Source organism: Dokdonia sp. Dokd-P16, assembly GCF_003095655.1.
Classification (GTDB): Bacteria; Bacteroidota; Bacteroidia; order Flavobacteriales; family Flavobacteriaceae; genus Dokdonia.
On the sequence record NZ_CP029151.1, the window covers coordinates 2,418,957 to 2,534,299 of the forward strand.

A 115,343-nucleotide genomic window follows, 5' to 3' on the forward strand; every position below is an offset into this window, starting at 1 on the left:
TGCAATTGATGGAAGTAGTATGCTCATTTTAATAAGGAGATATTCTTTAAATCTATTTAGTAGGCACTATCATAGGTTTTCCTATTTTTGTGTAAAACACATACCCTTGAAAATTACCATTGCTATAGACGGATATTCATCCACAGGAAAAAGTACCGTAGCCAAACAACTTGCAGACTGGCTAGAATACATTTATGTAGATACGGGTGCGATGTATCGCGCAGTCACCTTATATGCAATGGAAAATAGCCTTATCTCTGATGGTTTTTTTGATAAAGAAACGTTAGTAAAAAGGCTTGATGATATCGAGATTTCATTTACAAGAGAAACCGCTTCTGGAAAAGCAGAGGTTTGTCTTAACGGGAAGAATGTTGAGAAGTACATAAGAACCCTAGAAGTTTCTTCCTTTGTGAGTCCTATAGCTACCATCTCAGAAGTGCGCGCCAAACTCGTAGAGCAGCAGCAACGCATGGGGGAAGAAAAAGGAATAGTGATGGATGGCCGTGATATAGGTACCGTAGTATTTCCTAAAGCCGAGCTTAAAATATTTATGACCGCTAGTGCAGAAGAACGTGCAAAGCGTCGTTACAATGAGCTTGTAGAAAGAGGTGATAAAGTGAGTTATGAAGCTGTACTCTCTAACGTAGTAGAGCGAGATCACATAGATACTACTCGTGAAGATTCTCCACTCGTAAAAGCAGCCGATGCTATTGAGATAGACAATACAGAAACTAATATTGAAGATCAGTTTCATACTATCTTACAACTGGCAAAAGATCGTATTGCAAAACGTCTCGTTTAATCGATAATGTCTAGGCTTCCTAAAAATTTACAACTAGCGCTATCTGCATGTATTGTGATAGCCATGTCATTTGTTTATGGAGCGCATCCCAGTGTTATACTCCCTTATATTTTTGGCTTCGAAGTTCAAAACTTAGAGCTCAAGAATATCTTTAGAGCAATCATGGGGATCTACATCGCCTTTGGCGGTTATTGGATATATGGTGTTATTAAGGAAAATCACTGGAAATCTGCAACCATAGTAAACGTACTATTTATGGGTGGTCTCGCAGGAGGTAGGTTAGTCAGCGCCATTCTAGACGGCTGGTCACCACAATACGGTGCAGGAATGATAGCCGAAGCTGTCATGATGTGGTGGGGTTTATGGAATCTTAGGTTTTATGATGAAAATTTTTAAAGAATTTAGAAGTGTAATTGTTGTTTCTGTTTTAATGTATTTTACAACTAGTTGCGGTAATAATAAGAGCAAAATCCCATTAAAGAAAGAACAACAAAATTTTCTTACAATTAGAAATCTGGCGAATGGATTTATTGAGTATGATATCGACACATTAGCGAACTTTAGGGAAATAACTAAAATTTTAGAAGAGATTGATTGCGAAAAAAATTATGCGCTTTTTAAGCTAGAAACTAATAGTAAAATCTTCAAAATACAACCACTACAATCTTGCGGTGATATATTTCATTATAAAATGAAAGAAGTAGTTTATATTAATACAGATAGTATTACTGTAAATAATGATCTAGACTATCCAATAGATAGTCTTAACTCGGTATTGCGTAATCACTTGCTAAATTTTAATGGTGATAATAATTATCCTTCAGCTGCAGAAAGAAAATGGATAAGTATCAACGTTGATGATTCAAAAAAAATTGACGACACAAAAATTTTACTACTTAAAATAATTGATGAAATTAATAGTATTGAAAGTAATGTGGATTTTGGGTTTATGTTTGAAAATTCTGGATTAATTGAAGTTGTTGAAGAATAATAGTAGCCAAATTATAAACAGCAATTAAGAGACAATCCGAATTATCAATACTATGATTGTTTAAATGATTGATAAGTTGCTGCTTGTTTGTAAACTTCAAAATAATAAAAACGTCTACCGTGATAAGAATGAATCACAATAGACGTTTGTTTTTACAGTTAAATTTATTCCTTAAAAATCACTCAATCCCAAGCCAGCTTTTCCATTAGGTCTTAAGATTCCTTTCTCTAGGCTAAAGAGCCCTTTAAAAGGATCATTCTCAAAATCTAGATGTCCATCAAGGTCTGCATATACGGTATTAGGACGAGAAAGCGCAAAGTGTAATCCTGAGGAGATGCCAAGTCTGCACTCATCTATACAGCCTATCATAGCCTCTAATCCTGCAGCTCTTGCTACAGAGTTGATATGCATCGCTTCCATAATACCACCTACCTTTTGAATCTTGATATTGACCATATTCATACGGCTGTTTTGAGCAAGTCTAAAAGCGTCTTTCAGTGACTTTAAACTCTCGTCTGCCATTACTGGAATGTGAACTTTTCTCGTTACTTCTCCTAGTTTTTCTTCGTCTGCGACTAGGGTTGGTTGTTCTAGTATTTCTATGCGTGCTGTTCTGGTTTTTTCAACAAATTGTACAGCTTGTGCTACGGTGTAACCTTGGTTGCCATCAAAGCGTAGCGTGAGGTTTGGATGATTTTCGCGCAAGCGGTGTATTTTTTCTACATCCTCCTCCAGCGATAATCCTCCTTTGAGCTTAATAATTGTAAATCCTTGGTATACATATTCTTGAGCTTGCTTCAAAGTCTCTTCTATACTTAAAATACCTATGGTAATACTCGTTGCAATACTATCACGATAACCGCCCAAAAATTGATAAAGCGGCACATCCATCTTTTTTGAAGCAATGTCTAGTAACGCCATATCCACCATCGCTAGCGCAGAGGAGATAACACTGAGCAGTGGCTTTAACTCATCAAGAATGCGCGCATAGTTGAGTGCATTTTTATCTTTAAGATATGGAATAATGACAAGGTCTAGCGCTCTAGCTACATCATCACCAGTTTCCTTAGTAACCTCAAGATCTGGAGCAGCGCAACCTAAGCCTATGATGTTACTATCTGTTTCTATCTTGAGAATAAAATTAGTTGCCTGCGATACAGTCTCATAAGCAATCGTATAGGGTGCAGTGAGTGTAAGTTCTAGTCGCTCGTAACTAACGTTTGTGATTTTCATTGATTATTTAATGTGTTTTTCAAGAACCTTTATTAAGCCTTCTGCGCCATGAGCAAGTACATCAAAAGCAGGAAGGCCTGTTTCTTCTGTAATCGCTTTACAAGCTGGTTCAATTTGTTCTAGTGTCATATTCTCGTGATTTACCGTAACTGCAATAACTTTTTTTCCAGAGATTACCTCGATGGCCTTAATTTGTTCTTGTAATGAGTGCAATTTATAGCCAGGGAATCCATCATATTCTAGACGTGTAGGAGCGTGTTGTAAGATTACATAGTCTGGTCTTCCAGCTGCAAGGATTTCAAAACCTCCAGGGTATGCTGGGTTCATAAGACTTCCTTGACCTTCTATTACGATTACATCAGGTTGTTCATTATGGTATGCACTTACTACTGCGTGCTCTATCTCTCCAGACACAAAGTCGTTAATGCAGCTATCCATCACCATGCTGTATTTTGCTCCTTGCATCCATGCAGTTTGACCTGTACCAATCATCTCCGCTTTTTTACCGCTATTGCGCAGTCCGTGCACAATTAACCATGAGGTCGTGCGCTTACCAATAGCGCTATCTGTACCTAAAACAGCAATCTTAAGACAATTCACTTTTTCTATTTCGCCAGAGAAAAAATGAAGGGTGTCGCGATCTGGAGTTTTACGCACGTCACGTATTTGGATATTGTGCTCTTTACTAAGCGCTACAAGATGCTGATCATTAGTAAGGAAATCATGCAAACCACTATCGATATTCCAGCTTTGTTTAATCGCTGTTGCAATAGTTGCTCTTGCTTCCTCAGGAAGACGCCCACCATCTGGCGCAAGACCGATCACAAGTGATTTTGGAAATTTTTTTCCGCCTTGTAATGATGAAATAGCAGTCTCGATGTTTTCAAAAATTAGTATTCCATTAGGTTTCCCGTCCAGCACTTCGCCAGCATCTTTGCCAGTATACGTACTATCTATAATTCCCACGACATTATAACGTTCTGTAAAGCGCACTAGGCCGTGAGCTGTTTTTCCGTTTGGAGTGTTAAAAGCGCCTTGACAGTATACAAGAGCATTTCCGTCTATTGATTTTTTCATATAAGTGTCCTGAGTAAACAGGTATGTGTTAATATTATATCCAGCGACTGCTGGTGGTAGTTAATTTTTTGCAGTAAGTACTGCTACAAAACGATCTGGAGCGAGGTTCTCCTTCTCATCAAGTTCTAGGAGAGCGATAAGTCCAGCAGTTGATGCAGGAAGAATGCGTAATCCCTCTTTTTTGAGTAGGAGCGTACTCATCTCTCTCATTTTTTTATCACTAATGTTAAATGCTTTACCATCAGATTGCTGGATAGCATACAGAGCTTCCTCTCCATCAAAGCTGTGCCAGTTTATGAGTGGCTCATTGTACTTAGTTTCTTTAATCTTATCTGGATCAAGATCACGACAGTGGTCTAGTCCTTCTTTATGAGATTGAATAATAGGATTCTTACCTGTAGAAGAAGCTGCAATCATTTTAGGAATGCGAGAGGTTTTACCTCGTTTGTATAAACTCACAAAGCCTCTATAAATCCCAGCAAATAAAGTTCCATTAGATACTGGAGCAGCACAATACTGTGGCGCATCACCGAGCTCATCTACAATCTCTACAGCAATTTGCGAGTATGCAGATATCTGTAACGGTGTGTTTGCACCTCCAGGGTTTGCGTCATACCATTCATATTCTTGTGCTAGTTTGCTGCTCGCAGTAACTACCTCCTCATAACTACCTTGTAGCCTAAAAATCGTTGCTCCTAGACGTTCCATCTCTATGATACGGTCTGTGTGATAGGACTCTGGGATGTAAATGTTACAAGCAATTCCGCCTAACTTTGCAGCAAGTGCAACTGCGACACCGTAATTACCGCAAGTGGCGAGTGACATGGTATGAAAATTTCTACGCAGCGCATCATATACTTGTGCAAAGGCAATTCTATCCTTTTGTGTTCCCGTAGGGTTATCACCTTCGTATTTGATGTATAACTGTCTAATATCAAACTCACGTTCAAGAGATTTTGCTCTTGTAAGACCTGTGTCACCTACTTCTAGGTTAATAATGTCTTCGTAAGATTCTAAACGGTCTGTAAGTGATTTTGTGGTGTCTTTTACAAACAGACTAAGTGCCATCGCTTCTGAGGATACTTTATTATCTGATGATTTTACACCGTCTTTAAGATTCATAATTTTAAAACTTAAAATTGTGGAGTGCAACTTGTTGTGGAGGGAATACCGCTTTCGCGAAAGCGTACATTAAATCCATAAAAATAGGGCAGAAGGTATTACCAACTGCCCTATGGTTATAAAGTTATTGAGCTTATTTAATTAACTCAAGAGCAGTAATAGAAAGTACATCATACTCCTCATCATCCTCATTGATCTCTGAAGTTGTAGTGTACGTTACTTTAAATATTTGTCCTTGAAACGCCTCAGTAGTAAGGTCAAATTGCTTTGCAGCAGCATCACTCATGGCGTCAAAAGAATGTGTAAGCTCATCTGCATCTTCAAAATAGAAAGTACCTTCTGCATAGCCAGTAAAAGTAGCGGTAACGCTATCTGTAGTTTGTACATTAAGAGCTAGTGTAACCACTGTAAAAAGGGCAATAAACATTGTTTTCATAATAGTGTAAATTAAAAAGTGTTGTTAATTTAAAATTGCCGCGTGTGCGACCACTATCAAATAGATTTCCCAATCTAGGATTTTACCCTATACCTTATACGTAGTGGGAGATAAGAATGTTACAAAAGGTGTTACAATTTTTTAAAATAATTGCAATTATTTTTAATCCTCTCGTTCTTCTTGATCTTCGTCCTCTATATCGAGATCTAGATCGTCATCATCTGTATCATCATCGTCATACTCATCTTGGTCAAAGTCCTCCATTGCCACAACAAGGCGCTTACTTACTTTAACAAGGTATAAGGTGTCTTCTGTAGTTACTTCTACACAATCTACCATCTCACCTTGAGCATTTTTAAAAGAGATAATATGATGAGACTCATACCCATCTGGATACTTTGCAACTAGTAAATTTAATATATCATCATTGAGTTTTGCATAGTCTACAATGACGCGTCTTAGGTTACTCGGTTTTTTCATTATGCGTTTATTATTAAAGATGTGTTGAGACACCTTATTTACATATCTAGTAGGTAAGCAAAGATTAATGGCGCTACAATAGTAGCATCACTCTCTATGATAAACTTAGGAGTATCCATATCTAGTTTTCCCCAAGTGATTTTTTCATTAGGTACCGCTCCAGAGTAAGATCCATAACTAGTAGTTGAGTCACTTATCTGGCAGAAATAGCTCCAGAAAGGAGTTTCTGTACGTTCCATATCTTGGTAAAGCATAGGCACTACACAAATAGGGAAATCTCCTGCGATACCTCCACCTATCTGGAAGAAACCTATTCCTTTTTCTGAGTTTGCTGTATACCAGTCTGCAAGGAATGTCATGTACTCAATTCCAGACTTCATAGTCGTAGCTTTAAGTTCGCCTTTCATCACGTAGCTCGCAAAGATGTTACCCATAGTACTATCTTCCCAACCTGGGCAAATGATAGGTAGGTTTGCCTCTGCAGCTGCATACATCCAGCTATCCTTAATATCTATCTCGTAGTACTGCTCTAATACTCCAGAAAGTAACAGTTTGTACATGTACTCATGCGGTAAATAACGCTCACCAGCAGCCTCTGCATCTTGCCATATTTTTACAATATGTTCTTGAATACGACGAAAAGCTTCTTCTTCTGGAATACACGTATCTGTAACACGGTTAAGTCCTTTTTCTAGTAAATCCCACTCATCTTGAGGAGTAAGATCTCTATAGTTAGGCACACGCTTGTAATGGCTGTGAGCTACAAGATTCATGATATCTTCTTCAAGGTTTGCACCTGTACAAGAAATGATATGCACTTTTTTCTGGCGTATCATCTCTGCAAAGATTTTTCCTATCTCTGCGGTACTCATTGCTCCAGCAAGAGAAACAAGCATTTTTGATCCCTTTTCTAGTTGTGCTTCATACCCTTTGGCAGCATCTACGAGAGCAGCTGAGTTAAAGTGTAAGTAGTACTTCTCAATAAATTGTGATATTGCTCCTTTATTAGTCATTATAATCGTCTTCTTCTTGATTAACTTTTTTGCTTTTTTCTTGTAATCCGCTTACTTCATAGTCTTCTCCAGCATCTTCTTGCTCAAACTTATAGCTAAGCATTTTGTAGTATAATTTTGCCGCTGCAAACTCAGAAGGCTTGCTATTTCCATTAGGGCAAAGCTCTACAATATCAAAACCTACAACATTCTTCTCTGCAAACACGCGACGTAAGAAGTCTAGCGTTTCATACCAGAATAAACCTCCAGGTTCTGGAGTTCCTGTAGCTGATAGTACTGATGGATCAAAGGCGTCAAGATCAAATGTAATATATACATTATCTGTCATTGCCTCAATCGCATTGTCCATCCAGTAATCGTCTGTTGCCATCTCGTGAGCAAAGAAAACATTCTCTTCATTCATCACTGTTTTTTCTATGGCATCCATACTACGTATTCCTACTTGCACAAGATTTGTAGTTTGGTTTGCTTCATACACAGCGCATGCGTGATTACAAGTAGAACCTTCATAAGACTCACGTAAATCTGCATGTGCATCTAGTTGTAATACCGTAAGATTATCAAATGTTTCATTAAATGCGCGAATGGCACCTATAGATACAGAATGCTCTCCACCAAACATGGTAACAAACTTGCTACGTTTAATGTTTTTCTTTACAATCTTGTGTACAGCTTCCACCATTGCTTCTGGTGATGAATTTTCTGTAATAGGATCTGCAAGGTGTATCCCTTGTTTGTAAACTTCGCTTCCTGTTTCAATGTCGTAAAGCTCCATATTTTCAGAAGCATGTAAAAATGCTTCAGGTCCCTTGTCGGCTCCTTTGCCCCAAGTACTAGTTCCGTCATAAGGAACTGGAAGTAAAACAATTTTAGCTTTTTCAGCTCCTGCATATTCTTGTGGTATGCCTGCGTACGTTTTCATGGTGATACTAGATGTTAGATGTAAAGTGAGAATGTTGTTTTCTCGGTGTTGTTACTGTTAGTGGTTATATAATTGATTTAATATTTTTTGTTTTGCTTTCGCGAAAGCGTATTTAATACCCTAAGATACCTAATAATTGCTCACTCGTTTGCTGCTCTGCAAATACTTCTGTGGTAATCTCTCCATCTTCATTGCGGTCAATAAGGATGTGTTTAGGAGAAGGCACAAGGCAGTGTTGTAGTCCGCCAAAACCTCCTATAGACTCTTGATATGCTCCTGTATTGAAGAAACCTATATAGAGCGGTTTATCTTTTTTATACTTAGGCATATAAATCGCGTTCATGTGCTGCTCGCTGTTATAGTAGTCATCACTATCGCAAGTAAGACCACCCAATAACACACGCTCATATTCTTCATTCCAGCGGTTTACGGCTAGCATGATAAAACGTTTGTTTATAGCCCAGGTATCTGGTAATGTTGTGATAAATGAAGAGTTAATCATGTTCCACTTTTCACGGTCGTTTTGCTGCTTTTGGTAAAGGACTTCATAAATAGCTCCACCGCTTTCGCCAACAGTAAAGCTGCCAAACTCAGTAAAAATATTAGGCACCTTTACATCTGCATCATCACAAGCTTGTTTGATTTGTGCGATGATCTCATTAATCATGTATGCATAATCATACTCAAAGGCAAGCGAGTTTTTTATAGGGAAACCTCCACCTATGTTTAAGCTATCAAGTGACGGACAAATCTTTTTGAGATTAATGTACACTTTGATACACTTCATGAGCTCGTTCCAGTAATAAGCCGTGTCGCGTATACCAGTGTTTATAAAGAAGTGAAGCATTTTAAGCTCAACCTTCTCGTTATTTTTGATCTGGTTATTAAAAAATGGTACAATATTCTTGTAACCTATTCCAAGTCTTGAAGTATAGAATTCAAACTTAGGCTCCTCCTCAGATGCGATACGAATTCCTACTTTAAACTTGCCATTAATCTGGTTGCTTAGAAGGTCAATCTCTTCGTAGTTGTCAATTACCGGAATTGCATTTTTGTGCCCATTATTAATAAGACGAGCAATGTTTTCTACATACCTCTCACGTTTAAACCCATTGCTTATTACGTATGTATCGTCTGTGATTTTTCCCGCAGCTTTTAAACTCTCTACAATATCTATATCAAATGCAGACGAAGTCTCGATATGTATATCATTAGAAAGTGCTTCGTTAAGCACGTGCTTAAAGTGTGAGCTTTTTGTACAGTAGCAATAGTTATAACTTCCTTCATAACCATTTGCCTCGATAGCATCTGCAAACCATTTTTTAGCTCGCTGTATGTTATCAGAGATTTTAGGTAAATAAGTAAATTTAAGTGGTGCTCCGTATTGCTCTACAAGTTTCATAAGGTCTATGCCATGAAACTCTAAGTGGTTTTTATTAAGGTTAAATTCCTCTTGTGGGAAATAATACGTCTGCTCGATGAGATCAATGTACTTGGTCTTCATTAATTAGTTTTAAAAGTGTAAGGTATAAAAGGTACAGAAATAGGGGAGATATCCCCTTTAAGAAAATGTTAAGTCTATAAACCTCAGATGCGGAAAATAAATACAGTAAAAGGAGAGAATGCAAATTCCTCTAGGCGCTTTATAGCGATATTGATGGTACAAGCCGGCCATAACATTCGGTTCCCAAATCTTTGGGCAGCTGTTGGATTAGACTTTGTAATCATCCTAAGCCCGAATATGAAATTGTTTTTCATTAAGAGTAGGCAATAAGCTCGATTGAACAAACTTATTTTGCGCGGCAAACATAAACTCAAATTTTAATTGGTGAAATAGCTTGTCAAGTAATTAACAAATATTTAACTTTTTAAAATTTGGACGTTATTTATTCAGATTTAAAATCGGCATGTAATTTTTTGATTATGAGCGAGTCATTTTCACAAAATTACTGTTAATAAATAAATTTTACGCTCGTTAAATGACAGCCAAATAGGTGTGCCAATCGTTAAACTGTGTTAATCTCAATTTTTTAGGAAACCACTCAAACCTTTTTGAACGTACATATTCAAAACAATAATCAATTTAACTTTTAAAATTACGTTTATGAAATCAATAAAAATTTGTGGATTACTTTTAGGAGCAGCATTTGTAGCTGCAAGCTGTTCATCTGATGATGAAGGAGGGGCAACTGTTGTAACTGCAGATTCACGTGCAGAACTTTATGCATCAAGTAATAGTGATGGTGATGTAACAGTATATGACGTGAGAGACACATCAAATATTACAGCTGCTAGCTTTGGAACAGTTTCTACAGATGCAGAAGGTATCTATTATGATGGTTCTAGTGATGAGGTAACTCAGGCATCTAGATCAGGATTACAATTAAACGCTTACGGAAACGTACTTCTTTCTACTGCAGGTATTAATCTTACTGCAACTTTGAGTAGTAATGCAGTATTAGTAAGTCCACGTGACCTAGCTGTAAATGGTGATCTTTATGTAGTTGCAGATAACGCAGACGTAGATGGAAACCCAGACACTGCAGACGGTAGAATATTTATTTTCCAGAAAACAAATGGCGAATTTACTCTAAGAAATACAGTAACTACTGATTTTGCATTATGGGGAATCGAGTTTGTAGGAGATAATCTTTATGCTGTAGTAGATAAAACATCTGACGTAGCAGTATTTGCAAACTTTACAGCTACAAATACAGCAGATGCAGCAATCACACCAACTAAGAGAATTACTATAGAAGGTATTGTAAGAACACACGGTATTGCAGAGAGCAATGGTACAATGATTCTTACAGATGTAGGAGATGCAGCATCAGATACTGACGGTGGTTTCCACGTGATTTCAAACTTTGAGTCTAAATTTGCAGCAGTAGCAAACGGAGAAACTCTTGCAGTAGCAGGAAATCAAGTACGTGTAGCTGGAGCAGCTACCTTCTTAGGTAACCCGGTAGCAGCAGAGTATGATGCAGTAAACGATATCGTTTATATTGCAGAGAGAGCTAATGCAGGCGGTAGAGTACTTGCTTATGCAAATGTACAGGCAGGTGGAGATCTTGCCCCAACAGTAAACAACGAATTAGAAGGAGCTTCATCTTTGTATTTATACCAAGAGTAGTAGTCACATAATTCCATAAAAAAACCCTCAAGAGAAATCTTGAGGGTTTTTTTATGCGTTGTAATTTTATTCTTCTTCCTCTGCATTAGCTTGCATAGTAGAGAATACATTCTGTACGTCATCATCTTCATCAAGCTTATCAATAAGCTTGTTTACATCTGCCTCTTCCTCTGGAGTAAGTTGCTTAGTTACTTGTGGTATGCGGTCAAAACCAGATTCTAAGATCTCAATCCCTTTTTCTTCAAGGGCGCTTTGTATCGCTCCGTAGCTTTCAAAAGGCGCATAGATATGTATCCCGTCTTCGTCTTCAAATACTTCTTCGGCACCAAAGTCTATAAACTCAAGTTCTATCTCTTCTACATCTTGTCCCTCTGCATTCACGCGGAAGGTACAAGTGTGGTCAAACATAAAAACTACAGACCCAGACGTACCTAGATTACCGTCACATTTATTAAAAGCAGCTCTCACATTTGCCACCGTACGTGTGTTATTATCTGTAGCGGTTTCTACAAGTATGGCGATACCATGCTGTGCATAACCTTCAAAGATTACCTCTTTATAATCGCCTTGGCTCTTATCTGATGCTCTTTTAATAGCACGTTCTACGTTATCCTTAGGCATGTTTACCGCCTTAGCATTCTGTATTACCGCACGCAGTCTTGAGTTTGAGTCAGGATCTGGACCACCTTCTTTAACGGCCATTACAATATCCTTTCCTATACGTGTAAACGCTTTAGACATTGCGCTCCAGCGCTTCATTTTACGTGCTTTTCTAAACTCAAATGCTCTTCCCATGTATATAAAGTAATAGATATTTTCGCGTAAGCAAAAATCTCCTTTTTAATAATAGTGTAATTAAAAACGCGATCAATACAAATAGTATTGACCGCGGTAAAAATATGAAATCGGTTGATTTCTTTAAAATTTATAGTCCTTTATGCGCCTAAAATATCATCTATAGCAGCTGCAAGGTCAAAATCCTTTTCTGTAACACCATCTGCATCGTGTGTGTTAAGAGAGATTTCTAGCTCATTATACGTGTTTGTCCAGGTAGGGTGGTGATCCATTTTCTCACACTCAAAGGCAATACGCGTCATGGTTGCAAACACCTCGCGGAAGTTCTCAAACTCAATCGTGGTGTGTATTGCGTTATCGTCATACTCCCAGTCTGGAAAATCTTCTAGTCTATTGTTGATTTGATCGTCTGTAAGTTTCATATGCTTGTTTTTAAAGTGCTAGATAAAGATAGATAATTACGCTTTCGCGAAAATGGGATTTCGATTAAATATTTGTTAAGGCATTTATCTAGTTATAGCAGTCTAAACTTTATTCTATCCATTAATCGCCAGTTGTCTTTTATTTTGATAGATTTTCTTAAAATCACTTCAAAATCAACGTCATTACTGTTGCATACTAGAATTATATCTGCCATCTCAACAGGAATCTTGTTATCTCCTTGAGGTTCATGGTGTACCGTCTGTAACTGGATGTCTTGCCATTGCACGTTAAAGGCAGTTCCCTTTCTTAAAACTTCTTGAAAATCTTTTGCTGCTTCTGTTTTAAAGTTGGCTATTATAGTTGCTACCTCAGGGATGTTTTCACTGGAATTTGCTTGTACTATTGGGATGAGGTATAAGAGCTCCTCTTTAGTAGCCAGACTTTCAATGACCTTTGTTTCATCTTGGCTTTTCAGCGCAGAGAAGATGTTCTTGACAAGCGTTGTTTTTTCAAAATTTTCTTGTGCAGTGGCAGTATGAAATGCAAATAAGGTTATTACAAGAAGAACTGTTTGTAGGGAATTTTTCATTGATGAGATGAGGTGATTTGTTGTGTGTGATAATTAGTTACGCTTTCGCGAAAATAGGGAATTGGGGTTGATTGGGGTGAGAAAGAAATATTTGTAATTAAAAATGCAAAGGAACTTTATAGAATCATTAAAGACTAGCTAACTTTTTTCAAAATCACCATCTAAGGTTGTTGTTCTAAAAATCTCTGTATTTCTAATTCAAAATTAGGGTTGCTTGGTCTCAAGTTAGAATTGCTTAGAATTTCTCCTTTGGCAGATATAATCACATATTTAGGAAGCGCTATTAAAATCATTTTGCTTCCATCTATTTTATGTTTTGAGTACAGATAAGAAAAAAATGGTTCATCTTCTTGCATTCCAAACCAGTAATTATTCCCGCTCCATTTTTTTTCAATCACATACTTTTTCCACTCATCAAAACTATCGTCTACAGAAATAGAAATAAATGTCGCATTTGTGTTTTTATATTTTTGAGCGATCTCTTTAAAAATTGGAGCTTCGGTTAAGCAGGGAGCACACCAAGTTGCCCAAAAATCTATAGCTAGAAGTTTTCCTTTAAAAGAATTAATATCAATACTAGTATTGTTTATGTTTTGTATCGTTCCGTTCGGGCTTTGTTTTCCTTCTAATACAGAATCTATTTTTTCTGCCTTTGTAAGCGAAGTAACTATAGTTTGATCCTGACTTACTTCCACAGGGGTTGCTTTATTGTTACAACTAAAACAAAGTATTAAAAATGATAAAACTAAAAGTCTCATAAGGTTTGCTTTTGAACTATTTGCGCTTTCGCGAAAGCGTAAAACAAAACAGTTGTAATGATATCTAATGTATTGTTTAATAGCTTCTCAAAACGAAACTACAAAGTCTTTTTAATAAATCACTACGGATTTCCGCATGGTGATGTCTAAAGTGTAAAAAAAAATGTCAAATTGAATATTTAGAATCCTGTAAATAGGGTGCACAAAAAAGCCGTAGCCAAAACATTTGTTTCTTATCCTAAACTTATAGATAAGGAGCATGTCTCGACTACGGCTTTTGCTTAATCTTTTATCTAAGTGTCTTCATAAATTCCCTCACCTTTTTAATGATTGCTTCTCCTTCTTCTTCAAGAGCAAAGTGTCCTGTGTCGTAAATGTTGTAATCAATATTTTTTACATCTTTTTTAAATGCTGCAGCACCACTTTCTGGAAAGAAGGCATCATTTTTACCCCACACCACTAACAATGGTGGCTGGTGATCTCTCAAGTACTGCTGCCACTGTGGATATAACTTCACATTGTTTTGATAGTCATAAAACAAATCAAGATTTACTTGATGAGCATTAGGCCTTGATAACCTCAAGTAATCTAGATGGTAACTATCTGGATCTACAGTTGCTATATCTCTCACACCATGTGTGTATTGCCATTTAAGACCTTCTAGAGTAAATGCTGGTCGCAAAGCTTGTTCTGTTTGTGCATTTCTATCTTTCCAAAGTGCTTTGATATCTTTCCAAGCATCTCCTAGACCTTCTTCATAGGCATTTCCATTTTGGGTGATGATTGCTGTAATTCTTTCAGGATGTGCGGTTGCAAGTCTAAAACCTATAGGCGCTCCATAATCTTGAACCATGATTGCATAGGAATTAATATTTTTCTTCTCTAAAAAAGCATTTATAGTTTTTGAGATATTATCAAAACTATACGTGTATTCTTTTGGGCTAGGGAAGTCACTATTCCCAAAACCTGGATAGTCTGGAGCGATGAGATAAAACTCATCAGATAATTCTTTGAGTACTTTTCTATATTGAAAAGAGGAAGCAGGAAAACCGTGTAGTAACACAATAGCTGGATTTAAAGAGTCGCCAGCCTCACGGTATGCGATGTTTACACCATCTATTTCTAATGATTTATACTTGACGGCTGTGCGATTATCAAGTTTATTATAGTTTGTTGTTTCTTGTTTTGCTGTGGCGGTTGTCGGACTTTCTTGACAAGAAAGCGTCAGAAAAAAAATGCTGACAAGTAGTATAAGATTTTTCATAATTATAATGTAATAGAAAAGCCATAGCCCATACAATACGAGCTATGGCTTTGTGTGAATATGTATGGTTAATTAATTTCTTCCAGCCATTACACCGCCATCTGTATCCCATATTGCACCTGTTACCCAGGCAGCTTTATCAGAAAGTAAGAACGTTATACTATTTGCGATGTCTTGTGCTTCACCAAAACGGCCTATCGGGTGAAAAGCATTAAAGCCTACAAGGGCTTTTTGAGCTTCTTCTTCACCTCCAAAAACGCTATCGTACACAGGAGTATTTACAAGAGCAGGCGATACTGCATTTACACGTATGTTATCTTCGGCAAGTTCCATTGCTAGGTGTTGCGTGAGGGAGTGTAATCCTGCTTTTTGCATAGAATATGCAGAAGATGGAGTTGCCTTTACTGCTTGCTTAGCCCACATAGATCCTACATTTACGATAGAACCACCTTGAGTAGCTTTCATTTTCTTTGCAGCACTCTGTGTGATAAAAAAGAAACCTCTATTAAGATCTTGGTATGAGTTGTAATCTTCCATCGTGTGATCTAAGAATGGCTTAGGACCAAAGATTCCAGAAGCATTTACAAGATAATCTAAGTTTTCTAGCTCGCTTATTTTAGCAACTAAACCATCTACCTCTTGTGTGTTTGAGATATTCACGGTGTGCTTGATAAGGTTAGGAGCATCACTTATTTTATCAGTGTTTCTACCTACTACGTGTACTGTTGCACCACCTTCTAATAAAGTGTTTGTAGTAGCATTACCGATACCGCTTGTTCCACCTATTACTAAGGCTACTTTGTTTTCAAATTCTTTCATAGTTCAATTATTTAATTATTAATTACAGACAGACAAGTCTGTCTTTTGTTTGATAAATTTTTTTAAGTGATGAGTCGCTCACAAATATTTTTTGACTCTAATATAGGCCAGTCTTGTTGGTGTAGGTGGCTTTCACCTACAGCGCTTTCATAAAGTAAATAGATTTGTCTAGCGAGAGAGGCTGTTTGTGCTCTATCTATTCCTTCGACATTAACCGCTACAAGCTTTGTAATAAAAGCAATGAAGGAGTTTTTCTGCAACTGGATTTCATCTCTTATTAACTTATTGTCTTTTGGTATTTCTGCTACTGTTTTGATACACCAGCATCCATTAAAATCCTTCTGTTGATAGAATAATGTCAAGAAGTCAAAAATAGCAAGTAGTTGATCTTTCCCTTGTGTTTTTGAAGTAGTGAACGCTTCAAAATCTTCAAGAAAGCTTATGTTTTTATGTTTAAGATATGCTAAGCAAATCTCTTCCTTAGACTTAAAATGATTGTAGAGAGTGGCCTTTGCAATCCCAGCTTCAGAAATAATCTGATTGATGCCAGTAGTATTATAACCGTTCTTATAAAATAAATAAGAGGCGGTTTCAATAATTCTACTTTTTACTTCGGCGTGTTTCATACGGCAAATATATAGTAAAATATTCAAAACAGACAGGTCTGTCTATTTTTTGTTTTAAATCACGCTTTCGCGAAAGCGTAATAAGTCCTAGTGCTCAAATTCAAGGCTATAATTATGAGATGACATTCTAATAATCTTTCAAAGGTTACATCATAAGTTTATATTTGTTAAGCACATGATTGTTTTTGGAAATTATAGCAATCTTATTTATTCAAAACCATTATTTCTTTGCACTACTACACGAAATCAATATCCAGATTTTTATTTATGATAATAACTATTCAAACGCTGAAAAGATGGAGTTTTAGTATTTGCTTACTGCTACTGTTTTCTGCTTGTACAAAGGAAGATTCGATTCGTCCAAGTATTGAAAATAAGCTTACTATTATGGATAGTCTCGTGCAAATACAACCCGAGAAAGCGATTGTGGAGCTGGATAGTTTACTTCAGAATACTGACAATTTGAGTTTGCGAGAGCGAGCTATGTTATTATTTCAAAAAGGCGAATCTCACTATGTGAATTATAGTTATGAAGAGGCATTTAATACTCAGCTAGAAAGTTACGAGCTTTTTACAGGGTTAAATGACAGTTATAATGAAGGTCGTGCTTTAATCACGCTAAGTGGAGCTGCATTACATATGGGTGATATAGAGGAGTCTCAAGCATATGCTCTAAAGGCGTTGCATTTATCTCAACTTATCGATAACACTCGCATAGAAGGAAAGGCGTACAATCAATTATTTAAATTGCATTACCAGTTAAAAGATTATGAGAAGGCGTTGTCTTACATAGAAGCAACAGATAGTTTGTACTCCAAGCAAGCAGACACGCTTTCTATAATAGCTATTAAGAATAATAAAGCTAGTATATATCTAGAGTTAAAAGAATATAACAAGGCGCTAAATAGCTACTCCGAAGCTATGAATCTGAGCCAGTCTAAAGGTGATCCCAAGATATTAGTAAGTGTGCTCAATAATATAGGATACACGTACATAGAGGCGGGAAAATATGAGAATGCAGAACGATTTTTAAGAGGAGCTATCAGGTTGAATAAGAATATTAATGTCATAAATGCCGCACCATATAAGGGGCTGGGTAATTTGTTTTTATTGACTTCAGAAATTGATTCTGCTCGCGTTAATTATGATAAGGCGCTTCGCATTTATCAATCTAATAAGGATGCGAAGGAAGAGATTAATGTGCGAGACAGGCTAGTCGCTGTTTCGTTGTTTTATGGAGATTATGCGCAAGCTTTAAATAATCAAATAATAAGGGATAGTCTCCAGCTAGACGTAAGTAGGTTAGAGCAGGACAATCTTTTAGAGTTTGCAAATGTAAATTATGAAGTAAAGAAAAAGGAAACAGAAATTGAACACCAGCAAGAGATTAATGCTAGAAACAAATGGCTATTAATAAGTATCGTTTTGTTATTTCTTGCACTCTTAGTTGCTATAGGTTTTTATGTGTATAGTGCAAAATTGAGAGCAGCAAATAAAGCCACGACACTAGAGCAAAGCTTATTGCGAGCACAGATGAATCCGCATTTTATCTTTAATACACTAGCGGCAATTCAAAATATCACACTGGAGGGGAATGCTATAAAATCGTCAAATTACATTGCAAAATTCTCCAAGCTCATCAGGCAAAATTTTGATTACGTAAGAAAGGAGTCCATCACGTTAGATAAGGAGATAGCGATGATTTCAAATTATATAGAAACCCAGCAACTTCGTTTTAATAATGAGTTTACCTATGTAATCTATAATGATCCAGTTATCAACCCCAAAGAGGTTAAAGTACCACCTATGATGTTACAGCCTTTTGTTGAAAATGCGATAGAGTACGGCCTTAAAGAAAGAAAAGAAGGAGGAGCGCTAGAGATTAAGATAGAAAAAGAGGCAAAGCAACTACACTTTGTTATTATAGACAATGGAGTAGGAAGGTCTGCAAAAGCAAAGCAAGAGAAAGTGACCGAAGAATTACACGCAACCGCTATTTTTAAGGAACGTTTGAAAATGAGAAAAATGGGGGAGGAGAAATCATTTATAATTGAAGACCTCTTTGATGAACAGCACAACCCTGCAGGTACAAAGGTGTCATTTAAATTAAAGCAGTAATGATCAATGCAGTTATAGTAGAAGACGAGTTTAATGCCTTAAATACATTAGATAAGCTCATTCGGTACACGCAAAAGGATATTGAAGTTATTGCCAAAATTGATAATGTCCCAGAAGCAATATCTTTTTTAAAGGCAGAAAGTCCTGATCTTGTTTTTCTAGATATAGAATTAATAGGAGGAAATGCTTTTCAAATACTAGAAGCTCTTGATAGTATCGATTTTAAAATAATCTTTACAACAGCTTATGATGAGTTTGCGATAAAAGCTATAAAATTTGATACTATAGATTACTTGCTTAAACCTATTGACTCAGAGGAGCTATCAGACTGTATAGATAGATTTAGAGTTGCTTATAAAAAAGAGCAAGTTTATAAAAATGCCGTAGATAAAGTATCTGAGATTAATCAAAAAGAAATTGAAAAAACTCTTTTGATTAAAACAGCAGAAGCACAATATTTCCTTCAAACTAAGGATATCGTGCGATGCCAGTCTGATGGAGCATATACGGTCTTCCATACTGTAGATAGAACAATAATGAGCGCTCGTAATCTTAAATACTATGAGAATATACTAAGTGAACACACCTTTGTACGTGTGCATCAATCACATTTAGTAAACATAAAATACATTAAGACAATTAATGTTAACAATACAGTACGTCTTACAAACGATGAGGAAATACCAGTGGCTACACGCAAAAAGTCGTATTTAAAACAAGTGCTAGATACGCTTTAAACGCACTTATAAAACCAAAAATAGCGAATGTAAAACGGTTGCGAGAATACCCTTATCCCTGTCTTAGTTTTGAAGTAGATAACAACTTTAAAAACAAAATATCATGGGATTAAAAGAAAAAAGATTTACTAAAACATTTCAAGAAGAGCAGTTTCCGCAACTACAAAAGGCAATCATTGAAGCAGCAGGTTTTGATGTTACTTTTAACATAGCGTGGGACACATTATTTGAAGATCGCTTCTTACATCTTTACAGCGATTCTTACCCAAAAATTTACTTTCTACCAATTATTGAAGCATTCAAAGCTATCACAGCAGATGAGATGGGTAAGGAAGCCCTAGCCGAGAGCTTAAAAGAAATACATATTACTAATACTAAAGACCACCACAATCCAGCAAACGGATTTTCATTTTCTAATGGCGTGTTAACCTTGGATCATAGTCCAATAATGAACGCAGATGATGTAGAGAGTAGAGTTAAAGTGCTCACTACGGTATTAGAAAACAATTTGTAATCATAGGTGTCATTTAAGTAGAACTAGTAAGAGGTATTGATATGTATAGATTTATTGTTTCATTAATTTTTATAGCAGTATTACTGCTCTTAGGAAGTTGCGGAGTTTCTAATGCTAACGCAAAAAAAGGATTTGACACGTATTTAAATACACGTCATCCTAATAAATATGATATCCTAACTTTTAAAAGGAACTTTAATACGGCTACGATGAACCCTAATCTATACTGGGTAGAATTGAGCCTTAAAGAAAATCCAGAGATTGTGATCAATTTCAGATGGGATGCAGAAAACAATGATGTCTATGTTCCAGATTTTTATGAAGAAGACAGAGGTATCGAGGCATTAACACACTATCAACAGCAAGAAATTGTGTTAAGAGAGGAAATACACCAAGTCTTAGAAGATGAGGTAGTAGCCATGGAGGTAAATGTTTTTAATCACACTATTAGCATCACACTAGATAAGGATCCTACATTTGATGATTTTCAGTTTTTCTCACGTAAAATTTGTAGTGTCGTGGATAAGTATCCAGATACCTGGACGAGTGAAGCGCGTGTTGATTTCAGATTGAAAGGCGAGCGAAAAGGTTTTTATGAACTTATTGTAAAACCTAATAATTATGATGATAGTAGAGAATCGTATAGATATCATCCTAACGCAATTATCATCAATAATTACGGATCAACAAAAGCCGACGCTATTGATCATGTAGTACAAGGGAAATTTTCAAAACCTAATGCTCCAGTTTATTTAAATCGAATATGGGTACATCAAGCAGATTTAAGTTCGATGTACTTAGCTATCGAGAAGCATAAACCTCGTCAAGATCCTTACAACAAGAAAATGCTGACTGAAGGTGCGGGTATGTACTTAGTAAAAATGGATTATAATAATCTTGATATGAAAATCATGTCTTACTACGATTATAAAACCATCTCCCGTGATAACATATTTCTTGATCTCATGGAGCAACTTCCAGAAGACTATAAATACCTCATAGAGGACTCTTAAAACACCTTACATCATGAATACATCACCATACTATAAAGCGTTTGTAGCACAAACGTTAGAGGGAGTCTTACAATCTATTTTTAAAAAAGAAGAAGACGTTTTAATAGCGATTTCATTAACAAACGGGTTTTATCTAGAAGGTTTACTCATTGATTTAAAAACAGAAGGAAACCACACTACGGCTATCTGTATACGCACTCAGAACGAAGAAATATCCTATGTGCATTTGCATAGTGTTGCTATGGTAACTGTAAAACAACCTAAAAAGATGGTTGTAGAGTTATCAAAAGGAGTCATAAGTAGACCGCTATCATCCACTACAAATGCGTTGACAGTATTACAACTCAAAATCTGGTTAAAAAATGAAAAATCACAGTTAGGTAGCCAGATTCAGCATGTTAATGTAGAAGCACTAGATCTCAAAGAGGAGAATAATAGACTCAATGTTCAAGATCTATTTGTAGCATTTAAAAATAGCATAGACTCCATCACACAAGATAGTTTAGGGCAGGAAGCTTGGCTAGGTGTTGACAGCATCGTCATACAACAAGCAGAAAATTTACAGCTTACTATTGAGGCAAGCACACTAACCATATCAATCGCAATACATAAAGCCTTGCCTCAAAATCTTTCTTCACTACTAGAAGAAAAATTACTTCAATTATTATAAAAACAATTTAATCTATTATAACAACAACATATTATGGGACTTAAAGAAAAAAGAATCATTCAAGCATTTCAAAAAGAAGTATTTCCACAATTAGAAACAGAAATCAATAGAGCGGCTGGTTACACAGTTCCTTTACAAATAGAATGGAATACATTAATGGAAGATCGTTTCTCTCATTTATATAACGATACATTTCCTAAAATTTACTTTTTACCATTAATAGAAGCTTTTAAGGTGATTTGTGAGGATGCTATGGGAGTAGAGCTTTTAAAGGGAGGTCTCAAAAGTGTAGTGATTGTAAATGAAAATGACGAGCATAATCTAGAACGCGCTATCACCTTTGAAGAAGGCATTTTAAAAATAAATCACGGCCCAGTGGTTAACGCAGATAAAGTAGAAGAAAGAACTGAGCGTATTACATCACTACTAGAAGAAAAACTTGAAGAGTTTGCAGAGGGAACTACAGATACAGCCACCACAAGTACATCAAACACAGCTGACGCCGCTGCAACAAATGGTCAAGAAAATACTAGTGAGTCTACAGTGACTATACAAGAATTATATAACCAGTCTATTGCATTATCACTAGAAAAGCAAGAAATCTTTGATGAGCTTGTAAAGGATCTAGGGTGGAGTTTTGACATGCTAGAAGGGAAGGTAACCTTTGGTAATGACAAGGTATTTGACATTCAAGTATTGGGAACTTACTCAGAAAATGAGAAAAGCTGGTTATGGGCTTGGGCAAATAATCAAAGCGGTATCCCAGAAAAGTTTTTACAAACATCGCAAGCCGTACAAGCATTAGGAAAAGCGTGTAATATTGATGATTTTATAGCGCCAAAATTTGAGATAGATTCAGATCCCGGTATTTATTTTGCGACCATAGCCTCAGTAATGTCAAATGAGAGCTGTTACCTCGCGCTTCCTTTTAAAGGTATCACAGTATATGTGACTATTACCTCAGAAGAGGTAGAGAGTAAGGTGAGAATAGCACCAGCATTACTTTGTTCTCACTTTACATTTATTGCGGCAAATTATTCCTTCCCTCATAAATACAGTCTGTATTTCTACCTTAAAAAGAAAGGTTATGAGGTAGAGCTGCCAGGTAATAACATCATCGCTCAAAAAGGCGAAGATCAAATTCTAGGAATCTTTGACCTCAAAGGAAGACTTATGAAACTATCTAATTCAAAAATAACCGTTCAAGCTTAACAATATGTCATACACATCAGAAACACTTTCAGCACTAGAACAAGAACACCAAGTAGCACTAGCTACTGCACAAGAAAAAATGTTGAGCGAACTAAGCGATGCACAAGCATCTGGAGATCATGCAAAACTGCAAGAAGCCAGTGTAGATTTTCAAAATGTAACCTCAGAGCTAGCGGTAGCATATGCAAAACGTATAGAAGAAATCAATGCACTTAACCACAAAGCCACTGTAGAGCAAGAACCAGAGATTTATACAAACCATAGAGCAGATGTAGATTTAAATCTACTCGTTTATGATGGAGATAGAGATTACGTTATTGCTTTTCAAAAAGACGAGCTGATTCAAAAGACGTTGGAAAAAGTTAATGAAGGTAATAGCAAGTTCAAGTCTAGAAAACACCTATTAAAATCTAGTTTGAGACTCACAAAGACACTTGCACCTATGCTTCACGAGATAGGAGAACACTGCAAGCAAACCTTGAAGCTTAAAGCAGATATTGAGTTTTTTGTATATCAAAGTGACATGTTTAATGCCTCATGCTATCCACCAGATGATAATAAACTGTACATCATTCTATCATCAGGAATACTAGAGCGATTCTCAAAAGATGAGCTCACCTTTGTGGTAGGGCATGAGATAGGGCATGTGTTATTTGAACACTTTGACTACCCAGTGAGACAGATACTTGATCACGGTGAGAATGATCTCGCACCCATACACGCCATGAAGTTATTTGCATGGAACAGAAATGCAGAGATAAGCGCAGATAGAGCAGGATTGCTATGTTGTCAAGATTTTGAAGCCGTAGGTCGCACCTTTTTCAAGCTTTCTTCTGGAGTAACTACAGATTCTCTAGACTTCCAGCTTAATGCATACATAGAGCAGTTTAGTGATCTTGAGGAAGTCTTAAATGACTCAAATCATGACCCTTCAGACTGGTATAGCACGCATCCTTTTAGTCCGCTTAGGATTAAGGCACTCGAGCTTTTTAATAAGAGTGAGACCTATGCAGCTTTTAATAATACTATCAAAGGTGAGATTACAGAAGAGGCGATGGAGCTAGAAATCAAGCGCATCATGTCATTAATGGAGCCAGAAAACCTAGAAGACGAGAGCGAGCATTCAGAAAAAATACAGCGTTTAATGTTCTTAGGAGGGTACCTCATATCAAATGCAGATGGCGTGGTAGACGACTCAGAGATCCAAGCATTGAGCAGTATTGTAGCGCCTAAGGTATTTGCAAACTGTATGATGACTATCAAAGGACTCACAGAAGATGAGATGATAAGCGAGGTACAGGAGCTCACGCGTGATTTACACATAGTGCTCTCGGTCATGCAAAAGCTCAATTTACTACGAGACCTATCTATAATCTCCTATGCAGATGGCGAGATAGATGACAGTGAGATTATCGTATTATACAACCTAGCAAGATTGCTACATATCAATACAGATTTTATAGACCGTGTCATAAGCGACGCCCAAGGAGTAGACTAATGGCGGTTTAAAGATTTCTACGCTTTCGCGAAAGCAAGGCTAGAATGGGGTTTAGGGGGCTCCAAAGAAGGAAAGGCAGCAATACTATATTGCTGCCTTTTTATTGTTATAAGAATTTGATGCGCTACGATATGTGGTAAAAACAATAAGTACGCTTTCGCGAAAATGTGAAGTGATTAAAACTTTAGTAAATTAAAAGGAAGATTGAACTTGCGGAAATAAAGCAGAATGAATTTTGTTTTTATAGTTCTAATTCCTTTTTTGCCACATTACTCTTTATTAATTAGGTTGATGACGCTGTATCAGAATCCTGATTATGTAGTACGCCGTGCAACTGTGGAGTCTATAAATATTAATGGCATTTCTTATAAGTTAGCTTTAATTAAGGATGCAAGTTCATTATCACTTGGTCTTGCTGCATTATCATCAATGATTTTTCCAAATTTATCAAAAAGCAGATACCGTGGTATTGTCTTTATATTGTAATTATTATATAGTTTTGACTTCTTCCAGTTTGCAATTATATAATTATTCTCTTCAGTTGATAGATTTTCTAATTTACTTGCTCGAAGCCAAGCTGCGTATTCATTGTCAATTGAAATTTGAATAATTTCAAATTCTGTTTTATCAAATCTTGTTTTTAAATCTTCTAAAAATGGCATTTCTTTTCTACAAGGTGCACACCAACTTGCCCAAAAATCAACTAGCACTATTTTTCCTTTTTCTCTTAAAAGAATCTCCTCAAATGTCAATTGGTTGTCATTTACCAAATTGGATAAAACCCCAATAGTACGATCATTTATATCTAATTTCTCAATGTTTTCTCGTTGATTTTCTACAATTGTCATCCATTTGTCTTTCAACTCATTGCTACTATTTAAAGTATAAAATTTTTCTAGATAATTGTCAAATTTTGATTTTTCTAAAAAATAGATACTCTTTAGATAAGCACTTAGTAACACTTCTTTTGACGACTGATTAAATAGTGTTGTGTCTTTGCTAACAACATCAAATTGTACAGAGTTTGAAACTCTTTTATCCTTTTCAAAATATTTATATAAAACCAAAGCTTTTAAAAAACTTAAGTATTCATTGCGTTCAAATAATTCTTCATTATTTATTATAATATCCAAAGTATCTATGTCCAATTGTAAATGCCGCTTTCTAGCTTCTCTTACTTTCGATGTTGCGTACTTAAGTTGCTGGTCAAGCTTTGTACTTCTGTAGAACTCATCTGAGATACTATTAATAGCTTTTAGACTATCCAATAACAAGTTTGAGTTTTCATGTATTTGTTTTATTGAAAACTTATTGTTTTGAAATTTATCTTCGTCGATTACGATTGCCTCACTATTTAGATTTTGCTTAAACAGAAGGTAATCAAAGTTAGTTTCGCTCCATGATTTATCACTATTTAAGTGAGTGAAGACTGGATATTGTATTTGCTTAGATAAGTTGATTTTTAAGTTTGCCACGTTAATTAAAATGCTATCACCTTGCTCAATTTCAAGTTTGTAAAACATTGAAATGAATGGGTCTCCACCTATTATATAAACTGTACTGTCTGTAGGGATTGTTATAGAGGACTTGCTTTCCTTATTACCTAGGTACAACATGTCAGGAATACCCTGCATCTCATCCAGCGTTAAATTTGTAAAGAAAGAATCTACAGTGTCATTTACTTTTATAAATACCTCGTTTCTCTTTTCAATTGTTTCCTTATTGGAGACTAGAGGCTCAAAACTAGTATTTATCTTTTTTTCCGAACAACTGAGAAGTGCAAGAAGTAAAAGTATTGTGTATATATTTTTCATTTGTGAGCGGATAAAAAGCAATCTTTTAAAGCAACCAGAGTTCAAATCATAGAAGGCTCCTTGAAAATTTTGATATCACTGAAAAGATATGTAATTAGTTGTTTTTTTAATTGATTGTATAAATGTACACTTACTTTTAAATCTATCGCAGCGTATATCGCTACTAGAAATAATGATTGTAAGAATATTTTAGCGTGCACAATGAATAAACTTATCTTAGTGATTTGTTGCACTCACTTATGATTATTCAATCCGTTCAAGAATACTATTGCAGTCTTCTACACAGCCATTTGGATTTTGTTTGTGCATTAGAAATAAAAGATTGTTTCTAGTTAAATCTTCTGCGAAGCTTTCAGTCAAGCTTCTGACTAAATTTCCATGAAAATTAATCTCACAGTTAAAATCAAATGTTATGCTAGAAAGCTCATCATTGTAAAAATAGGTTCCCGTAGAGCAGCCTTCAAATTTTGTATAAATAAAAGATTTGTCATCATTTAATTGTAACGTAAATCCGTTGTCAACTTCTTCCCAAACGTAAACTGCAGGTGTCATAGAATCATCCTCTAAATTGAATGATCTCACCTGCTGCCATTTCCCAATAATTTTTTTTGAATAACTGTTATTACCATCATTCACATTGTCAGTTTCACAAGAAAATGCAATAAATGAGATTATTACTAAAAAGCATATTTTCCCTATAAATTTCAACATGATTTTATAATTATTTTTTAAAATTACTGTCTAGCTTACTGTATATCGCTATTAAAGCTGATTGTAATTAGTTGTTTTTTAATTGATTGCATAAATATACACTTATTTTTAAATCTATCGCAGCGTGTATCGCTACTAGAAATAGTGATTGTGAGCATATTTTTGCGAAAGCGTAGTTCAAAATTTTTTTATCATAAAACTAGCAAGTCTCTATGATATAATAAGCTTGACTACAAGCATTAAGAATTAATTATTATAGAAGTCATTATGATAATAAAAGCTGCTATTTTTTGATAGTAATTGATCGATAATATACCTGTAATTAAAAGTAAGTCGTTTGTAGTAGTTGACTTTATATATCCATCGCTTAAGCCTGATTTTTTGAACTCAATCAATTTTTTATTGTGCTCTTGTATGCTCCATTTGTTATTCCAAAAACTATCTGACTTCCATTCAAACTTTTGATTGTCCAACAATATTTGTGACTTAGTATTCCAAGAATTAAATGTTATCCTACCGATTATATTTTTGGATTTCAAATCTATTATTTCCATTCCAGAGTCAAACAGTCCTTTCTTCATGAATTTATAATGAGATTCGTTTATGTTTCCATAGACAGTGGTGCTAAATGCCTCTTTTTTAAGTTCTCCTATCTTTTTCTCACTCGAATATAATTCAGATGTTGATGAGAAAAATCCTTTAGTCCATTTGTAGTTTATCATGTTTTGTATTGCTTCCCACAGGCACGGCATAAAGAAAGCAACGCATCTTGATAATTATTACGATTGCTGGACGGCCTGCAGTTGATTGTTTTTTAATTGATTGTCTAAATATACACTTATTTGTAAATCTAGCATACGGTCTAGTGTTACTAGAAATAATGATTGTGAGAACATTTTCGCGAAAGCGTAGCTCCACTCATTGTAATCAGAATATGCTGTAGGATGCTAACTTGATAAAGGTGTTATGAACGCCATTTGTAATCATTAAGCGTCGTAAAACTCGGTGGTTTTAATAGTAAATCCTAGTGTTTCAAGTTTGGTTTTGAGTTCAGATAACGGGACACTATTAGGACTGTCTCTATATGTTAAGTTGTTTACCGTGATCTCTGTTGCTCCGGCTCCTTTTGCTGGTAGTATATTAGTAAAGACGAGTTCGCTACCATAGTCAAAGACCGTGAAGTCGTGCATAGTCGCTAGTGCATACTGCTGCGTAGTGTCTAAAGATAAAAGGAGTAGCTGGTTAGGTTGCATTTGTTGTGCAAGGTCTTTTGGAGTTCTATAAACGTTAGCGTGATATAAAGCGAGCTGTGCTGCGTGAATTTCATCTTCCTTATCTGCCAGCAAATCACTAGGTAACTCATAAGATCTACGGAGTGTTTTTAATTGACCGTAGCTAAGTGTAAAGGTTTCTATTACAGTGAGCTCCTTGCTTATACGAGCTTCCCTGTCATAATACTCATTGATGTATGGCTTAGCCATTGCTATCTCATTATACCAACCTATATAAAGGAGTGCCGCTGTTTCTCCTAATGATTCATTCCTGATTCCTCCGTACGCAGAGAGGCCAATCCTAATATCGCCAAACCACCAGTGTGCAGCATAAATCACACTGCCGCTGCTATAGCCCTTGTTATACTTTTTATCATCTGGCAGCGGATTCTCATGAACGTTATGAGGTTCGCCAAGAATGGATATGAGCTGTATCATATAAGGCGAGTGGTGCTGTTGAAACCATCCCTTTTTATTAGGTTTTAATCCAAATGAAATAGAGGAAACAGGCTTATCATAAGAAGGCCCGTAGAATTCACAGGAAACAGCATCTAAGCCTAAAAAACCGTCTGAAGGTACCTTGTGAAGCTTCCAGGAACTAGTATTCTTGTTGAGGTTTTCACGCCCAAAGATTTCAAAAACATCATTAAATGTTTGTCCCCATTTAAATGGTTTGTTGTCTATCTCAAAGCTGCTCCAGTCCATGTTGTTTTAGTGTCAATCATAGCTTGCGCGTAGCACAAATATGTGTAATTACGATTGCTAGCTTATTTGTAATTAATTGTTGAGTTAATCAGCTGCATTGTTGACTTGGTTTCTGCTGTAAAATCTCCATCTTTTGTTGTAAGCTTCTCAAAACTTATAAACAATGTTTTTTTGGCTGACTTTTTCACCTCTAGAATTAGTACCTCTTTACTATTGTTAATAGTTGCTTTCATTGCAGGCAGTGTTTTATTACCTAATTGAAAATCTATACTTTCAATCTTTGGAGTAGATATATTCATATTATTAATCATTGCTCTTGCAAAATCTTCAAGTTTTAATTCTTGATCCATTTCATAAATCACGATAGTTGTGCTATCACCCTTTAGCGTGTTTACTTTTACAGTCTCGTGTGCTTCATAAGAGGTAGTGAATGATGTGGGGTAAGAGAAAGAAAGATAATCATTTGTAAAACTGCCAGTATTCAAGTTTTCAATTACTGCAGTGGTGTTCTTACTGCTCTTATGGTTTTGTATTTGTTTACTAGAATCGCAGCTAGAAAAGGATAGTACAAGGATGAGTATGTAGATTGTTCTAAGCAAAGATTAAATTCTAAAATAGATTGTAGCCGCTGGGCTTCCTAATGTTATATAGTATAAATATACAATGATTAAGTAGGAAGTTATGATTGATTAAGATAAAAGCATCTTTACGATAGTCTTGACTCCCGTGAAAACATACTGTACGTTAAGTAAGACTAGTTAATCCAGTCAAATGCTTTTATAGAAACACCTGTAAAACAATCATCTGCACAATTATTAGGTGTAAAACCGCATAATGTAAGTAAGCCATTTACTTCAGTCTGTAAGTATATCGTATTATTCTCTTGGTCTACTACGAGGTAATCACTAGCGCAAGAATCATATAACTCGTCTATTGTGAGCGGTGTAGTGCCTTCAGGGTTAGTTTCTAAAGCAGCTTCGTCTTCAGAATAGGTGCTTGTAATTGTTCTTTCTCCGGTCTCACCGTTTATAGTAAAGGATTGGTAAACTCTTGAGACCACACTGTTATTTATCACTTTGATTTCTGTAGTGCTTCGATTACCTGTAAAGGAGATAATGTCTGTTTAGTAGACGTAAGATCTTCCATTATCAGTTTTTAAGTCTGCCCACTTGCTCAAACTTTCTTCATAAGATAAACCAGTCTCACCATTCAAGTATGTAAGAGTTGATAGGTTATCGATACTCGTAGTTTCATCATCACTATCACAAGAGGTAAGTAGGAGTGTAGAAGCTAAAAGTAGGTTTGAAAAAAAGTTTCATAATTATGTTTTTTGAATATTTTCTTAACTGGGTATCACAATTAAGTTTTTGATCAGCCAAGTAATACTACTAGGTAATATGAATAAAAATTAACGACTTACGGTTAGAGTATTTGTTGTTTTTTTGAATAATTGATCATTTATATTATAGGTAATATTGACAAATTGCCCATCTTCCTTTTGAGCTCTTACATTACAAATTTCATGATTTTCACCTTCTTTTAAAAAGAAGAAATATTTTCCTTCAAGAAGCTTCTCTGAAACTACATCTTTATTTGAACAATCCCATTTAAACTCTAACTGAGTGTAACCTTGATAAGGAAACTCTCCAGCAAAAAATGTAAAGCAATCATCTATATCTTGAGATTTTATACTTCCTTTATTACTGGAACGTACAATGCAGTTACTTTTATTAAATAATGAAGATCTTTCCTTTCCTTGCAGGTGGTTAATGGAGAGGATTTTATTTTTATCGGTGATTCCAAAATATAGTTCATTTGTGCCTTTTATCTTGTAGAACACTCCGTTATAGTATGAATGAATTTCCTTTGAACTTATGATTTCAACTTCATTTTTAGACTTTTCAATAGTTGAGTTCTTTAAATGATATTTATAGAAAAGATTTTGTAAATCTTTTTGTGATTGTTTCTCATTATCCGCACAACTTACGTTTGAAAGTAATAATAAACACAGAATAGATTTGATTATGTAAAAGTTTTTCATTGTTTAATTAAGTTTATTTAAAGTGCTGTCCTAGATTATCGTCTTATTGCAATTTCTCACTATGTTAATATTTCGTTGGCTTTCTAAATATGTGGGTAGATTATTATAGAAATGGGCTTTCGCGAAAGCGTTAAAATTCTAATAATCAATACTTTTTGGTATTTAGATGAAAATGGACTTAGCTAATCTACAAATAGATTTTCACACTTGTTTACGGATTTCCTTTAGGCTTGTTGTTTTTATGTAAAATTTACGTTATTATGTTGTATGTAATAAGCTTAGGTACATGGCTTTTGTTCTTGTAAGTAGAGGGCTTAATAGCCTTAGAACAGTAAGTTAGTTATTCCAAGAATGGAGGATAATTATGGATGCGCTATTTTATCTTAGAACCCCTTTGTAAATCAAGATAAAGGATGTATTTTTGCACTCCTTTTTGGCCACCTTTAGAAAGCTGCCAGTGAGGTATTTAAAAAACAAAACAAACCCTTTTACGGTTTCTAGGTTTATTAAGCTTTCGCAGAAACGTAAAATACAAAACCCATCTATCTACAAAGCACTTGTTTTGAGATAGATGCAAATTTTAGCAAATGGCTGAAGAAACAAAAAATCCTGAAGTTCAGGAAGACGCTGCAGTAGTAGCACCAAAAGTTGAGCTATCTCCAGCTCAAGAGAACCCAAAGAAATTTCTTGAAGATTTTAACTGGGAAAAGTACGAAGAAGGAATCGACACTGTAGATGACAAGCAACTTGAAGAGTTTGAAGCACTAGTAGCTCAAAACTTTGTAGATACACTTGATGACGATGTAGTAGAAGGAACAGTAATTACAATTACTGATCGTGATGCAATCATTGACATTAACGCTAAGTCTGAAGGAGTAATCTCTCTTAATGAGTTTCGTTACAATCCAGATCTTAAAGTAGGTGATAAAGTAGAAGTACTTATTGACGTACGTGAAGATGCAACTGGTCAATTGATATTATCACACCGTAAGGCACGTGTTATCAAGGCTTGGGATCGCGTTAACGCAGCACACGATGAGGGAACTATCGTAAACGGATTTGTAAAAGCACGTACTAAAGGAGGTATGATCGTAGATGTATTCGGTATTGAAGCATTCTTACCAGGATCACAAATTGATGTGAAGCCTATACGTGATTACGATCAGTATGTAAATAAAACAATGGAATTCAAGGTTGTAAAAATCAACCACGAGTTTAAAAACGTTGTAGTATCTCACAAAGCGCTTATCGAAGCAGATATCGAAGAGCAGAAGAAGGAGATCATCGGGCAGCTTGAGAAAGGACAAGTACTTGAAGGTGTTGTTAAAAACATTACTTCTTACGGTGTATTTGTTGATCTTGGAGGTGTTGATGGATTGGTACACATTACAGACCTTTCTTGGTCACGTATCAACCACCCGAATGAAATCGTTGAGCTTGATCAGAAACTGAATGTTGTAATCCTTGACTTTGATGAGGATAAAACACGTATCCAGTTAGGTCTTAAGCAACTTTCTAAGCACCCATGGGAGGCTTTAGGAGAAGAGCTTAAAGTTGGTGATAACGTAAAAGGTAAAGTAGTTGTAATCGCAGATTACGGTGCATTTATCGAAGTAGAAGAAGGAGTAGAAGGTCTTATCCACGTATCAGAAATGTCATGGTCTACGCACTTACGTAGCGCTCAAGACTTTGTAAAAGTAGGAGACGTAGTAGATGCTCAAATCCTTACTTTAGATCGTGAAGATCGTAAGATGAGCCTTGGTATCAAGCAATTAACGCAAGACCCATGGACAGATATTACTTCAAAATACCCTGTAGGTTCACGTCACGAAGGTATCGTACGTAACTTTACAAACTTCGGTGTGTTCTTAGAACTAGAAGAAGGTATTGATGGATTAATTTACATCTCAGATCTTTCTTGGACTAAGAAAGTGAAGCACCCATCAGAATTCTGTGAGGTAGGAGATAAACTAGAAGTAGTGGTTCTTGAGCTTGACGTAGATGGACGTAAATTATCTTTAGGTCACAAACAAATCGAAGCAAATCCTTGGGATAAGTACGAGGATGAGTTCAAAATGGGTACTACTCACAAAGCTGCAATCACAGAGATTGTAGACAAAGGAGCTACTATCGATTTTAACGAGGATATTACTGCATTTGTTCCTACTCGTCACCTTGAAAAAGAGGACGGTACTAAACTAGGAAAAGGAGAAGAAGCAGAATTCCAAATTATCGAATTCAACAAAGACTTCAAGCGTGTAGTTGCTTCACATATGGTTATCCATAAAGAAGAAGAAGCTAAAATCGTTAAGCAACAAGCTAAGAAAGCTAAAACTCAATCTGATGAGTCTAAGCCTACTTTAGGTGATGCAAACGATGCTCTTGCAGCTCTTAAAAAGAAAATGGAAGGAGGAGAGTAATTCTCACCATCTAATTTTTTATAATAAAAGCCTCTCAGGAAACTGAGAGGCTTTTTGTTGTTTACACGTGTAGTAAATAGGTGGTAAATATGTTTCGTTAAAAGTGGTGGGTGAGTAGTAACGCTTTAGCGAAAGCGTACATTAAAAATCTTATAAGTAAACCTATGACTTTACTGCTAACTGCTCATGACACTATTGCGCACGAGTTCACTTTGCCCTTATTAACAGGCTTACTACTATTTAAATCTGCTTAAGTGTGTTGTTTAGATTTACTTTTGATCTAAAGAATCGATAATAGTATCGTGTTGAAATACTGGGCCGTGATATTGTAATCGCTTGCGCATTTTGTATTTTCTTATCAAGTTATAAGGCTTCTTTTTTAAGTGAGATTTATTACTGTGTAAAAATGTGATAGTGGCATCTATAACTCTGCGGCTAGATTGTCCGTCATGATATGGGTGAGAAAATGCAGCAAACTCTTCTATATGCTTAATTAACTCAGGAGGATTAGTTAGTGCGCGAGTAATTTCTTTCTCAATATCGCTTACTTCTGTAACATCTACAAGATATGGTCCAGGCATATTATTCCTAAAAGTAACGACAGGTTTGTGTTGTAATAAAAACTCTATAATAGCAGAAGTAGTATCTGCAAAAAGGATATTCGCTTTCTTAAATAGCGGTATCAAATCTGTGGTGTCATGATACACAAAATTCTCATTTTGTAATGCTTTGATTTTTGCGTGTACAGCCGGGTCTAACTTAGGGTGAAGTACAATATTAAACTTCCATTTATCTAGCTTAGATAGACGTACAAGTTCTTCCATTACCTCGTCTTTTAAGGCAATACTGTAATCTTTTGTAAACGTAGAGGCAATTAATATAGTAGGCTTTTCTGTCTCATTATTTTCAATAGGAAACAGTGGGTCAACCTTTGACCAGCCTGTTTCTACTACCTCAAAATGAGGATATTTTTTTTGCTGCTTTTTAAAAGGGACTGTGCTTGAGGGTCCTTGCGTACAGTATAAATCAAAGAAACCTCGTATTCTAAACTGATCTGTTCCTTTACGTTTATTAGCAGGAAAACCATGAAAAATCTGCACTTTAATGCCTGATAGAAAATGAGCGACACTATCTGTGGCAGTGAGTACAATATGCGGCCTGTATGCAACTGCTTCATCTATAGTATGGAGTGCGCCTTGCTCAGAAAGCAGTTTTTCTTTTCCCTCATCTTGATCTGCAAACCAGCGTACGCTGTGTCCTAGTCTCAGTAGTTCCTGTTCTAGTGGTTTACCTATAGGAATAGAGTAGCTGTAAGAGATGTAAATGAGAAATTTATAATCCATGTTAAGATGTTAGTCTGGCAGATATCCAGTCTTTAATATATATAAGTAAAGCAGGATCTGCTTTTTCTAAACTCTGAAATGTGACAAATATCTTAGATGGATCATCAATAAATTGAGCCAACTTCTTTTTTACACTCGAGGGTTTCTTGTAAGATCGAAAATAAGTTAATTGTGTGTCTTTTGAGTAGTGAAAGGTTCCTTTTTTAATTTCGAGATGCTCAGATAATGAAGAAAGTAAAAACTGACTCTTATCCCGAAATCGATAGGAAATATTCTTTTTGAGCAAGTCCTCATGCTCATTAAAATAATTTACTAGCGTAGATTTTCTTACACTCATAGGAGTGTGATATCTTCTCACATATTTTTTTGTACCAGCAAGCATAGCGCTTTGCTGCTGTAGCCTTTTAAAGCTTGGTCTATTTGGGTCAGGTTCCTTTCCTATAAGCTTGAGCAGCTTTTGATAGTATACTTTAAGTGTTCTATCTTCATTAAACTTCTCCCATGAGCCACGCAATACGGGCATGCCATTGATAAAGAAATCTTCAGGAGCCGTAGCTCTCATTAAGAAGAAGTCATCATTAAAAACCACAAAATGCTCAGATAGATTTGGGATTCTATAGAGCATTATCTCTATAGAAATAGAGTTGAAACTAGGTAAAGCTTCTTCATAATCTTTAAAAATCACTGTGTGATCTATAATTTTTAGGTTGACACCTTGTTTTTGAGCCTTTATAGATAAGTCTTCAAAATCTTGTGGTACCTGATTGTCGGTAACGACATATATGTTTTTAATAAACGGAGCAAACTTGATAATGGATGCAATTGCAATCTGCACTTCGCCTATGGCGTTGTAGCGAGTACTCTCTGCTTTTTTAGAGAAATCAATCTTAGTATCTAGATACGAATTGATTTTATATTGCCATGTTAAGTCATCACCATTTACCCACGTGATAACCGCATCTATGTTCATATCATTAGTTTGCTCCGTTGTCATATTATACTGCTACGTCGTACTCTCTTAAGGCATCATTGAGAGATGTCTTTTTATTAGTGCTCTCTTTACGTTTGCCTATAATTAGTGCACAAGGAACTTGGTACTCTCCCGCAGCAAATTTCTTAGTATAACTTCCAGGTATTACTACAGACCTCGCAGGTACGCGCCCCTTCATTTCTACAGGTTCATCACCAGTAACATCAATAATTTTTGTGCTCATTGTAAGTACTACGTTTGCGCCTAAAACAGCTTCTTTCTCAACGTGTACACCTTCTACTACGATACATCTAGATCCTATAAAAGCACCATCTTCTATAATTACAGGAGATGCTTGTAGTGGTTCAAGAACACCACCTATACCTACACCACCACTTAGGTGTACGTTTTTACCTATTTGTGCACAGCTTCCTACAGTTGCCCATGTATCTACCATAGTTCCCTCATCTACATAAGCTCCTATGTTTACATAACTAGGCATTAAGATTACTCCCTTAGAGATATAAGCTCCGTGACGTGCAACAGCATTAGGCACTACACGAATACCGCGATTTGCAAAGTCTCTCTTTAAAGGAATTTTATCGTGATATTCAAAGATTCCAGCTTCCAGAGTTTCCATCTTTTGGATAGGGAAATAAAGTACAACCGCCTTTTTTACCCACTCATTTACTTGCCATCCGTCTTCTGTAGGTTCTGCAACACGTAGCGTACCACGGTCTAGCATGTCTACTACCTCACGTATAGCATTAATAGTTACTGGATTTGTAAGGAGCGAGCGATCTTCCCAAGCTTCTTCGATGATGTTTCTAAGTTGTGTCATTTGATATTTTTAAGCGCTGAGTAAGGTATGTTAACTCTTCTCAGTAATCGTTAATGGATGTTCAAAGATAAAGTTTCAAATGCTTTTTGATGGTTTCTAGTGGGGCAAAACTCAAACAAGTTAAGGCTTTCTTGTTATATATAAAACAAGTGGTACACTCTCGTAATGTGGATTGAGAAGCTATGAAGTTACTTAGCTGGTAAAAGATAGACTGCTCTGTAAGTAGCTACTTTTTTGTAATTGCAAGACCTTGCTATTATGAAAGCTATTGCGATGCACAACCTTATAGCTTGTTTTTCCTTATTTTTGCACAAATTTTATAGATGGCACGCATCATTGCAATAGATTACGGAACAAAGCGCACTGGTATCGCAGTGACAGACGAGTTGCAGATGATCGCTTCAGGTCTTACAACGGTTGAAACAAAAGATATTTTCATCTTTTTGAAGAAATATCTTTCAGAAGAGAAGGTGGAGGCTATGGTGATAGGTGAGCCTAAGCGCATGAATAATGAGGCGAGTGATGTGGAGGTAGACATTGTACGCTTTCGCGAAAGCGTAGAAAAAAAACATCCAGAGTTAACCATCATTAGACAAGATGAAAGGTTTACCTCAAAGATGGCTTTCCAGACCATGTTAGACAGTGGTATCGGTAAAAAGAAAAGACAAAATAAAGCACTTGTAGATCAAATAAGTGCAACGATTATCCTTCAGGATTACCTGTATAATAAGTAGATATGATTATACCAATTGTGGCGTACGGAGATCCCGTACTTAAGAAAAAAGCAAAAGATATTACTCCGGAGTATCCTAAATTTAGCGAGCTCATAGAGAATATGTATGATACGATGTATGAAGCTCACGGTGTTGGGCTTGCAGCACCTCAAATAGGTTTACCTATACGTGTGTTTCTAGTAGATACAACACCGTTTGCAGAAGATGAAAGCTATACTCCAGAAGAGCAGGAACAGCTTGCAAATTTCAAGAAAACCTTTGTAAATGCAGAGATTCTTGAAGAAGAAGGAGAGGAGTGGGCATTTTCTGAAGGCTGCTTGAGCATACCTGGTATTAATGAAGATGTTTTTAGAAAACCTAAGGTGACTATCAGGTATCAAGATGAGAACTTTAAAGAGTACACAGAGACTTATGATGGACTTATTGCTCGAGTAATCCAGCATGAGTATGATCATATAGAAGGGGTCCTTTTTACAGATAAACTCTCAAGTCTTAAAAAGCGTTTAATAAAAGGAAAGCTTGTAAATATCTCAAAAGGTAAGTGTAATGCAGAGTATCGCATGCGTTTTCCAGCAGCGTCAAAAAAGCGCTAGTATTCTTAAAGTCTCGTGTAAAGATTAACGAATCCTTGCAAACAAAATTTGTAAATATGTATCGCAAAGTGCATCTTTGCCACCCAATTTGAATAACATATGAGTTTAGATAAAGTAATTGCAATCGCTGGAAAGCCTGGAATATATGAGTTAAAGCAACAAACACGCAGTGGTTTTGTGGCAGAATCTCTAGTAGATGGTAAGAGAATTACCGTAGGTATTCGTCATAACGTAAGTGTACTTTCTGAAATTGCTATCTACACCTTAAGTGAGGAGAAGCCACTTAGAGAGGTGTTACAAGCCATAAAAGACAAGGAAAATGGAGCGCCTACTATTAATCATAAGGTCTCAAAAGATGAACTTGAAGAGTTTTTCTTCAATGTGATTCCAGATTATGATGAGGATCGTGTATATGCTAGTGACATTAAGAAAGTAGTACAGTGGTACAACATTTTACAAGCAAAAGATATGCTTAACTTTGACGCGCCAGCAGCTCCCGCAGCAGCAAGCGAAGAAGAGGAATAGTGCATAACTTTTTATAATATTAAAAAGCCTTTACAGTTTATTTGTAAAGGCTTTTTTAGTTTTAAAGATGAGTACGCTTTCGCGAAAATGTGACAAGCACCCACACCATAAATAACATTAAATTCAGGTAATAGTAAATTATTGCTGCAATTACCACCCTGACTATGAATACAAGAGAGACGCAATTAAAAGCCTTTGATAGATTACTAACCATAATGGACGAACTACGCGTAGGTTGTCCTTGGGATAAAAAGCAAACCATGGAAAGCTTGCGTCACCTCACCATTGAGGAAACCTATGAGCTAGGCGATGCTATTCTTGATAATGATCTAGAAGAGGTGAAAAAGGAGCTTGGTGATCTTTTGTTACACATTGTGTTCTATGCCAAAATAGGAAGCGAGACTAAGGATTTTGATATCGCAGATGTAGCAAATAGTATTTCTGATAAACTAGTTTCTCGCCATCCACACATTTATGGAGATGTTGATGTGGCAGATGCAAAAGAAGTAGAGCGCAACTGGGAAAAACTTAAGCTTAAAGAGGGTAAGAAGTCTGTACTAGAAGGAGTTCCAAAGGGATTGCCAGCACTAGTAAAAGCCAGTCGAATTCAAGATAAAGTTGCTGGCGTAGGTTTTGACTGGGAAGAACCACAGCAGGTATTTGAAAAGGTGCAAGAAGAACTTGAGGAGCTACAACACGAAGTAAATGAGAATAATCAAGAAAAGATTGAAGCCGAATTTGGTGATGTGCTGTTCTCAATGATTAACTACGCACGGTTCTTAAAAGTAGATCCGGAAAGCGCACTAGAACGCACCAATAAGAAATTTATAAAACGCTTTCAATATTTAGAAGGTAAAGCAAAGGAACTTGGAAAAGACTTTTCAGACATGACACTGGCAGAAATGGATGCTTTCTGGGAAGAGGCTAAGAAATTGTAATCGATTTATAACAATGTATTTAAAGTTCTTTTAGAGTCTGATATATTTTATTTCTAGATGGAAAGTGCTTTGAATTTTAATTAAACTTCAACTTCAACTTCAACTTCAACTTCAACTTCAACTTGAGGGCTACTTCCCTCACTCAAACATCCTGTTCCCTCAATCTAGGTTTTTAAAAGGTGATCTCTACTATAATTTCACCTCACAATTAAAAACCAAAGGATATGAAAACACTTACCACATTCATAACGCTACTCCTCTTAACTATAGGAGTACAAGCTCAAGAAATAACAATTTCAGGAAACGTATCAAATGATAGCGAACCTCTTCCAGGAGCTAATGTTCTTATAAAAAACAGTAAGATAGGCGTTGTGTCCGACTTTGATGGAAACTACGAGATTAAAGCTGCTGCTACAGATACATTAGTCTTTACCTACGTTGGCTATAATTCAAAAGAGGTTCCTGTGAATTCTCAGACTACTATAAATGTCATTTTAGAATACAGTAGTGAGCTAGATGAAGTAGTGGTTACAGCTATGGGTGTAAGAAGGGAGAAGAAAGTTTTAGGATATGCTGTTTCTACCGTTTCTTCAAAACTCGAAGGGAAAGTTGCTGGAATACATATTACAGATGGAAAACCTTCACCTGGAATTTCTCAGAATGATCCTGCGTATGGCCAACTAACAGCGGGTGAACTAAATGACGTAGAGAAATACGCTGAGTTTGTAAAAATTTACAACTCTGGTGAAGCAAAGGAAATCGCAAAGAAATGGGAATTTAATCACAAAGGTAGAACTGATATTCAAGTAACGGATATCAGCGGACTGCCAGTAGCAAACGTAGGTGTTGCTATTTATAAAAATAATAACCTCTTGATGAAAGGATTAACAGATGCATCAGGAATGAGTATGCTATTTAAAGGGAAGAATAATCCAACAGATACTTATTTAGTGCAACTATATTATAGTGGAAATATAGAAGGAAAGAAAATCTCTAGAAATCAGAAACAAGTCTCTTTTGTAATTAATGAACATCAAGCCAGTAATGCGATCGACATATTATTTGCAGTAGATGCTACAGGTTCCATGGGTGATGAGATTGCATATCTTAAGTCAGAACTCAAAAATATAATGAGCAGGATAGACGCAAGTGTTGAGCAAAAGAGAGTAGCGCTTACGGTGTACAGAGACCATGGTGATGATTATGTAACCCGTGCAATAGATTTTAGTAGCGATGTAAATGAAGTAAAAGACTTCCTTTCGGCGCAGCATGCAGCTGGTGGTGGAGATTATGAAGAAGCGGTTGAGGAGGCGCTTAAGGTATCATTATCACAATCATGGAACAAAAAGGCAAAAGCGAGAATACTCTTTTTAATGCTAGATGCTCCGCCTCATTTTAATCAAGAAAATGTTGCCATGATTAAAAGCCAAATTGCAAAAGCAAGAGAGCAGGGTATAAAAATTATTCCAGTAGTTGCCAGTGGAGCAAATAAGGAAGTAGAGTTTTTAATGAGATCCTTTAGTGTGTCAACTAGTGGAACATTTGTGTTCTTAACTGACGATAGTGGTATAGGAAATGATCACATAGAAGCCACTACTGAAAGTTACAAAGTAGAAAAGCTTAATGATTTAATGGTACGATTGATAGAGCAGTATGCAGGTGTGCAAACTGCTGTTTAAGAGTAGTGTTTTTTTTGTGGATGATTAATAGCGCACTGTGTGAAGCAGTGCGCTATTTCTTTATATAGACTGCAAGTATAAGTACTCTACTTTCTCTCGTGCCCATGGAGTTCTTCTCAGAAACTTTAAGCTAGACTTGATGGAAGGATCTTTCTTAAAACAATTAATATCTACCTGCAAACTCATTTCTTTCCAGCCATATTTTTCAACTAGAAATTCAAGTATATCTGCAAGCTTTACACCGTGCAGCGGATTGTTAGGTTGTGCTTTTTTCTCTTCCATAGGCAGCAAAGATAAAAGAAACTATTGTCTAAAGAGATTTACCGTTACCGTAGCGGCTTCTGTGTTTGGAAACTTAGCACTTAAGGTTTCATCTCTCTTCATTCCAATAGCGGCAAGGGTATCATGAAAGACTGGCACTTCTACAATATATTGATCAGAATATCCGTGTGTAGCATCATATGCCGTAACTGCTGTGCGTCCTATATTACGAGCGGCTACTGCTGGAGGAATACTGTGTAGTTCTATAAGTAATAACCCATGTTTCCCTACGTAAGGTGACCACTTACTAAAGTGAGCGGCAAGAGATGCTTCCACAACATTGTTAGATAGTCGTTTTCCTTCATATGAAAATGCTCCCGTTGAGGTGCTTGCATGCTCTAGCTTTTTCTCAGGGGCTTTCCAAACACGATTGTGGTCTAAGAAGGAGCGTACATTTAATAAATCGCCCAGCGTGATATTATACTCCTCTTGTAAATCTGACGCTAGTCTTTCTGGATCGCCTATATCTCCCCACATTACTTTTGCCCAGATTTCAGATTGTATTACATTTTGCTTAGTAATGTCTATGGCGGCTTGGTTGTAGTCTGCTCCTACTAGAATGAGTGGGTATTCATCTAGATGTTTACCACGTAATGTATGACGCTCGATGAGGTTGTAAAGGTGAATTAAAAACGCACCATTACCACAGCCCATATCGAGAATACCCTTAGGTTGTTCATCTAGAGGTTTATTAAAAATATCTAAGATGATGGTATCAACCACTTTAAAATAAGTAGCATGTGCACCACCACTTCCCCAGACGTTCATAGCTCTATCTACATGGCCTTCTTGATCACCATTATCATGATTTTTTGCACTAAGTGCATCGCCAAAAATAAGATTGTCAAGTTTGCGCAATGTTGGTATATACGATACAGTCACTCCATAAGAGCTTGCTCTCTTTGCAAAGAATAGTCCTTTGTCTGTAAATTGATACGTCTGTCCTTTTTTTGTAAAAAGCTCAAAATACGATAGGATGTCTAGAAGCTTTTTAAAATTCTCGCCATCTGCATGAAACTCCTCTGGCTTAAAGCTGGCTTGCATAAAGTATTTATGAAAGGCACCATTCATTGATAGGTGTACTAGCGTAGGGCCTAGAATATTTCCTTCTATATGCGCAAGTATTTGTTCTTGCACTTCGCGCTCCTTCGTAGTGGAAGATAAGGTAAGACCATAGGCTTCTTTGTATTTCTCAAAAATATCTTGGAGTTTTTTAAATGGAGCAGCCTCAAATTTTCTAAAATGATAATTCTCAGAAAGCTGTTGTAATGCTGTCACATCCTCATAAAGAGGAAATAGTGCAAATGCAATAGGCGATAATTCGTTTACCTTATAAACCACTTCGTTATCCTCATTATTCACAGTTTGCTCAATCCATCCCTGTGATGCAAGTACACGTAATGCTACGTTCAAGTAGCCTTCGTTTACGGTAAATGTGTTACTCAATGCAGTTAGGTTCACTTCTTTTTCTTGTAAAATAAAATCGGTTACTCCATTTTTATATAGTGAAAACGCAGATGGCGCTGTCACAATACCGTCTAGATGTCTAAAAAGGCGTTCTCTATAAGTGGTTTGTAGTGTTTTTGACACCATAATATCAGTATGTTAGTCGTTAGATTTTTATAAGTCTACTTAGTCGGTAGGATTATGTGCAAATTACTTAATAATTGTTTTTTAACATCAATTTAATTGCGACAGATTCTTATGTATTTTTACAGTAATGAATCGTACTTCAAAAATTATTTCTATTAGTAATATAACAGTGCTTAAAGAGCAATTGTTATCGTGGTCTCAACAATTTGAAGAGGTCGTTTGGCTTGATAGTAATAGCTATGAACGTCAGAATTATCCCGAGTATGAAGCAATTCTTGCAGTAGATGCTTTTACAAGTTTAAAGACTGATTATCAAGGTGCTTTTGATCAGCTGGAGGAGTATCAAAGTACGATAAAGGATTGGATATTTGGCTATTTAAGTTATGACCTTAAGAATGACACAGAACGCTTAACCTCAAAAAATGATGATAAGCTAGATTTTGCAGACCTTCATTTTTTTCAACCTAAAAAGTTATTCTTACTTAAAGGAAACACACTCGAGATATTATATCTAGGGATGGTAGATGATGAGATAGATGAAGATTTTGAGGAAATAACCGCCACCAAACCTCCTGAAACCAAATCCCAAGCGCAGCCATTATCTATAAAACTTAAGATACACAAAGAGGCATACAAGGAAAAAGTGCGCAGCATGTTAGAACATATTTATAGGGGAGATATTTATGAGGCAAACTTATGTCAAGAGTTTTATGCAGCGGGAACTATTAATCCACTAGCTATTTATAAACGCCTTACTGCGATTAGTTCGCCACCATTTGGCACTTATCTCAAGCTTGAGGATCAGTTTTTACTTTCGGCTTCTCCAGAGCGATATATTAAGAAAATAGGGAGTAAGATTGTTACACAGCCCATAAAAGGAACTGCAAAACGAGGAGTGGATGAAAAGGAGGATACCGCTTTCGCGAAAGCGTTACAAGAAAACTCAAAAGAGCGCTCCGAAAATATCATGATTGTAGATTTGGTAAGAAATGACCTATCAAAAACTGCCCAAAAAGGATCTGTAATTGTAGAAGAGCTATGCGAAGTTTATCCTTTTAAGCAAGTGCACCAAATGATCTCTACGGTAACCTCGACGCTTAGTCTTGGTATTTCTCCGGTAGATGCGATTAGAAGTACCTTTCCAATGGGAAGTATGACCGGAGCACCAAAGTTGCGAGCGATGCAAATTATTGAGTCACTAGAAGAGTCAAAACGTGGCTTGTATAGTGGTGCTGTAGGTTATTTTACGCCAGATGGAGATTTTGATTTTAATGTAGTCATACGTAGTATTCTATACAATGCAGAAAATGAATATATCTCATACTCCGTAGGTGGAGCTATCACCGCAGGATCAGATCCAGATAGTGAGTATGAAGAATGCTTGCTTAAAGCAAAAGCGATGCGTGCAGTTTTAGAAGGAGATTTGTAAATTAGTGCTTTAAACGACTTATGGCAAATACATTAGAAAATATAAAACTCAAAGAAGAAAGCATATCCATTAACGATAAGCACATGGATAAATTATTGCTCTTTAGCAATCTATCTACTTCGCTGTTTCTTTTATTATATACTTACAAAAGCTTCAATATTACTGATGTTGATATGCTCACTATTATCACAGGATTGTTAGGTGGCCTACTTTTAGTGCTTAGTCTTTTAAGTATTTTTCGCAATTCATGGCAGAAAGAGATTGACCTTTCAGAGATTGACTATGTTCAAGATAAAACAGCTTTTACGGGACATAGATCTCTGATTTTAAGATTGAAGAATAAGAAAATAAAGAACTTGTACTTAGAGCCTGCTGATATCCCAGAAATGCTCAGACAATTAACACAACATAATATTCCAATTAATGCTAAGGGATAATTAAGTAACTAATTACCTTTGCATAATAGCGTGTTATTATAATAATGAAGAATATGATAAGCAATCCGTTTTCGCGAAAGCGTAATCATATTCAAAAACAACTAGCCTAAAGCCAAATTATGAGCGACGATAAAAAAATAATATTTACAATGTCTGGGGTTACAAAAACCTTTCCAGGCGCACAAACACCAGTACTTAAGAAAATCTATTTAAGCTTTTTTTACGGAGCAAAAATTGGAATCTTAGGTCTTAACGGTTCTGGTAAATCTACCTTGATGAAAATCATCGCAGGATTAGATACTAATTTTCAAGGAGACGTAACTTCAGACAAAGAATTTTCTGTAGGATACCTTGAGCAAGAGCCTCAACTTGATCCAGAAAAAACTGTACTTGAGATTGTAAAAGAAGGAGCTGCCGAAACGGTTGCTATTCTTGATGAGTACAATAAGATTAACGACTCTTTTGGACTAGAAGAAGTATACTCTGACGCCGATAAGATGGATAAACTCATGGCACGCCAGGCTGTCTTACAAGATGAGATAGATGCACGTGGAGCATGGGAACTAGATACAAAACTTGAGATAGCAATGGATGCACTACGTACGCCTCCTGCAGATCAAAAAGTGGGTGTACTTTCTGGTGGAGAAAAACGTCGCGTTGCTTTATGTAGATTATTATTACAAGAGCCAGATGTATTATTACTAGATGAGCCTACTAACCACCTTGATGCAGAGTCTGTACACTGGTTAGAGCACCACCTAGCACAATACAAAGGAACGGTGATTGCAGTAACGCACGACCGTTATTTCCTTGATAACGTAGCAGGATGGATTCTTGAGCTAGATAGGGGAGAAGGGATTCCTTGGAAAGGAAATTATTCTTCTTGGTTAGATCAGAAGTCTAAGCGTATGGCACAAGAAAGTAAAACAGCTTCAAAACGTCAAAAAACTTTAGAGCGTGAGCTTGACTGGGTACGTCAAGGAGCAAAAGGTCGCCAGACTAAACAAAAAGCTCGTCTACAGAACTATGATAAGATGATGAGTCAAGACCAGAAGCAAGTAGATGAGAAAGTAGAAATCTATATACCTAATGGGCCGCGTCTTGGTACAAATGTGATTGAAGCATCGGGAGTGAGTAAAGCTTTTGGTGATAAATTACTGTATGAAGACTTAAACTTCAACTTACCACAAGCTGGTATTGTAGGAGTGATAGGACCTAACGGAGCTGGTAAGACTACTATCTTTAAAATGATCATGGGGGAGGAAGCTCCAGATAAAGGAAACTTTACGGTAGGAGAGACTGCTCAAATCGCATATGTAGATCAGAGTCACAGTAACATAGATCCAGATAAAACCATCTGGCAAAACTTCTCAGACGAGCAAGAGCTTGTAATGATGGGAGGGAAGGAAGTAAATTCTAGAGCATATTTAAGTAGATTTAACTTCTCAGGAAGTGAGCAAAATAAGAAAGTAGCAACACTATCTGGAGGTGAGCGTAACCGCTTACACCTTGCAATGACACTAAGAGAAGAAGGAAACGTACTGCTACTGGATGAGCCTACAAACGACCTTGATGTAAATACATTGAGAGCGCTAGAAGAAGGACTAGAAAACTTTGCAGGCTGTGCCGTAGTAATTAGTCACGACCGTTGGTTCTTAGACCGTATCTGTACACACATTCTTGCTTTTGAAGGAGATAGCCAAGTGTATTTCTTTGAAGGAGGATTCTCTGAGTATGAGGAGAATAAGAAAAAGAGATTAGGTGGAGATCTCATGCCTAAGCGTATCAAGTATAAAAAACTAGTGAGATCATAAGTACTCGCAGTTAGCAACAAAAAAGCCCAATACTCGAAGGAGTATTGGGCTTTTTTATTTTAATTAGGTAGTTATTTTAGGTTCTTATAGAAAGAAGAAAAATAACGCACATAATGAGAGAACAATCACTGAAACAATAAGGATAGGTTTGTTTTTTATTTCTACTTGCATCTTGAAATAATGTTAGTTATAAAATATAGATGCAAAACTATATAAAAGGTTGCGTGTGAGAATATTAATTTTCTGTAAGAGTAATCTTAACTTAACGTTTCTTGTAGTGTCTTATTGTGATTTTTAACATCCCGCTTTCGCGAAAGCATAAAAAACACATCTCATTAATAAGAGTTACGCTAGCAATTAATCAATGAGACTCCCGAAGAAGATTGCGTTTAAGAATAGCTTATTGGTTCCATACCAGCTTCCTCTAAAGTTAGGATTATCTGCAAACATTACAACACGTCCTCGTCCTTTAGGAGAGACCACAATAGATGCGCTCTTTTTCATAAAGTCATTGAGGTTTTTATCAGAAATGTAACCATCAATATGAGGCGTAGCCGAATATTGTGCAACGGTGTTATACTCGTTCTTGCTAGGTTGTAACCAGACATTGTTATTTTTATATACAGGTAGTTGCTTGTAGCGATAACCAAATGCTAGCGGATGAGTAAGATCTAGGTCTACTTCAAAAATAGCTCCACCTAGACGCTCCTTTCCACGATTAGGTCTTTGATTAACGTAAGGCTCTCTTTTAATAGTTTTTGTAGAATCTTTCTTGACTTCATTAGTTAGCGTTCCTGATGCTATTTTTGACTTGATAGCCCAGCTGCTAGCGGTTCCAGAAGTAATCAACGTATTTCCTTGTGTAACCCATGAAGTAAGATTTTCTTGAAATCGCTTTGATAAATCCCCGTAGCTTCCAGATACTATTACTAATGTGTTGTACTTGCTCAAATCTACTCTGTTAAGGTTATTACTCATCACTTTTGTAATAGGCATATGGACACGTGTGTCAAGTAAATGCCATATCTCACCAGCTTCATATGAGCTTGTACCATCTCCTATAATCATAAGCGCTTTAGGAGTATCTACTTTTTGAAAATTCTGACTACCTAAGTCGATTCCTTTAATACTAAAGCCAGTGTTTGCCGCATAGATAGGTACTTGAAATTGCTGTTGTCCAGCTGTTACGATGCGATATACCTCGTCTGCAGATTTTTCTTGACGGCTTACAGGCAGCATAAGCGTTCCGTAGTTGAAGTCATGATTACCGCTTGTTGTTTTTGCTGTAAAAGGTTTGAACGCAGTCGCCACTGTTAGACCTTCACGCTGCAAGTAGGCAAGCAGAGCAGGCGCATTATAATCATCATAATCGATGAGGTATGCGTAATTTGTTTGTGTCACCGCTTTAACTTGAGTGAGATTATCTGTTGAGGTTACTTCTTTACCTAAAGACGGCGTGCTATTCAATCCCTTGTAACGCATATTATAGAAGTTACCCACAGACCATGCACTTGCGTCATAATAGACACTATCTCTATAAGTTTTATAGGTTTCAAAGAAGGACTGCACCATTCTTTTTTGTGCTTGTTGTGTAGGTACTACATAACGTCCATCGCCTTTGTCATATAACTTAATACGATGCTTAAGGAGTTTGTCTATAAAAGCCTTCGTTCTGTTTGCATCATAAGGATCTCCAAACTCATAAGCGGCTGCTTGATCTGTTTTTGCTTTCGCGAAAGCGGACTTGAAAAAATCTTGCTGGTACTTACGTAAAGTACCTTTATTCTCTACAGCAGCCTTTACAGTTGCCATTCCAGAGGTATACTGATTTCTTATAGTGAAGGGAAAACTTATGGTGCCAAAATCTGTGTCCTGCAAATGCCCGCGACTGCTCGCTTGTTCAAAAAGTAGCGCCAGTGCTCCTTGTAAATCTGGATATGATGATCCATAACCAGGATAGGTGCCGTCAAAAGATTCCTTTGTAAAATAAAAACTACCTATCTCATCAAGCGCACTTGAAAAGTAAGGAGCAAAAAGGTTATTGAGGTCTTCATAGTTTTCCTTTGGCATAATAGGATCCATACTCCCAATAGGCAGCATAGGCTCAAAAAAGTGACTGCTGTTTGTGCCCATCTCGTGAAAATCTGTAACTACATTTGGGTACCACTCGTGATACCAATCTAGTTTGCCACGGCTTTCCGGATTTATAGCAAGTAGCCAGTCACGGTTTAGGTCAAACCAATAATGATTAGTTCTTCCTCGTGGCCACATTTCTGTATGCTCTGCGTCTATATTATCAGAAACTAGTGGTGAGCCTTTATAACTATTTGCCCACTGTGTGTGGCGATCACGACCATCTGGGTTTATGGTAGGGTCTATAAATATGATGCTGTTATTTCTATATTTTTCGATTTCTGGATGCTGTGAGGCAACGAGCGTGTATGCAGTAAGTAACGCCGCTTCAGAGCTGGATGGCTCATTACCATGTACATTATAACCTAGCTGTATAAACACGGGTACGTCATTATAGTTTGACACTTTCTGATTAGTATCTACAAATGCGAGGTGTTGTTTTTTTAGGGTAGGTAAGTTCTCTTGATTATTTACGTTTGAGATGGTAAGTATCACAAGTTTTCTGTTCTCGTGTGTTCTTCCGTACTCACTTATCGTTGCTCTAGGCGATAACTCGGCTAGTTTTTCAAAATAGGAGACTATCTGATCGTGGCGTGTGTGTTGCTCACCTATTTCATAACCAAGATATTGTGCCGGAGACGGTATTGCAGCGTCAAAAGGTGCGTACTTTCCTGTAAAGTACTCTTGAGCGTGTAGTTGAGGTGATAACGCTTTCGCGAAAGCGAATACTAAAACACTTACAATTAGAATTTTATATTTCATTTGGCTTGAATTTTCTTTTCTAAAAATACAGAAATAAATTTTGCATAATCGGTACCTGAAAAATATTGTTTTTGTGCTACCTTTATTTGTGCACGGTTTTTGATACCTGCTAGACTCATCAAAAAAACGCTATGCGGTACTTTTACATATTCTTGTTTATTTCATCACTTGCAGTTGCCCAATCTGAACCTATAAAAGGAGTGGTTATCCCACAGGTGACTTTTGATAATGCCACAAATGATTATTCATTGTTTTTACCAGCAAATTATAAGGAAACAGCTACCTATCCTGTAGTTGTGATTTATGATGAACTAGGGCGAGGAGCTAGTGCGGTACAGCAGTTTTCTATAGGTGCAGGATTAACAGAGAGTATTGTAGCTAGTCCTAACTACAGGTTAAATGATACCCTTTCTGTAGCTATTGATCAAAGTAAAGAATTTATAGAAAAGCTCTCTCAAACGTATGCTGTAAATAAGGATAAAATTATCTTATCTGGATACGGGAGGGATGGTCTTATTGTTACAGCACAAGCACAAGCGGATACATCGATTTATGGCGTCATCGCAATAGGAAATGCATTTATAGATAAAAAAAGCTTGCGTAGTAATGAGAATCTTAAAATAGCATTGCTCTCTCCAGATGAAGGTAGTCAGTATTACAAGTTGAGGTCTTACAGCCGTAATTATGGACTGAGAAAGAATCTTGTAAGTTATCACACTTATGATGGTGTAGACTGGCCTAGTGCAGGCTACATTGCAGAAGCACTGACTGCTATTTTAATAGATGAAACTACGAGTGATGAGAAACTTCAATCTTATTACAACAGTGATCTTGCCTTCGGTAAAACAATGTACCGAAAGCAAGAAGGTCTGGATGCTTTTGATTTTGTATCCACACTTAAAGACAAATATAAAAAGCGACTTGACATCGACGAGCAAAAAGAGCTTTTAAGTAACATCAAGCGACTTAAGAATTATAGATCAGATCGCGATATATATGCTATGTTCAGCTATGGAGAAGACCTAATGGCAGAGGAGTTTCAATATAATATCCGAGAGGATATGAATAATAGTTACTTTAATAACTTAGGGTGGTGGAGTTACCAGATGGACGAACTTGATATCCAAATTGACAGTACAGATAATGCAATGATAAAACGTAAGTCGGCTATGCGTTTAAAGAGATTTGTACAATCTGAGGTTGAATTACAGTATAAAATTTTACAGCGTAAGGATACTAAAATCGAGCAATTGCTATTTGCAAACGTATTGAGATCACTTGTAAATCCAAATAATCAGGATGCATTTATTCAATCAATATCCTTAAGTGCAAGAGAAGGTGACGTAAACGCTACGTTGTTTTATCTCGAAGAACTTCTTAAAACTGGATATACAGATTATGAGGCATTGTATAGCATTCCATACACGACCGCAGCTCGCATAAGCAATGAATGGAATGAAATTATAAAAGCATACTTAGGGAAGTCTAAGTATTACTAGCGTTTTGAGCTTCTCTTAGAGCCGTTATTATAGATGAAGCATTGCTAGTGCTTATAAAAAACTCATTCATTTTATTTTTAGTTTTAATATGAAGATTACCTCCGGTATGAGTGTTATATAAAGTTCCTTCAGGGGTAAACCTTATGCCTATACCCCAGTACCAAGGTATCTTTACACCTCTCGCAGTAGTAATATCTAGCTCATTAATGGCAATCTTTTTATAAAGTAGCCCTATTCCAAAACTAGCGATGGCATACTGATTTGTAATGATGATTTCTAGCTTGTAAAATAATATGAGAATAACAATAAAAAGAAGGCAGCAAGCAATTAGCGTATAGGGAATGGTATCATTATTAATCAATTGCTTGATAATAAAATAGGTCATAAGTGCAATTGAGATTGCACATATAATCACAATTAGATGAAATGGCTGGGTCTCTTTGTAGCATATTTTTTTCATGATTGATAATGCTTGTTATTTGTAATATTCAAAATTACTGATTTTAAAACATTAACCATAATATGGGTAGCTAGTAGTAGTATTTTATATTAATAATTGATTTACAGCGTTGTGACATGCATTTTGTCACATGTTGTATTTGGCTCGATTTTTGGCTGTTCATTATTATGTTGACAACTAAGTTTTAGTTTTAAAGCAGTACTCTTAAGTATTATTACATTTATATAAAGTGTAATTCAAAAATGTCGTTTATGGATTTTGGACAAGAAGGAAATAGTATATCGCTTACGCGCTTTGAGTCTATGTTAAAGACTAATGACGTGATTTTCTTTGATGCTGAGGAATTTGAGGATATTGCAAATCATTATATTGAAAGTGGTAAGATTGCGCTTGCGCGAAAAGCTGTCAAGTTAGGTCTAGACCAGCATCCTACATCTTCAAATTTGAGACTCTTTAAAGCCGAACTCTTCATTTTTGAAAATAAATTTGACAAAGCAGATGCTATCCTTACAGAGCTTCACTTGCTAGATCCTCATAACGAAGAAGTTTATATTCAAAAAGCAAATATTTACAGTAAGCAGGATGACCATGAAAAGGCAATCAACCTTCTTGAACAAGCAATAGATCTTACAGACGACCCTGCAGATGTATATTCTCTTATAGGGATGGAATATTTATTTCTAGAAGACTTTCAGAATGCAAAGCTTAACTTCATGAAGTGCCTTGAGGTAGATGATCAAGATTATAGCGCGTTATATAATGTGATTTACTGTTTTGATTTTCTAGAGGAACACGAAGGAGCGATAGATTATTTAAATATGTTTTTAGATAATAATCCGTATTGTGAAGTAGCTTGGCATCAAATAGGGAAGCAATACTTTGGACTTAAAAATTACGAGAAGGCATTATCATCTTATGAGTTTGCAATCATTAGTGATGATCGATTTGTAGGTGCTTATCTTGAAAAAGGAAAAGTGCTAGAAAAGCTAGGTCGTTACAATGAAGCGCTCGAAAATTATCAAATTACTTTAGAGCTAGAAGATCCTACCTCATTTGCGTTACTACGTATGGGTAAATGCTATGATAAGCTAGGAAGCGATGAGCTTGCAATTAAGCATTTTGAACGTTGTGTACATGAAGATCCATTACTAGATAATGGGTGGATGGCAATTACAGATTTTTATCAAAAGAGACTAGATTATCAAAAGGCTTTGTTTTTTATAAATAAAGCAATAAATATTGATAGTGATAATGTGTTATACTGGAAACGCTATGCTACCATAAATCATAAGCTTAAATTTCTAGAAGCAGCAGAGGAAGGATATCGTCGCACCTTAGAACTTGGTAATTATGAGCTTGAAACTTGGTTACAGAGAAGTGATATTCTTGTGCAATTAGGAGAGCCAGACGCCTCTATTACAAATCTCACGCAGGCAATGGAATTCTATCCTGAAAGTGCAGAGATTGCTTTTAGACTCGCAGGACTTAACTATAGCAATGGTAATGATATCCAAGGACGTTATTTTTTAATTAACGGTTTAAAGATAGAACCGGAATTCTCAATTATTTTAGGCGAACTATTCCCATATGCTGCAAGTAAAAAAGAAGTGCTTGAACTAGTACAGCAATACTTAGGTTAATACTATTCTAAAATCTTGATTAAATGTAGGTGCTTATTGTGAAAGCTAGTATTTTAGCTTGACGCGAAAAATAAAAACCTATGCCTAAACCATCAGCTTCCTATTTACTTGTAATTTTAAAAGGTATGGCCATGGGAGCGGCAGATGTTGTTCCAGGAGTATCTGGAGGAACCATCGCATTTATATCTGGAATCTATCAAGAGCTTATTGAAACGATTGATAAGTTAGATTTTGGTGTTCTTAAAGTGTGGAAGAAGGAAGGAGTCAAGGCGGCTATCGAGCAGTATAATCTTAAATTCCTAGGAAGCCTTTTTCTTGGGGTTGCCATCAGTATCTTATCTCTAGCACGTGTTTTTAAATATTTATTAGAAGTGTATCCTATAATGGTATGGTCATTCTTTTTTGGCTTAGTACTCGCTAGTATTTTATACATAGGTAAACAAATCACTAAGTGGAATCCCACAGTAATTATAGCACTAATTTTAGGTGTAGCTGTAGCTTATTTTATTACCATTGCCGCACCATCTGAAGCGCCAAATGTATGGTGGTTTTATTTCCTTTCTGGTTGTATAGCAATTATAGCAATGATACTTCCTGGAGTTTCTGGTTCATTTATATTAGTGCTGTTAGGTTCGTATGGAATGGTTTTAGGAACTATTACAGATGCTCAAGATGCATTGTTAGCAAAAGATTGGGCATTACTGCGCGCTGCGATATTTAAAATATTTCTTTTTGGGATGGGCTGTATTGTTGGACTCAAGTTATTTTCAAAAGTTCTCAAATGGATGTTTGAACACAAAAAGCAAATCACGCTAGCCGTACTCACTGGCTTCATGATTGGTTCGCTCAATAAAATCTGGCCTTGGAAGGAAGTGCTATCTACTCGAATAGATAGGCATGGAGAAGAAGTTCCTGTAGAGGCTGTAAGTATTTTACCATCTTCTTTTGATGGTGATCCTCAAGTGTTATACGCGGTGGTGTTTGCCGTAATTGGATTTGCACTAATCTTATTACTAGAAAGAGCTGCGGTTAAAAAAAATGTATATGCAGACTGAGACTAGATCACTTTCTGATAAAGTCTGGCTAGTTCTCAAAGGGCTGGCTATGGGTGCCGCAAATAAGGTACCTGGAGTTTCTGGAGGTGTAGTCGCATATGTAGCAGGTTTCTATGAAGAGTTTATTTACTCACTTCAAAAAGTTAATGGAAAAGCATTGAAATTGCTTTTTAGTGGTAGGTTCAATAGTTTTTGGAGGTATATAAATGGAAAGTTTTTAGGGCTACTTATACTTGGTATGCTTATCAGCTATTTTAGCGTGTCGCTACTATTAGATATTGCCATTCGTAATTATCCTTTACTCGTTTGGAGTGCTTTTTTTGGGATGATTATAGGTTCCATTTACTATATCGCAAAGGATTTTGAAGAGTGGACTAGGCGGAACATCGTGATGCTTATCTCGGGGATTATATTTGGTGTTGCTATAAGCCTCATGGAACCAGCCCAAGAAAATGACAACCTATTTTTTGTATTTATATGTGGTATTATTGGAGTTTCTGGGATGACATTGCCAGGGCTTTCAGGCTCGTTTATCCTTATACTTCTAGGTAATTATGTGCTGCTCCTTGTAGATGCTGTAAATGCATTATTCGTGACGATGACTAGCGTTTTTGGTGGTGATTTCACTTTTATAGATGATCCAGAACACATGAGATTACTTACGGTGCTTGTTGTGTTTTCATTAGGCTCACTTACAGGTCTCGTGACTTTATCTCACTTTTTAAGTTTCTTACTCAAGAAATTTAGATGGGCAACTAATGCAGCGATTTTAGGCTTTATTATAGGCTCTCTTGGCGTAGTCTGGCCGTGGAAGCTTGAAGTGTTTAAAAGGGACTCCTTAGGGGAGATAGCGATAGACAGAAACGGCAGCCCCATATTAGATAATTATGATCGCTACATGCCTACAGATATTAATATAGAAAATGTGCTCGCGGTATTTTTTATCCTCACCGGTATTTTTATGGTCGTGGCATTAGGAAAATATGGAACAAGAACAAAAGCTCGTGGATAAATACGGACTCATAGGAAAAGATATAGGATACTCGTTTTCTAGAGGGTATTTTAAAAATAAATTTGACAAGCTTGAGATAGCGGCAACATATGTGAATTTTGATGTTCCCGAGAAAGAAGCCTTAAAAGATCTTTTTTCTCCCGCTTACGCGAAAGGTTATAATGTAACTATCCCTTATAAACAAGATGTAATACCCTTAGTAGATAATCTCAATTCAGATGCCGAAGCTATTGGAGCTGTAAACACCATAAGAGTTGAAAGTGATGGAACATTAACTGGTTATAATACGGATTTTATTGGTTTTAGAGATACCTTATTGGAGCACTTTGGAGACTCTCTTTTTGAAGATTTTGGCAAGCCAAACTTTAAAAGTAGAGATTTAAAATGCCTTATTTTAGGAACAGGAGGAGCATCAAAGGCGGTCCACTATGCAATGAAACAACTAGGTGTTCAATGTGTTTTTGTTTCGCGAAAGCGTAAAGAATCAACAATAACCTACGAAGATCTAGATAGAGAACTCATCGAGAGCCAGACCTTTATAGTGAATACAACTCCGCTAGGTACTTATCCAGATGTAGAGGAATCCCCAGATATTCCGTATTTATTTTTAAATGAAACCCATGTCGCATTTGATTTGATTTATAATCCGGCAGAGTCTTCTTTTTTGCGCTTTGCAAGTGAGCAAGGAGCGACAATTATAAATGGTTTGCGCATGCTTGAACTACAAGCAGAAGCCTCATGGTCAATATGGAACAGCTAGAAAGCTGCATTATGCCCATATGTGCCCGCTAAATAGTATATTTACCTATATTCAAATAGAACCCTAACATTGAAAGAAATGTCTGAAGAGAAGAAACCCCAAGATCCAAGTATTGAAGAGCATCTAGAAGAAACGGCTCCTGCCGCAGATCGCACGATGAATGCAGAAATAGAAGCGCTCGCTGCCGAGGCAAACGATACTGAGCTATCTACAGAGGAAGTGAGTGAAAACGCTGCTGCCACAACAGAAGCAGCACCTGCAGAAACTACAGCAGTTACTGAGGAAGCGCCTGTAGAAAAAAAGGAAGTGCCAAAAAAAGATTATACCGTTCTTTCAAAAGAGGAGTTAATTGCAGAGCTGCAATTACTCATCAAAAATGAAAGAGTTACAGATATAAAAGATCAGGTAGAAGAAATTAATACTTTGATTAATGCTCAGTTTGACGCAGCGCAAGAGGAGGCTAAACGAGCATTTCTTGCCGAAGGTGGAAATATCATTGATTTTAGATTTTTCTCTCCACTCAAAAAAGAATTTAATGAGGTGTATTACGAGTACCGTAATAAACGTCAGGAGTTTTATGAGCGTAAGCGTAAAGATCAAAATGCAAACCTTAGAGAACGTCAGGACCTAATAGAAGAGGTAAAGGCATTGCGCAATGAACTAGGAGGTGCAGAGAGTGTAAACACTACGTTCAATAAATTTAAGGATATCCAAGAACGCTGGAATAATGCAGGTAACATCCCAAGAGATCGTTACAATCTTGTGTGGAACGATTACTACTTCCATATTGATGCATTTTATGAGTTATTGCACTTAAATCGTGATTTCCGCGATAAGCACTTTAAAGAAAATCTAGATAAGAAATTACTGCTTATAGAAAGAGCAGAGGAGTTAGGAGCAGAGCCTAACATCAATAAAGCTTTTAAAGAATTACAATTACTTCACCGCATGTGGAAAGAGGAGATAGGTCCTGTTGCACGTGAGTATAGTGATGAGATCTGGGACAAATTTAGTGTTGCAACAAAGAAGATACATGATGCACGCGATGAAAAACAGAAGGAAGTGGAGGCTGTATGGGTTCAAAATCTAGAACAGAAAAATGAAATCATTGCTAAGATAAAAGAGGTAGCTCAAGATGATATCAAGGCACACAAAACAGTACAAGCCAAAATCAAGAAAGTAGAGGCTTTACGTGATGAATTCTTTAAAGCTGGTAAAGTTCCTAAAGAAAATAACGAGGAGACATGGGCATCTTTTAAGGAGGCTACAAAATTATTCAACCACAAGAAGAATGATTTTTATAAGTCTCAAAAGAAAGAACAATACGATAACCTTGCGAAGAAACAAACACTTGTAAAAATAGCACAAGAGCACAAGGATAGTGACGATATTCCTGGAACGCTAGATGTAATGAAACGCATCCAAGCAGACTGGAAAAAAGTAGGTCACGTACCACGTAAGGATAGCGATAAGATCTGGAAAGAATTTAAAGAGGCGTGTAATCACTTCTTTGATCGCATGAAGGATTCTAAGAAGCAAGCAAATGCTGGCGAGCAAGAAAACCTAGAGAAGAAGCAGGCTTTAATGAAGACTGTAAAAGAAGCTAAGATGACTGGTGAGCGAGATGCAGATCTCACAGCAATCAAGGCTTTTATAGAAGATTGGAAAGCTATAGGTCGTGTTCCTTATGCAAAGAAGAATATCGACCAAGACTTTAATAAACTTCTCGATGGTCTTTTCAAGCAACTTGATATAGATAAGAAAGAAGCAGAGCTCATCAAATATGAGAACCGTATGAGTATTATGGTTGATGATGAAGCAGCTATTGAGAGAGAGCGTTTCTTTATCCGTAAGAAGATAGATGAGGTAAAAGCAGAGATTAATCAATTAGAGAATAACTTAGGCTTTTTCCAGCATGTAGCAGATGATAACCCTATGGTTGCAGAGGTTCACAAGAACATTGCACGTCATAAGGAAGATTTAAATATGTGGAAATCTAAGTTACGTAAACTCAGAATGGCAATCACAGAAAGCCAGAAAGTAGAGGAGGAAGAAACGACCGAAACTGAAGAAGCTGAAGATACATCAGATTCATAATTGTAACATTTTGAGCATAGTGTCGTCTTTATAGTATCAATCAATCTTTAAAAATCGACATTATGAAAACTCAAGTACACACAACACAGTTACAGAATCCTAGGCAAGGAAGAAATTTAATTTTAGGGGTATATGTAATATTCTCCACATTCTTAATAGCTTCTTACACGCTAGTACAGTATTTCTCTATGTAGAGTAAATGAAAAAAAACACAACTTGCGTTGTGTTTTTTTTTTGCGCATAACTCAACGTCTTGCAATACCTATAAACCACAAAATCCGCTCCCAGTTATGGAAGCGGATTTTGCTTTTTCATAGCAGATTTTGTCTATGTTACTTAAACTAAGTATAAAGACACTATATATGTCGGTTGTTTATAAGAGACCTTACAAAAATGTATCTTTGAGTATAAAATAAATTATTATGATGCGCATTCTATTATTTCTCTTTGTGGTTACTGCAACAACCTTAAGCTGTGATGGTCAGAAAAAGAAGGAATCACCTTCTAACACGATTACAACAAACTATTACTTTATTCGTCACGCAGAAAAAGATTTGAGTGATCCTAGTAATCGTAATCCAGATTTAACCATAGAAGGAGAAGAGAGAGCAGAGCGCTGGAAAGCTTATTTCTCAGATAAGGATATCGATGCTGTATACTCGACAGACTATATACGTACGATGCGCACTGCACAACCTACAGCCGTGGCAAATAATGTTGAGATACAATCCTATAACCCAGCGGATTTATATTCAGAAGATTTTAAAATGGACACTGCAGGTAAAAACATTGTAGTAGTAGGTCATAGCAATACCACTCCTAATTTTGCAAATGCCGCATTAGGTGAGAACTCTTTTAAAGATATTGATGAGTCTGAGTATTTCCATCTTTACCACGTACAACTTGTTGTAAATGATGAAACGGGAGAGATAATTGATAAAAAAAACATCTCAACGGTAGTAGACTAGCAGTTTTTAGGACAAATACTTACAGTGATATTCTCAAGCTCAATCTTACTTAAAAGATTGAGCTTGTTGTTTTCAAAGAGATTATCAAGCGTGGTAAGCGCAGGAAATTGCTCTTCTGGTTTATAATTGCGATAATCTACAAAGCGTATTCCTTCTATAATACGTTCATTGTAAGCTTCTCTAAAACGAGTCCCACCTTCAGAAGTTTGATAATTATAAGCAAGATAATTTACGTTGTAATTCTCTTTGTGAATCCAATACATATACTCATCTTGAAAATCTTCGCCACCGCCTTCTTGTGCAAATGCTACTTTTATACGGTAGTAAGGTTCGCCTTTTACGGCAACTTCATCCACTAGTTTTTTTCTAACTGCAGGGTCATTTAAGCCATATGGAAGAACAGAAAAGTAATGAACAGAGTTTACACTATTTGCATAGCGATTTTTCATGCTATCTGCTACTGGGATAGGTGCGCTTTCGCGAAAGCGTACAAATTCTCCATTCTCCTTTATAACATCCTGTTGCATCTGGCATGCTGCATCCGTACAACGCTCTAAGGTGCGCAAACTACCATTACGCGTGGCTCTGTAGTAATAATTTCTAAATTTGAAATGAATACTTGCATTTGCAATTTGAGCCCCACCAGAAGCTGCTATGGCCTTATCTACAATCTCTTGTGCAGTAGGTGTTTTTTGAGAACAGCTTGTGATAATTAGTAATACAATAATCGCCGAAAGATATCGAAACATATGAGGGGTTTTCTGAGAGGTGTGGTCGTTAGAAATAATTACTTCTTACAATGGTTTGTGTTAAGGCTACAAAAATACAATCTCTTTGTTGTTAAAAATAAGCTTAGTAGTCAAGAGATGATTTTTTTGATTTGAAGATTAATTTCAGGTTAGATTTCTTTTCAACTTTGTACCTTTGATATCATGTCGAATACGGTTAACATAAAGAATAGAAGGGCGCGCTTTGAGTATGAATTACTCGATAAGCTCGTTGCTGGAATCGTACTTGCGGGTACAGAGATTAAAGCAATACGAGAAGGTAAAGCCTCTATCGCAGAGAGTTTTTGTGAGTTTAATGATCACGGAGAAATGTTTGTGATCAATATGACGGTACAAGAATATTCTCATGCTACTTATTTTAACCACCAGCCTAAGAATCAACGTAAATTATTACTCAACAAACGCGAACTCAAAAAATGGGAACGTGAGGTAAATAAATCAGGTCTTACTATTGTACCACTACGATTATTTACAAACGAGAAAGGATTTGCAAAGCTTGAAATTGCACTTGCAAAAGGAAAGAAAACGTACGACAAACGAGAAACTATAAAAGATCGCGATAACAAGAAAAACTTAGATCGCATCAAGAAGTCTTTTAATAATTAAAACTCATTTTCCCAGTTTAACATTTTGTTAGGCAACTATTTATAAATTTATAACGTCTTTTATAGAGTACTATACTCTATGCGTTTAAGATTACTACTACTTTTATCATTTATCACCTTCCAAGTTGTTGCACAGTTCCCTATGTCTATGCAAGGACAGGTTACTCTTGAAGATAAAGTTCTAGAGTCTGCTCACGTGACTAATCTCAACTCACAGGGAAGTACCACTACAGATAATAACGGAATATTCTGGCTACAAGTAGATGTGGGTGATGTATTACTTGTATCCCATGTTTCGGCCAAAGAGAAATTTGTTATCATACACAAGCAGCTTGCAAATGAACCTTTGTTATCTATTTCATTAGAAGAACAAAGAAATGAGCTAGATGAAGTGATCATAAAGGAACAGCCAGATATCACAGTACAGAGCGTAGGAATTGTACAAGGAGAACAAAAAATCCCAACCACAAATGAGCGCAGGTTACGTACAGCAGGAGACTTTAAACCTATTCATTTGCTTAGTTTATTAGGAGGTAGCTTACAAGTAGACCCTATAATTAATGCCATCACTGGGCGAACTAAAAGGCTCAAACGTTATGTGGAGATCGATAAGAAAATTGCTGTTTATGAGAGTCTATATGAATATCACGCCTATTTTATAAAAGATCGGTTTGAGATAGATGAAACAGAGGTTAAGCGATTTTTTAATGAGCTAGTAGATCACCCAGAGATTACAGCATTACTTAAGAAAGATAATGAAGACCAGATTCGTATATGGCTTTGTGCTCAGTATCTTATCTTTAGTAATTCATAACATTACTTTCTAAGACAATCACATGCGGACAAATTTTTTCTTGGTTATCATCATACTTTTTTCCTTTGCAACCACTGCTCAGATTACGGGTACTGTAGCAAGTAGAGAAGGTGAGGCACTTCCTTTTGTAAATGTGTTTATAGAAAATACTAATCGCGGTACTACCACAAATGGTGATGGGCAATATGCTCTAGAATTACTGGCGAAAGATCAAGGAGAAACATTAAATGTCACCTTTCAGTTTCTTGGGTTTGCTACTGTGGTAAAGGAAGTGAAGGTAAATTCTGGAGAAATGACAGTTTCTATTGTGATGGAAGAATCTTCTACATCCCTAGATGAAGTAATCGTGCAAGCTGGAGTAAATCCAGCAGATCGCATTATACAAGGAGCAATAGCCTCAAGAAAAAAGAATCTACAGAATATAGGTGAATATACAGCATCCTTTTACTCCAGAGGACTGTGGAAGGTAAAAGATGCTCCAGATAAAATTTTAGGGCAAGAAGTAGGAGACTTGGGAGGAGGCTTAGATTCTACACGCACAGGAATTTTTTATTTAAGTGAGACCATTTCAAATATTAAATACCAGCGCCCAGATAATTTTAGTGAGGTGATTGTAGCTAGCAAAGTAAGTGGTGATGATAATGGTTTTAGCTTTAATACTGCGAGCGATGCAAATTTCTCTTTCTATGAAAATACCTTAAATCTCAACACGCAGATAATTTCTCCTATCGCCAGCAATGCATTTTCTTATTACAAGTATGCGCTTGAAGGAACATTTTTTGAAAATGATCAACTCATCAATAAAATAACTGTAACGCCACGCCGAGATAATGATCGTGTTTTTGCGGGAACTATTTACATTGTAGAAGACTCTTGGCAACTTTATGGAGTCGATTTACAAACAGATGGAAGCGCAATACAAGTACCATTTATAGAAAATTTGAACTTTAAGCAGAATTTCAAATATGAGGAATCTCTTAGTCAGTGGGTGAAAATCTCACAAGTCATTGACTTTAGCTTTGGTTTTTTAGGACTTAAAGGTGATGGTAGATTTACAGCAGCTTATTCTGATTATGATTTTGCTCCTCAGTTTACGAAAGACTCTTTTTCGGCAGAGATTTTGTCTTTTGCAGACCAAGCAAATAAAAAAGATAGTGTGTTCTGGGAGCGCAGTCGTCCCGTGCCTTTAACGTCACTTGAAATAAATGATTATGTAAAGAAAGATAGTATACAGGTTATAAGAAAATCAAAGAAGTACTTAGATTCTATAGATGACCGAGGCAATCGATTTAAGATTACTTCGCCCATCTTTGGATATTCTTATACAGATACCTATAATAAATGGAGGTTAGGGATTACACCACCTATTCAGAATATTCAGTTTAATACCATCCAAGGTTGGAATGGAACTATGCAGGCAACTTATTCTAGTTGGAGTGATGAAGATTATAGTAAATCTCTTTCCGCTTTCGCGAAAGCGAACTATGGATTCTCAGAAAATCGCTTGCGTTACACTTTAGGAGTTACTAGACGTTTTAATCGAACTAATAGAGCTACTATAAGTGCCACTGGAGGAGTTGACATTTTACAAGTAAATAATGCAAATCCAATATCGCCTATTTTAAATACAGCATACTCACTACTTAGGGAACAAAATTTTGCTAAGTACTATGAAAAGGAATTTGCACAACTCTACTATGGACAAGAAATAGTGAATGGCTTGCAAGCAAATGCAATCATTGCTTACGAGCACCGTAATCCTGTTTTTAACACTACCGATCAAACATTCTTCCCGAAAGATGATCGTGAGTATACAAGTAACAATCCGCTTAATCCTTTTGATACTGAAAATGGTGCTTTTGAAGAGCACTCCATCGGTAAGTTGCTTCTAAGTGCAACGGCAAATTTCGGTCAGAAATACTACAGCTATCCTAACGGAAAATTTAATGTCACCTCAGAAAAGTATCCATCGCTTACGTTGGTATATGAAAAGGGTTTCGGAGCTTCCGTTTCAGATTATAATTTTGATCAATTTCGTCTTATAGTTGAACAAGAATTTAATATAAGTAATAAAGGAAGAATGTCTTATGACTTACGCGCGGGAACTTTTTTAGGTACTGCAAAAAGTGTGAGCTTCATAGATAGACAACATTTTAACGGGAACCGTTCTATAATTTTTGAGCCATTACGTCTCAATCGCTTTAATGTATTGCCTTATTATGAACGTAGTACGAACCAAGGATATATAGAAGGACATGTTGAGCATAATTTTAGAGGATGGATACTAGGGAAGATCCCACTAGTAAATAAATTAAACTTTAATCTTATTGCAGGTGCACACGTACTTAGCACAAATGAAAGTCCATTCTACAGAGAGTTCACCGTAGGAATAGGAAATGTAGGTTGGGGTAAATTTAGACTATTGCGTTTTGACTATGTGTATGGTCAAGGAGCGCTTGGAGGTAATGATGGTGCTTTTTTAATAGGATTGAGCTTGTAAATATTTATTCAGGAAACACAACACTTTCATACGCTCCAAAGTCTGAATTGCTCGTACGGCTTGTGCCTATAATATCTATTGGGAATTGGCTTGAAGCACTTTGAAGTCCAAGATCGTTGCTTGCGGTGTTTTCTCCTACTTGAAGCATGTTTTCTGTAGGCTCAAAGAAATCTGGATCTTCACCTCTTATAATGTCTTGATAGAAACTTACGTTTGTAAAATCAAATAACGGATTTTCATTAAAATCTCCAAAGTCATCATCAAAGCGAATCTGAGTGTTTGTAAACTTAAAATTAAACGGAGCACTATCATCTTTATTAAAACCTAACTCCTCATCCTGATTACCGTAGATGATACAATTTGTAAAATTAGCTTGGGCAAGTTCGCCTACTAAAAGAGTGTCCCCACTAAGAAGTGTATTGTCTATAAATACTGCGGGCGTATTTCTGAAACTTTGTGTCCAGTAATTTGCAAAGGTGCTATGTGTGAAGTTGTAGCTGCCACCCAGTTGTATAAGCATAGCAAACTGACCACAGTTATTAATCACAGTATTAGAAGCTTCCACTGCCGAAAATCTATTGAGTAACCCCACAGCAGATGCATTGTAAATCTGAGTGTTGCTAAGTGACAAACCTGCAGTAGCTGAGTTGTTTGCATTAGATTCATTAAGAATTCCTACCGTGGCATTTTTAATAGTCGCATGATTGATGCTGTTATTAATACTTCCATCCGTAAGTAATATAGTTCCCCACTGTCCTGGAACATTAGAAAAAACGGGTTCCAGTCTATCGCTTTCAAATATTACTTCATTTTCAAGAAGTACGCTATCTGTGCTTAATAATCCGTTTACTTGTAGCGATGCATTATCTGCAATGAGTAAGCCGCTATCTGCATGGAAGTGAATGCGTGCGCCAGCTTCTATGTTGAGCGTTTTAGCGTCAATTCCGCTAGGATCTCCTACAGCCATATATCCATAAATGACATAAGGCTTATCATTTGTAAAAGTAAGCTCATCATCCATGAGATAGCGTCCTTCTAGCGAAGTTTCTACATCATTTACGGTAAGTGTTTCTACTATTCCAGTAGCTCCATCACGTTCTGGAAAAAGAAATATAGCATCTTTAACCAAGGTTACAAGATCTACTTGTTGCGTTGTTCCTGTGCTATTAAACTCTATAATATCTGTATATAAAAACTCATTAGAACCATCGCCTACACTATTTATATCAAGAGTAGTTTCTACAAAAACAAAGATGCTGTCATTTGCAAGAATCTCTACGTTTTCAAAAGTTCTACCAGGCACTCCATCAACGTTAAGTCTATAATTTGAAGATTCACCTAGTCCTAAGCGTACACTTGGGATAGCAATATCCTCGTCACTGCGGTTATATACTTTTAGATTATACGTGCTCGACCCTATGTTTGTAAAAACAGTATCTAGAAAAATAGTATCTCTAGAGAATTCAAGATTCCCAGTGCTTGCTGTCGTTTCAAAATCATTACGACAAGAGCTAAAGCTTATAATTCCAGCAAGGACGATGAGTAGATATATACTGCGCATGTAAATGTAGTTTGTAACAAATATAACGCATTAAGTGTAGTGTTTTTAATGTCCTTTTTCTTTCTTGAGACGCTTCTTTTCTAGTCTCTCTTCTTTCTTAAATTGTTTGTAGTCGTGTATGGAAACCTCACCTAAAAGCATGTTTTGATCCTCATCTTTAAAATTTACATTAATTTCAAGTTGTGAGCCCACGAGAATCTTACGTGGTTCGTATCCTAAGAAGCTATAAATAATAGTTTCTCCTGGAAACACTTTGAGACTATAATCTCCATCAAAATCAGTTTGGTAAGCTCTTGAAGTTCCATTTACAGTAATATTCACTCCAGGTAGCGGACCAACCATGTCGGTAACAGTGCCTTTTATGGTTACTAGTTTTTGTGGAGTTTTATGCTTTCGCGAAAGCGAACCAATTCCTAAACTATCATATGCATTAATAGGTAATTCAACGGGTGCTATGTCTCCAGTGATAAAGACCTCTTCTGTGGTTTGAGATACTGCATCTCCAGCCGAAAGTGTAGCGATAGGTACTAACAAAGAAGCTGCGTATTGCGCAAAACTACGGCCTTTATGACGCGATAAAGATAGGGGAGTACCTAGCTGGTCTTTTCTAAAACGACCGCAAATCGAATCTCCACTCACTATATGATCACGTAATTGTATTGTAGTGTGTGATGTGAAATCTATGACCTCTTTACTGCATACAGCGCAGTGTTTTCCTTGCTGGGTAGGAGTCATTTTATTCCAGTCTTCATGACATGGCTTTGGGATTGTAATGGCGATAGGCTTTTTCATAATGCTTTGATTAACTGATGTAAATCTAGTTAATCAAGCATCTTGCCAGTATCGTAAATGAGTAAACGCGCGGTTACGGTGAGTAAACCGTCTATTTTTCTACAATCTCTATTTCAAATAAGGTGTTCCAGTGTTTTCCAGTAACAAAAAGACGACCCTCATTTGCTTTATAAGCGATTCCATTGAGAACTTCATTATCAGGGTCAAGCCCTGATTGTACTTCCTTTTTAAGTCCTTTCAGATTTATAAGAGCTTCTAATGCACCAGTTTTTGGATCAATAATAGCTATCGACTCTCGCTGATAAGTATTTGCGTAAATTTTTCCATTGATAAATTCAAGTTCATTTAATTGAGACATAACTCCATTGTTGTGCGTAGGCTCTATATAAGATTGCTCAGAAAGATTAGAAGGGTCTAGCGTCCAGATTTTGCTAGTTCCGTCAGACTTATAAATCACTGAACCATCATTTGTAAGTCCCCAGCCTTCTTTACTTTGATTGTAAGCAAATGTACCAGTCCTCTCGAAGGTATCTTTATTGTAAATAAAGCCTGTATTTTCCTGCCATGTGAGTTGGTAGATATTGTCTCCTATAATCGTCATGCCTTCTGCAAAATAAGAGTTGTCTAGCTTTACTTCTTTAAGTACTTCGCCAGTTTTATAGTCAAGTTTGCGCAGTGTAGATTCGCCATAGCTTCCATTACTTTCGTAAAGTGTATCTCCTACAAATTCTAGTCCTTGTGTGTAAGCATCTGTTTGATGTGGGTATCTATTTATGATTTTGTATCCGTAAACTTTAGGAGCTACGGTGTGTAGTATATTTATTTTTTTAGTGGTAGTTGTTGTACCATCTGGAGTGCTTATCGTTGCTGTTAGAGTTCTTCCTCCTAATTTTGGCGAGGTAAGGGTTGTTGTGTATTTTTCAGTGTCTTTTTTACTTCCTAAACGGGCACCATCTAGATCATAAACGACAGAGTCTACAGTGATGTTTTTTTTGGCTTTAAGCGAGATTGCAATCTCTCCACCATTTTTTATAGAATTTTTAATAGCACTAGTCTCGATGGTGAAGATGCCATCTAGTGATCCTGTATCTCCACAGCTTATGATAAGAAGTGGTAAAAGTAATAGAATGAGGTGCTTAGCGTATGCTGTCATGTGATGTTGAATTTTAAGGCAATTTAAAACAAAAAATCGGGCAAAAAAACCTTGCGACTTCTCAAAGAAGCTATATCTTTGCAGCGGCAAGTCCTACACAACCAGCTCCTGTCGAATCCCCCAGGGTGGGAACGCAGCAAGGGTAGATGGTCGTAGCGGTGTGATGTAGGTAGCTTGCCATTTTTTGTGCGCACAAGTCAAGTAATTTGACTCTATATATAAAGAATCCCAAATTTCATAAGCTATTGAAATTTGGGATTTTGTTTTTTACGCTTTCGCGAAAGCGCAATTACACCTCAAAAAAAAGCCATCTCATTATGAGATGGCTTTTTACTTTATAATGTACGAGTGCTTAATAGCCTACACGTTCTACAATCTCAAGACCGTAGCCTACGATGCCTATACGTTTAAGACCTTCACTATTAGTCATTAGTTTTACTTTTGATATGCGCAGGTCATGTAAGATTTGCGCTCCTATGCCAAAATCTTTTGAGTCCATTACTACGTTAGGAGCTTTCATCTCTCCTTCTTTCTGTAACGTTTTTAGTTCGCTTAATCTTCCTAGAAGATTTGCACTTGCATTCTCTTGATTTATAAAGACAATGGCTCCTTTACCTGCTTCATTAACTGCACGAAACATATCATCTAGTTTGGCATCTGGATTGTTTGTAAGCGTGCCTAGTAGATCATTATTAATTTGAGTCGAGTTTACACGTACAAGTACGGGCTCATCATCTTCCCAGCCACCTTTAGTAAGTGCTATGTGAACGGTGTCATTTGTAGTTTGCTCGTACGCACGAAGTCTAAAATCTCCAAAACGTGTTTTAATCTCAAAGTCTTCTTTTTTATCAATAAGGCTATCGTGATTCATACGATAAGCCACGAGGTCTTCAATAGAGACTATCTTTAGATCAAATGTTTTGGCAACTTCTAGAAGCTGTGGCAATCTAGCCATTGTTCCGTCTGCATTCATGATCTCCACAATAACTCCTGCAGGTTTAAAACCAGCGAGTCTTGCGAAATCAATCGCAGCTTCTGTGTGTCCAGTGCGACGTAGTACACCTCCTTCTTTCGCTTTAAGCGGGAAGATATGTCCTGGTCTACTTAAATCGTAAGGTTTTGTATTTGGGTTTATTAATGCTTGTACCGTTTTTGATCTATCTGAGGCAGATATTCCAGTTGTAACTCCATTGCCTTTAAGGTCTACAGAAACGGTAAAAGCAGTCTCCATAGGATCTGTATTACTCGTTACCATCATGTTGAGATGTAACTCTTCACAACGATCTTCTGTAATAGGCGTGCATATAAGACCGCGACCATGAGTAGCCATAAAATTGATCATTTCTGGTGTCACTGCTTCTGCAGCAGCTAGAAAATCTCCTTCATTCTCACGATCCTCATCATCTACTACAATGATTACTTTACCATTTTTAATATCTTCAATGGCTTCTTCAATAGTATGTAGTTGGATGCTTGTAGATGCTGTCTTTTGCATAGGTAATATTTTGTACAAAGATACGGGAACACCTTTGTTTTGTGTGTAAGTTTTAAGCGCAAAAAGTTATTTGCTGTCTTGATAATATCCTTGAACTCTTAGGTTTTCTATGGTGATGCCTAGTTGGTCAAGTCTATCAATAGCGGCTAAACGCATATCGTTAGAATACCCAAGATCTTTGTAATTTTTTACTACGTCCTTAAGTTGGTTAGAAGAAAAGGAGTCTAATAATTGAATCTCATCTTCCGTGAGAACGTATGATTTATCTACCGTAGGAGTGATGATAACTTCTTTTTTCTTTTTAGCAAATAATCTTTTAATAGGCTTAGGAACAATATCTACATCAAAGATTCCTTGGTCTGTAGTTGCTCTATAAGTAAGGTAAACACCTAGTGGCAGTAAAATGAATGTACTGAGCCAACTAGCGAAAAATGGACTTATAGAATTATTTTCTGAACTGTTTTTTGCAAAGATTCCTATAAAGTGAAAAGTCAAAAAGAGGACTACTCCAATTACTATGGGAAGCCCTAATCCTCCTTTACGAATGATAGCACCTAGAGGAGCGCCTACAAAGAATAGCAAAATGCAGCTAAACCCTAACACGTACTTTTCGTGCAGAGAGATTTCAAATTTACTGAGACGCTTTACATCTACTTTAAGTTTGTTCTTTCGATTCTCAAGATCTGCGACAGTGTTGTTTAAATTTGACTTTGCAATTTCTAGTATACGTACACGATCTTTTACTTCATAATTATCTAGGAGCGTGTCTTTAACCACCTTATCCTGAGCAGTAACTCCAGAATATAGAGAATCTAGTGATGTTAAGTTTGCTTTGTGTATATACTTGTCGCTAAAGGTAGTTCTGTCTTCTACGTATCTTTTAGATAACTCTGTGATGCTAGAGTCTAGTAAGACGATATTCATCATCTGGTAGCTGTTATTGATATCCTTATCGTCTAGGTCTACAGCATCTAGTTCACTCAAGTCAATATTAAGTGTGTATGTCTTAAAATAACTTTTTGCAAAAGGTTCTTTCTTACGCTCCTTATAATCTTTCTTTTGAACTTCAGAATAGTAATTACCGTCCGTAAGTTTTAAGGAAAGCGTAGGGGAGTCTATAGAACTTATGAGTTCACCTTCAGAAGCGATAATAACGGTATAGTTGCCTAGTCTTCCTTTTTCGGCTTGATGAATTACTATGTCTCTGAGGTATTGATCTCTATCGCCATATTTCTCAGCCACACGCATATTAAAATCTTCTGTAATCTCATTAAACTGTCCGCTACGTATAAGCATGGCAGGTTTAAGTTTACCTATATTTCTACGTAAATTTCTGAACTCAATTTGAGAAGCAGGAATTACATGATTTGCAAATAAGAAAGAGCCTATCGCAAGAAGAATCACAAAGTAAATCACACTTTTCATCGCCCGTTGTAGTGAGATTCCGGTAGACTTCATCGCCGCAAATTCATAGTTTTCGGCAAAGTTTCCGAAGGTCATGATACTAGTAAGGAGAACCGATAGTGGAAGTACTAGTGTTACCAGACTAGGCATCGCAAAAAGTAGAAACTTGAGAATAACATCAAAGTCAAGTGCTCGTCCCGCAAGTTCTTGTATATATAGCCAAACACTTTGTAAAACAAAAATGAACATCAAAATAGTGAAGATGCTCAGGAATGTTCTTACGAACGTAAAAAGAATATATCGGTCTAGTATTTTCATGTAAAAAGCTGAGGGCGCAAACAAAAATAAGAAGTCTGCGCCCTTGCTACTAGTATTATACTATTATAATTTATTGATGTAATAATCTGCGTACTTCGTCTTATCAAAAACAAATACATTTTTAGCCAAAGGTTGATTAGGCTTAAATGAATTTACAGTAATAGTCACTTTAGTACCATTCTTTTGTGTGATAATAAGCTTGTGTATATGCTTAGTCTGTGCGTCTACACCTAATAACGTATATTTTACGTCACTATTAGAGTCCATAGGAGTAAGCTTTACAAACTGTATTTCTCTTCCGTTTACTTTTTGCACGATGTCCATCTTCTGTGTGTAACCTTCATTAAAGAAGGATAACATTTTTGAAGGTGTAATTGCGTTTTCATCTTGATCACTCATTGCACTAATGGTGATTTCCTCATCTTCAGGAACAATAGTATAAACGTTCTTTCCATCAAATAATTGCGTAGTCCCCATAAGAGAAAGCTTGTAGTTGTTACCAGCCATGACTACGTTTCCTTTGGTCTCTTGATTTACACCTTCGGCTTCATTGCTTAAGGCATATTTAAAATCAATAGCAATGTTGTCATAGCTTTTTACCTTGGTGTCTACCTCTTTAAGTAGGGTTTGTGCTGTTTGCGCTTTCGCGAAAGCGGTCATAAGTAACAACAATACCACAGGCATTGCACGTTTTGCAAATTTGCGATAACCTTTTACTGCGACAGGAACTAACACTTTCTTAAAAAGGATAGGAGCCAGCCAAAAAATAAGTTTCTTTTTCATTTTGATTTATTCGTTATTTAGGAGTTGATCCAGTCCAGCCATATCTTGAACTAGTACTTGACGTGCTTTACTTCCTTCAAAAGGACCTACCACACCTGCAGCTTCTAGTTGATCTATGATTCTTCCAGCTCTATTATATCCTAGTTTTAATTTACGTTGTAATAGAGAAGCGCTTCCTTGTTGTGCAATTACTAAAACCTCTGCAGCATCTCGGAAAAGTGCATCCCTATCTGAAGCATCTATATCAAGACTTGTGCCACTCTCTTCACCTACATATTCTGGCAATAAGTGAGCGTCTGGATATGCTTTTTGATTACCTATATAATCTACAATACGTTCTACTTCTGGAGTGTCTACAAAGGCACACTGTATACGCACCACGTCATTACCTTGTGTGTACAACATGTCACCACGACCTATAAGCTGGTCTGCTCCAGAGGTGTCAAGGATGGTACGGCTATCTATTTTTGAAGTTACTCTAAAGGCAATACGAGCTGGGAAGTTTGCTTTAATAATACCTGTAATAACGTTTACAGATGGACGTTGTGTTGCAATGATTAAGTGAATGCCTATGGCACGGGCAAGTTGTGCAAGCCTTGCAATAGGAGTCTCAACTTCCTTTCCAGAAGTCATAATAAGATCTGCAAACTCGTCTACTACTAGTACAATATATGGTAAGAACTTGTGACCATTTTCAGGATTGAGTTTGCGTGCTTTAAACTTGACGTTGTACTCCTTAATGTTACGACACATCGCATCCTTAAGCAAGTCATAACGATTATCCATCTCTATACACATAGAGTTAAGCGTGTTAATTACCTTAGAATTATCTGTGATAATTGCCTCGTCTGTGTCAGGAAGTTTTGCTAGATAGTGTCGTTCTATTTTATTGAACAGAGTAAGCTCCACTTTCTTAGGATCTACCAGTACAAATTTAACTTCGGCAGGGTGTTTTTTGTACAGTAGCGAAGTTAGGATTGCGTTGAGACCTACAGATTTACCTTGTCCCGTTGCACCTGCCATAAGGAGGTGAGGCATTTTGGCAAGATCTACTACAAAAGTTTCGTTTGATATGGTTTTACCTAGTGTAAGAGGCAACTCCATTTCTGCTTCTTGAAACTTCTTACTAGCCACCGCAGATCGCATACTCACAATACGCGGATTCTTATTAGGCACCTCGATACCTATAGTTCCACGTCCAGGGATAGGAGCAATAATACGTATACCCAGTGCACTTAGTGATAGCGCAATATCATCTTCTAGGTTCTTGATTTTTGAAATACGAACCCCAGCTTCTGGCACAATCTCATATAATGTTACCGTAGGCCCTACGGTAGCTTTTATATTTGAGATTCCTATTTTATAATTGTTAAGCGTCTCAACAATTCGATTTTTATTTTCTTCAAGCTCTGCTTGATTAATAGTAATTCCTTGACCGTTTGTATAATCTTTTAATAGATCGATAGGAGGGAACTTAAACTTGCCAAGTTCTAGCGTAGGGTCAAATTCGCCAAAATCTGCAACGAGCTTTGAGCTTAAATTATCTGTGAGTTCTTCCTCTTCAATTGGTTTTTCTACCTCTACTGCTACTTCTTCCACAGGAACGACAACCTCTTCCTCTGGAGCTTTCGTTACTTGAAAACTACTAGATGCTGGTTCAGGGTCTTTTTTGGTGAGTGTAGGCTGTAAATCTTGAACGTTTTGTTTAAAAGTAGATGGCTTAGGAGGTGTTGTGGTTTCCGCTTTCGCGAAAGCGGTCTCATCCTCAACCTTTGTTCCTTTTAAAAATTCTTCGGCCTCGTAAGTAGAGGAGTTGTCTACAATAATAGGTTCCTTTCCATCTTCTGAAAACTCACCAGCGAGGTTACTGCGTTGTTTGTTAATGAAAGTAGATATACGCTCTGGTGTAAGTTTTAAACGTACAACTAGATAGACAATAGCTAGAAAAGCCATCACAATGATTGCTCCGGTGAGACCTAAATAATCTTGCAAGAAGTCATTGATTTCATAACCTACGGTGCCTCCAAGGATGTCATTCTTTTTATGGAAAAACCCAAGAAATACAGCTAGCCAAAGCATGAGCAAGATTCCCCAAAACCAATATCTTTTTAATGACGTCTTTGCGTAATCAAAAAAGTAATGTATTCCAGTAAGTGCTGTGAGAATACAAAGTGCGAGGGCCGGTATACCAAAACCTTTATAGATAAAGAAATGGCTAATACGGGCACCCACAAGAGAGAGCCAGTTTGAAGCTTCGTCTTCTCTGGTTCCTGTAGCGATAAGACTTTGATCTACTTTCCAAGTAAATAAGTATGAGATAAAAGAAAACAGCAAACCGAGACCAAGTAAGAATAAAAAACTTCCTAAAATGATCTGCTGCTGGCGTGTCAACTTAAAGGAAATAGATTTTCTAGGAGTCTTAGTGTTTGTTTTTTTAGCCGTGGATTTCTTTTTTGCCATGAAGCGTTCAAGGTTGTTTTTTTATGGGAGATAAAAGTACAATATTGAAACGGAAAAATGGGTAGTTTGGTGCGTTGTAGAGGTGATAATTATGTGGAGGAAAGTAATTGAGACTTATTAAGCACTATTATTGATTCTTAAAAATTAAATTATGCTGTAGATTGCAATATTAGTTTGAACATTAAGAGAGCGAAAAAATTAATCCTTCATTTTTTTGATATTTGTTAAAATCTGATTGCCTACTGTAACATCTGGAATATAAACAATAGTTTTTTTAGATTTTCCAAAATCCATTTCAATAACGTTTTGATATTTAGGAGTGTATTTTACACCTATGAATATAGAATGTTCTGAATCAATATTAGAAAGAATTTTTGAGGATAAAGGCTTTAAATACTTCTTTCTTATGAGTGTGGAGTCAAAAATGCCTTTCTCTATTGTGATGCTATCTTTTTCGACAATCCATTTGATTGTTCCGAAACTAATCCAGACTATTCCATATATTAATTTCAGAGTAAGAGCAACTAATAACAGAGTAACAAAAAAGTTTATATTTAAAGTGGTTACTAAGTAGAGTAAAATAAAGCTAAATAGAGTGTCAAACGCAACTATCTCTATAAAAAAGTAATTCTTGTATTTAAAATGAACTTCGTTCAAAATAATTAAAAAATACGTGGCACATAAATTATCCCAGCGACAATTACAGACGCTAATGCTGCGATACCTACAGCGCCCGCAGCTATATCTTTAATGCGACCTATCTTCTCATTAAAGTCTGGATGTATAAAATCTGCAATGCCTTCTATGGCGGTATTGAGGCCTTCGGCGGTCATTACGAGGCCTATGCACAATATTTGGGCAATCCACTCTGTGCGTGAGATGTTATAGTATAATCCAGCAATAGTAATTAGTATGGCAACGCCAAACTGTACTTGAATACTGGCCTCAGAGCGTATAAGTTGTATACCTCCTTGAAGAGAGTATTTCATTCCCTTGAGTCTTCCAGTAATAAATTTAATAGGCAATGGAGTGGAGGTGTATAGTTAAAAAAAATGCTGAGTATATCAGTCTGTGATACACTCAGCATTAAAGGTATGTATATTATTTAAGAGCGCTCATTGCACCTTCATAGTTAGGTTCTTGACCTACTTCTGGTACTTGCTCTGTATAGATTACTTTTCCAGCTTCATCGAGTACGACTACAGCTCTTGAGTGAAGACCTTCAAAGGCTCCACCTTCTATAGTTACCCCATAGTTTTTTCCGAAATCACCAGATTTAAAATCAGAAAGTGTGTGTACATTTTCTAGACCTTCGGCTGCACAAAAACGAGCTTGTGCAAATGGTAGGTCACGAGAAATACAAAGTACCTCTGTGTTTTCTGCACTTGAAATCTTCTCATTAAAGGTGCGTACAGATTGAGCACAAACACCAGTATCCACCGATGGAAATATATTTAATACAACACGTTTTCCTTTAAAGTCTGCAAGACTTGCAGTAGACATGTCATTTTTTGAAAGTGAAAAATCTGGAGCTGTTGTTCCTACTTTTGGAAGTTCTCCTATCGTTGTTGCAGCGTTTCCGCCTAAAGTGATATTTGCCATATTATTTTTTTTGGTTACGTAAAAGTACAGAAATGCGAGAGCAATTTTATTAAAAGTATGGTAAAGAAATTTTTAAGGAAATAGACTGTATCTATAAGGATGCTTCAGGTATTTCCCCTTTTACGGGACCTACGATCTCATTAGTAATCCATCCTCCATAAAAACCTCCAGGTTGTGGGCGTACCTTTTCATCATCTATATAACAATCTAGAATCGCTGGGTAAAACGAGATACTATTACTTATGTCTATAAATTCTTCATAAGGATCTGGATAACTCCATGCAGCATTTTTAAATGTAGTAGATGGTAGTGTAATGTCCCAGTAAGCCGCAGCTCCTTTCCACTCACAGTGCGAACTGCCAACGGCCTCCTCAAGCAATTCCATATCTATATCCTCTTGCGGAATATAATATGTGGGCGGGCTAGCAGTTTCAGTAATTCTAAATGCTCTTGTAGTAGCAGCGATAATAGTGTCTTTATGCCTTACAATAATCTGCCTTTGATCTATCGTAATTTTTGGTGGTCTTGGGTAATCCCACACAGATTCTTGCCCCTCACTAGGAGTGATAGCAAAAGGTGGTCTTTTTTGACCTCTATATTCCCAAGAGTCGCGGTGTTCTTGTATCCAGCTAGGTACTTTTTTCATTTTTATTCTAAAGATAACTTTTAAAGAACGTATAAAAAAAATGCGATGTCTGTAAGACATCGCATTTTAAAATTTATGTACTCAGTAGACTTAATTGTCTATAGATCCCATCACTCGTTGCATGAAGCCATTAAGTGCTTCTTTCTTTGCAGTACCACTTTGTATGTCTTTGTGCACCTCAAGCGCACCATACATATTTGAGATTAGTTCGCCTATAACGTCTAGCTCTTCATCTTTAAGAGAAGGAACTTCTGTAAGGTTTTCTAAAGTCTCCACAGTCTCAATAAGAAAATCTTGATCATTTTCTTCTATAAAACTAACGAGGTGTTTAATTACTGGTAACTTCATTTACGAGATCTTTAAGTACGTCAAACTTGTTAGTTTGCACTTGATTTTTAAATGCTCCTTTTGTAAACGTTGCAAATGTAGGAAGGTTATCTACCGTAGCCATTTTACGTGACTCTGGATTCTTCTCTGCATCTACGATTACAAATTTTACATTTTCATTTTCTGAAGCTAGTTTCTTGAACTTAGGCTTCATAATACGACAGTTACCACACCATGTTGCACTGTACTGTACAATAACAGTATCATTATCTGCAACAATCTGGTTAAGGTTATCTTGATCTAATTCTTGAATCATAGCTTCTTTATTATTTAGTTTGCGTGTGCAGCAAGGTAGCTAGCAACACCATCACGGTTTGCGCTCATTGCATCTTTTCCATCTTCCCAGTTTGCAGGACAAACTTCTCCTTTTTCTTGTACGTGTGTGTAAGCATCTACAAGTCTTAAAAACTCTGCTACATTACGACCAAGAGGCATGTGGTTTACACCTTCGTGAAAAACAGTTCCTTCCTCATCAATAAGGTAAGTCGCTCTGTAAGTAACATTGTCACCATCTACCATAACAGTTCCAGTCTCTTCATCAAAACGCTCGTTTGTCACGTCAAGAATCCCAAGTTGGTTTGCAAGATTACGGTTAGTATCTGCAAGAATAGGGTATGTTACACCTTCTATACCTCCATTATCTTTTGCAGTGTTTAACCACGCAAAGTGTACTTCTGGAGTATCACATGAAGCTCCTATCACTAGCGTATTACGATCTGCAAATGCTTGTTTTGCTGTCTCGAAAGCATGAAGCTCAGTAGGACAAACAAATGTAAAATCTTTCGGGTACCAGAAAAGAATGATTTTCTTTCCTTCTTCCTTAGCTTTTTCTAAGATGTTTAATTTAAAAGTATCTCCCATTTCATCCATCGCGTCAACAGCAAGGTTTGGGAATTTTTTACCAACTAAAGTCATTGTTCTAGGTTTATTTATTCGGGTGCAAAAGTACCTAGAAAAGTGACGTCATTATATATTGTAAAATGGGATAATTTTATAGCAGTATTGATTTTACTTATGCTTGTGCTTTAGGCATTGTAAATGTTATAGTTACGCTTTCGCGAAAGCGTAAAAAACCTATTTTGAAAAGAGGTTATCACTTGTTCCAAATTTCCTGTATCTATCTGCCGAATGTACAGCAAAACCATTACTTCTTACTAAACGATATGCTGTTCCCCAAGAGTCCGTTTTCCAAGTTTTAAGTAGCGGTCTACCATTAATTAAATTGTCAATGGATAGGATTTGCAGGTTTTTAGATTTGTATGAATGGATACGGGTTAGTATTTGAGCCATTTCATGTTTAGTATCCTGAACATTTAAAACTTGATCTTTATAACTGAAGTAGATTATAGAAATCGTTGCGGGAAGAAATATTGAAATAAAGATTACTATAAATGTAGGTTGACCAAAGAACTTTTTAAATGGCTTACGTTTATCTTCTTCTATTTCTTCATTTTCTATAGATTTCTTATGCTTATAGTCTGCAGAAATAAGGCCATAGTCCACTAGTAATATTAAAAGAAATTCAATCATTAAGCCGCCGAACGAGCATCCTTTATTTGCCTGATTTTAATATTAAACCCGGCAAAGAGAAGTGTCATAAATGGCGAGAGCCAATTAAAAATAGCAAATGTAATGTACTCTGCTACGCCTACACCTAAAACAGTGCTTTGATATGCACCACAAGTATTCCAAGGAATAAGTACAGAGGTTACAGTTCCCGAATCTTCTAGCGTACGAGATAAGTTTTCGGGCGCTAGACCTTTGTCTTCATATGCTTTTTTAAACATCTTACCAGGAATGACAAGGGCTAAATATTGATCTGAAGCAATAGCGTTGAGGCCAAGACAAGAAATCACCGTACTTGCAAAAAGTCCAAAAACAGTGTCTGCAACACTTAGCAATGCTTTAGTAATACGAGCTAATGCTCCTATACCATCCATAATTCCACCAAAAACCATCGCACTGATGATAAGTAGTATAGTCCATAACATACCTAAAATCCCTCCTGAGCTAAAAAGCTCGTTGAGTGTTTCATTAGGCGTCTCGATTGCCGTATCTGTCCAGATAGCTGTGAGAATAGCTTCTGTTTTTGAAGTTGATAGTATGTTTAAAATGTCTGGCTGAAAAATGTAAGCAAACACTGCAGCAAGAACAACTCCTACGCCTAGGGCAATTAATGGTTTTGTCTTCGTTACAATGAGTGCAATCACAACTCCTGGAACAATAAATAGGAGTGGAGTGATATTAAAGGTATCATCAATCACACTTAGGAGCGCAGTGATATCTGCGGTACCAGTAGTATCTATGCTTAAGCTGATGATGATAAAAACAATGAGTGTAATTACAATAGTAGGTACCGTTGTAAGTGTCATGTATTTTATGTGCGTAAACAAATCTGTTCCTGCCATTGCTGGAGCAAGGTTTGTAGTATCACTAAGAGGTGACATTTTATCACCAAAGTATGCTCCAGAAATCACAGCGCCCGCTATCATTCCAGTATCAATTCCCAGTGCTTGACCTATACCTATGAGTGCAATACCTACTGTTGCAGAGGTTGTCCATGAGCTTCCTGTGGCTATAGATATAATGGCTGCAATAATTACTGATGCAGGTAAAAATATGGTTGGATTGAGTACTTGAAGACCATAATATACCATTGCTGGTATGATACCACTCACAAGCCAACTACCAGCTAGCGCTCCTACAAGAAATAAAATCATGATGGGTACAAAAACACTTTTGAGGTTTTCCCAAACTTCGGCGAGCATTGTGCTCAGAGTGGATTTATTTAAGAAGCCTACAATAGCTGCTACCGCTCCACCCATTAAAAGGATATATTGATTTGAATATTCGCCAAGCCACTCACCATCCTTAAAGAAAATATTATAGGCTAATAAGCACATAAGAATCACCACTGGAATAAGTGCTTCCCATAAATTTAATTCGCGATTGTTAACAATATGATGGTTTTTTTGATCTTCCAGTTCTTTATTCATGAGAGTGTGCGGTTTCTATCCGTAATGTTACAATAATAGGAGGTATTCTGCAAGGCGTATGCTCAAAAACCAGCCATGTAAGATCATATAGTATTTTATATAAAAATAACTCAAAGCGCTATCTTCTTGATTTTTCATAAATTACATGGTCTTAAGTTGTCTAGAATAGGTCTCTTTCAAAAAAAAAGCGAGAATAAAGCGGTTATGCTTCATCCTCGCATATCAACAAAATTGAAAAAAAAATTAAACTACAACAGTTTGTAAAACTCCTACTTCTTCCATGCAAGACTTCATCATCTCATAAGTGCGCTCAATATCTGCATCAAGACCTATTGAAAATCTAATGAGTCCATCTGTGAGACCCATTGCTGTTTGCTCGTCTTCCGGGATTTCTGACGAAGTTGAGGTTCCTGGTGCGCTAAAAAGTGTTTTGTAAAAACCTAAACTCACTGCTAGATATCCAAGATTCTTTTCTTGCATTAATTCCATCAAGGCATTTGCTTTATCTAGAGAGCCTACATCTACAGTAAGCATTCCTCCGTAACCATACTTTTCGTTCATATGTCTATTAAACACTTCATGACTTGGGTGTGAGGCAAGACCAGGATAAACGGTTCTTAACCCTAGCTTTTCAAAACGCTCTGCCAGATACATAGCATTGTGACTGTGTTGCATCATACGTATATGAAGTGTACGTAAGTTTTTAAGAACAGAAGCAGCGCGTAGACTATCCATTGTGGGACCTAGCAGCATACTTGCACCATCATTTACATTGCGTAGTGCATCTATAAATTCTTGCGTACCGCAAACCACACCACCTACAGTGTCTGACGATCCATTTATAAATTTAGTAAGACTGTGTATCACTACATCTGCTCCGTGTTGCACGGGAGAAATAGAAAGTGGAGAGAATGTGTTATCCACCACAAGTTTCAAGTTATGCCTTTTGGCAATTGCCGAAAGTGCTGCAATATCTGCAATTTCTAAAAGCGGATTACTAACAGACTCACAGTATAAAACTTTTGAATCTTTTGTAATTGCAGCCTCAACTACCTCAAGGTTTGTGATATCCACAAAGCTCGTTGTAATATTAAGCCTTGGTGCAAAATTCTTTAAAAATGCATACGTCCCTCCGTAAATAGTACGACTAGAAACTACATGATCACCTGCTTGGCATAATTGTAAAAGCACCGGTGTGATAGCTCCCATGCCACTAGCAGCAACGTTTGCCGTTTCTGTACCTTCCATAGCAGCAAGTGCCGCACCTAGATATAAGTTTGATGGAGTACTATGTCTTGAGTATAAATAACATCCGTCTGCATTACCTTCAAAGGTGTCAAACATTGTTTTTGCCGAAAGGAATGTATAGGTAGAGCTATCTGAAATAGAAGGGTTAACTCCTCCAAATTCTCCAAAATATTGTAAATCTTGAATCTCGTTTGCTGGCTTGAATTTCATAGTATAAGATGGTTAATGCGATAGAAACCTATAAAGGTTTTTATTTCTAGCGTTGTTAGTATAAAAAATCAGCTTTTATAATAGTATAATCTATAAGTGGGGAGTATGTATGCGTTTGGTAAATGTATGTGAATGTAGATTTATAGTCAACGCTATCCATTAATTATAGATTTTAAAACTTTATTTTTGATAAAAAATAGAATTTAGCTTTCGCAAAAGCGCAAAATGATAACCCTCACTGATAATTTTTCTACCATGAAACTTGACGATATAGATAAAAAGATATTAGGTTACCTTCAGCATGATGCCAAAATCACAAATAAAGAGCTCTCTGCAAAGTTGAACCTTTCTGTAACTGCCATTTATGAGCGTGTAAAAAAGATGGAGCGCTCTGGTGTTATCTCACAATATATCACACTCATTAATAAGGAGATAGTAGGACTTGGTTTTCAAGTGTTTTGTCATGTGAAACTAGAAAAACATGCGAAGGATGCTATAGATTCTTTTGAGAAAGAGGTGACCGCACTTGATGAGGTGCTAGAGTGTTTTCACGTAAGTGGTGACTATGATTATCTATTAAAGGTGCTTGTGAGAGATATGGAGCACTTTCGTAATTTCATGGTAACAAAGCTTACTACACTTAAATATATAGGGAGTACTCAGAGTTCCTTTACGATAAGTGAGGTAAAGAATACCACAACAATCTCCGTATAATGAATAGTAAATACTATGTGCTTTCGGAGTTTTTTGTGCTCTTTGTGTTGTTACCATTAAGTCTCTTGCTGCCTTATGATTTCAAAATAAAAGTAGCTAGTGTGCTCATAGGTTTTACTTATTTACTTGTAGTGCTTTTTAAGAGTGGTTCTGTAAGCTTCAAAGTAGAGCGGTCTATAAATTGGCTTTCTTTTCTAAAGGAAACTACTATAAAGTTCATAGTTATAGCAGCAATAACAGCCCTCTATGTTCATATGGTACAGCCTTCAAGTTTGTTCTGCGTGCCATTAAGCAATCCAGGATTGTGGGTGATGATTTTAGTTGTATACACCTTTCTGTCAGTATGGCCACAAGAGGTGATTTATAGAACTTTTTTCTTTAATCGTTATGACGTTTTCTTTAAAGACAAGCGATTGCTTATCGTGGTAAATGCGATTGTATTTGCAGTGGCGCACTTATTTTTGCGCAACACCTTAGTCATTGTACTCACCTTTATAGGCGGATTATTATTTGCTTATACCTTTAAGAAAACAAGATCTACCACCCTGGTATCTATAGAGCACGCTTTATATGGTAACTGGTTATTTACAGTAGGGATGGGACAGATGCTTGCCTTCCCAGGGATGGAGGCGTGTTAATCTATAGCAAATGAGCATTTATCTTTAATTAAGATTCTAGTAAATAGTGTAATTTTGAACTATGGAAAACAAGTTTCATTCACTAAGGCAACATTTTGAAGAGTTATACTCGTTGACAGATGAAGAGTGGAATTTTATTGAGCCACACTTTCATTTTAAAACATTAAAAAAGCATCAATTTTTAATTCAAGCAGGGCAGGCTGTCAATTTTGAATACTGGATTATCAATGGCCTTGTGAAAGCCTATCACATAGATGATAAAGGTAAAGAGCACATTCTCCAGTTTGCAATGGAGAAATACTGGGTGAGTGATCACTGTGCTTTTCAGCATCAAGAACCAGGAACTATAATTGTAGATTGTCTAGAAGATTCTGAATTTTTCTGCTTGTCATTAGAAGATAGGGAGAAGATTTGTCTTGCAGTGCCAGCTGTTGCTAATTTCTTTAGAGTTAAATCAAACCACGGTTATATAAACCTGCAAAAAAGAGTGTTGTCATTACTTACAATGACTGCAGAAGATAGGTATCAATACCTAGTTACTAAACTACCTGCTTTAATACAGCGCGTGCCTAAAAAATTAATAGCTTCCTATTTAGGCGTTTCTAGAGAGACTTTAAGTCGTTTTAATAGCTAAAAGTGATCTAAATCACATTTTTATATTGATCTACCTCACATTAAAACTGTGAGGTATGTCCTCGCACACCCCTTTGTTTTCATAGAATTTTGTATCCAACAATTAAAAACAAATTATTATGAAAACAACAAGAACACTACTCTTAGTATTAGCAATAATTTCATTTGGGTTTACATCTTATGCACAAAATGGTAAAGGATTTTCTTCTGGTAATTCTTATGGTGTAATTAACATAGATGGATATGTTGATTTACTACCAAAAGAACACCACGGTATCATTAAAGACATCAGATTAATAGACCGCGAGCACGCAGGCGTAAGAATCTTTCGATTATATGACGAAGTGCCTATGCATTACCACGCAAAATCTGATGCCTACCTCTACATTTTAAACGGCAAAGCAGAATTTTATGTTGCAGATCAAGGTCCTGTTGTTGCAGGAAAAGGCGACTTACTTTTTTGGGGAAAAGGTACAGCACACGGTAACGGAAAAATTTTAGAAGGTCCGTTAGACGTTCTCGTTTTTGACGCAATAGCCAGAGACCCTAGCGATGTTATTTGGGTAGACCCTTCAACCCAAAAGAAATTTTTAGGCAACTAAGCAAATCATATTCAATTTTAAAAAACAATAACGATGAAAACAGTAACAATTATAAAAACAGTCTTGTTTGCATTTGTAATGAACTTTACACTATTTGCACAAGCACAATTAGAAACTATAGCAACATTTCCAGAATCTAGACCAGGGAATATAACCGTGTCTAACGACGGAAGGATTTTTGTAACAATGAGTGCTTTAAGCGCTTCAAAATATATGGTAAAGGAAATTTTGCCAAGTGGAGAAGCTATTCCTTTTGGAGATAAAGAATGGATTGTAAAACCAGAAAACGGAAGCATAAAAGGTATCAATTCAACTATCGGAATTCAAGCTGATGCTAACGGAATTCTTTGGGTGTTAGATATGGGTAACGTCAAGCAAAATCAGGCTCCAAAATTGGTTGGTTTTGATTTAGTTACCGGTAAAGTCACAAAGGTGTTTCCAATTCCGAATACGGTATTGTCATCAAAACCTTTTTTACAAGATTTTGTGATTGATGTAAAAAATAACACTGCTGTAATTGCAGATATGACCGATGCTTTAAATCCACCAATTGCACCAGCTTTTGTCGTGATAAATCTAGAAACGGGTTATATAAGACGCGTTTTGGAAGGGAATGCTTCATTTTTGCCTGCTGATGAACCAGTGAAAATTCACGGTAGATTGGTTTCCCACAAAAGAAAAGACGGTACTACCATTCAACCAAGATATCCTTTAAACCCAATTTCTATAGATGACGAAAACAATTACATCTATTATGGAGCAATGGGAAACACCAAAATTTACCGCATACCGTCTGCTTTATTAGCTGATGAAAGTAAGCAAGACAGCGACCTAAATAAGTACATCGAGTTTTATGCCAACAAACCAAAATCTGACGGATTTAAAGTAGGTGCAAACGGAAAAGTATATGTAACCGATGTTGAAAATTCAGCTATTGTAGAAAGTACGCCTGCTGGAATGAAAACCATTGCGCAATCTAAAAAAGACCTGTCTTGGCCCGATGGTGTTGCAATACACGGTAACTACTTATATATCGTAGCAAATCAACTTCACAACCTTCCTTTATTAAATGAAGGAAAAGATGCTAGTAAACCGCCTTACTTGGTGTTAAAAATGAAGATTCAAGAGTAGGTATTTCAAAAAAAATAAGTGATGTATGCGCAGTGTTAAATGTGACATACATCACTTTAAAATGGTGATGTACATCCTCGCACACCCCTTGCTTTAATCGGAAATTTGTATAAGAAATTTAAAAAAATATTAAAATGAAAACAATAGTAAATACATTAAAAACAATTGCCTTAGCAGCTACACTTTTTACTGCTTTAACTACAAACGCACAACAAGTACCAACGTCACCTTATGGTGCAGACGATGAAATTGGCGCACTAAACCTTTTGAATGAAGAAACAGTTTTGGATGCCGTAAAATTGGTTAAAAAAGGAAAAGTATACCGCTTAGGAATGGTGGTAAATGCTCAAACTGCAGCTTTCCGTCACAGATACTTTCACATTGAAACGTTACAACCAGAAACTGCTGCTGCAGGTTCTAACAAATTCACTTACGTAGATGACCAATTAATTGGTTGGACAGGTGTTGGGTCTCAAATAAACGGATTAGCACATTACGGTAGAGACAATGTACATTATAACGGACATAAAGTTGAAGATTTTTTAACCGTTTCTGGTGTAAAAAAATTAGGTCTAGAAAAATTACCTCCAATTGTAACTAGAGGTATTGTTTTGGATATGCGTTCATACTACAATCAAGATATTGTAAAAGAAGGTACTGTTTTTACAGTGGCAGACATTGAAAAAGTAGCCAAAAAACAAGGCATTGAAATTCGTAAAGGTGATGTAGTGCTTTTTTACACAGGATGGACCAAATTAATGGGGAAAGATGATAAACGTTATCTAGCTGGCGGACCTGGAATTGGTACGGAAGCCGCAAATTACTTAGGTAAGAAAGGAATTGTAGCAGCTGGTGCAGACAATTGGTCTTTTGAGGCTGTACCACACGAAAACAGCGAGCTTTCTTTCCCAGTAAATCAAATGATGGCAACCGAATATGGTGTACAAGTATTAGAAAACATTCTTGTGGACGAGTTGGTTGAGGATAAAGCTTGGGAATTCCTTTTTGTATTAGGCCACCCATTATATGAAGGGTCTACACAAGTACAAATAAATCCTGTAGCCATAAAATAAGGATAGAAGAAATAATTAGAAATTATGAAAACAACAACGATAGATAATCATAGAACGGTGACTAAAAAGAAGAGTCTACCAGCTGCTCTCTGGGCATTGACCATAAGTGCCTTTGCGATAGGAACAACAGAATTTGTAATTGTAGGGCTGCTGTCTACCGTTGCAAACGATTTAGGCACATCATTAACATCAGCAGGATTATTAGTGAGTCTCTATGCTATAGGTGTTGCTATTGGTGCACCCATTTTAACCGCCTTAACAGGTAAGATTCCAAGAAAACAGTTGTTAATGGGTATTATGGTGCTATTTATAATTGGTAATGGTCTAGCAGCAATTGCACCAAGTTTTGAATTATTGTTGTTGTCTAGAGTCGTAACAGGTTTTGCACACGGTGTATTTTTCTCTATCGGTTCTACTAATGCTGCAAGTTTAGTACCTAAAGATAAAAGAGCAACTGCCATTTCTATAATGTTTGCTGGTCTTACTGTGGCTATTGTAACTGGTGTGCCTTTGGGTACTTACATCGGTCAGAATTTTGGATGGAGAGCAACATTTATTGGTGTTGCGTTTTTAGGATTAATAGGAGCAATAGCAAGTTTAGTTTTGGTTCCTAAAAACATCAAACAATCGGCTCCATTAAGACTAGTAGACCAATTAAAAGTGATTAAAAATCCGTCTATTTTATTGGTGCTTGCCATTACCGCATTTGGTTATGGTGGTACGTTTGTCACATTTACTTACTTAACGCCATTGTTAGAAAAAGTGACTGGTTTTTCTTCAGATATGACTAGTGTTTTTCTTTTAATTTATGGGATTGCAATAGCTATAGGAAACATTGTAGGCGGTAAAGTTTCAAACAATAAACCAGGCAAAGCATTATTGGTAATGTTTGCGTTACAAGCCATAGTATTGTTTGTGTTGTACTTCACGGCTTCTAGTCAGATTTTTGCAATAATAACCTTGTTTTTTATGGGAATACTTGCCTTTTCAAACGTACCTGCATTACAGTTGTATGTAGTAAAAATGTCAGAAAAATATCTACCAGGAACCGAAGACGTAGCATCTGCATTAAACATAGCAGCTTTTAATGTTGGTATTGCTATTGGGGCTTATGTAGGTGGAATGGTGGTGGAGTCTGATCTAGGTGTCGCAGCGACTCCTTGGGTAGGAGGTGTGCTCGTAATTATAGGGTTCTTGCTAACCTTAGTTTTATTTAAAAAAGAAAAAATATAGAATTCATAAGCTTCTAAATTAAAAAAGCCAATCTCTCGATTGGCTTTTTTTGTTATTTAAAATTGGTTTATTTAAAGCTCATCACTGGCTTCTTCTTGTCCCATCATCATGAGATAACCTTTCAGGAAAAGGTCGATATTACCATCTAGTACGGCATCTGTATTACCAGTCTCTACGCCGCTACGCACATCTTTTATGAGCTTATATGGGTGTAATACATAATTGCGTATTTGCGATCCCCATTCAATAGCTTTCTTATCTGCTTCAATGGCATTACGGGCTTCCATTTGCTTGCGTAGTTCAAGTTCATACAGTTGCGAACGTAGCATCTGTAACGCTTTTGCGCGGTTATCATGTTGAGAACGCGAGTCTGAACACGAAATCTGTATACCAGTAGGGTGGTGGGTAAGTTGGACCTTAGTCTCAACCTTGTTTACATTTTGCCCTCCAGCACCAGAAGATCTTGCCGTAACAATATCATAGTCTGCTGGGTTAATTTCTATCTCGATACTATCATCTACAAGTGGATACACGTATACAGAGGCAAATGAAGTATGACGTTTTGCATTACTGTCAAAAGGGGAGATGCGCACCAGTCTGTGTACACCGTTTTCACCTTTAAGCCAGCCAAAAGCAAAGTCTCCTTCAATCTCTAGCGATACGGTTTTTATACCCGCAACATCACCTTCTTGAAAGTTAAGTTCTTTCACCTTCCAGCCTTGTTTTTCTGCATACATTAAGTACATACGCATAAGCATTGCTGCCCAGTCGCAACTCTCTGTACCACCAGCACCAGCAGTGATTTGTAAGACACAGCTAAGCTCATCACCTTCTTCAGAAAGCATGTTTCTAAACTCTATATCTTCTATAAAAGCAGCTGCTTTGTCGTAACGATCTTGCACATTTTCTTCGGGAGCTTCTCCTTCTTTTGCAAATTCGTACAAGACTTCAAGATCCTCTATAAAAGTTTGAGCATCCTCGTAATCTGTCACCCATTTTTTCTTAGAACGCAACGCCTTCATAAAAGCCTCGGCCTCCTTGGGGTCATTCCAAAAATTTGGGTCAAAGGTTTTTTCTTCTTCGTTTTGTATCTCGATGCGCTTGCGGTCTACGTCAAAGATATCTCCTTAAGCCGTCTACGCGCTCTTGGAGTGATTTTATGTGATCAGTTGTAATCATATGTTTCCCAGAAAGTGGGTGTATTTAAATTGATAATGTATGTAGTAAAAGACCAAGTGATGTCAATTGTTGAGGTCACGCTTTCGCGAAAGCGTACTCATTACTCATCTAGTAAATCTGGTCTTCTTTCTTTTGTTCTTTGGTAGGCTTGTTCTTCTCGCCATTCTTCAATTTTAGGAGTGTTACCACTCGTTAAAATCTCAGGAACTTTCCAGCCTTTATATTCTGCCGGCCGAGTATAAATAGGTGGAGCAAGTAGTCCATCTTGAAAACTATCTGTAAGCGCCGAAGTCTCATTACCCAGCACGCCAGGAATTAATCGTATGACAGCATCGCAGAGTATAAGAGCGCCTAGCTCTCCACCACTCAAAACGTAGTCTCCTATGGATATTTCTTTAGTAATAAAATGATCTCTTACACGCTGATCTACTCCTTTATAATGACCGCACAAAATGATAATATTGCCTTTGAGGGAGATGGTGTTTGCCATTCCTTGATCTAGGGTATCTCCATCTGGAGTCATATAGATCACCTCATCATAGTCACGTTCAGATTTGAGCTTAGAGATACATTTATCTATAGGCTCAATTTGCATCACCATTCCTGCGCCTCCACCAAACTGATAGTCGTCTACTTGCTTATAGTTTGTATCTGTGTAATCACGTAGATTATGAAACTGCACATCTACTAATCCTTTTGCAATAGAGCGCTGCATGATAGAAGCTTCAAAAGGGCTTTTTAGTAAATCTGGTACAACGGTAATGATATCTATTCTCATAATCTTAATAAGGTTGAGCTATTGTAATAGGGCTATTATGCTAGCGAGCCCAAAAGTAATGTAAATCGGGGTCTTTATTAAATCCTAGGCGCTCATAAAGTTGTTGAGCAGGGTTTGTGATTTCTGTTTGTAAGACAATGCCTTTTTGATGTGACGACGTGCATAGTTCTTTTGCACTGTTTATAAGTAAAGTACCTATTCCTTTACCACGGTGAGTTGGGGTTATATATAAATCATTAAGTAGTAGCATGCGCTCCATACTTACTGATGAGAATAGTGGGTAAAGCTGAGTAAACCCTAAGGCCTCCGTTTCTTCACTGTCATGAAAGGCTATAAGAATAGTACTCTCATTATGAGAAAGCCTTTCTGTCAAAAATAGGTTTGCGCCTTCAAGGTCTGATGCTTGTCTATAAAATTGTCTATATCCATCAAACAGTGGTATTATGATGTTTAAATCTTCTAAAGTTGCTTTGCGTATGTGCATAAAAAAAATCTGTACTACAAAGTACAGATTTTTTGATTTTCTTAAAAATAAGCAGACTATCCTTTTGCAGACTTAAGAGCTTTGTTGCGCTCGTCTTGAAGTTGGCGTCCTAATTTTTGTTCTTTTTCTAGTGCTTTACGGCGGTACTCATCAAACTCAACTTCTGTTTCATCAAGTTTGTGTTGTGCTTCTTTAGTGAGTACGTTACTACTTCTAAACTTGTATATAAAAAACACAAGTCCAAGTAATAAAAGCCCAATAATGCTCCACATCATGGTCTGATAGCTTCCTTTGCTCATCTGGATGCCAAAGAAGTTTATAGAATCTTTTTCCTCTTCAGTTTCTGTAAGAGTTAATTGTATTTTTTCTAAGTCGGCACTTACTTTTGAGGCAGCTGATTGCTGCTTATTCATTTCAGACTTAAGATTTTCAATTTCTGTTTGCAGTACATCGATACGCGCTTTTGCATTTTCTTGCAAGCGTGTCATCTTTACTTTATCTATTACTTTAAATTGCTGGTAATTATTAGAACCCTCAATAACTTCGGTAAATTGCTCGTCTATTGTTTTGCTAGCATCTTGAGCTTGTGTCACAGAAAATGACAGGAGGAATATAAAAACTATTGCTCTCGTAAAAAATCTCATATAGGTGGTTGTTTAAATATAATTGCGGATTATAAAAATCCTACGGTTTACAAAAGTACGTGTAAAGTATTAATGCTGGACGTCATGATATTCAAAAATATCATTATTTCTTTCGTTCGGCAGCAATTATATTGATTCTTTCCCGTCATTTTCTGATTGTCGTTCTTTGCGTCTTTGTTCTCTTCTTTTTATACGCTGTTCTTTCTTGTAAGCTCTTCTTTCTTTTCCACTCATTGCTTCTAGCTCCTCCTCAGTAATTTTATCTGCTTCTGCCTCTGCGTCAGAAAAATTAATCTCCTTATCTACATTCGTTTTAAAAGCATTAATCCATCCATTTTCAAAAATGCTGAATATCGTAGGAAACACTCCAGCTTCTACATTATTAAGATCACCTTCTAGTGGAACCTTAAGCGCAAGGGTATTTGTTTCTTGGTTTTTGAGAATAAACTTAAAAACTCCTACAAATCCTTCCCATATCACTCCTAAGATACCGTCTTCCTTGCTTATCAGCTTACTATCTTCTATAAGTGGTTTTACATAGCCTTTAAGATAACCATCTGCTATTGCAATCTCTCCAAAGACTTCTACGGTACCACTTTTAAAGTCAATCCCTCCGTAGTGTCTTGTAAGATCATTAATGGCAGTGATATTTGCATTTTCTAGCGCAAAATCAATATCCATATCAGGAATCTCTTTGATAAGGTTGATTTTACCATCTAGGTCAAATAAGCCCTGACCAATAGTTACACCAGTAGCTTTTATAGGTGATGGTAAATTGCGTTTTGCTTCTTTTACATTACGCAGGTTATCTGCAGTGAGTTCAACTTGATCCATGTATAAATCAATTTGGGGCTCTGTAGAGATTTGTGCAAATCCTAGTTTTCCATCATGCACTTCAAAGTGGTTTATTTCTAAGGGTACAAGGTCTGTAAGTACAGCAGTCCAGTCATCTACATCTGCCTCTTGTCCTTCTGTTGGAGTGTTTTGATCTTCAAAAATGTAGGTTACCTGCGGACTATACATCTTTATTTCGGCAACAATTTTTCCATCAAAAATAGATTTCCACTCTACAGAAATATCTGTTTGCGGAAAATTGAGAAATGGCACCTGCGTCTGTGCGTCAACCTTGTTTAAGTAAAGTCCTTCTATTACATAAGCACCTCTGTAAAGTGCGATGTCTATATCTTCCACCTGTCCATAATAGCCAGGGATGTTTGCAAGAGTTTTATTTACATACTTCTTTACAATATAAGGAAGAAGTAATCTTGCAATTATGAGTACTAAAATAATAGAAACCGGAATCCAGTATCTTTTTTTCTTTACTGCTTTGCGCTTAGTCTTTTGCTCATTATTATTCATAGCGCAAATGTCTGTAAATGTTAAAATTACTTGCGTTAACAATCTCACAAATATAAAAAGCCACCTGGTGAGGTGGCTTTTTGTGTATGGTTAAGATTGCTGTGAAGTAACCTATCTTGTGTTTACATCACGCTTTCGCGAAAGCGTAACAACTACAAGTATGATTCTAGTAATATGTAAATCTGCGCACCTTTGCAATGTACTTAGCAAGGCGTATAACTTGATGGCTATATCCATACTCGTTATCATACCAAACGTAAAGTATAACGTTTTTACCATCCTTACGTACTATCGTAGCATTACTGTCATAAATACTAGGAGCAGATGATCCTATGATGTCGCTAGATACGAGTTCGTTATCAATAGAATACTTGATTTGCTCTACAAGAGCTCCTTCAAGCGCATATTTTTTAAGAAGCGTGTTGATTCCCTTTATGCTTGTTTTCTTATTCAGTTCTAGATTAAGTATCGCAAGTGAACCGTTAGGTACAGGAACGCGTATCGCATTTGAAGTAAGTTTCCCTTCAAAATGAGGTAGCGCTTTACTCACTGCAGCTCCAGCACCAGTCTCTGTGATTACCATGTTAAGTGCAGCAGCACGACCTCTACGGTACTTGCTGTGCATGTTATCAACTAGGTTCTGATCATTTGTATATGCATGTATCGTTTCTAGGTGTCCTGTTTCTACACCTAATGTATCATCAATCGCTTTAAGGATAGGAGTGATGGCATTAGTAGTACAAGAAGCAGCAGAGAAAATATTGATTTCATCTGGGTTGTTCTCTAAGTGGTTTACACCGTGTACAATGTTAGGAATCCCTTTTCCAGGAGCAGTAAGAAGTACTTTAGCAGCTCCTTTGCTTACTAAATGTCTACTTAACTGTTCTTTATCACGGAAGGCTCCAGTATTATCAATAACCAACGCATCGCTTATTCCGTATGCAGTATAATCGATATCTTCTGGTGCGTTTGCACTTATGAAGTTTACGGTAGTACCATTAATGATAAGTGCTTTATTTTCTGCATCTATAGTTACAGTTCCTGTAAAGTCACCGTGTACAGAATCACTTTTAAGAAGGCTAGCTCTTTTTTCAAGAACTGTCTGGTCGACAACACCGCGTGTTACTACTGCTCTAAGGCGTAGCTGACTACCTTTACCGGTGCGCGTCATTAACTCTCTTGCAACAAGACGACCTATGCGTCCAAAACCATAAAGAACAACATCTTTAGGTTCGATAGGAGTTACATTTTCGGCAGGCTTTAAGCGTTGCGCTACAAAACTAGTTGCATTTGCATTATCCTCTAGGTGATACTCATAAGTAAGTTTACCAATATCAAGCTTAGACGGAGGAAGGTTAAGTTGCTTGATTGCTTCAGCAATTTCTACACTATCAAAAATTGAGATAGGCTTCCCTACAAAGGCACCTGCATACTCGTGTAAATCTAGAATCTGGCTCACGTTGCGATCCATTACTTGATTTCTAAATACTACAAGTTCTATGGCGCTGTCGTACCATAAATCACTAGCAATTTTAATAAATTCTACAGTTGCTCTACGGCGATCTGCTTGAAAGGATAGTTCTTTTTCGTACGTTTCTGATTGACTCATTACGATGTAGTTAAAAGGTTTGTTTTGGTTTTACGAAAATGTAAATACACTTAAATTTTGCGGCAAAAGTATATATTTTAAGTGGGTACGCAAACGATTTCGTTGTCGAATTTGATGTAAAAAAATAACCCCTCCGGTATGGAAGGGTTATTCACTTTTATGTGTCTAATTATTAATCGAAGATAAAGCGGTTGCGTTCTCCTTTTTGATCTACAAAAACGATACTTACAGGTTCATTTACACTTTTGTTTTTAAAGATGTTCTTTACATCTTCTATAGAATTTACCATCACGTCATCTATTTCTGAGATTACAAGTCCCTCAATTCTATAACGTTTCATTGCTTCTGTAAGCGTCTGGCTTATTACTACACCATTTTTAGCTTTGTATTTTGCAAGGTCTTTTGGCGATGCATTTTTTACTTGTATGCCTAATCGCTCAATGTCAAAAGTGATTGACTTTATTAGTTTGACAGGCAATGTCATTTTAGTATCGTCTCTTAATATTTCAACTTGAACAACATCATCAGGTCGCTTTGAGTTAATGTATCCAGTTAAGTCAGAAAATTTTGTAATATTAATATTGTCTAATTTCTTAATAATATCTCCAGTCTTTAATCCTGCTTGTTCTGCGCCACTTTCAAACTCTACACCAGCAACATAAAAGCCTTCGGCAGTTTTTAGGTTTTCGGCTTTTGCAATTTCGGCTGTAAGTGTACCGCCACTAACTCCCAAGATTCCTTTTTGGACAGAGCCAAACTGCATAATGTCTTCCATGATCTTTCGAGCATTATTTGAAGGTACGGCAAATGCGTATCCTACGTAGGACCCAGTTTGTGAGGTGATGGCAGTATTAATACCAATGAGCTCACCAAAAATATTCACCAAAGCTCCACCGCTATTTCCAGGGTTGATAGCTGCATCTGTTTGTATAAAGGACTGGTAGTTTGCATCGCGCTCGTCTATATCACGAGCTTTTGCAGATACAATCCCAGCGGTTACTGTAGAGGTTAAGTTAAAAGGATTACCTACGGCAAGTACCCATTCTCCTACTTTGGTACCATCACTATCGCCAAATGGGATATAAGGAAGTTCTTCACCAGCATCTATTTTTAATATTGCAATGTCTGCCTTTGCATCTTTACCTACCACTTCTGCCATGAAGGTTTTATTGTTGTTTAAAGTGACTTCAACTTCTGTAGCGCCATCTATCACGTGATTATTTGTGATTATAAAGCCATCGCCAGAGATGATAACTCCACTTCCTGCACCTACAATACCTTTGTTTGCCTGGCCGCCACCTCTCAGATATTCCATCATGTTGCGAGGTTGTCTATATTCTTGTACGTTTTTAACGTGTACCACTCCATTTACCGTTCTTTCGGCAGCTTCTGTAAAATCTACACCACTTGCAGCAGCAGTGAGTGCTTCATAATTGACCGGTTTATAAGTAGGTGTATTATCTATTTGAGTAGGGTAAGAAGCTACTTGTGTAGGCTGCTCAATAAAGAGTTTATATGATCCTAGCGTGATTGCGCCTGCTAGTACGGCGATTAAAAGTGTTCCTGCGATTTTTTTCATAGTCCGTTGCATTTATTCAATAATCGTTAAAATTAAAAATTTAGTATCTCCACGGTTTCTATTTAACTGCCATTTAACACGAGAAACGAAATCGAGATTTGCTATTTTTGTCGTAATAAAGCATTAAAAATGACAATCCCATTTTCAAAATATCAAGGTACTGGCAATGATTTTGTAATCATAGATAACCGTACTCAATACTTTCCCAAAGATGATACCAAACTCATCTCAAAGCTCTGTGACAGAAAGTTTGGCATAGGAGCAGACGGTTTGATGCTGTTAGAAAATCACCCTTCGGCAGATTTTAGAATGGTGTACTATAATGCAGATGGTAATGAAAGTAGCATGTGCGGTAATGGTGGACGCTGCTTGGTAGCTTTCGCGAAAGCGTTATCTATTATAGAAAATAAGGCAACCTTTGAAGCGATAGATGGTTTACACGAGGCAAGCATAGAAGACGATATCGTGCAGCTGAAAATGCAAGATGTATCTGAAATTAAGAAAGAGCCTAAATATACTTTTCTAGATACAGGGTCACCACATCACATTGCAATGGTAGACGATGTAGAAAAAGTAAACGTAAAAGCCGAAGGTGCAGCATTGCGTTACGGTAGTTTATATGGTGAAGCGGGTAGTAACATCAATTTTGTACAGCAATTAGATAATGCTCATTTTGCAGTGCGCACCTACGAGCGTGGAGTAGAGGATGAGACGTTGAGTTGTGGTACCGGAGTTACAGCTGTTGCTCTCGCAGCACACACAAATGGGTTAACAACTAGCAATAAAGTAGCGCTAGATGTACAAGGTGGGAAACTGTCTGTACAGTTTGATAAAACGAATGATGGATATTCAAATATCTATTTAATAGGTCCTGCAACATTTGTTTTTAAAGGAGAATGGTAATGAAGACATTGCAAGGCACCCATTGCTATTTAAGAGCACTTGAACCAGAAGATATTGATCACGTGTATCGTGTAGAAAATGATGAAGGTTTATGGAGTGTGGGAGAGACGCTGGTTCCGTTTTCTAAATATGTGCTCAAAGAATACTTAGCAAACAGCCACCGTGATATCTTTGACGTACGTCAGCTACGTTTAGTCATATGTGATAGTACTTCACATAGTTCTGTAGGTCTTATTGATGTATTTGACTTTGATCCTCATAATTTGCGAGCAGGTATAGGTATTGTGATTGCAGGAGAAGAACACAAAAGAAAAGGCTATGCCACAGAGAGTATTAACCTTCTCAAAAATTACTGCAATACACATCTGAATTTACACCAACTATATGCTAATATAGAAGAGGATAATAAGGCGAGTATTGCACTTTTTGAAAAAGCAGGTTTTGAGTTAATAGGTATTAAAAAACAGTGGAGACGTAAACGTAGTCTCACTACAGGAAAAGAATCATATATAAACGAATTACTATACCAACACATATTCTAGATGTACATTAAAAAGATTTTACTACTTATAGTTGCCATAGGCATTGTTATAGGAGGCGTATTTGCTTACACAGTATACACTTCTATTTTTTCTGACAACACTGCCTTTAACAATGATCGCGCGCACTTATACATCGCAACAGGATCTGCTTTTAATGATGTGGTTGCAGATCTCTCACCACTCTTAAAAGACGAAGATTCTTTTATTACTGTAGCCGAAAAGAAAGGATATAATGATAATGTAAGACCTGGTCATTACATTATAAAAAAGGGGATGAGTAATAATGAGATTATCAATACCATCCGTATTAAAAATACACCTGTAAAAGTGGCTTTTAATAACCAAGAGCGTTTACAAGATATGGCGGGTAGAGTAGCAACCCAAATAGAAGCAGACAGTACATCGCTTATAACAGCGATGCTAGATACAAACTTCTTGAGAGAGCATGACTTTAATAATGATACTGCACTTACCATGTATATCCCTAATAGCTACGAGTTTTTCTGGAACACGAGTGCAGAAGATTTTAGAGCAAGAATGCTAAGTGAGTATAAAAAATTCTGGAATGCCACGAGATTAGCCAAAGCAGCAGCGCTTAATCTAACTCCGCAAGAAGTATACTCAATAGCAGCCATTGTGCAAAAGGAAACTGCCAAAACTGACGAAAGACCTAGAGTAGCTGGTGTGTATTTAAACAGACTTAGAGATGGCATAAAACTAGATGCAGATCCTACTGTTATTTATGCCGTAAAGAGAGAAAAGAATGACTGGGACATGGTAATAAAACGTGTGCTGTATAAAGATCTAGAAGTAGACTCTCCGTATAATACTTATAGAAATAGAGGTATTCCTCCAGGACCTATATTCATGCCAGATGTAACGGCTATCCAGGCCGTGCTCAATCCAGAAAAGCATAACTACTACTACTTTGTAGCAGATGTAGAAAACTTTGGATATCACAAGTTTGCTAAGACATTGTCACAACACAACGCAAATAGCGCGGCATACAGACGCTGGATTAATAATAAGGGCATCAATCGTTAAGTCCTTGTTAACTTTCATGTTAAGAGGTATTAAATGATGCTCTTAACACACTAAACCTCCTTACATTGAAGTTGTTACCGTGATTCTCATAGAGACGCGGTTAACAGAAAATTCCTATTATTAGGAATATGTTCTTTTAATTACAATAGAATAATGGCAAGCCGCGCTTGCAAGCTCTTATGAGAATTACTAAAGATTAGATCACACTAAGTGGTCGGTAATTGTAAACTTTAATTCGATTCATTATATGAAGAGACGTTATTTACTATTAGTAGTATTGCTACCTGTGTTATTTATAATATCTACAGGTTTCATTGTAAAAGATGATAAGGGCAATGCGATAGCCGCAATGTGGTTCAAAAACCAGGCAGATACTTTTGTAACTCCTACGCTTGAATCATTTGTACCCGATTTTCCAGGAGGATTTAATAGTCCTGTTCTAGGAACATCGTATATAGGCTTTAAAGAAGCTTTAGCTTTTAGTGAGTCCAGTGGTAATTATTTTGCAGTAAACAGACTTGGTTATAAAGGCAGATACCAGTTTGGTCAATCTACTCTTAAGTGGGTAGGTGTAGACAGTGCAAGAGATTTTATGAGCTCTCCAGCCATGCAAGAAAGTGCCTTTGATGCGCTTGTTGCAAGGAATAAATATGTTTTACGTGAGTATATCAACGCCTTTGATGGTAAAACAATAGGAGGTCATAAAGTTACCGAAAGTGGTCTCATAGCTGCGGCACATTTATGCGGAGCTGGAAACGTTAAGAAATTTCTTGACTCTGGTGGTGAAGATGTATTTGCAGATGCAAATAATGTACCTCTCACATCTTATCTAAGTCGCTTTGGCAACTTTGATACATCAATTATCCCCGCAAATGCGTCGGCAAAAGCTACTTTATAATTACTAAAAACCCAGACACTAATAGGTCTGGGTTTTTTATTGCGCATTATTTAAGGGTCTATATAGTTGAATGCCTTATGTTAAAGTAGTGTTATGTCTTGCTATTGAGGGAGTTTTCTGGTCTACTTTTGCACTGTTATTGTATCGTCTAGTAGTGTAAATTGACGTTTTGGAGTGAGATTGATTGTAGAAAAGAGAGCGTTTTTAAGTCTGTTAGGTGTTGTAAGAGGTGTAAATAGCCTCGTAAATACAAGTAAATGAGCACGGAACAGTGCTTTTGAGTGATTTGCCGATGAGGCTTGCTGGTTACTCAAGATAGTTGTATTTTTGCGCGCCGAAATAGAGAGCACTTTAAGAAAGGTTTTAATTATGACCTTTTGGCGATCGAAAAGCAACCCTATGCTAAGAAACTTGACTAAAGTTACTGTATTACCTTTTATGTTAGGTATTCTGATGATTTCCCCAACATCTGACGAAACATATGATTTTACTCACTATACTACAGATGGAACATCTCTAGATTACAGTGTTGCCCTTCCTAATGAAACTGAAGAAGTTCCATTTGTTTTTAACCCCACCCCACTTACCGGAAAAAATTATACAGGTTTTAAAGAAGCACTCGCTTTTAAAGAATCGAGAGGTGATTACTTAACGATAAACAGTTTTGGTTACCTTGGGAAATACCAGTTTGGAGCATCCACGCTTGACCTTTTAGGTATTACAGATGGATCTGAGTTTTTAGAAGATCCACTACTTCAAGAACAGGCTTTTTTATTAAATGCTTCCCGTAATAAATGGGTTCTAAGACGTGATATTAAGCGTTTTGAAGGACGATGGATTGCAGGAGTACGAGTGACGGAGTCCGGTATACTTGCCGCAGCTCACCTTGCTGGACCTGGCAGTGTGAAGAAATTTTTAAGATCTGGTGGAGAAACAGGTTTTGCAGATGCCTTTGGTACCAACATACGTAGCTATATGAAGCGATTTTCTGGTTATGATGTATCTAATGTGAAAGCAGTAAAATACCCTTCTATTGACAAATTAACGGCTAATCTATAAAGGATATAGCTTAGCTTAAGAATATATAAGACATCCAGTATCGTATAGATGCTGGATGTTTTTTTATACGCTTTCGCGAAAGCGTTATTACTCACACTTAAAACTCTGTCATTGTAGGTGTATAACGAGATAGATACAAGAAGGGACTATCTTTAAAAGGTTGTAAAATGTCAGTTTGTCACTTATGTCGTTGTGGTACTTTTTTCGCTTTAAGCGAGAAAGAATTATTACAAATTAAAACACATATAACATGTCAACAGGAAAAATTAATGTATCGGTAGAGAATATCTTTCCGCTTATTAAAAAGTTCTTATATAGTGATCACGAGATCTTTCTTCGTGAGCTCGTTTCAAATGCAACAGATGCAACACTTAAACTAAAGCACTTAACTTCAATAGGAGAGGCTAGTGTAGATTATGGAAATCCTAAAATTGAGATTAAGATTGATAAAGAAGGAAAGAAACTTCACATTATCGATCAAGGTCTTGGTATGACACAAGATGAGGTTGAAAAGTACATCAACCAACTTGCATTTTCTGGAGCAGAGGAGTTTTTAAATAAGTATGAAGAAGGTGCAAAGGATACTGGAATTATAGGTCACTTTGGTCTAGGTTTCTACTCTGCTTTTATGGTAGCATCTACCGTAGAGATTATCACAAAGTCTTATAAAGATGAGCCAGCAGCGCACTGGACGTGTGACGGTAGTCCTAACTTCACACTTGAAGCGGCAGATAAAACAGACAGAGGAACAGAAATCATACTGCACATTGCAGATGATAGCTTAGAGTTTCTTGAAGAAAATCGTATCTCTGGATTACTAGCTAAGTATAACAAGTTTATGCCAGTGCCAATTAAGTTTGGTATGAAAACAGAAACACTTCCTAAGCCAGAAGATGCAAAAGAAGAAGATCCAGCACCTACACAAGAGGTAGATAATATCATCAACAACCCAGAACCAGCATGGACTAAGCAACCTGCAGATCTAAAGGATGAAGATTATAAGAACTTCTATCAAGAATTATATCCATCACAATTTGATGAGCCATTATTCAACATTCATTTAAATGTAGATTATCCTTTTAACCTAACAGGTATTTTATACTTCCCTAAGTTAGGACAGGATATGAACATGCAGAAGGATCGCATACAGTTATATCAAAACCAAGTTTTTGTAACAGATAATGTAGAAGGTATTGTTCCAGATTTCTTAACAATGTTGCGCGGAGTAATAGACTCTCCAGATATTCCACTTAACGTATCACGTAGCTATTTACAAGCAGATGGTGCCGTAAAGAAAATCTCTGGTTATATCTCACGTAAAGTAGCAGATAAGCTTAAGTCATTATTTAATAGCGATAGAGCAGATTTTGAGAAGAAATGGAATGACATTAAACTCGTAATCGAGTACGGAATGTTATCTGAAGATAAATTCTTTGAAAAAGCAGATAAGTTTGCTTTATACCCTACAGTAGATGATTCTTACTTTACATGGGAAGAGCTTGAAGCAAAAATAAAAGACAACCAGACCGATAAGGATGGTAAAATGGTGGTGCTTTATGCAAGTGATAAAGATGCACAACACTCATACATAGAAAGTGCAAAAGCAAAAGGATATGAAGTACTATTACTGGATACTCCTATTGTACCGCACTTAATCCAAAAACTGGAGACAAGTAAAGAGAATGTGAGCTTCGTACGTGTAGATGGAGATCATATCAATAACCTAATCAAGAAAGAAGAAGAAGAGATTTCTAAACTTTCTGATGAGGAGATGGAAACTGTAAAAACTACCATTACTGAGGCGATAGGAACTACTTCTTATACGGTTCAAGTAGAAGCAATGGATAGTAATGATGCGCCATTTATCATTACACAACCTGAGTTTATGCGTCGTATGAAAGAGATGCAGCAAACTGGCGGTGGCGGTATGAACATGTTTGGTAATATGCCAGAGATGTACAACCTCGTAGTAAATGGTAATCATGCACTTGTGTCAGAAATTCTTAATGCAGACTCAGAAGACACTAAGAAGCGTTTAATCACGCAATCATTTGATCTAGCAAAGCTTTCTCAAAACCTACTTAAAGGTGAGGAGCTTACTAGCTTTATCAAACGTTCTTACGAGATGATTAAATAATTTTACTCGATATTATTTATATCTAGTAAGAAGTAAATTATATAAAAGCCACTTTTCATTTATGGAAAGTGGCTTTTTGATTTTATAAAAACGTAACTTTTTAAGTAGCTTACCGTCTTATGAGATAGTAGGGTAATAACTTCGCTCGCTACTGTGCAAGAAACTACATTTAATAAACAATAAAGATTATGTCACTCACTCCATCTAATATGCTCGAGCTGGGCACAAAAGCCCCAGAATTTCAACTTATAGATACCGTTACTAACCAGCTGTGTAGTTATCATGATATTAAAGGAGAACGCGGTACTGTGGTGATGTTTATATGTAATCACTGTCCTTTTGTTATTCATGTGATAGATGAGATTGTGCGTATCGCAAATGATTATCGCGTGCTTGGTTTTGGATTTGTTGCCATAAGCAGTAATGATATCGTTAAGTATCCTCAAGATGGGCCAGAGATGATGTGGCAGAATGCTCGTAAAAACAGCTTCACATTTCCTTATCTACTTGATGAAACGCAAGAGGTAGCAAAAAACTATAAGGCGGCATGTACTCCAGATCTCTATGTTTTTGGACCTAATGACAAGCTCGTGTATCGTGGTCAGCTTGATAATAGTCGTCCGGGTAATGGAATTCCTGTAAATGGACGTGACCTTAGAGAGGCGCTAGATAACATTTTCAATAGTAAGCCACAATCTACCCTCCAAAAGCCAAGTATGGGTTGTAATATCAAGTGGAAATCATAAATAGTGTAGTAGGATTAGTACGCTTTCGCGAAAGCGTGACTCAATAAATTTATCTTTTAAAATTCTTAAATATCAGTAAGCGTTAGGATCACAGTATACAGGTAAGCCGAAAGTAAAGACCGCAGAATCAAAGTAGTGCCACTTAAAATTAAGTTTTTAGGTGCTAGATTTTTTGCTCTCCCTTTTTCTGCTATTTTTACGTAAATCCTAGACTATTGGAAATTTTAGAAAATCTGCGCATCTTAGACGGTATCGATATCTTTCTCGTTGCTACCTTGATGTTTTACTTATACAGGCTCGTTAAGGGTACAGTAGCTATAAATATATTTATAGGTATTGTGGTAATTTACCTTATCTGGCAACTCACAGTACTTCTCAAAATGGAAATGCTTAGTACTATACTAGGGCAGTTTATAGGCGTAGGTATGTTTGCGCTCATTGTAGTGTTCCAGCAAGAGATTAGAAAGTTTTTATTACTCATAGGAAGCACAAACCTCACGAAGGGCGGACTATTTAAGAATTTTAATTTTTCAAAAAAAGAAGGTGTTCTCAATCTAGATATTCATGCAATTCTAGGAGCTTGTGAGAATATGAGTAATACAAAGACAGGTGCACTTATCATTATAAGGAGAGCAACAAGTCTTGAGTTTGTAAAAGATACGGGAGACCGTATGGAGATTGAGGTAAACAGACCTATTATAGAAAGTGTTTTCTATAAGAACTCTACGTTACACGATGGTGCAATGATTATTGAGGATAATAAAATAACAGCAACTCGTGTAATTTTACCTGTAACTCAAGAACGCAATATTCCTTTACGCTTTGGACTTAGACACCGAGCAGCTGTAGGTATTACAGAAAAAACAGATGCACTTGCACTAGTGGTAAGTGAAGAAAGTGGTGCTATAAATTATATAAAGGATGGTGAGTTTGTACTCTTTGATACTATAGATGAGCTGCGTGTTTTATTAGAAGAAGAATTGATGTAACGCTATGTCTAAAAAACCATCAGATAATAGTAAAATAGATAAAAAGAGTAGTACGCCTGCTAAAAAAAGGAAAGATGCTCTCATAGTTTCTGATCACTGTAAAAACTGCGGAACCCCATTACAACTAGACCAGCGATTCTGTTCTCATTGTGGAGCAAAGCGTATGTATAACAGACTCAATACACGTAATCTTCTAGAGGACTTCACAGAGCGTTTTCTCAATATTGAGAATGTATTTTTAAAAACCTTTATCGTATTATTTACTGCACCAGAAGATGTAATTCATGGCTATGTAGAAGGTCTTAGAAAAAGGTACATGTCTGCTTTTGGGTATTTTGCTGTAGCACTTACCATCACGAGTATTTATACCTTTTTCTTTAGAAATTGGTTTATTGATTCTGAGAGTTTCTCTGAGTTTTCAAATGGATTTGCTAGCGGATTCAAATCCCCTGATACTACAATATTGAGTGATTACATGGACTTTGTGTTTGATTATCAAAGTCTCTTCAGTTTTCTGTGCATTCCGCTGTATGCTGTAATCTCAAAACTGGTTTTTTGGAACTATAAGCAATACAACTTTATAGAACATATAGTCATCTATTTATACACCTATTCTCAGGTTCAGATTTTGATGTCTGTACTTGGTATGCTCTTCATCTGGTCAAATATGGCGCAAATAATTTTAGGAGTGGTGACTAGTGTGTTTCCTATAATTTATACGATTTATGTACTCTATAGGATATTTGACTTAACAATAGAAAAGGCTATACTTAAAACTATACTATTTCTAGCTATACTATTACCGTTATCATGCCTTTTTATGAGTGCCGTGGGCGGGATTATGTATGCCACTGGTATGCTTGATGAGTTTGTAGCAGATGTAAAACAGCAATCTGAAATAGCCAGAGCAGCTAGAGAAGCCGCTGCAAAAGCAAAGGACTCCATACGTGCAGATAGTATCAAAGCAGCTGTGCAAATCGTAAAAGATACTCTTAACTAATCTTTTGAATATTAAAACCAACCTATGTCTAAGTTATCTCGCGCTGAGAAAAAAGCTCTAAAAAAGAAACAGAACCAATTAGAAGTAAAGGACACCTGTATAAATTGTGAACAATTTATAGCGCTAGATCAAAGGTTTTGCTCACACTGTGGTGGTAAGCGTATTTACAATAAACTCACGTGGCGTAACTTACTAGAAGATTTCTTTGACAGGTTTTTCAATCTTGAAAATTCCTTTGTAAAAACATTTGTGGCGCTGTTTCGCCAGCCAGAAGACGTAATAGGTGGTTACATAAATGGAATGCGCAAGAAGTACCTTCCTGCTTTTAGTTACTTTGCGATTGCGATCACATTTACTAGTTTTTATTATTACTTACTTAAGGGTTGGTTTTGGGATAACTATATGACTGCACAAAAGCTTGTTAATGATGAGTCTATATCCCAGACACAGCTAGAGCTACAAGAAAGTATTTCCACTCTTCTTATGGAGAATCAATCACTATATATGTTTTTGATAATTCCTTTTTTTGCATTAATGTCTAAAATTGTCTTTTGGAATTATAAAAAATATAATCTAGTAGAGCACTTTGTAATCTATTTATATGTCTACAGTCACTTCTCTATGATAAGTGTTGTAATGCAAATTGCATTTATCTGGAGTCCTACTGTACTTAATATTCTAAGTGTAGTAGTATTTTTATTAATGCTATTTTATACTGTTTACGTACTTAAAAGACTGTTTAAACTCACCATGACGAGTGTACTTGTAAAGACGCTCTTTTTCTTTTTAATATTTACAGTTTTTTCTTGTGTGTTGAGCTTGCCATTAGTTGCCCTAAGTTTTAAGTCTGCAATTAATGTGAATCAAAACGGTCAAAAAGAAATAGACGACAGCAATTTTATAGGTAAAATTTTGAAATTCAGCCAAGAACAGGCAGAGCAAAAAATAAAACAAGACTCCATAAAACAAGACAGCCTTAAACGTCTAGAGTATGAGCTGGAGATCACTCCAGATATGATTAAAAATAGACCTCAGTAGGAGTACGCTTTCGCGAAAGCGTAGTAAAAATACTTTTTCTCATAAATCTCTCTTAAACGAGCAATGATTGTTAGTATATATAAGGTACTTTGATAGACGCAGCATAAGATTATATATGAAACTACTTAAAAGAGAACTTACCAACAACGAAATCCTATTCTACGTAAGGCGTGCCTTGTGGATTCTCTTTGCGTGGATGCTGGTTGCAAATATTATTTTCCTTTATGACTACGCAACACTCGTATCTGCAGATGCGCTTACGTCAGATTTTGATTTTGAAGTTTCCTTCAAGGCAAATCTACTAGTGTCAATAATGGCAGGTTTAATAGGAGGGATTTTTACCGTAAATATTATGGAGCTGTGGCTGCGTAAATATGCCTTCTGGAGAGCGCTTATTTACATAACATTACTCTATGTGATTATTGCGTTTATTGTAGGTACCGTAGGAGCATATTACTATTATGCAGATTACCTAGGCTTACAACTTACAAGTGATTTGCTTTATGACCGCGTGATTTCCTTTTATACCGAGCACATATTTATTAAGAATTTTGTGGTGTGGTTGTTTATTGTCATTCTAACGCTCATCATCCTTATGATTAATGATAAGTATGGTCCAGGCGTTTTTCCAGATTACTTGATGGGGCGTTATTTTCATCCTAAAACTGAGACGCGTATTTTCATGTTTGCAGATATTAGAGACGCCACCAGAATTGCCGAAAAGCTGGGCGAACAAGAGTACTTCAATTTCTTAAAAGACTTTTTTAATGATATCGCACCAGCTATTATGCAAACTAAGGGTGAAGTGTATCAATACGTAGGCGATGAGGTTGTCATCACCTGGAAGATGAAAAATGGTGTAAAAAATGCAAATGCCTTGCGCTGCTATTATCGTATGAAAAATACCATCTACAAGAAATCTGTAAAGTATTACAAGCGTTACAATGCTTTGCCAGATTTTAAAGTTGGCTTTCATTATGGCCAGGTGACTGTGGGGGAGCTGGGTAAAATAAAGAGAGATATCGCCTTTTCTGGAGATGTACTTAATACTACAGCTCGTATCCAGAGCATGTGTAATGAGAAGGGTGTAGATATCCTTGCATCTAAGGCTTTTGCAAACATACTTCCTAAGTTGCCAGGCACTACACGAGTATTATCTATGGGTGATGAGCTTCTTAAGGGTAAAAAGGAGGAAGTTTCGCTAGTGACTTTTGAGCAGGGTAATGTGATTTAATTATTACAGATTTTAGACGCTTTCGCGAAAATGTGCCCAGCGTATCAATAGTAACGTCTAGCTAGCTTCTGCTTGCATAAATTGTACTTCATACAGGTTACGATAATGTCCATCTACCTTAGCAAGAAGTTCTTTATGTGTTCCTTGCTCGATGATTTTACCTTTTTCCATCACAATAATCTGATCTGCTTTTTTAATAGTAGCAAGACGGTGAGCAATCACAATAGAGGTTCTTCCTTTAGTAATTTTATTAATCGCTTTTTGGATTAACTGCTCGCTGTGTGAGTCTACAGATGAAGTAGCTTCATCAAGAACAAGAATTGAAGGATTACTCACATATGCTCTTAAAAAAGCAATAAGCTGGCGCTGGCCGCTAGAAAGCATAGAGCCACGCTCTTTTACATTGTAGTGATAACCATTAGGAAGGCTAGAAATAAATTTATGAACGCCAATAGTCTTAGCACTTTCTATCACCGTTTCTTCAGAAATGTCAGGATTGTTAAGCGTGATATTGTTCAAGATAGTGTCGGCAAATAAGAATACGTCTTGTAATACGACAGCAATCTCATTTCTAAGATTGTTTAGTTTTATGTCTTTAATGTCTGTTCCGTCTAGTAATATCTTACCGCTATCTATCTCATAAAACCTACTAAGCAAGTTAATGATAGTAGATTTTCCAGCTCCCGTAGATCCTACAATAGCAATGGTTTGTCCTGGTGCTGCGGTGAGTGATATTCCTTTGAGTACCTCTTCATTCTCTACATAAGAAAATCTTACGTCTTTAAAGTCTATTTTACCTTGTACGTTGTTAAGTTCTAAGGTTCCTATGTCTTGTATAGAAGACTGTGTGTCTAAAATACCAAAAACACGATTTGCAGCAACCATTCCCATTTGTAAGGTGTTGAATTTATCTGCTATCTGTCTAAGTGGTGTAAAAAGCATCTGGATATAGCTTATAAATGCTGTTATTAATCCTATGGTGATAACATCACTTTGTGCAGCCTTAAGACCACCGTACCACACAATAAGACCTATGGTGACAGAAGTACATATCTCTGCAATAGGGAAGAAGATGGAGTTATACCATACCGTCTTGTTCCACGCATCCATATGTTTTTTATTAATCGCTTGGAATTTTTTATGCTCTATAGCTTCACGGTTAAAAATCTGTACGATTTTCATCCCAGTCACGCGCTCTTGTACAAAAGTGTTGAGGTTTGCTACTTGCGTGCGTACTTCCTCAAAGGCTACTTTCATCGCTTTTTGAAATACACGTGTTGCATATAAAATCACCGGGAAAACAGCAAGAACAATGAGCGTAAGTCTCCAGCTCTCATAAAACATGAATGCAAGCACAACACTCATCTTCAATAAATCTGCAATAATCATAAAGAGACCTTGAGAGAAAATACTTGAGATGGTCTCAATATCACCTACGGCCCTAGTTACTAATCTCCCCACTGCCGACTTGTCAAAATATTGCATCTTGAACGTAAGCATGTGGTCAAAGAGTTTTACTCTTATATCCTTAATTACTTGTTGGCCTATCCAGTTAGAAAAATAAATAAATAGTAATTGAAAGAGAACTTCGCCAAAGAGTACAGCGGCCATGAGCCTCATATAAAAGAATAAGTCATCACTAGACCGTTGTGATATCCCTAAATCTATGGCGTTTTTAAGGAAATATGGGCGTAGTGCAGCACAAAGTGAGAGTACTACGGCAGCTATAGCAGCTATATATAATCTACTGCGATACGGTGTCGTAAAAGCGAGTAGACGTTTAAATAATTGCGTATCAAAAGCTTTTCCTTTAGTCTCTGCCATGATCTTTATAAATTGTTTCTGGGTATAAAATCTCTGTCAAGTATAAACCGCGTCCGGGAACTGATTTTCCAGCCTGTGATCTACTCTTGCCAGTTATTACTTCGTGCATCCATGCGATGTCTCTCTTTCCTTCGCCTATTTCTAGTAAAGTACCTACAATGGCTCGTACCATATTACGTAAAAATCTATTTGCCGTAATGTGAAAATGATACTCATCTTCTGTCTCTATCCACGTTGCACGTGTAATATCACAAAGATAGGTGTTCACGTCAGTATTTGATTTAGAAAAACACTCAAAATCATTATAGTCAAGCAGTATCGCTGCCGCTTTATTCATGGCTTCAATATGCACTTCATTCCGTACTGTTGGGGCGTGATCTGATGTAAAAGGGTTTTTTTCTTTCCCTATGCGATACACATAAGATCTACTAGTGGCGTGAAAACGTGTATGTGCTTTGTCTGCCACTTGAAAAATGCGTTTAAAGGCTATATCTTTTGGTAAAAGACGATTGAATTTATGGATAAGTTTTTCTATGCTTTCTTGAGTAGTAAACTGCTCGCCATCCCAATCAAAATGCGCATACATCTGTGTTGCATGTACACCAGCGTCAGTGCGTCCAGCACCCATGATTTGGACTGGTTTTCTCAAAATCATAGATAGTGCTTTCTCTATCGTTTCTTGCACGGTAACGGCATTAGGTTGACGCTGCCAGCCGTGGTAGTGTTTTCCAAAGTAAGAAAGCTCGATAAAATAACGCACTGTGTTGTATTTTTGTGGCAAATATACGCTTTCGCGAAAGCGCACTCAAATGAAAAAGATACTCCTACTAAGCGATACACATAGTTACATAGATGATCATATCTTGGGTCACGTAGATTGGGCAGATGAGGTCTGGCATGCAGGTGACATAGGTGACTTAAAAGTAACAGATGCTATAGTAAAACGGAAACCGCTACGAGCTGTTTTTGGAAATATAGATGATACAGAAGCACGACAAGAATTCCCTCTCAATAACAGATTTGTATGTGAAGGAGTAGATGTTCTTATCACTCACATAGGTGGATATCCTGGGAGATATTCTCCAGCTATTAGAGATGAGATTTATAGTAACCCGCCTAAGCTTTTTATTTGCGGGCATAGCCACATATTAAAGGTTATGCCAGATAAAAGAAGAGGCCTCCTACATATGAATCCCGGAGCGATAGGTAAGCACGGTTTTCATAAAGTGCGCACTATGCTCAGATTTACGGTTCATTCAGGCAAGATTGAGAATCTTGAGGTGATTGAGGTGGCGCGGTAGTTGTCGCTCTTAGTTATTGATAATCAGTTTGTAAGGCTTATAAGTTAAGCTTTGCATTACTTGAAGCTGACAATGTGGAGGTTTATAACATTTTCGCGCAAGCATATTTGCCTTCCCACTAGTAAATAGTATCTTTGCAGCTCATTAAAAATAAGGATAATGAAAGACGGAATTTACGCAAAGATACATACGCCAAAAGGCGAAATTATTTTAAAATTAGAGCACGAGAAGACGCCAGGAACGGTAGGAAATTTTGTAGCGCTAGCAGAAGGAAACCTTGAGAACTCTCAAAGGCCTCAAGGAACTCCATATTACGATGGTTTGAAATTTCACCGTGTAATTCCTGATTTCATGATTCAAGGTGGTTGCCCACTAGGAACAGGAACTGGTGATGGAGGATATAAATTTGATGATGAGATTCACCCAGACTTAAAGCACGATGCTCCAGGAAAACTTTCTATGGCAAATGCAGGTCCTGGAACAAACGGAACTCAGTTTTTTATTACACACATCCCTACAGACTGGTTAGACGGTAAGCACACTGTTTTTGGAAACGTTGTAGAAGGACAAGAAGTTGTAAATGCAGTGGCGCAAGGTGATGAGATGACAAAAATCGAAATCATTAGAGTAGGAGCAGAGGCAGAAGCTTGGAACGCAGTTGAAGCTTTTAGAACTTTTGAAGGTTCAAGAACAAAACGTGTTGAAGAAGAAAAAGCTGCACAAGCTGCAGAAATCGAAGCGCTAGCAACTGGTTTTGAAACTACAGCTAGTGGACTACGCTACCAGATTATACAAAAAGGAACTGGTGCAAAAGCAGAAAAAGGTAAAACAGTTTCTGTACACTATAAAGGAGCACTTCCTGATGGGACTGTGTTTGATAGCTCGTTTAAAAGAAACCAACCTATTGACTTTCAATTAGGAGTAGGGCAAGTAATTCCAGGATGGGATGAAGGTATTTCTTTATTAAACGTAGGAGATAAAGCACGCTTAGTAATTCCTTCAGATTTAGGATACGGAAGCGCTGGTGCAGGTGGAGTAATTCCTCCAAATGCAACGCTTGTGTTTGACGTAGAGCTTGTTGCTGTAAAGTAATTAGTTTTTGATATATATTTAAAAAAGGTCTGACTTGCGTCAGATCTTTTTTTATGGAATTGAGTCAATAATGCTTTGTATCGCAAAGCTTTGCTATTTTTGATGATATGGAAACACTACAATATCCTATAGGAAAATTTCAAGCACCTGCGCAAATTACTCAAGAGCATCTCACAGCGTGGATTGATACTTTAGACCAATTACCAGCTAGACTACGAGCACTTACAAAGGATTTAAGTGACCAGCAGCTAGATACTCCTTACCGACCAGAAGGATGGACGGTAAGACAAGTGGTGCATCACCTAGCAGATAGCCATCACAATAGTTATATACGTTTTAAATGGGCACTTACAGAAGATAATCCTGTGATTAAGGCGTATGATGAGAAGGCATGGACATTGCTGCCAGATCTAGAAGCATCACCTATAGAATGGTCTTTGCGACATCTTGAGGTGATCCATCATAAACTGGTGCAATTACTCAAAGTAATGACAGAAGCACAGTACAATAGAACTTTCACTCATCCAGATGGAAATAAAGTAGTAACCCTAGAAGAAAACCTAGGACACTACGCATGGCATAGTAACCATCACTATGCGCATATTGAAAACTTAGTGAACAGGAGCAATTGGTAGTGATATGTTTAACGCATAAAAAAAGTCCCACATAGTTCACTATATGGGACTTTTATTTGACAGCAATGTCTAGTTACAAGTAATTACCACTTTATAATGGAGCTAGCCCAAGTGAATCCACTTCCGAAAGCTGCAAGGACAACTGTGTCACCTTCTTTTATTTTTCCATTTTCCCAAGCTTCGGTAAGGGCAATTGGGATAGAAGCTGCGGTTGTGTTACCGTATTTCTGGATATTGTTGTACACTTTATCATCGCTCAACTTAAACTTTTTCTGCACAAACTGCGAGATACGTAAGTTAGCTTGATGAGGGATAAGCATGTCAATATCTGACACCTCTAGGTTATTCTTTTGTAAACCTTCCATAATTACTTCAGAGAAGCGTACTACGGCATTTTTAAATACAAACTGGCCGTTCATATAAGGATAGTAAGGTATATCCTCTTGCGGATTAGCCTCTATAAGCTCAGGAACCCATTGCTCTGTACTTGGCCCTTTAAGGGAAAGCTCTAGTGCATGCTCGCCTTCACTATGTAAGTGAGAAGAGAGAACACCTTTGCTATTGTCCTCTTCACGAGAAAGTACCGCGGCACCTGCACCGTCACCAAATATGACAGACACACTACGGCCACGAGTAGTAAAGTCAAGACCTCCACTATGATTTTCTGAACCTATGACAAGTACATTTTTATACATGCCAGATTTAATAAATTGATCTGCTGTTGCAAGGGCATATATAAAACCAGAACACTGGTTACGCACATCTAGTGCAGGAACCGTCTCCATACCCATCAAGTGTTGTACTTGAACACCACATCCAGGGAAGTAATAGTCTGGACTAAGCGTTGCAAAAACAATCATGTCGATATCCTTGTTTGTCAAGCCTGCACGTTCTATTGCGATTTCGGCAGCTTTTACACCCATTTTGGCAGTAGAGTTGCCATCACCCTTTTTTATATGTCTTCTTTCTTTTATACCTGTACGTTCTTGGATCCATTCATCATTAGTATCCATCAGTTTTGATAGATCATCATTTGTTACGACGTTTTCGGGAACGTATTTACCAAGACCGGTAATTTTAGAATTATACATAGTGTGTGATGTGTGTTTGAAAGAGGGTTTTGTGAGTAGATACGCTTTCGCGAAAGCGTACTAATCAATTTCTCGGGTGTAAAGATACTTTTTTACACGGCGGAGATAAAGCGTAAATGTGTCAATTGCTATGCACGCATAGTTTAATGACATGAGGACATAAAAAAGAGCGCCCGACTAAAAGCGCTCTTTTAAAAAACAACCTAACCAATAAAGTACCACAAAGATTGCGGTACACTTATTACCATTTATGCTACAGAGTCTGTAGCGATATAATTTTTAAAATTATTGACCTTAATTTGTGCCTTTAAGTCATGCATCAAATTATAAAGTCCAAAAAATGTTCTGTTTATATACAAGAAGTGCTTACTTCCTCTATTTCCATTCATTTTGCGTATTTCTGTATCCTTACTGTACTTCTCACTCAGCACTGCTATTTGATCAAAAAAGGTACTGTCTCTAAAATCAAAATCTTCTTGTTGCATGGGTTGTGTAAACAAACTCAACATCTCGTGGAAGAGTGCAGAAAAGAATGTTACAGTATCTGCATCATCATCTTTTCTCAGTATTTCTAGCTGATATAGTTTCTCTTCAAAAACAGCAGGATTATTAATATTTGCAGGCTCTGCTAGTTCGAAATAAGGAATGTAAAAGTCCTCTGGAACATGTTTAATACATCCAAAATCTATTGCGATAAGATTATTATCATTATCTACCATAAAATTCCCAGGATGCGGATCTGCATGTATACGTTTGAGCACATGCATTTGATACATGTAAAAATCCCATAATGCTTGTCCTAATTTATTGGCAGCTTCTTGACTAGTATTATGTGCTACAAATTCGCTTAAGTGCTCGCCATCCATCCAGTCCATAGTAAGGATGCGCTCGCTTGATAACTCTTCGTAATACTTAGGAAAAGTAAGATTAGGTATTGCTGCACAGTCTTCAGTCATGGCAATACTTTGAGCAAGCTCAAGGTTATAATCTGTTTCCTCAAGAAGCTTGTCTTCTATCTCTTTAAAGAACTTTTCTTTTCCTTCACCTTGAAGGTTAAACATCTTTTTTGCAATGGGTTTTACTAATGCCAGATCACTACTGATACTGTCTGCGACTCCTGGATATTGGATTTTCACAGCAAGTTTTTTCCCATTTAATGTCGCTTGGTGAACTTGGCCTATACTGGCCGCGTTCACACTTTGAGCCGCAAACGTATCAAATAGATCTTCTGGATATTTACCTAAATATTTTTTAAATGTCTTACGCACTAAGGGTGCAGAAAGTGGGGGAACTGAAAATTGTGATAAAGAAAATTTCTCTACATATGCTTTAGGCATAATATTTTTCTCCATGCTAAGCATTTGTGCTACCTTAAGTGCACTACCTTTTAAACTCTTTAAGCCGTCATAAATATCCTCAGCATTATCTTCATTGAGTTGATCCTTTGTTAAGGAAGGATTAACCACTTTCTTGCCATAATACTTGGCATAATTTGCGCCTACTTTTACGCCAGTGGTAACGAGCTTAGAGGCTCTCTGGAGTTTATTAGTAGGTATGTGGTCTATTGTTTTCATATATGGAACCCCAAGAGGGATGTGTATTAAAATTTATTATTTAAGAACTTAGTCTTTATGATTTTGAGCCAAAGTTTTCTTTGAACAAGAACTTGCCAAAATCAATAATACTTTCTAAAGGTGTAGTCTCAAAAATGTCGAAAATTGCATTGACAGATTTTTCAATAGCTACATCTGTCTTCTCAAATCCTGGAGAGTTATCACTCATCCAATATTTTAATAAGAATAAGAATTGTACCCATGCTCCTTCGCTAAATAAACGAACAGGATTTTTTGTAATCTTATAGTTCTTATCGTCATTGCCAGCTTCAATAAGGTTTGATGCATATGAAGTGAGATGTCCTCTCAACTCCTTGAGCTGACTCATATTCTTAAGCATGTTTTTGTGCTTGTCTAGAGAAAATAACACATAACTTCTATTTGCTGTGAGCAACTCAAACATCGTAAAGAAGTAAGAAAGCATCTTTTCCTTATTTGGATAGCTGTCATAATCACTGTCCATATGTAGCACAGCTACGGTATTGGTGTGAAAAGCATTCCAAATGCCAGCTTTAAGGTTATCAAAAGATCCAAAGAATTGATAGAATTCTGATTCGTCAATTTTTAGGTCTTTGCAAAATTTATATATAGTCTTTGGCTCCTCTCCATGTTCTAATACATAATCCATATATGCAGAGATAATCATGGTAGAAGTAACTGCTTTCTTTTTGGCAGTTGTTTTTTTAGTCGGTGTCTTTGTAGTTGCCATAATACTTGTTGTTTGATGTAAAGATACATTATGTTTATCGTTGTTGCGATTTGATTAAACAAAAGTTAAGTTAAAATTATTTCAAATTATATGAAACTCTATGACTGTAACAGAGATGCATATTTGACGCTATAGATATATAGGAGAATGTTAGAAGTACGCTTTCGCGAAAGCGTAACAACATTATACACGCATCTGTCTCAAAATATCAAGCTGCATATGCCTAGCTGTGACACCTTGTCATACTTTCTCTAGTGGCATACTCCTTGTCTATTTGTGTTTGTTGAAAATTAATAACACTTAAATACATATATAATGAGTAAAATAATAGGAATTGACTTGGGTACTACCAACTCGTGCGTTGCTGTAATGGAAGGTAACGAACCAACGGTAATCCCTAATGCAGAAGGTAAGAGAACTACACCATCTGTAATCGCTTTTGTAGAAGGCGGTGAGATTAAGGTGGGAGACCCTGCAAAAAGACAGGCTGTAACAAACCCTACAAAGACGGTTGCTTCTATCAAGCGTTTTATGGGAAACAAGTACAGCGATAGTACTAAAGAAGCAGATCGTAGTGCTTACAATGTTGTAAAAGGTGATAATGACACTCCACGTGTTGATATTGATGGACGTTTATACACGCCACAAGAGCTTAGTGCAATGGTTCTTCAAAAAATGAAGAAAACTGCCGAAGATTACTTAGGACAAGATGTAACTCGTGCGGTAATTACTGTACCTGCTTATTTTAATGATAGTCAGCGTCAAGCTACTAAAGAAGCTGGAGAAATCGCAGGTCTTAAAGTAGAGCGTATCATAAACGAGCCTACTGCAGCAGCACTAGCTTACGGACTTGATAAGAAAGATACAGATCAAAAAATCGTTGTATTTGACTTTGGAGGAGGAACGCATGATGTTTCTATCCTTGAGTTAGGTGACGGAGTTTTTGAAGTATTATCTACAGATGGTGATACGCACTTAGGTGGGGATGACGTAGATCAAAAAATTATCGATTGGCTTGCAGATGAGTTTAAGGCTGAGGAAGACATGGACCTTCGTAAAGATCCTATGGCACTACAGAGACTTAAAGAAGCAGCTGAGAAAGCAAAAATTGAGCTTTCATCATCTACATCTACAGAGGTAAACTTACCTTATGTTACTGCAACAGCATCTGGACCTAAGCACTTAGTACGTACATTAAGCCGTGCAAAGTTTGAGGCACTTATTGATGATTTAGTAAAAAGAACTATCGAGCCTTGTCAA

The 115,343-nt window shown here is 36.8% G+C and carries 114 protein-coding genes and 1 other RNA gene (1 of these 115 only partly in view); 54 read left to right on the plus strand and 61 right to left on the minus strand.

Going from position 1 to position 115,343, the window contains the following annotated elements:
• Positions 1 to 106: 106 nt before the first annotated feature.
• Genes cmk through DCS32_RS10865 form a run of 3 tightly spaced genes read left to right on the plus strand, consistent with a single transcriptional unit; the run spans position 107 to position 1,793 of the window.
• Positions 107 to 802 (plus strand): (d)CMP kinase, encoded by a 696-nt coding sequence (gene cmk, locus DCS32_RS10855; RefSeq protein ID WP_108878279.1) that lies wholly within the window; start codon positions 107 to 109, stop codon positions 800 to 802.
• Between the two features lie 6 nt (positions 803 to 808).
• Complete coding sequence (locus tag DCS32_RS10860) at positions 809 to 1,198, plus strand: DUF4345 domain-containing protein (protein WP_108878280.1); 390 nt, start codon at positions 809 to 811, stop codon at positions 1,196 to 1,198.
• Entirely contained in the window at positions 1,182 to 1,793 is a 612-nt protein-coding gene (locus DCS32_RS10865) for a hypothetical protein (protein WP_239057520.1), read from the plus strand. Before DCS32_RS10860 ends, DCS32_RS10865 begins: the two co-directional genes overlap by 17 nt.
• 171 nt (positions 1,794 to 1,964) lie before the next feature.
• Here the strand turns inward: DCS32_RS10865 and DCS32_RS10870 are convergent, their stop codons facing one another.
• From DCS32_RS10870 to DCS32_RS10905, 8 genes are all read right to left on the minus strand, one after another.
• On the minus strand, positions 1,965 to 3,026 hold the full coding sequence (locus tag DCS32_RS10870) for a mandelate racemase/muconate lactonizing enzyme family protein (protein ID WP_108878281.1): 1,062 nt from the start codon (positions 3,024 to 3,026) through the stop codon (positions 1,965 to 1,967).
• Between the two features lie 3 nt (positions 3,027 to 3,029).
• Positions 3,030 to 4,103: a DUF1611 domain-containing protein gene (locus DCS32_RS10875; protein ID WP_108878282.1), complete on the minus strand. Its 1,074-nt coding sequence runs from the start codon at positions 4,101 to 4,103 to the stop codon at positions 3,030 to 3,032.
• A gap of 60 nt (positions 4,104 to 4,163) precedes the next feature.
• Entirely contained in the window at positions 4,164 to 5,225 is a 1,062-nt protein-coding gene (locus DCS32_RS10880; RefSeq protein WP_108878283.1) for a pyridoxal-phosphate dependent enzyme, read from the minus strand.
• Positions 5,226 to 5,358: 133 nt separating this feature from the next.
• On the minus strand, positions 5,359 to 5,661 hold the full coding sequence (locus DCS32_RS10885; protein WP_162533636.1) for a hypothetical protein: 303 nt from the start codon (positions 5,659 to 5,661) through the stop codon (positions 5,359 to 5,361).
• A gap of 162 nt (positions 5,662 to 5,823) precedes the next feature.
• Positions 5,824 to 6,141 (minus strand): hypothetical protein, encoded by a 318-nt coding sequence (locus tag DCS32_RS10890; RefSeq protein ID WP_013749756.1) that lies wholly within the window; start codon positions 6,139 to 6,141, stop codon positions 5,824 to 5,826.
• Between the two features lie 38 nt (positions 6,142 to 6,179).
• Positions 6,180 to 7,154, minus strand: coding sequence for a deoxyhypusine synthase family protein (locus tag DCS32_RS10895; RefSeq protein ID WP_013749755.1), 975 nt, complete (start codon positions 7,152 to 7,154; stop codon positions 6,180 to 6,182).
• The gene (gene speB / locus DCS32_RS10900; RefSeq protein WP_108878285.1) at positions 7,147 to 8,076 is read right to left on the minus strand and encodes an agmatinase; all 930 of its coding nucleotides are present in this window, start codon (positions 8,074 to 8,076) and stop codon (positions 7,147 to 7,149) included. Before speB ends, DCS32_RS10895 begins: the two co-directional genes overlap by 8 nt.
• Before the next feature lie 112 nt (positions 8,077 to 8,188).
• The gene (locus DCS32_RS10905; RefSeq protein WP_108878286.1) at positions 8,189 to 9,580 is read right to left on the minus strand and encodes an arginine decarboxylase; all 1,392 of its coding nucleotides are present in this window, start codon (positions 9,578 to 9,580) and stop codon (positions 8,189 to 8,191) included.
• Between the two features lie 600 nt (positions 9,581 to 10,180).
• On the opposite strand from DCS32_RS10905, the gene DCS32_RS10910 reads away from it, so the two are divergent.
• A complete protein-coding gene (locus DCS32_RS10910) occupies positions 10,181 to 11,209 on the plus strand; it encodes a hypothetical protein (protein ID WP_108878287.1) in 1,029 nt (342 codons plus the stop codon).
• Positions 11,210 to 11,275: 66 nt separating this feature from the next.
• Here DCS32_RS10910 and DCS32_RS10915 read toward each other — a convergent pair whose 3' ends face one another.
• The 7 genes from DCS32_RS10915 to DCS32_RS10945 all read right to left on the minus strand — a co-directional run bounded on the left by DCS32_RS10915 (position 11,276) and on the right by DCS32_RS10945 (position 16,483).
• Entirely contained in the window at positions 11,276 to 12,004 is a 729-nt protein-coding gene (locus DCS32_RS10915) for a YebC/PmpR family DNA-binding transcriptional regulator (RefSeq protein ID WP_013749751.1), read from the minus strand.
• Between the two features lie 140 nt (positions 12,005 to 12,144).
• The gene (locus DCS32_RS10920; RefSeq protein WP_013749750.1) at positions 12,145 to 12,426 is read right to left on the minus strand and encodes a 4a-hydroxytetrahydrobiopterin dehydratase; all 282 of its coding nucleotides are present in this window, start codon (positions 12,424 to 12,426) and stop codon (positions 12,145 to 12,147) included.
• Positions 12,427 to 12,518: 92 nt separating this feature from the next.
• Positions 12,519 to 13,016, minus strand: a complete 498-nt coding sequence (locus tag DCS32_RS10925; protein ID WP_108878288.1) for a hypothetical protein — start codon at positions 13,014 to 13,016, stop codon at positions 12,519 to 12,521.
• 161 nt (positions 13,017 to 13,177) lie between these two features.
• Positions 13,178 to 13,774: a TlpA family protein disulfide reductase gene (locus DCS32_RS10930; protein ID WP_108878289.1), complete on the minus strand. Its 597-nt coding sequence runs from the start codon at positions 13,772 to 13,774 to the stop codon at positions 13,178 to 13,180.
• 289 nt (positions 13,775 to 14,063) lie between these two features.
• Entirely contained in the window at positions 14,064 to 15,038 is a 975-nt protein-coding gene (locus DCS32_RS10935; RefSeq protein ID WP_108878290.1) for an alpha/beta fold hydrolase, read from the minus strand.
• A gap of 72 nt (positions 15,039 to 15,110) precedes the next feature.
• Positions 15,111 to 15,857 carry an SDR family NAD(P)-dependent oxidoreductase gene (locus tag DCS32_RS10940; RefSeq protein WP_108878291.1) on the minus strand — a complete coding sequence of 249 codons (747 nt, stop codon included), beginning with the start codon at positions 15,855 to 15,857 and terminating at the stop codon, positions 15,111 to 15,113.
• A 62-nt stretch (positions 15,858 to 15,919) separates the two neighbouring features.
• Complete coding sequence (locus DCS32_RS10945) at positions 15,920 to 16,483, minus strand: TetR/AcrR family transcriptional regulator (RefSeq protein ID WP_108878292.1); 564 nt, start codon at positions 16,481 to 16,483, stop codon at positions 15,920 to 15,922.
• A 267-nt stretch (positions 16,484 to 16,750) separates the two neighbouring features.
• Between DCS32_RS10945 and DCS32_RS10950 the strand changes: the two genes are divergently transcribed.
• The 7 genes from DCS32_RS10950 (at position 16,751) to DCS32_RS10980 (ending at position 24,245) form a co-directional block, all read left to right on the plus strand.
• On the plus strand, positions 16,751 to 18,601 hold the full coding sequence (locus DCS32_RS10950) for a tetratricopeptide repeat protein (RefSeq protein ID WP_108878293.1): 1,851 nt from the start codon (positions 16,751 to 16,753) through the stop codon (positions 18,599 to 18,601).
• Positions 18,601 to 19,338 carry a LytR/AlgR family response regulator transcription factor gene (locus DCS32_RS10955; protein WP_108878294.1) on the plus strand — a complete coding sequence of 246 codons (738 nt, stop codon included), beginning with the start codon at positions 18,601 to 18,603 and terminating at the stop codon, positions 19,336 to 19,338. The genes DCS32_RS10950 and DCS32_RS10955 overlap by 1 nt, the downstream gene beginning before the upstream one ends.
• Before the next feature lie 103 nt (positions 19,339 to 19,441).
• Entirely contained in the window at positions 19,442 to 19,852 is a 411-nt protein-coding gene (locus DCS32_RS10960) for a hypothetical protein (RefSeq protein WP_108878295.1), read from the plus strand.
• A 41-nt stretch (positions 19,853 to 19,893) separates the two neighbouring features.
• Positions 19,894 to 20,865: a hypothetical protein gene (locus DCS32_RS10965; protein WP_108878296.1), complete on the plus strand. Its 972-nt coding sequence runs from the start codon at positions 19,894 to 19,896 to the stop codon at positions 20,863 to 20,865.
• Positions 20,866 to 20,878: 13 nt separating this feature from the next.
• A complete protein-coding gene (locus DCS32_RS10970) occupies positions 20,879 to 21,535 on the plus strand; it encodes a hypothetical protein (protein WP_108878297.1) in 657 nt (218 codons plus the stop codon).
• Between the two features lie 33 nt (positions 21,536 to 21,568).
• Positions 21,569 to 22,747 (plus strand): DUF6882 domain-containing protein, encoded by a 1,179-nt coding sequence (locus DCS32_RS16140; protein WP_204161775.1) that lies wholly within the window; start codon positions 21,569 to 21,571, stop codon positions 22,745 to 22,747.
• A gap of 4 nt (positions 22,748 to 22,751) precedes the next feature.
• Positions 22,752 to 24,245, plus strand: a complete 1,494-nt coding sequence (locus tag DCS32_RS10980; protein WP_108878298.1) for a M48 family metallopeptidase — start codon at positions 22,752 to 22,754, stop codon at positions 24,243 to 24,245.
• 365 nt (positions 24,246 to 24,610) lie between these two features.
• Here DCS32_RS10980 and DCS32_RS10985 read toward each other — a convergent pair whose 3' ends face one another.
• The 7 genes from DCS32_RS10985 to DCS32_RS11020 form a co-directional block, all read right to left on the minus strand.
• Positions 24,611 to 26,059: a TlpA family protein disulfide reductase gene (locus tag DCS32_RS10985; RefSeq protein WP_108878299.1), complete on the minus strand. Its 1,449-nt coding sequence runs from the start codon at positions 26,057 to 26,059 to the stop codon at positions 24,611 to 24,613.
• A 243-nt stretch (positions 26,060 to 26,302) separates the two neighbouring features.
• The gene (locus DCS32_RS10995) at positions 26,303 to 26,770 is read right to left on the minus strand and encodes a hypothetical protein (protein ID WP_108878301.1); all 468 of its coding nucleotides are present in this window, start codon (positions 26,768 to 26,770) and stop codon (positions 26,303 to 26,305) included.
• Between the two features lie 239 nt (positions 26,771 to 27,009).
• On the minus strand, positions 27,010 to 27,492 hold the full coding sequence (locus DCS32_RS11000; protein WP_162533637.1) for a hypothetical protein: 483 nt from the start codon (positions 27,490 to 27,492) through the stop codon (positions 27,010 to 27,012).
• Positions 27,493 to 27,756: 264 nt separating this feature from the next.
• Positions 27,757 to 28,746: a hypothetical protein gene (locus DCS32_RS11005; protein ID WP_108878303.1), complete on the minus strand. Its 990-nt coding sequence runs from the start codon at positions 28,744 to 28,746 to the stop codon at positions 27,757 to 27,759.
• 62 nt (positions 28,747 to 28,808) lie between these two features.
• Complete coding sequence (locus DCS32_RS11010) at positions 28,809 to 29,345, minus strand: hypothetical protein (protein ID WP_108878304.1); 537 nt, start codon at positions 29,343 to 29,345, stop codon at positions 28,809 to 28,811.
• A gap of 155 nt (positions 29,346 to 29,500) precedes the next feature.
• Positions 29,501 to 29,821: a hypothetical protein gene (locus DCS32_RS11015; RefSeq protein ID WP_162533638.1), complete on the minus strand. Its 321-nt coding sequence runs from the start codon at positions 29,819 to 29,821 to the stop codon at positions 29,501 to 29,503.
• A gap of 333 nt (positions 29,822 to 30,154) precedes the next feature.
• Positions 30,155 to 30,787: a hypothetical protein gene (locus tag DCS32_RS11020; protein WP_108878306.1), complete on the minus strand. Its 633-nt coding sequence runs from the start codon at positions 30,785 to 30,787 to the stop codon at positions 30,155 to 30,157.
• Positions 30,788 to 31,374: 587 nt separating this feature from the next.
• Here DCS32_RS11020 and rpsA point away from each other — a divergent pair.
• Positions 31,375 to 33,207, plus strand: a complete 1,833-nt coding sequence (rpsA, locus tag DCS32_RS11025; RefSeq protein WP_108878307.1) for a 30S ribosomal protein S1 — start codon at positions 31,375 to 31,377, stop codon at positions 33,205 to 33,207.
• A gap of 269 nt (positions 33,208 to 33,476) precedes the next feature.
• Here rpsA and DCS32_RS11030 read toward each other — a convergent pair whose 3' ends face one another.
• The 3 genes from DCS32_RS11030 to DCS32_RS11040 are packed head-to-tail and all read right to left on the minus strand — an operon-like array spanning position 33,477 to position 36,361.
• Positions 33,477 to 34,550 (minus strand): CDP-glycerol glycerophosphotransferase family protein, encoded by a 1,074-nt coding sequence (locus DCS32_RS11030; RefSeq protein ID WP_108878308.1) that lies wholly within the window; start codon positions 34,548 to 34,550, stop codon positions 33,477 to 33,479.
• A 1-nt stretch (position 34,551) separates the two neighbouring features.
• The gene (locus DCS32_RS11035) at positions 34,552 to 35,544 is read right to left on the minus strand and encodes a Stealth CR1 domain-containing protein (protein WP_108878309.1); all 993 of its coding nucleotides are present in this window, start codon (positions 35,542 to 35,544) and stop codon (positions 34,552 to 34,554) included.
• Between the two features lies 1 nt (position 35,545).
• Complete coding sequence (locus DCS32_RS11040) at positions 35,546 to 36,361, minus strand: 2,3,4,5-tetrahydropyridine-2,6-dicarboxylate N-succinyltransferase (RefSeq protein ID WP_013749738.1); 816 nt, start codon at positions 36,359 to 36,361, stop codon at positions 35,546 to 35,548.
• Between the two features lie 323 nt (positions 36,362 to 36,684).
• Between DCS32_RS11040 and ruvX the strand changes: the two genes are divergently transcribed.
• From ruvX to DCS32_RS11065, 5 genes are all read left to right on the plus strand, one after another.
• Complete coding sequence (gene ruvX / locus DCS32_RS11045; protein WP_108878310.1) at positions 36,685 to 37,095, plus strand: Holliday junction resolvase RuvX; 411 nt, start codon at positions 36,685 to 36,687, stop codon at positions 37,093 to 37,095.
• Positions 37,096 to 37,097: 2 nt separating this feature from the next.
• The gene (gene def / locus DCS32_RS11050; protein ID WP_108878311.1) at positions 37,098 to 37,688 is read left to right on the plus strand and encodes a peptide deformylase; all 591 of its coding nucleotides are present in this window, start codon (positions 37,098 to 37,100) and stop codon (positions 37,686 to 37,688) included.
• Positions 37,689 to 37,787: 99 nt separating this feature from the next.
• Positions 37,788 to 38,213 carry a DUF5606 domain-containing protein gene (locus DCS32_RS11055; protein WP_108878312.1) on the plus strand — a complete coding sequence of 142 codons (426 nt, stop codon included), beginning with the start codon at positions 37,788 to 37,790 and terminating at the stop codon, positions 38,211 to 38,213.
• A 164-nt stretch (positions 38,214 to 38,377) separates the two neighbouring features.
• Positions 38,378 to 39,151, plus strand: a complete 774-nt coding sequence (mazG, locus tag DCS32_RS11060) for a nucleoside triphosphate pyrophosphohydrolase (protein WP_108878313.1) — start codon at positions 38,378 to 38,380, stop codon at positions 39,149 to 39,151.
• Positions 39,152 to 39,375: 224 nt separating this feature from the next.
• Positions 39,376 to 40,830, plus strand: coding sequence for a vWA domain-containing protein (locus DCS32_RS11065; protein WP_108878314.1), 1,455 nt, complete (start codon positions 39,376 to 39,378; stop codon positions 40,828 to 40,830).
• Between the two features lie 60 nt (positions 40,831 to 40,890).
• Here DCS32_RS11065 and DCS32_RS11070 read toward each other — a convergent pair whose 3' ends face one another.
• Together DCS32_RS11070 and DCS32_RS11075 are read right to left on the minus strand one after the other, a co-directional pair.
• Positions 40,891 to 41,112, minus strand: coding sequence for a VF530 family DNA-binding protein (locus DCS32_RS11070; RefSeq protein WP_035334080.1), 222 nt, complete (start codon positions 41,110 to 41,112; stop codon positions 40,891 to 40,893).
• Between the two features lie 21 nt (positions 41,113 to 41,133).
• On the minus strand, positions 41,134 to 42,744 hold the full coding sequence (locus tag DCS32_RS11075) for a class I SAM-dependent methyltransferase (RefSeq protein ID WP_108878315.1): 1,611 nt from the start codon (positions 42,742 to 42,744) through the stop codon (positions 41,134 to 41,136).
• 127 nt (positions 42,745 to 42,871) lie between these two features.
• On the opposite strand from DCS32_RS11075, the gene pabB reads away from it, so the two are divergent.
• The 3 genes from pabB to ettA all read left to right on the plus strand — a co-directional run bounded on the left by pabB (position 42,872) and on the right by ettA (position 46,424).
• Entirely contained in the window at positions 42,872 to 44,173 is a 1,302-nt protein-coding gene (gene pabB / locus DCS32_RS11080) for an aminodeoxychorismate synthase component I (protein WP_108878316.1), read from the plus strand.
• A 20-nt stretch (positions 44,174 to 44,193) separates the two neighbouring features.
• Complete coding sequence (locus DCS32_RS11085; protein ID WP_108878317.1) at positions 44,194 to 44,610, plus strand: hypothetical protein; 417 nt, start codon at positions 44,194 to 44,196, stop codon at positions 44,608 to 44,610.
• A gap of 119 nt (positions 44,611 to 44,729) precedes the next feature.
• Complete coding sequence (gene ettA, locus DCS32_RS11090) at positions 44,730 to 46,424, plus strand: energy-dependent translational throttle protein EttA (protein WP_108878318.1); 1,695 nt, start codon at positions 44,730 to 44,732, stop codon at positions 46,422 to 46,424.
• A 357-nt stretch (positions 46,425 to 46,781) separates the two neighbouring features.
• Here the strand turns inward: ettA and DCS32_RS11095 are convergent, their stop codons facing one another.
• Together DCS32_RS11095 and DCS32_RS16285 are read right to left on the minus strand one after the other, a co-directional pair.
• Positions 46,782 to 49,319: a M14 family zinc carboxypeptidase gene (locus DCS32_RS11095; RefSeq protein ID WP_108878319.1), complete on the minus strand. Its 2,538-nt coding sequence runs from the start codon at positions 49,317 to 49,319 to the stop codon at positions 46,782 to 46,784.
• A complete protein-coding gene (locus tag DCS32_RS16285) occupies positions 49,316 to 49,438 on the minus strand; it encodes a hypothetical protein (protein WP_262497436.1) in 123 nt (40 codons plus the stop codon). The genes DCS32_RS11095 and DCS32_RS16285 overlap by 4 nt, the downstream gene beginning before the upstream one ends.
• Before the next feature lie 12 nt (positions 49,439 to 49,450).
• Here DCS32_RS16285 and DCS32_RS11100 point away from each other — a divergent pair, with 12 nt between their 5' ends.
• The gene (locus DCS32_RS11100; RefSeq protein WP_162533639.1) at positions 49,451 to 50,818 is read left to right on the plus strand and encodes a hypothetical protein; all 1,368 of its coding nucleotides are present in this window, start codon (positions 49,451 to 49,453) and stop codon (positions 50,816 to 50,818) included.
• On the opposite strand, the gene DCS32_RS11105 is transcribed toward DCS32_RS11100, so the two are convergent.
• Positions 50,805 to 51,278 (minus strand): hypothetical protein, encoded by a 474-nt coding sequence (locus tag DCS32_RS11105; protein WP_108878321.1) that lies wholly within the window; start codon positions 51,276 to 51,278, stop codon positions 50,805 to 50,807. The genes DCS32_RS11100 and DCS32_RS11105 overlap by 14 nt on opposite strands.
• Positions 51,279 to 51,529: 251 nt before the next feature.
• Between DCS32_RS11105 and DCS32_RS11110 the strand changes: the two genes are divergently transcribed.
• From DCS32_RS11110 to DCS32_RS11135, 7 genes are all read left to right on the plus strand, one after another.
• A complete protein-coding gene (locus DCS32_RS11110) occupies positions 51,530 to 52,918 on the plus strand; it encodes a tetratricopeptide repeat protein (protein WP_108878322.1) in 1,389 nt (462 codons plus the stop codon).
• Positions 52,919 to 52,998: 80 nt separating this feature from the next.
• Positions 52,999 to 53,973, plus strand: a complete 975-nt coding sequence (locus DCS32_RS11115; RefSeq protein WP_108878323.1) for a DUF368 domain-containing protein — start codon at positions 52,999 to 53,001, stop codon at positions 53,971 to 53,973.
• Entirely contained in the window at positions 53,963 to 54,985 is a 1,023-nt protein-coding gene (locus DCS32_RS11120) for a DUF368 domain-containing protein (RefSeq protein ID WP_108878324.1), read from the plus strand. The genes DCS32_RS11115 and DCS32_RS11120 overlap by 11 nt, the downstream gene beginning before the upstream one ends.
• Positions 54,957 to 55,745: a shikimate dehydrogenase family protein gene (locus DCS32_RS11125; RefSeq protein ID WP_108878325.1), complete on the plus strand. Its 789-nt coding sequence runs from the start codon at positions 54,957 to 54,959 to the stop codon at positions 55,743 to 55,745. Before DCS32_RS11120 ends, DCS32_RS11125 begins: the two co-directional genes overlap by 29 nt.
• A 78-nt stretch (positions 55,746 to 55,823) precedes the next feature.
• Positions 55,824 to 57,842 (plus strand): DUF349 domain-containing protein, encoded by a 2,019-nt coding sequence (locus tag DCS32_RS11130; protein ID WP_108878326.1) that lies wholly within the window; start codon positions 55,824 to 55,826, stop codon positions 57,840 to 57,842.
• A gap of 62 nt (positions 57,843 to 57,904) precedes the next feature.
• Entirely contained in the window at positions 57,905 to 58,036 is a 132-nt protein-coding gene (locus DCS32_RS16290) for a hypothetical protein (protein WP_262497437.1), read from the plus strand.
• A gap of 228 nt (positions 58,037 to 58,264) precedes the next feature.
• Positions 58,265 to 58,810, plus strand: coding sequence for a SixA phosphatase family protein (locus DCS32_RS11135; protein ID WP_108878327.1), 546 nt, complete (start codon positions 58,265 to 58,267; stop codon positions 58,808 to 58,810).
• On the opposite strand, the gene DCS32_RS11140 is transcribed toward DCS32_RS11135, so the two are convergent.
• Positions 58,807 to 59,559, minus strand: a complete 753-nt coding sequence (locus DCS32_RS11140; RefSeq protein ID WP_108878328.1) for a DUF6503 family protein — start codon at positions 59,557 to 59,559, stop codon at positions 58,807 to 58,809. The genes DCS32_RS11135 and DCS32_RS11140 overlap by 4 nt on opposite strands.
• A gap of 183 nt (positions 59,560 to 59,742) precedes the next feature.
• Here DCS32_RS11140 and smpB point away from each other — a divergent pair, with 183 nt between their 5' ends.
• From smpB to DCS32_RS11155, 3 genes are all read left to right on the plus strand, one after another.
• Positions 59,743 to 60,204: an SsrA-binding protein SmpB gene (gene smpB / locus DCS32_RS11145; protein ID WP_013749716.1), complete on the plus strand. Its 462-nt coding sequence runs from the start codon at positions 59,743 to 59,745 to the stop codon at positions 60,202 to 60,204.
• A 78-nt stretch (positions 60,205 to 60,282) separates the two neighbouring features.
• Positions 60,283 to 61,017, plus strand: a complete 735-nt coding sequence (locus DCS32_RS11150) for a hypothetical protein (RefSeq protein ID WP_108878329.1) — start codon at positions 60,283 to 60,285, stop codon at positions 61,015 to 61,017.
• A 22-nt stretch (positions 61,018 to 61,039) separates the two neighbouring features.
• Positions 61,040 to 63,517, plus strand: a complete 2,478-nt coding sequence (locus DCS32_RS11155; RefSeq protein ID WP_108878330.1) for a DUF5686 and carboxypeptidase regulatory-like domain-containing protein — start codon at positions 61,040 to 61,042, stop codon at positions 63,515 to 63,517.
• A gap of 4 nt (positions 63,518 to 63,521) precedes the next feature.
• Here DCS32_RS11155 and DCS32_RS11160 read toward each other — a convergent pair whose 3' ends face one another.
• The 3 genes from DCS32_RS11160 to DCS32_RS11170 all read right to left on the minus strand — a co-directional run bounded on the left by DCS32_RS11160 (position 63,522) and on the right by DCS32_RS11170 (position 67,023).
• Positions 63,522 to 65,078: a hypothetical protein gene (locus DCS32_RS11160; protein WP_108878331.1), complete on the minus strand. Its 1,557-nt coding sequence runs from the start codon at positions 65,076 to 65,078 to the stop codon at positions 63,522 to 63,524.
• A 45-nt stretch (positions 65,079 to 65,123) separates the two neighbouring features.
• The gene (locus DCS32_RS11165) at positions 65,124 to 65,870 is read right to left on the minus strand and encodes a carboxypeptidase-like regulatory domain-containing protein (RefSeq protein WP_108878332.1); all 747 of its coding nucleotides are present in this window, start codon (positions 65,868 to 65,870) and stop codon (positions 65,124 to 65,126) included.
• A gap of 91 nt (positions 65,871 to 65,961) precedes the next feature.
• Positions 65,962 to 67,023 (minus strand): glutaminyl-peptide cyclotransferase, encoded by a 1,062-nt coding sequence (locus DCS32_RS11170; RefSeq protein WP_108878333.1) that lies wholly within the window; start codon positions 67,021 to 67,023, stop codon positions 65,962 to 65,964.
• Positions 67,024 to 67,107: 84 nt separating this feature from the next.
• On the opposite strand from DCS32_RS11170, the gene ffs reads away from it, so the two are divergent.
• An RNA gene (gene ffs / locus DCS32_RS11175) (signal recognition particle sRNA small type) lies at positions 67,108 to 67,206 on the plus strand.
• 169 nt (positions 67,207 to 67,375) lie between these two features.
• Here the strand turns inward: ffs and ribB are convergent.
• The 14 genes from ribB to DCS32_RS11245 all read right to left on the minus strand — a co-directional run bounded on the left by ribB (position 67,376) and on the right by DCS32_RS11245 (position 80,572).
• Complete coding sequence (ribB, locus tag DCS32_RS11180) at positions 67,376 to 68,518, minus strand: 3,4-dihydroxy-2-butanone-4-phosphate synthase (RefSeq protein WP_013749709.1); 1,143 nt, start codon at positions 68,516 to 68,518, stop codon at positions 67,376 to 67,378.
• Positions 68,519 to 68,584: 66 nt separating this feature from the next.
• Positions 68,585 to 70,240, minus strand: coding sequence for an LptF/LptG family permease (locus DCS32_RS11185; protein WP_239057521.1), 1,656 nt, complete (start codon positions 70,238 to 70,240; stop codon positions 68,585 to 68,587).
• A 63-nt stretch (positions 70,241 to 70,303) separates the two neighbouring features.
• Positions 70,304 to 71,023 (minus strand): LolA family protein, encoded by a 720-nt coding sequence (locus DCS32_RS11190; protein ID WP_108878334.1) that lies wholly within the window; start codon positions 71,021 to 71,023, stop codon positions 70,304 to 70,306.
• Positions 71,024 to 71,029: 6 nt separating this feature from the next.
• Entirely contained in the window at positions 71,030 to 73,483 is a 2,454-nt protein-coding gene (locus tag DCS32_RS11195) for an FtsK/SpoIIIE family DNA translocase (RefSeq protein WP_108878335.1), read from the minus strand.
• Positions 73,484 to 73,681: 198 nt separating this feature from the next.
• Entirely contained in the window at positions 73,682 to 74,140 is a 459-nt protein-coding gene (locus tag DCS32_RS11200) for a hypothetical protein (protein WP_108878336.1), read from the minus strand.
• Between the two features lie 5 nt (positions 74,141 to 74,145).
• On the minus strand, positions 74,146 to 74,472 hold the full coding sequence (locus DCS32_RS11205) for a diacylglycerol kinase (protein WP_108878337.1): 327 nt from the start codon (positions 74,470 to 74,472) through the stop codon (positions 74,146 to 74,148).
• 112 nt (positions 74,473 to 74,584) lie between these two features.
• Positions 74,585 to 75,085 (minus strand): thiol peroxidase, encoded by a 501-nt coding sequence (tpx, locus tag DCS32_RS11210; RefSeq protein WP_108878338.1) that lies wholly within the window; start codon positions 75,083 to 75,085, stop codon positions 74,585 to 74,587.
• Positions 75,086 to 75,176: 91 nt separating this feature from the next.
• Positions 75,177 to 75,731 carry a DUF427 domain-containing protein gene (locus tag DCS32_RS11215; protein WP_239057522.1) on the minus strand — a complete coding sequence of 185 codons (555 nt, stop codon included), beginning with the start codon at positions 75,729 to 75,731 and terminating at the stop codon, positions 75,177 to 75,179.
• Positions 75,732 to 75,821: 90 nt separating this feature from the next.
• A complete protein-coding gene (locus DCS32_RS11220) occupies positions 75,822 to 76,079 on the minus strand; it encodes a DUF6952 family protein (protein ID WP_013749699.1) in 258 nt (85 codons plus the stop codon).
• Positions 76,060 to 76,374, minus strand: a complete 315-nt coding sequence (locus DCS32_RS11225; protein ID WP_108878340.1) for a thioredoxin family protein — start codon at positions 76,372 to 76,374, stop codon at positions 76,060 to 76,062. Before DCS32_RS11225 ends, DCS32_RS11220 begins: the two co-directional genes overlap by 20 nt.
• Positions 76,375 to 76,388: 14 nt before the next feature.
• Positions 76,389 to 77,033 (minus strand): peroxiredoxin, encoded by a 645-nt coding sequence (locus tag DCS32_RS11230; RefSeq protein ID WP_108878341.1) that lies wholly within the window; start codon positions 77,031 to 77,033, stop codon positions 76,389 to 76,391.
• 159 nt (positions 77,034 to 77,192) lie between these two features.
• Complete coding sequence (locus DCS32_RS11235; RefSeq protein WP_162533640.1) at positions 77,193 to 77,621, minus strand: hypothetical protein; 429 nt, start codon at positions 77,619 to 77,621, stop codon at positions 77,193 to 77,195.
• Positions 77,622 to 77,647: 26 nt separating this feature from the next.
• Positions 77,648 to 79,114, minus strand: a complete 1,467-nt coding sequence (locus DCS32_RS11240) for a Na+/H+ antiporter NhaC family protein (protein ID WP_108878343.1) — start codon at positions 79,112 to 79,114, stop codon at positions 77,648 to 77,650.
• A gap of 243 nt (positions 79,115 to 79,357) precedes the next feature.
• Positions 79,358 to 80,572, minus strand: coding sequence for an aminotransferase class I/II-fold pyridoxal phosphate-dependent enzyme (locus DCS32_RS11245; protein WP_108878344.1), 1,215 nt, complete (start codon positions 80,570 to 80,572; stop codon positions 79,358 to 79,360).
• 255 nt (positions 80,573 to 80,827) lie between these two features.
• On the opposite strand from DCS32_RS11245, the gene DCS32_RS11250 reads away from it, so the two are divergent.
• The 7 genes from DCS32_RS11250 (at position 80,828) to DCS32_RS11280 (ending at position 86,596) form a co-directional block, all read left to right on the plus strand.
• Entirely contained in the window at positions 80,828 to 81,286 is a 459-nt protein-coding gene (locus DCS32_RS11250) for an Lrp/AsnC family transcriptional regulator (RefSeq protein WP_108879286.1), read from the plus strand.
• Positions 81,286 to 81,924, plus strand: a complete 639-nt coding sequence (locus tag DCS32_RS11255; RefSeq protein ID WP_108878345.1) for a CPBP family intramembrane glutamic endopeptidase — start codon at positions 81,286 to 81,288, stop codon at positions 81,922 to 81,924. Before DCS32_RS11250 ends, DCS32_RS11255 begins: the two co-directional genes overlap by 1 nt.
• Before the next feature lie 61 nt (positions 81,925 to 81,985).
• Positions 81,986 to 82,558 (plus strand): Crp/Fnr family transcriptional regulator, encoded by a 573-nt coding sequence (locus DCS32_RS11260; protein WP_108878346.1) that lies wholly within the window; start codon positions 81,986 to 81,988, stop codon positions 82,556 to 82,558.
• Between the two features lie 118 nt (positions 82,559 to 82,676).
• Positions 82,677 to 83,159 (plus strand): cupin domain-containing protein, encoded by a 483-nt coding sequence (locus DCS32_RS11265; RefSeq protein ID WP_108878347.1) that lies wholly within the window; start codon positions 82,677 to 82,679, stop codon positions 83,157 to 83,159.
• Positions 83,160 to 83,192: 33 nt separating this feature from the next.
• The gene (locus DCS32_RS11270) at positions 83,193 to 84,290 is read left to right on the plus strand and encodes an L-dopachrome tautomerase-related protein (RefSeq protein ID WP_108878348.1); all 1,098 of its coding nucleotides are present in this window, start codon (positions 83,193 to 83,195) and stop codon (positions 84,288 to 84,290) included.
• A gap of 134 nt (positions 84,291 to 84,424) precedes the next feature.
• Complete coding sequence (locus tag DCS32_RS11275) at positions 84,425 to 85,363, plus strand: cyclase family protein (RefSeq protein ID WP_108878349.1); 939 nt, start codon at positions 84,425 to 84,427, stop codon at positions 85,361 to 85,363.
• A gap of 24 nt (positions 85,364 to 85,387) precedes the next feature.
• On the plus strand, positions 85,388 to 86,596 hold the full coding sequence (locus DCS32_RS11280; RefSeq protein ID WP_108878350.1) for an MFS transporter: 1,209 nt from the start codon (positions 85,388 to 85,390) through the stop codon (positions 86,594 to 86,596).
• A 71-nt stretch (positions 86,597 to 86,667) separates the two neighbouring features.
• Here DCS32_RS11280 and prfB read toward each other — a convergent pair.
• The 7 genes from prfB to DCS32_RS11315 all read right to left on the minus strand — a co-directional run bounded on the left by prfB (position 86,668) and on the right by DCS32_RS11315 (position 94,228).
• Positions 86,668 to 87,775 (minus strand): peptide chain release factor 2 gene (gene prfB / locus DCS32_RS11285; RefSeq protein WP_108878351.1). Its coding sequence is split into 2 segments (ribosomal slippage): positions 86,668 to 87,711 and positions 87,713 to 87,775, totalling 1,107 coding nucleotides; the frame shifts between segments, so codons are not numbered across the junction.
• A 100-nt stretch (positions 87,776 to 87,875) separates the two neighbouring features.
• Entirely contained in the window at positions 87,876 to 88,553 is a 678-nt protein-coding gene (trmD, locus tag DCS32_RS11290) for a tRNA (guanosine(37)-N1)-methyltransferase TrmD (RefSeq protein ID WP_108878352.1), read from the minus strand.
• Between the two features lie 40 nt (positions 88,554 to 88,593).
• Complete coding sequence (locus tag DCS32_RS11295; RefSeq protein ID WP_108878353.1) at positions 88,594 to 89,037, minus strand: GNAT family N-acetyltransferase; 444 nt, start codon at positions 89,035 to 89,037, stop codon at positions 88,594 to 88,596.
• A 56-nt stretch (positions 89,038 to 89,093) separates the two neighbouring features.
• Positions 89,094 to 89,681 carry a hypothetical protein gene (locus DCS32_RS11300; protein ID WP_108878354.1) on the minus strand — a complete coding sequence of 196 codons (588 nt, stop codon included), beginning with the start codon at positions 89,679 to 89,681 and terminating at the stop codon, positions 89,094 to 89,096.
• A gap of 126 nt (positions 89,682 to 89,807) precedes the next feature.
• Entirely contained in the window at positions 89,808 to 91,040 is a 1,233-nt protein-coding gene (locus tag DCS32_RS11305) for a DUF748 domain-containing protein (RefSeq protein WP_108878355.1), read from the minus strand.
• Positions 91,041 to 91,206: 166 nt separating this feature from the next.
• Positions 91,207 to 92,649, minus strand: a complete 1,443-nt coding sequence (locus DCS32_RS11310; RefSeq protein ID WP_108878356.1) for a glyceraldehyde-3-phosphate dehydrogenase — start codon at positions 92,647 to 92,649, stop codon at positions 91,207 to 91,209.
• A 172-nt stretch (positions 92,650 to 92,821) separates the two neighbouring features.
• Complete coding sequence (locus DCS32_RS11315) at positions 92,822 to 94,228, minus strand: trypsin-like peptidase domain-containing protein (RefSeq protein WP_108878357.1); 1,407 nt, start codon at positions 94,226 to 94,228, stop codon at positions 92,822 to 92,824.
• Between the two features lie 129 nt (positions 94,229 to 94,357).
• On the opposite strand from DCS32_RS11315, the gene dapF reads away from it, so the two are divergent.
• From dapF to DCS32_RS11335, 4 genes are all read left to right on the plus strand, one after another.
• Entirely contained in the window at positions 94,358 to 95,131 is a 774-nt protein-coding gene (dapF, locus tag DCS32_RS11320; protein ID WP_108878358.1) for a diaminopimelate epimerase, read from the plus strand.
• A complete protein-coding gene (locus DCS32_RS11325; protein ID WP_108878359.1) occupies positions 95,131 to 95,673 on the plus strand; it encodes a GNAT family N-acetyltransferase in 543 nt (180 codons plus the stop codon). Before dapF ends, DCS32_RS11325 begins: the two co-directional genes overlap by 1 nt.
• Complete coding sequence (mltG, locus tag DCS32_RS11330; RefSeq protein WP_108878360.1) at positions 95,674 to 96,717, plus strand: endolytic transglycosylase MltG; 1,044 nt, start codon at positions 95,674 to 95,676, stop codon at positions 96,715 to 96,717.
• Between the two features lie 247 nt (positions 96,718 to 96,964).
• Positions 96,965 to 97,615, plus strand: coding sequence for a peptidoglycan-binding protein LysM (locus DCS32_RS11335; protein WP_108878361.1), 651 nt, complete (start codon positions 96,965 to 96,967; stop codon positions 97,613 to 97,615).
• Positions 97,616 to 97,737: 122 nt separating this feature from the next.
• Here the strand turns inward: DCS32_RS11335 and DCS32_RS11340 are convergent, their stop codons facing one another.
• Positions 97,738 to 97,929 carry a hypothetical protein gene (locus tag DCS32_RS11340; protein WP_162533641.1) on the minus strand — a complete coding sequence of 64 codons (192 nt, stop codon included), beginning with the start codon at positions 97,927 to 97,929 and terminating at the stop codon, positions 97,738 to 97,740.
• A gap of 85 nt (positions 97,930 to 98,014) precedes the next feature.
• On the opposite strand from DCS32_RS11340, the gene DCS32_RS11345 reads away from it, so the two are divergent.
• From DCS32_RS11345 to DCS32_RS11375, 7 genes are all read left to right on the plus strand, one after another.
• On the plus strand, positions 98,015 to 98,674 hold the full coding sequence (locus DCS32_RS11345; protein WP_108878363.1) for a peptidoglycan-binding protein LysM: 660 nt from the start codon (positions 98,015 to 98,017) through the stop codon (positions 98,672 to 98,674).
• 250 nt (positions 98,675 to 98,924) lie between these two features.
• Positions 98,925 to 100,811 (plus strand): molecular chaperone HtpG, encoded by a 1,887-nt coding sequence (gene htpG, locus DCS32_RS11350; protein ID WP_108878364.1) that lies wholly within the window; start codon positions 98,925 to 98,927, stop codon positions 100,809 to 100,811.
• Between the two features lie 188 nt (positions 100,812 to 100,999).
• A complete protein-coding gene (locus tag DCS32_RS11355; RefSeq protein ID WP_108878365.1) occupies positions 101,000 to 101,557 on the plus strand; it encodes a thioredoxin family protein in 558 nt (185 codons plus the stop codon).
• A gap of 215 nt (positions 101,558 to 101,772) precedes the next feature.
• Positions 101,773 to 102,546, plus strand: a complete 774-nt coding sequence (locus DCS32_RS11360) for a diadenylate cyclase (protein WP_108878366.1) — start codon at positions 101,773 to 101,775, stop codon at positions 102,544 to 102,546.
• Positions 102,547 to 102,550: 4 nt separating this feature from the next.
• Positions 102,551 to 103,546, plus strand: coding sequence for a DUF3667 domain-containing protein (locus tag DCS32_RS11365; RefSeq protein ID WP_108878367.1), 996 nt, complete (start codon positions 102,551 to 102,553; stop codon positions 103,544 to 103,546).
• Positions 103,547 to 103,570: 24 nt separating this feature from the next.
• A complete protein-coding gene (locus DCS32_RS11370; protein WP_108878368.1) occupies positions 103,571 to 104,584 on the plus strand; it encodes a DUF3667 domain-containing protein in 1,014 nt (337 codons plus the stop codon).
• A gap of 115 nt (positions 104,585 to 104,699) precedes the next feature.
• Positions 104,700 to 105,818, plus strand: coding sequence for an adenylate/guanylate cyclase domain-containing protein (locus DCS32_RS11375; protein WP_108878369.1), 1,119 nt, complete (start codon positions 104,700 to 104,702; stop codon positions 105,816 to 105,818).
• A gap of 57 nt (positions 105,819 to 105,875) precedes the next feature.
• Here DCS32_RS11375 and DCS32_RS11380 read toward each other — a convergent pair whose 3' ends face one another.
• Positions 105,876 to 107,642: an ABC transporter ATP-binding protein gene (locus tag DCS32_RS11380; protein ID WP_108878370.1), complete on the minus strand. Its 1,767-nt coding sequence runs from the start codon at positions 107,640 to 107,642 to the stop codon at positions 105,876 to 105,878.
• Positions 107,629 to 108,402 (minus strand): tRNA pseudouridine(38-40) synthase TruA, encoded by a 774-nt coding sequence (gene truA / locus DCS32_RS11385; RefSeq protein ID WP_108879287.1) that lies wholly within the window; start codon positions 108,400 to 108,402, stop codon positions 107,629 to 107,631. Before truA ends, DCS32_RS11380 begins: the two co-directional genes overlap by 14 nt.
• Before the next feature lie 49 nt (positions 108,403 to 108,451).
• On the opposite strand from truA, the gene DCS32_RS11390 reads away from it, so the two are divergent.
• From DCS32_RS11390 to DCS32_RS11400, 3 genes are all read left to right on the plus strand, one after another.
• Complete coding sequence (locus DCS32_RS11390) at positions 108,452 to 108,943, plus strand: metallophosphoesterase family protein (protein WP_108878371.1); 492 nt, start codon at positions 108,452 to 108,454, stop codon at positions 108,941 to 108,943.
• Positions 108,944 to 109,102: 159 nt separating this feature from the next.
• Positions 109,103 to 110,035, plus strand: coding sequence for a peptidylprolyl isomerase (locus tag DCS32_RS11395; protein ID WP_108878372.1), 933 nt, complete (start codon positions 109,103 to 109,105; stop codon positions 110,033 to 110,035).
• A 107-nt stretch (positions 110,036 to 110,142) separates the two neighbouring features.
• Positions 110,143 to 110,670: a YfiT family bacillithiol transferase gene (locus DCS32_RS11400; RefSeq protein ID WP_108878373.1), complete on the plus strand. Its 528-nt coding sequence runs from the start codon at positions 110,143 to 110,145 to the stop codon at positions 110,668 to 110,670.
• An 83-nt stretch (positions 110,671 to 110,753) separates the two neighbouring features.
• Here the strand turns inward: DCS32_RS11400 and DCS32_RS11405 are convergent, their stop codons facing one another.
• From DCS32_RS11405 to DCS32_RS11415, 3 genes are all read right to left on the minus strand, one after another.
• Positions 110,754 to 111,761 carry a 3-oxoacyl-ACP synthase III family protein gene (locus DCS32_RS11405; RefSeq protein WP_108878374.1) on the minus strand — a complete coding sequence of 336 codons (1,008 nt, stop codon included), beginning with the start codon at positions 111,759 to 111,761 and terminating at the stop codon, positions 110,754 to 110,756.
• A 248-nt stretch (positions 111,762 to 112,009) separates the two neighbouring features.
• Entirely contained in the window at positions 112,010 to 113,335 is a 1,326-nt protein-coding gene (locus DCS32_RS11410; protein ID WP_108878375.1) for an ABC1 kinase family protein, read from the minus strand.
• 55 nt (positions 113,336 to 113,390) lie between these two features.
• Positions 113,391 to 114,083, minus strand: coding sequence for a TetR family transcriptional regulator C-terminal domain-containing protein (locus DCS32_RS11415; protein ID WP_108878376.1), 693 nt, complete (start codon positions 114,081 to 114,083; stop codon positions 113,391 to 113,393).
• Positions 114,084 to 114,398: 315 nt separating this feature from the next.
• Between DCS32_RS11415 and dnaK the strand changes: the two genes are divergently transcribed.
• Positions 114,399 to 115,343, plus strand: partial view of a molecular chaperone DnaK gene (gene dnaK / locus DCS32_RS11420; protein ID WP_108878377.1) — the beginning only. Its footprint extends 960 nt past the window's final position; 945 of the gene's 1,905 nt are visible here — the first part of the coding sequence; its start codon is at positions 114,399 to 114,401; its stop codon lies beyond the right edge, outside the window.

Excerpts from the sequence above, each read along its gene's own strand:
- DCS32_RS10860 (WP_108878280.1), top strand. The coding sequence starts at position 809 with ATGTCTAGGCTTCCTAAAAATTTACAACTAGCGCTATCTGCATGTATT.
- DCS32_RS10865 (WP_239057520.1), top strand. The coding sequence starts at position 1,182 with ATGATGAAAATTTTTAAAGAATTTAGAAGTGTAATTGTTGTTTCTGTT.
- DCS32_RS10870 (WP_108878281.1), bottom strand. The coding sequence starts at position 3,026 with ATGAAAATCACAAACGTTAGTTACGAGCGACTAGAACTTACACTCACT.
- DCS32_RS10875 (WP_108878282.1), bottom strand. The coding sequence starts at position 4,103 with ATGAAAAAATCAATAGACGGAAATGCTCTTGTATACTGTCAAGGCGCT.
- DCS32_RS10880 (WP_108878283.1), bottom strand. The coding sequence starts at position 5,225 with ATGAATCTTAAAGACGGTGTAAAATCATCAGATAATAAAGTATCCTCA.
- DCS32_RS10885 (WP_162533636.1), bottom strand. The coding sequence starts at position 5,661 with ATGAAAACAATGTTTATTGCCCTTTTTACAGTGGTTACACTAGCTCTT.
- DCS32_RS10890 (WP_013749756.1), bottom strand. The coding sequence starts at position 6,141 with ATGAAAAAACCGAGTAACCTAAGACGCGTCATTGTAGACTATGCAAAA.
- DCS32_RS10895 (WP_013749755.1), bottom strand. The coding sequence starts at position 7,154 with ATGACTAATAAAGGAGCAATATCACAATTTATTGAGAAGTACTACTTA.
- speB (WP_108878285.1), bottom strand. The coding sequence starts at position 8,076 with ATGAAAACGTACGCAGGCATACCACAAGAATATGCAGGAGCTGAAAAA.
- DCS32_RS10905 (WP_108878286.1), bottom strand. The coding sequence starts at position 9,580 with ATGAAGACCAAGTACATTGATCTCATCGAGCAGACGTATTATTTCCCA.
- DCS32_RS10910 (WP_108878287.1), top strand. The coding sequence starts at position 10,181 with ATGAAATCAATAAAAATTTGTGGATTACTTTTAGGAGCAGCATTTGTA.
- DCS32_RS10915 (WP_013749751.1), bottom strand. The coding sequence starts at position 12,004 with ATGGGAAGAGCATTTGAGTTTAGAAAAGCACGTAAAATGAAGCGCTGG.
- DCS32_RS10920 (WP_013749750.1), bottom strand. The coding sequence starts at position 12,426 with ATGAAACTTACAGACGATCAAATCAACAATAGACTAGAAGATTTTCCA.
- DCS32_RS10925 (WP_108878288.1), bottom strand. The coding sequence starts at position 13,016 with ATGAAAAATTCCCTACAAACAGTTCTTCTTGTAATAACCTTATTTGCA.
- DCS32_RS10930 (WP_108878289.1), bottom strand. The coding sequence starts at position 13,774 with ATGAGACTTTTAGTTTTATCATTTTTAATACTTTGTTTTAGTTGTAAC.
- DCS32_RS10935 (WP_108878290.1), bottom strand. The coding sequence starts at position 15,038 with ATGAAAAATCTTATACTACTTGTCAGCATTTTTTTTCTGACGCTTTCT.
- DCS32_RS10940 (WP_108878291.1), bottom strand. The coding sequence starts at position 15,857 with ATGAAAGAATTTGAAAACAAAGTAGCCTTAGTAATAGGTGGAACAAGC.
- DCS32_RS10945 (WP_108878292.1), bottom strand. The coding sequence starts at position 16,483 with ATGAAACACGCCGAAGTAAAAAGTAGAATTATTGAAACCGCCTCTTAT.
- DCS32_RS10950 (WP_108878293.1), top strand. The coding sequence starts at position 16,751 with ATGATAATAACTATTCAAACGCTGAAAAGATGGAGTTTTAGTATTTGC.
- DCS32_RS10955 (WP_108878294.1), top strand. The coding sequence starts at position 18,601 with ATGATCAATGCAGTTATAGTAGAAGACGAGTTTAATGCCTTAAATACA.
- DCS32_RS10960 (WP_108878295.1), top strand. The coding sequence starts at position 19,442 with ATGGGATTAAAAGAAAAAAGATTTACTAAAACATTTCAAGAAGAGCAG.
- DCS32_RS10965 (WP_108878296.1), top strand. The coding sequence starts at position 19,894 with ATGTATAGATTTATTGTTTCATTAATTTTTATAGCAGTATTACTGCTC.
- DCS32_RS10970 (WP_108878297.1), top strand. The coding sequence starts at position 20,879 with ATGAATACATCACCATACTATAAAGCGTTTGTAGCACAAACGTTAGAG.
- DCS32_RS16140 (WP_204161775.1), top strand. The coding sequence starts at position 21,569 with ATGGGACTTAAAGAAAAAAGAATCATTCAAGCATTTCAAAAAGAAGTA.
- DCS32_RS10980 (WP_108878298.1), top strand. The coding sequence starts at position 22,752 with ATGTCATACACATCAGAAACACTTTCAGCACTAGAACAAGAACACCAA.
- DCS32_RS10985 (WP_108878299.1), bottom strand. The coding sequence starts at position 26,059 with ATGAAAAATATATACACAATACTTTTACTTCTTGCACTTCTCAGTTGT.
- DCS32_RS10995 (WP_108878301.1), bottom strand. The coding sequence starts at position 26,770 with ATGTTGAAATTTATAGGGAAAATATGCTTTTTAGTAATAATCTCATTT.
- DCS32_RS11000 (WP_162533637.1), bottom strand. The coding sequence starts at position 27,492 with ATGATAAACTACAAATGGACTAAAGGATTTTTCTCATCAACATCTGAA.
- DCS32_RS11005 (WP_108878303.1), bottom strand. The coding sequence starts at position 28,746 with ATGGACTGGAGCAGCTTTGAGATAGACAACAAACCATTTAAATGGGGA.
- DCS32_RS11020 (WP_108878306.1), bottom strand. The coding sequence starts at position 30,787 with ATGAAAAACTTTTACATAATCAAATCTATTCTGTGTTTATTATTACTT.
- rpsA (WP_108878307.1), top strand. The coding sequence starts at position 31,375 with ATGGCTGAAGAAACAAAAAATCCTGAAGTTCAGGAAGACGCTGCAGTA.
- DCS32_RS11030 (WP_108878308.1), bottom strand. The coding sequence starts at position 34,550 with ATGGATTATAAATTTCTCATTTACATCTCTTACAGCTACTCTATTCCT.
- DCS32_RS11035 (WP_108878309.1), bottom strand. The coding sequence starts at position 35,544 with ATGACAACGGAGCAAACTAATGATATGAACATAGATGCGGTTATCACG.
- DCS32_RS11040 (WP_013749738.1), bottom strand. The coding sequence starts at position 36,361 with ATGACACAACTTAGAAACATCATCGAAGAAGCTTGGGAAGATCGCTCG.
- ruvX (WP_108878310.1), top strand. The coding sequence starts at position 36,685 with ATGGCACGCATCATTGCAATAGATTACGGAACAAAGCGCACTGGTATC.
- def (WP_108878311.1), top strand. The coding sequence starts at position 37,098 with ATGATTATACCAATTGTGGCGTACGGAGATCCCGTACTTAAGAAAAAA.
- DCS32_RS11055 (WP_108878312.1), top strand. The coding sequence starts at position 37,788 with ATGAGTTTAGATAAAGTAATTGCAATCGCTGGAAAGCCTGGAATATAT.
- mazG (WP_108878313.1), top strand. The coding sequence starts at position 38,378 with ATGAATACAAGAGAGACGCAATTAAAAGCCTTTGATAGATTACTAACC.
- DCS32_RS11065 (WP_108878314.1), top strand. The coding sequence starts at position 39,376 with ATGAAAACACTTACCACATTCATAACGCTACTCCTCTTAACTATAGGA.
- DCS32_RS11070 (WP_035334080.1), bottom strand. The coding sequence starts at position 41,112 with ATGGAAGAGAAAAAAGCACAACCTAACAATCCGCTGCACGGTGTAAAG.
- DCS32_RS11075 (WP_108878315.1), bottom strand. The coding sequence starts at position 42,744 with ATGGTGTCAAAAACACTACAAACCACTTATAGAGAACGCCTTTTTAGA.
- pabB (WP_108878316.1), top strand. The coding sequence starts at position 42,872 with ATGAATCGTACTTCAAAAATTATTTCTATTAGTAATATAACAGTGCTT.
- DCS32_RS11085 (WP_108878317.1), top strand. The coding sequence starts at position 44,194 with ATGGCAAATACATTAGAAAATATAAAACTCAAAGAAGAAAGCATATCC.
- ettA (WP_108878318.1), top strand. The coding sequence starts at position 44,730 with ATGAGCGACGATAAAAAAATAATATTTACAATGTCTGGGGTTACAAAA.
- DCS32_RS11095 (WP_108878319.1), bottom strand. The coding sequence starts at position 49,319 with ATGAAATATAAAATTCTAATTGTAAGTGTTTTAGTATTCGCTTTCGCG.
- DCS32_RS16285 (WP_262497436.1), bottom strand. The coding sequence starts at position 49,438 with ATGAGTCTAGCAGGTATCAAAAACCGTGCACAAATAAAGGTAGCACAA.
- DCS32_RS11100 (WP_162533639.1), top strand. The coding sequence starts at position 49,451 with ATGCGGTACTTTTACATATTCTTGTTTATTTCATCACTTGCAGTTGCC.
- DCS32_RS11105 (WP_108878321.1), bottom strand. The coding sequence starts at position 51,278 with ATGAAAAAAATATGCTACAAAGAGACCCAGCCATTTCATCTAATTGTG.
- DCS32_RS11110 (WP_108878322.1), top strand. The coding sequence starts at position 51,530 with ATGGATTTTGGACAAGAAGGAAATAGTATATCGCTTACGCGCTTTGAG.
- DCS32_RS11115 (WP_108878323.1), top strand. The coding sequence starts at position 52,999 with ATGCCTAAACCATCAGCTTCCTATTTACTTGTAATTTTAAAAGGTATG.
- DCS32_RS11120 (WP_108878324.1), top strand. The coding sequence starts at position 53,963 with ATGCAGACTGAGACTAGATCACTTTCTGATAAAGTCTGGCTAGTTCTC.
- DCS32_RS11125 (WP_108878325.1), top strand. The coding sequence starts at position 54,957 with ATGGAACAAGAACAAAAGCTCGTGGATAAATACGGACTCATAGGAAAA.
- DCS32_RS11130 (WP_108878326.1), top strand. The coding sequence starts at position 55,824 with ATGTCTGAAGAGAAGAAACCCCAAGATCCAAGTATTGAAGAGCATCTA.
- DCS32_RS16290 (WP_262497437.1), top strand. The coding sequence starts at position 57,905 with ATGAAAACTCAAGTACACACAACACAGTTACAGAATCCTAGGCAAGGA.
- DCS32_RS11135 (WP_108878327.1), top strand. The coding sequence starts at position 58,265 with ATGATGCGCATTCTATTATTTCTCTTTGTGGTTACTGCAACAACCTTA.
- DCS32_RS11140 (WP_108878328.1), bottom strand. The coding sequence starts at position 59,559 with ATGTTTCGATATCTTTCGGCGATTATTGTATTACTAATTATCACAAGC.
- smpB (WP_013749716.1), top strand. The coding sequence starts at position 59,743 with ATGTCGAATACGGTTAACATAAAGAATAGAAGGGCGCGCTTTGAGTAT.
- DCS32_RS11150 (WP_108878329.1), top strand. The coding sequence starts at position 60,283 with ATGCGTTTAAGATTACTACTACTTTTATCATTTATCACCTTCCAAGTT.
- DCS32_RS11155 (WP_108878330.1), top strand. The coding sequence starts at position 61,040 with ATGCGGACAAATTTTTTCTTGGTTATCATCATACTTTTTTCCTTTGCA.
- DCS32_RS11160 (WP_108878331.1), bottom strand. The coding sequence starts at position 65,078 with ATGCGCAGTATATATCTACTCATCGTCCTTGCTGGAATTATAAGCTTT.
- DCS32_RS11165 (WP_108878332.1), bottom strand. The coding sequence starts at position 65,870 with ATGAAAAAGCCTATCGCCATTACAATCCCAAAGCCATGTCATGAAGAC.
- DCS32_RS11170 (WP_108878333.1), bottom strand. The coding sequence starts at position 67,023 with ATGACAGCATACGCTAAGCACCTCATTCTATTACTTTTACCACTTCTT.
- ribB (WP_013749709.1), bottom strand. The coding sequence starts at position 68,518 with ATGCAAAAGACAGCATCTACAAGCATCCAACTACATACTATTGAAGAA.
- DCS32_RS11185 (WP_239057521.1), bottom strand. The coding sequence starts at position 70,240 with ATGAAAATACTAGACCGATATATTCTTTTTACGTTCGTAAGAACATTC.
- DCS32_RS11190 (WP_108878334.1), bottom strand. The coding sequence starts at position 71,023 with ATGAAAAAGAAACTTATTTTTTGGCTGGCTCCTATCCTTTTTAAGAAA.
- DCS32_RS11195 (WP_108878335.1), bottom strand. The coding sequence starts at position 73,483 with ATGGCAAAAAAGAAATCCACGGCTAAAAAAACAAACACTAAGACTCCT.
- DCS32_RS11205 (WP_108878337.1), bottom strand. The coding sequence starts at position 74,472 with ATGAAATACTCTCTTCAAGGAGGTATACAACTTATACGCTCTGAGGCC.
- tpx (WP_108878338.1), bottom strand. The coding sequence starts at position 75,085 with ATGGCAAATATCACTTTAGGCGGAAACGCTGCAACAACGATAGGAGAA.
- DCS32_RS11215 (WP_239057522.1), bottom strand. The coding sequence starts at position 75,731 with ATGAAAAAAGTACCTAGCTGGATACAAGAACACCGCGACTCTTGGGAA.
- DCS32_RS11220 (WP_013749699.1), bottom strand. The coding sequence starts at position 76,079 with ATGAAGTTACCAGTAATTAAACACCTCGTTAGTTTTATAGAAGAAAAT.
- DCS32_RS11225 (WP_108878340.1), bottom strand. The coding sequence starts at position 76,374 with ATGATTCAAGAATTAGATCAAGATAACCTTAACCAGATTGTTGCAGAT.
- DCS32_RS11230 (WP_108878341.1), bottom strand. The coding sequence starts at position 77,033 with ATGACTTTAGTTGGTAAAAAATTCCCAAACCTTGCTGTTGACGCGATG.
- DCS32_RS11240 (WP_108878343.1), bottom strand. The coding sequence starts at position 79,114 with ATGAATAAAGAACTGGAAGATCAAAAAAACCATCATATTGTTAACAAT.
- DCS32_RS11245 (WP_108878344.1), bottom strand. The coding sequence starts at position 80,572 with ATGAAATTCAAGCCAGCAAACGAGATTCAAGATTTACAATATTTTGGA.
- DCS32_RS11250 (WP_108879286.1), top strand. The coding sequence starts at position 80,828 with ATGAAACTTGACGATATAGATAAAAAGATATTAGGTTACCTTCAGCAT.
- DCS32_RS11255 (WP_108878345.1), top strand. The coding sequence starts at position 81,286 with ATGAATAGTAAATACTATGTGCTTTCGGAGTTTTTTGTGCTCTTTGTG.
- DCS32_RS11260 (WP_108878346.1), top strand. The coding sequence starts at position 81,986 with ATGGAAAACAAGTTTCATTCACTAAGGCAACATTTTGAAGAGTTATAC.
- DCS32_RS11265 (WP_108878347.1), top strand. The coding sequence starts at position 82,677 with ATGAAAACAACAAGAACACTACTCTTAGTATTAGCAATAATTTCATTT.
- DCS32_RS11270 (WP_108878348.1), top strand. The coding sequence starts at position 83,193 with ATGAAAACAGTAACAATTATAAAAACAGTCTTGTTTGCATTTGTAATG.
- DCS32_RS11275 (WP_108878349.1), top strand. The coding sequence starts at position 84,425 with ATGAAAACAATAGTAAATACATTAAAAACAATTGCCTTAGCAGCTACA.
- DCS32_RS11280 (WP_108878350.1), top strand. The coding sequence starts at position 85,388 with ATGAAAACAACAACGATAGATAATCATAGAACGGTGACTAAAAAGAAG.
- trmD (WP_108878352.1), bottom strand. The coding sequence starts at position 88,553 with ATGAGAATAGATATCATTACCGTTGTACCAGATTTACTAAAAAGCCCT.
- DCS32_RS11295 (WP_108878353.1), bottom strand. The coding sequence starts at position 89,037 with ATGCACATACGCAAAGCAACTTTAGAAGATTTAAACATCATAATACCA.
- DCS32_RS11300 (WP_108878354.1), bottom strand. The coding sequence starts at position 89,681 with ATGAGATTTTTTACGAGAGCAATAGTTTTTATATTCCTCCTGTCATTT.
- DCS32_RS11305 (WP_108878355.1), bottom strand. The coding sequence starts at position 91,040 with ATGAATAATAATGAGCAAAAGACTAAGCGCAAAGCAGTAAAGAAAAAA.
- DCS32_RS11310 (WP_108878356.1), bottom strand. The coding sequence starts at position 92,649 with ATGAGTCAATCAGAAACGTACGAAAAAGAACTATCCTTTCAAGCAGAT.
- DCS32_RS11315 (WP_108878357.1), bottom strand. The coding sequence starts at position 94,228 with ATGAAAAAAATCGCAGGAACACTTTTAATCGCCGTACTAGCAGGCGCA.
- dapF (WP_108878358.1), top strand. The coding sequence starts at position 94,358 with ATGACAATCCCATTTTCAAAATATCAAGGTACTGGCAATGATTTTGTA.
- DCS32_RS11325 (WP_108878359.1), top strand. The coding sequence starts at position 95,131 with ATGAAGACATTGCAAGGCACCCATTGCTATTTAAGAGCACTTGAACCA.
- mltG (WP_108878360.1), top strand. The coding sequence starts at position 95,674 with ATGTACATTAAAAAGATTTTACTACTTATAGTTGCCATAGGCATTGTT.
- DCS32_RS11335 (WP_108878361.1), top strand. The coding sequence starts at position 96,965 with ATGAAGAGACGTTATTTACTATTAGTAGTATTGCTACCTGTGTTATTT.
- DCS32_RS11345 (WP_108878363.1), top strand. The coding sequence starts at position 98,015 with ATGCTAAGAAACTTGACTAAAGTTACTGTATTACCTTTTATGTTAGGT.
- htpG (WP_108878364.1), top strand. The coding sequence starts at position 98,925 with ATGTCAACAGGAAAAATTAATGTATCGGTAGAGAATATCTTTCCGCTT.
- DCS32_RS11355 (WP_108878365.1), top strand. The coding sequence starts at position 101,000 with ATGTCACTCACTCCATCTAATATGCTCGAGCTGGGCACAAAAGCCCCA.
- DCS32_RS11365 (WP_108878367.1), top strand. The coding sequence starts at position 102,551 with ATGTCTAAAAAACCATCAGATAATAGTAAAATAGATAAAAAGAGTAGT.
- DCS32_RS11370 (WP_108878368.1), top strand. The coding sequence starts at position 103,571 with ATGTCTAAGTTATCTCGCGCTGAGAAAAAAGCTCTAAAAAAGAAACAG.
- DCS32_RS11375 (WP_108878369.1), top strand. The coding sequence starts at position 104,700 with ATGAAACTACTTAAAAGAGAACTTACCAACAACGAAATCCTATTCTAC.
- DCS32_RS11380 (WP_108878370.1), bottom strand. The coding sequence starts at position 107,642 with ATGGCAGAGACTAAAGGAAAAGCTTTTGATACGCAATTATTTAAACGT.
- DCS32_RS11390 (WP_108878371.1), top strand. The coding sequence starts at position 108,452 with ATGAAAAAGATACTCCTACTAAGCGATACACATAGTTACATAGATGAT.
- DCS32_RS11395 (WP_108878372.1), top strand. The coding sequence starts at position 109,103 with ATGAAAGACGGAATTTACGCAAAGATACATACGCCAAAAGGCGAAATT.
- DCS32_RS11400 (WP_108878373.1), top strand. The coding sequence starts at position 110,143 with ATGGAAACACTACAATATCCTATAGGAAAATTTCAAGCACCTGCGCAA.
- DCS32_RS11405 (WP_108878374.1), bottom strand. The coding sequence starts at position 111,761 with ATGTATAATTCTAAAATTACCGGTCTTGGTAAATACGTTCCCGAAAAC.
- DCS32_RS11410 (WP_108878375.1), bottom strand. The coding sequence starts at position 113,335 with ATGAAAACAATAGACCACATACCTACTAATAAACTCCAGAGAGCCTCT.
- DCS32_RS11415 (WP_108878376.1), bottom strand. The coding sequence starts at position 114,083 with ATGGCAACTACAAAGACACCGACTAAAAAAACAACTGCCAAAAAGAAA.